We start from the raw sequence: 115,343 nt of genomic DNA, 5'->3' as shown, positions 1-115,343 counted from the left end.
CGGTTGGTTCTAGAAAAAGCTTGTATTAAACCATGATACTTTAGATTTTTATCGACATAAAGTGTATTGACTTTTTTTGCATCAAAACCAGTCAACATCATATTCACCACAATAACAATATCTAATCGATCTTTGTCTTTAAAAGTGATTTTCTCTCGTTCTTTTAAGCGCTTACTAATGTCTTTAAAATAGTTCTCAAACTGTTTACTGTCTTTAGTTGAAAAACTAGTATTATACATACTGTTATAATCAGCTATGTAATCGTCTAACTTTTCTCTGGTATGTTTACCATACACTGCACTTGGTTCTGCTGCTGCATCAAATTCATCTTCTGTATCTGGTAAATAATCCTGTGCAGTTTTACTGTCTTCATTCGCACCATATGAAAATATAGTTGCAATACGCAAGTTATGTTCTCCTGCTTCTTTTTTGCGTTTAAATATGTCGTAGTATTTTATCAAAACATCAATACTACTTACTGCAAATAATGCTGAATACGCTTTATTAAAGGTTTTAGAACTATGATAGTTAATGATATAATCGGCTATCTTTTCTAAGCGTTTCTCATCTTGAAACACTTCTGCTTTATCAATATCTTCTACTTCAATATCGATAAACGTATTGCTTTTTTGCTTGTATTTACCAATGTATTCTATACCAAACTTTAGTACGTTTCCATCTTTAATAGCATCTGTTATCACATATTTGTGTAAGCATTTGCCAAATAAGTCTTTTGTAGTGCGTTTACCTAAATCATTTTTTGATGCATTATCTGCAAAAATGGGTGTTCCTGTAAACCCAAATAACTGACTGTTTGTAAAATAGTTGGTAATAAGCTCGTGTGTTTTACCAAATTGACTGCGGTGACACTCATCAAAAATGATAACAATACGTTGATTTTTTAATGTAGATAATTGGTTTTCGTAATGTGTTTTTGATATGGCGTTGTTTAACTTTTGTATGGTGGTTAATACCAATTTAGATTCGTCTGTAAGTTGTTTTACTAGACTACTGGTATTATTTGTAACATCTACACTATCTTTTTTAAAGCTGTTAAACTCTTTCATAGTTTGGTAGTCTAGATCTTTACGGTCTACTACAAACAAAACCTTATCTACCTGTGGTAAATCCATTAAAATCTGACTCGCTTTAAACGAGGTTAATGTCTTACCACTACCTGTGGTATGCCATACATAACCGTTATCGTTACTAGTTTTTACTTGCTCTACCAATTGCTCTACTGCAAAGAATTGATACGGACGTAACACCATAAGTATTTTATGGGTTTCGTTACGTACTATGTACTTGGCAATCATTTTACCCAAATGATCGGGATTTAAAAACGAAGCCGCAAAATCTGTAAGCTCTGTAATGTTTTTGTTATTTACATCGCTCCAAAAGAAGGTTTGTTTTACCGATTGCAACTCGTTATTGGCTAAATATTTAGTATTTACACCATTACTAATTACAAACAATTGTACATATTGAAATAACCCATTGTTACTCCAAAACGTGTGCTTTTGATAGCGGTTAATTTGATTAAATGCTTCTTTGATTTCTAAACCACGACGTTTTAACTCTATTTGTACCAGCGGTAAACCGTTTACTAAAAGCGTAACATCGTAACGGTTTTTATATACACCGTCTTGGGTGATTTGGTGAGTGACTTGAAATAGATTTTTAGACCAATCTTCGCTATTAAAAAACTGAATGTAAGTAGGCTCACCAGCATCGTTAGTAAACTGAAACCTGCCTCGTAAGGTTTTGGCTTTGTCAAACACATTACCTTTTGCTAAGTGATTTAAAACGGTTTCAAACTCTTTATCACTAATTACTAGATTATTAAAACGTTGTAACTGCTGTTTTAAGTTAGCTAACAACGCATTACTATCTGTTATTTTTACAGACGTGTAACCTAATCCAACCAGTTGAGTTATTAAGTTTTGTTCTAATATAGCTTCAGATTGTGTGGTCATTATTCTATTGCGTTATTAACTTTTATCCAATATGGTAACAAAATATCGTAAAACAACTTCATAGATTGACAATACCAATCTATAAAAGCTTCATCTTTTTGATTACGCCAACCATCAATATCTCCTGTTATCTCTAATGCCGACTTTTCGAATTTAATTCTTGAAGCTTTTTTACCTTCTAAACGTTCCCAAATAATTTCACCTAATGTAAATTTTTCGTCAATCTCATGTTTATATTGAAACATAGCATCTATTAAGGTCTTAGTCTCATCTTGTCCAATATAAAGTTCTACTCTGTATCCTTTTCTACCAATACAAAAACCAAACGAACCACGACCACGTAAAGTGCTAATATTAAAATATGGCTTAGCTGTAACATTGTCTAATAAGTCCATTTTACGAACTTTAAGTTCTGCTTTTAGTTTATTCCAAAACTCTACTAACCTTGTTTCAGTTTCTGCTACTTTTTTACTTTTAGATTTCTCTTCAAGTTCTTTTTCCATAGCATCTATCATAAACTCTTTGGTTTCTGGTAACGGAATTATTTGTTCTATTTGTAAAAACAACTCTTCGCCTTTACCAAAAGGAATTGCTCTAAAACATTGAATATTTACACTGTGTTGTAGTAGCCATAATACTGTAGAAGTAACTTCTTTACGATAGTTATTTGCTACAAAAATGATGCGTTGGTCGTTACGGTTAAGCAATAAACCATCTTCATCTATATCTAAAAACTCTAAGATGTTATCTTTAGCCTCTTCATTTAAACTTTGAGCATCTAAATACTCTTGGTATATTTTAATAATTTGAGATGTTGACAATGTAGAACAATACGACACGTATTTTAAGGCTTGCCAAACGACATGTCTACCAGTATCGTCTAATTTATTTTCTATAACAACGATGTCTCCATTTTTATCTAAAGCAAGAAGATCTAAACGCTCTTGCGTATCATTAAAACCATCAAACTCTTTTTGGATGATTAATAAGTCTTCACCAAGAATTTCTGGATTTTTAGCAATCCATTCTTGTAAGTTTTCACGTTCTCTAAATTGAAGCTCACTAAATTTACGTTCTTCTAATTTTGTGATATTATTTTGCTCTCTGCTTATTCTGTACATTTTTGGTTAGCTGTGATTAAACAAACATTTGCTGCAACAAGCCTTTTTTAAACTGTTGTGTGGCTTCTATTTGTTGGGTAACTGTTTCTATTTTACTATCTATAGCGCTTAAATAATTGGCGATTTTCTTTCGCTCATCATAAGTAGGCATAGGTATTGGCATTTTAAAAAAATCAGAATTTGTTATATTCATTCTATCGTGTCTTGCCCCAAAATTTGCAACACTATGCAAATATTTATGCCAATTAGTTGTTTCAAAATAGTGTTCAAAATATTCCAATAAAGATTCTTTAAACCTAAATATTGAATATAAAGGTGACATAACTCCTTTTTGAAGTTTATTCCTTTTTATTGGCCCAACAGGTGCACTTGCAGATATTCTTGGATTGTATACAAAATCATCTTTTGAAACTATATAATATCCTTCCAAATTATTTTGATTGGCAATTTCTTTATCAAAGTATTCTTGCTGACTTACAACGCCTTGTGTAGCTGAATTTGTAAGTACAAAATTCACTTCGTTTGAAGTATTTTTGGTTGAAATTCTATCCGCTATTTCTCCCAACCTCTTCTCTTCCCAATCTGGGTAATCACTACCATTATCTTGTTTAAAGCGTAGTTGTTGGCTAAACAGTTGTTGCATCACGCCTTTTTTGTACTGCGCCAGTAGCTCCTTTTTTTGGTTGAGTTGCTGTAGTTTGCTATCTACTGCGGTTAAAAATTGAGCTATTTTTTGTTGTTCGGGAATATTTGGAACTTGAAATTTTAATTCCTTCATTATTCCTATGCTTAACCCATCCATTATACCTCCAACAGATAATCTTTTGACTTGCTTCAGCATTTTGAAGGAACCAAATAATTGGGCAAGAAAATCAGGTGTTATTACATTTTCATTTAGTTGCAACCTAATCATATGAGAATCCATGATACCTCTTTCAATGCCTACAGGTACAACCGTACATCTGCCAATAGTGCCCATTGTTGATACTACAAAATCATCTGGATAAATTTCATTTGTCTTTAATCTATTAAAGTGCTCTTCTGTTATGAATCTATCTCCAAAATTGAAGTCATCAATAAAAATGTTTTCTTGACCGTACACTTTAAACCCTTTCTTAACGAATGTGTCTTTTTTTAATTGACTACCAAAAGGACCTATTTTCATTGCACCTTTATGATGAGCTATTAATTCAGGAACCTCTTTTTGCTTCCATTCAGCATCAAATTCGTTAAAGCGTAGTTGTGGTACATTGATGTCGTTTACTTTAATCATTTATATGAAGTAGTCTTTGTTTAATAAATGTTTTTAATTCCTTTTCTCTTTGAATAATAAAATCTTGTATTGAATCTGTATTTTGCCAATCTAATTCTTCATTATTGATTTTATTTTGAGACATTAAAGGTGCAGCCTTATAAGATTCTATTTTTTTATCAATCCCTTTTCTTCCCTTTTTTGAATTTGATGATACGGTATCTAAAACAAGGTTACCTATTGAGTGTAAGTAACTTTCATTAAAATCCTCGTCAAACTCTAATTGAGATTTTCTGGCGCTTATATGCTCAATATTATACTTAGTACGTGCATCTTGACTAAAGTAATTATGAATTGTTAATAGTGGATGTCCTTCTTCTTTTCTTAAATGGTTTTCATATTTAAACAAGATAAATTTTACCATATTTTTCTTTACCCATTCATAGTAGTTGTCGTAATCTAATGTTTCCTGAGTTCGATTATTAATATTCCACCAGTTATGATGTAAAATATTTGAAAAAACAATGAAAAAATCATCATCATTTCTAATATGTTCATACAACTTCTCATCTCTATTTTGCAGTCTAATGAATGAAGCTCTAAATGTAAACGCTGTTAGTATTTTACAAAACTCCTCTAATCGATCTTTATCATTTTTGTAAATAATCATAAGAAAAGGATAGTATGGCCCTACTTTGCCTATCATATGAAAATCGTCTAAAGACGATATACCAACTTCATTATTTCTTAGTTTTATAAAAATATCAAAACTCTCTTTCAGTCTAGTAATATAACTTACTATCGTTTCTTTTATCTTAACATCTTCAACATTATCAATAAATAATTGATTAATTTGATTCTTGATAAATTTACTAGGGTTATTAAAATTTTCTGAGTTAGTTTTTTCAAATGCAATGGTATGATACCTTAGTACATCGTTCTCATTTAGATTATATTTTTCTACATTTCTATATATAGCTGCAATACAATCTTGTATAACTTTTAAAGGTTGTTCATGGTTTTTTATATCTAAAGAACCTACCTTATACATGAGAAAACTCTTTACACTTTCTAAGTTTGTAAGTCTTCTTCCTCTATCGTTTAACAATTCAAATATTAAAGTAGCATCAGAAAAATCTTGTACTACATAATTAATAATAGTAGCATTACTTATAAGATCAAAAATTTTTTCAAGTGAAGTTTTAGAAATATTTTCAATCTCTTTTTTTAGGTATTGCTTAGCTTGTATCAGATTTTTTTGAGCTGGTGTTTCAAAAGTATCAGCTTTATTGTTTTCTAGTATGTAAGTGTTTAAAAAATTGTTATCCTCATTATCCAATTCTAACTTGTAAACACCATCTGAATCCTTAACAAATCTTCGGTATGTTTTATTAGAAACTTTATCTGAAGACAACTCTAATAATCTCTCAATTAATACCTTAGCAAAAATAATTATTGTAGTTAATCTTTGCTGACCATCAACAATATCTAAAATTTCATAATCACCTCGTCGATTTTGATTATGAAATAAAAAAGTACCTAAGAAGTAAGATTTATTACCTCTTTGATTTACTAAATCATCCAAAAAATCTTTTAGATTTTCTTCTTGCCAGGTATAGGTTCTTTGATAATTAGGAATTTTAAAAATCCTATCAGCATTAAATAATTCGTATATACTGCTTTGTCCATTTTGCATATTAAAATGGTGTTTTAATTCCTAATTCTTTACAAAAGCCTGTTATTACTTCATCTGTGCTTTCCATCTCTTGTTCTAGCTGTTGTAATTGCTGTGATACGGCTTGTAGGTCTACAGGTTCTTCTTCTTCAAAGGTATCTACATAGCGTGGTATGTTTAGGTTGTAATCATTTTCTTTTACCTCGTCTAGACTGGCTACATAGCTGTATTTGTCTATGGTTGCTGGATGCGTATCATGAGATCCTGAAACAAGTTCAGGATGACAATAAGTTCTATATGTGTTTACGATTTTGTCTATATGTTCTGGCAGTAGTACATTCTGGGTTTTTACTTTTTCAAAATGGTTACTGGCATCTATAAACAATATGTTGTTACTGCGTGCGCTGGTTTTACGGTCTTTTTTAAGCACCAAAATACAAGTTGGTATACTGGTTCCGTAAAAAATATTAGCTGGCAGACCTATTACGGCATCTAGCTGGTTGGTGTCTGCAATAAGGTATTTACGTATATGACCTTCGGCAGCACCACGAAACAAAACACCGTGGGGTAATACACACGCCATAGTCCCATTGGTATCTAACTGGTATATCATGTGCTGTACAAAAGCAAAGTCGGCTTTACTTTTGGGTGCCATTTTTCCGTATGGTGAAAAACGCTCGTCGCTTATAATAGCATCTGGATTCCATTTTGCAGAAAACGGTGGATTTGCCACTATGGCTTCAAACTTAAGCTCGCTATGTACTGGCGATGGGTTTACTAGGGTATCTTCGTTATAAATATCAAAACGTTTGTAATGCACATCGTGCATAATCATGTTCATACGTGCCAAGTTGTATGTGGTTGGGTTGCTTTCTTGCCCGTAAAAGGCGCCAACTTCGTTCACTTCTTTTGCCACACGTAGTAGTAAGGAACCAGATCCACAGGTTGGATCGTACACGCTTTTAAGTCGGTCTTTATCTGTAGTGACTAACTGCGCTAGTATTTTAGACACTTGCTGTGGTGTATAAAACTCTCCAGCCTTTTTACCTGCGCCACTTGCAAATTGTCCAATAAGATACTCGTAAGCATCACCTAGAATGTCGCTTTCGGCATTGTCTACATCAAAATTAATGGCTTCTAAACGGTTTAGTATTTTTACGATAAGCTCGTTTTTGGCTTCTTCGGTCTTCCCTAGTTTGCTACTGGTAAGGTCTAAATCTTCAAAGAGGTTACCAAAATCGTCTTCGCTCTCGCTACCCATAGTGCTTTGCTCTATGCTAGTGAGTACTTTTTGTAAATCTTCAAGTATAAATTTATTGACACCACCAGAATTACCACGTTTTGCCAACTCGCTAAACAGTTCGGTTGGTTTTAAGAAATACCCTAAAGCGTCTAACGCATCGGTACGCAATGCATCTATAAGCGCTTCTTCTTGCTCATGACCCATTACTTGGTCGTAAGTTAAGCCATCTGGCGCTAATGCTTTGTTAGCGTGCAGCGTCATTTTACGGCTTAGGTATTTGTAAAAAATAAAGCCTAGTATGTAGTCTCTAAAATCGTCTGCATCCATATTACCACGAAGGTCGTTGGCGATGTTCCAGAGTGTTTGATGTAGTTGTTGTTGGTTTTCGGACATTTAATTAAAATAATTTCAATTTAATTTTAGCTTAAAAAGCAATAGGATAAATATAACTAAAGCCTTTACTATTTGGAAAGAAATATATCGTATTTTTTAAAGTTATTATTACGGATTCCCGTATGGAATTAATTATATCTATTTGTTTTCCGCTGAAGATGTTTTAATCTATATCTTAAAACTATTGCTGTTAAAGGCAATATTATTAACAATAAAGGATAAAGTACACAAAAGAAAAAGAAATTTACTTCGTAATACGAAGTCCCTGTAAGATTTGCCAGATTAATTGTGAAATCTGTGCAATACATGTATAACTGTATAACTATGTTGGCTAGTTCATCATTCATTGTTTAGATTTCTTTTTTTTAGCTTTTTAATCAAAAAATAATAATCCAAAATCTTTATTAATGAAAACCACATTATTAAAGGAAACAAAAACACTAAAAAGAATATGTTTGCCATTTTATATCCACCTGTAGCGTGAAGCAATCGGATTATCGAAAAATAAATTATGTCTGTTTGATTTAAATATCTTTTTATAAACTTTACATGATGAGTCTTACAATAACTTGTGTTTTGATGTGCAACCCATGAACATTTATCAGAATATTTAATATCTGAATTTATTGCCTTAACGCCATTAAACTGATAAGGTGGATCAGCAATCTTAAATCTATATACTTCATTGACAAAAACCATTATTAAAAATGGAAAAATTAAGAGGAATATGTTTCGTGTTAGGCGTTTAGTTAACATCTGATGTTTATAATCTAATTAACACTAAAGAACATGAATATAGGTAGATGATCGGATAGTTGTCTGCTTTGGTTAATATTGTCACAATCTTTTACAATATCTATAGAATTTGATTTTGAAACACTAATATTAGTGTAATAAAAATTGTCTATAGAATGACTTAAGTATTTACCAAAAGAACACTTTTGCTTTATTGTGGTCTTTGTGTTTTTTAAAGCATTTGAGTACCCATTACTATAAAAAAGATCCCAAATTTCATGCTCTTCATTTAAGTTAAAATCACCTCCAATAATAATAGAATTATTATCTAAATCTTCAATAATATTTTTTAAGTATACAATTTCTATTTCTGGTTTATCATAATGCTTACGTGAATGATAATTTATAGCACTAAATGTTTTATTATTTTTCTTAATTTGAAAATTAGCAACATAAGGCTCTCTATAAATAACATCTTTATATTTAGAGGCTAAAAAAGGTTTGCTTTTTAATTTTAAAACATTTGTTTTCCATAAAAAAGCATAACGTTCACTCATATGAGACGAAGGACTTTGAGTAGGCATGCTAATGGAATAATCCCATTTAAAACCCATTCTATTTAAGTTATCAGCTATTTTTGCTACAGCTTGAGCTCCTGCAGGATCTTTTCCAACGACTTCTTGTATTAAGACCACATCTGCAACATTTATAATCTTAGAAATTTGATTTAATTCATCATCAGATTTCGTTCTACCTAAATCTTTAATATTCCAACTAATTATTTTAATTTGATTTAAAGAATCAAAAGAAGTATTGCTATTAGACTTAATCTCTCTATTAAAATCTTTAACCTTAGAATCTACAACTAATTCTGGAATTACTTTTCTTGACTTATTACCTTTTGAATTAGGTTTGCAAGATAAAACAAGACTTATAGCACAGAAAAAAAATAAAAAATATAAACCTTTAAATATTTTCATATACTCTTATATCTTTTAAAAACCTGTTATGCTGATAGCCCTCAAACCAATCTAAACTTACCCAGGTACCACTACTATCTTTTCTTGTATCAAATTTGGAAAGACCATAATGTTCTTTTTGATCTTGAGGCAATAAGAATTCTGCAAACGCATGACCATCCTCTTTATCAAACCCACCTATCATACGAGATCTTAGTCCAATTTGTCTAGCCATAGAAGCCATTAGTATTGCAAAATCATCACAATCTCCAGAGTATTGACCTTTATATTTTAATGCTAAGGTTGCTTCTGCAGATCTCCAAGTATCTTTTCCTGTTTCAGGATCAAAAATATAATGCCAATTAGCTTTAACATGTTTTTGCATGGCTAGAATTTGTTCTACTTGTGATATACCAGAATTTAGTTTTATATTTAATTCCATTACCTCCTTTAAAACAAGTCCTTCAACCTGTATTAAGTTACCTTGCGCTTTTGGTATTCTATCTTTAACCAAATTTTTATTAATTGATTGTTTTTCTGAAGGTGTTACAATATCCTCTATCTTAACAACTTTAGGTTTTACAGTTTTATCAATTGTATTTGGTTCTGGTATTGTTTCTTTCTTAGACGCTTCTTCCCTAGCTTTAGCTATTAATTGAGACCTTCCAGAGTTTGAACAACCTACACACGACTTCAAAAAAACACTTAAGACTAGAAGTATTATTAACAAATGTTTGTTTCTCATTTATAATCTATCTTTTCTATTTTAGGAATAATTTGAATTGAGAATCTTTTATTATTTTCTTCTTTAGAGTCTCTACAAAGCCCATTAAACCCACTTCCGCAAATTAATACCTCAACATTGCCACCTCTAAAGTTAATACCTTCTTTATTCCAAAGTTTATATACAGACATAGCTCGTTCAAAACTTTTAGAATATCCATAATCTGAATCTAAGCTAAATTTTTTATCCCAGGTGTTAGCCATATTACCTTCTATAACTAAGAGGTAACTGAACTGAGCATTTTGCTTTCTAAGATTTTTTAAAAACTTGTTTATTTTATGCCCAACTTGGACTACCGTTTTTCTATGAACATCTAAAATTTCTGTTTTGTCTGGCTCAAAAATTTCAATACCAATTAGCTCTTTAGCTACATACTTCTCACAATCATCTAAATAAGAAAAATCTTTATCGTTTTGTAATGGCTCGAACTGTTCCTCTATTTGTAGTATTTTTTTGAGTTGCTCATTTTGAGCTATTATTTTTCCTTGTTCTACCTTAAGTATAACAAAAGTCACTACATACAAGACAAGCATTAAAAAAAACAAACTAGTCATTAAGTCTGCAAAACTTATCCAAAAAAAACCGGTTTTTTTCATTTAATAAAATTTATATATATGTAATAACATGCTCCAGAAATTATGATAACATATGTTAATACACTAAGTGAAGATGCTAGTTTTTGAAACAAACTAGGATTAGGAAATTTTAATTCAGGAATTTTAGTTTCTGATTCTACTTTTATTGGTTTATTATTAATAGTCTCTATAGCTTTTACAATTGAATTGTTTCCATTAGAAATAACTTGTGTTAACCCACTTTCTAAATTTTGTAATCGCTCTTCAATTACATCCAACTTGTTTAATTTGCTTAATAATTCAAATTTAGGTCTTGCAGTATTAAAAGCCTCTTCAGTTCTAACAACTTGTTTTGTCATTACCTCTGTAAAAGACTCTATAGACTTATTAAAAGCAGTAGATAGCTTTGAGTCGTATTCTGAAACAACACTATTATAGGCTTCAAATTGTTTATGAGCAGAACTTGTTAATTCTTCTATAGCTTTAGACATTTTAGAATCTGTATTTGCCACAGCTTCTTTAACAGCATCTTCATAATTAACAAAAGACTTTATATGTGTATTAAAAAACTCTGTTGATTGATTGCTTTTTGCAACAGTACTTTTTATGTCCTCTAATATTACATTAATATTATGTGTATTTGCAACGAACACTTGTAAGTTACTTAACAGGCTAGTTGTATTCAATAAAGACTTATCTAAATGCTCGTAATATTTTGCAAATTCTTGAAATGAGCCCATCATTCCTTGAAGTTGATTAAAGACGTCTAAATTAACTGAAGCTACTTTTTTAACATCAAGTTCTTTTATTTGTTCTATTAAATCTTGTTCTCTTTTTATTGCTTGAGAAGAGTTTTTAACAACACTACCTAATTGAGCGACTACACCAGTGGTACTTCTTGCAAACTTATCTAATTTGTTAGACAAGGTTTGAACTTCTGGAAGTTTTGATTTGTTCATTTTTGGCAAAAGCTCTGATTGCAATAAAGACAAAAACTCATTTTTACCTGCTTCTACTTTAGATTTAGCGATTTTAAAAATACTAACAGAAAACAATGTTGTTATAACAAGACCTGTTACAGAAGCAGCCATAGCTACTTTAACTCCATTTATCAATGGTTTAATAGCTTCTAAAGCTAATGAAGTACTCTCATTAGTAGATGTGTCAAAATTAATAGCGAAAAGCCCAAAAATAATACCTAACATGGTTGCTGCTAACCCAATATAAAGAGGAGCAGGAATTCGATTATTTATTTCATCTTCAACAATTTCTATATACCTATCTGATATATCTTTAAGAATATGAAAATCTATAGAGGCTTCTTTATTTTTAATAAGATAAGTATTAATTGTTGTTGATATATTAGAAAGAGTAGAATTAGTTGAGTGATTTTTCAAATAAGCTATTTCTGTACTCAACTTATCTTCAACTACTTCTTCAGAGAGTATTTTAGAAACATCTCCTTCATTATAAAGCTCTACAGACACTTGTTTTTGAGCTATAGTAGGCATAAAATTAAATATTGATTTATAAGACGAAATCTTTATAAATAATTTAATTCCAAGATATATCTGAAATAAAATCAATACTGTTATTAATATATACTCAATTGTTTGAACTTGGATCATAGCTATATAAACTTAATTTTAACTTTACTTATAACCAACCAATCTTGATTATCTAATTTAACTTCACCTTCTTCTATGACTTCAATGCTTGTTGCATTAATATTAAAGGCATTTTCGTAAACACATGCTTTTTCTAAATAATGATCTGGTGAGTTTAAAGCTCTTGATAAATCAGCATCTTCCAAAAGTGTCAATTCACCTGAAACTTTTGAGGAGCTAAGCTTTATCTTATATAAAGAAAATGGTGCCCTTTCCTTACTGACATCTTCTGCTGAAAACTTACTGTCTTCAAAAGGTGAGGGCAAGAATAGAACCTCTGGTTTTTCTATCATTAAATTTTGAACAATTGGACCTTCTTCTAATAATTCTTGTTTCTCCTCCTTTATCTCTTCAATTACATTTACTCTCTCAGTATTAGGTATTTGTTTTTTATCTGTAAGTTGTCTTTTTAATTCTTCATTTTCTTCTCTAAGGCTAACTATCTCAGCTCTAAGACTAACTATCTCAGCTTGATCACGACTTTGTTTTGCACTTTCAAATGAAGAAAAGTTTGTTTTTTGATTTAATTCTTTAATTCTTGAATTAGCTTTTTTTAGCTGTTGAAAAAAGGTTAATGCAATAATAAATAACACTATAGTTATTACTATTAAGGCTATAGTTTTAGAATCAAAAAAAACATCTACATTTTCTATTTGTTCTTCTGGTATTAGGCTTTCCATTTCAGCCTGAATAAAAATTGATAGCTTCATCTTTTTATGATTGATTAATTGATGATGCTAAACCATACAACAGTCCGGTTAAAGGAAAAAAGAATAAACTTTGAGCAACAGGCTCTTCAGGTATAGAATCATCAGACAATCCTTTTACTCCTTGCATCAAGTAATCAAGCTGATCGTAAGATTTTATTTGATTAAATAATTCTATAGATTTATTAGATAATCCAAATTCTCCTCTAAAATCTAATTCATGGATAAGATCATTAAACAAATCATAGAAACTATTAACATTTTCAATTACACCTTCTAAATATTGTTTATCTAGATCTTTATAGGTAATAACTTCTTTTTGAGAACGAGACTTAGATTGAATTTTTGGAGCATTTCCATTACCTATATTAATCTCTATTAAATCTGTATGTTTAATACCATCTAAATCACTATCTATACTAAAACCACCTTTACAGGTAACTTCTTTAGGATTATCTTTAGACTTCACATCTAAATTAATTAAATCATTACCATATACTTTATTAAAAATTGCCTCAAAAACTTTTGTTAAGCTTGAAAGCTGAGATGTTACATCTAATATTTTTAAAGTTTTTGATCCTGTTCCACTAAAAACAACGTTTCTAGGTTGATCAACACCTTTTAACTTCATCATTTCAGCGATATGATAAATTATTGAAGAATAAAACAGTAAAAAGATGATTTTAAAATCATCATCATTAGCAAGATGTTTATTAAGATCTAAATCAAGATGTTTTTCAACTACATTCTTATTCTCTTTTAGAGAAAACAGATAGTTAATGAGATCTGTAGAAGACATATAATCTCCATAAATTCTTTTTAAAATATTTGCTTCCTCTACAAGCTTGTTTTGATTTAAAACATTTTCAAATACATCTTTATATTTTTGTACAAAACCATTAGACTTAATATTTCCATTAAAACCATTACCAAAAATGGCATTTCCAGCAAACTTGAATGATGTAATAAATTGTGGTTTCTCATCAAAATAGACCATAACATCAGTTGTTCCGCCTCCAATGTCTATAGATATTGAAGGTTTAGCTGCAGTTCTAATACCTTCTTCCTTCTTATAATGATAAAATGGTGCAATACTTTCTGGAAAACTACTTAAATTTTCTTCGTTAATATTAAATATGGCATTAAATGACTCTGACCAAATTCTTTTAAACCTATTCAAATGGTTTGTTGTCATACTAACAGGATAAAACCATATAATTTTAGTTTTAGCCAAATCACCATTATTTTTAAGAACTTTGTTTTTACAAAGCATTAAAATTTCTTCTATGTAATGTTTTACTTGCTTATCATTATTAGACTCATGTGACCACTTTAAATTTGTAAATGTTTTAAGGTATGGTCTGATTGGTTTTTTCTCATATTCAAAACCTATATTAGCATTTGCAAATACAAATGTTGCTAAATCATAATTAACATTAGTATTCTGAAGTAGTGCAGATCTGAATGGCATTTTTACCATCTCATCTTTACCTATTCGCTTAGGTATTATTTCTTGCATTAAATGTGATTCTCCATCATCTATTACTCTAACTGCATCTGTTCTTCGAGAAGCTGAAGCTGGTAATAAAAAAGCAATCTGCTCTTCAGTATCTAAAATATCAAATGCTTTTGCACTTCCTTGCCCCTCAATAGCATATTCTATATGTGTGTTAGTCGTTCCGAAATCTATTGCGAATTTGTATGCATCTCCTCCTGTTATTGTATAATTGTTCCAAAGAGGTATAATGTAGTTCTGACTTTCTCCTACATTTAAACCTATAGCATCAAAATTTTGATCTAAAATGGTTTGACTTGTAATATATGGTTGATCAGATCTCTCCTTGTTTTTTTTAGGTTTTAAAGGATTTTGAGAAGTATCGTTATATAAATTAACTGATAACTTAGTTGAATTATTAGGGAAAATATCAGCTAAACCAATGGTATAATTAAGTTTCACCTCATTACTTTTATTAAATGGATAAATACACATTGCAAGTGACTTTTCTAAAATTACCCCTTTATCTAATTGAACTGCATCTGTCACATTAGAACGTGTATTATAAATCTTTGTATAAGAAATAAAACCTTGTTTGATCGGTATATTTAATTCTACCTGAACACTACTACCCGCAAGTTCCTTTATTTTTAACAAGCTTTTATCAATAAGATCGTTAACAGAAAAATACTTGAAGAACAGAGGTTTTAATGGAATTAAAAACTGACCGTTTCCTAAGGTTAAGAATTTTGATTCATCTATACTGTAAGGCAGTTTTATAATTGTGCTTTCTAAAAAATCGTTCATTGTTAGATAAGGATACTTATCTCCCTGATCTGGTAACAACCTTTCATTTAAAGGCTTACTATCTTGATATGGCACTTTGGTATTACTATCCCATTTATCTTCTGTATATATGTATGGTAAATTCAAGGTTTCTACAGGTAAAACCAAAGGTGTAAGCTCATCAATGTTTTTACTGGATTTTATAGTAAAATCACTTGCTTTTTCTATTAGTGAAGGGTCTTTTTTAAACTGTTTTAATAGTAAGCTTTGAATTACTTCAACAGGTTGACCTAAGTTATTATTATATAGTATTGGCTTAAGAGAATCTAAATAAGATGTTGCATCTTGATTCATTAATTCTCCATGTAATGATGGATTATAACTATATAATTTATCTATCGTTTTTCTTATATAGCTATTAAACTCAGGAAAATATATATTAAAATTAGGTCTTTTAGAAAGTGCTACTAAATATTTTATATAATTTGGATCTCTCCTGTAGAGAGGTAAAAGCATATCATCTAGCATTGTATCTTGACCAAATCTTATATCTGTCCCTATTGCATCTGGTGCTGCAAAAAAGAGTGTCCTAGGTGAAGTTCCCCCAATAATTTTATGCCTATAAAGTAAAATGTATATATTATTAAATTCATTAAAATTATATTGATTACTATCTTGTTGAAAGAATAACTTTAATGTTTCTCCTAAATGCTTTTGATGTTGATTTGAACTTAAAAGTGTATTTACCCCTTTTTCCTTATTCCATACAATTAAACTTAAATCATCTTGATGTTTATCATAGTTAAAAAATAACTGACCTATATCTAAAGCATCTGAAACAAGTTTGTGATTATCGCTAGCTACAGCCTTGCCATTTCTTGTTATACCATCTAAATTACCATTGGCTCCAATAGCACTGAACGCAGTTCTAACTAAATCTATTCTTGCAAATGGACTAGGTATAGAAGTTGGTAATTTTTTGCCATCACCACCATCAGTAACTATATTGTCTATTAATGTGGCATTTATTTTATCTGAAGTAAACCAGTCTGTATTATGAGCGCCTTCATTATGAATTCGAAAAACTTTTTTTGCCATTACTTTTAATTTAGAATTTTAGTTATTTGTGTAGTAAGAACTTCATCCAAAATTTTCAAGAATCTTGAAGGTTCTGATTCGTCATCATGTTTTTTACTTTTCGCAATTGTATGAGCTTCTTTTATTATTTGATTAGCACTCGCTTTATTCTTCTTCAAAAAACCACCTCTTTCTACATCTTTCCCTTTCACAAAATCTAGAAGCGTATCGTGTTCTTGATTATCATGATATGGTGCGAAAGAAACATCATTATCTTCCATCTCATCCATCCATTCATCAAAGTATTGAATGAACTTCAAAAAATAACTTCTGTAAAATTCTTGATTATAAAACTCTCGACTTATCCCGTTATCCTTTCTGTTGAATTCTCCTAAATTTTGAAATAAAACATCTAAAGATTTATTAAGAAACTTTGACAAAAGCACCATTTTGGAAAGAGGAACACTTATTTGATTCTTTGACCACTGACCCAAATGATCTAGCTTAAGTTTACTACCTTCATGTGGTTCTATACCAAATTCTTTTATTATTGTTGAATCATTTTCAGTTAGACTGTTAAAATCTTTAGTAAAGTCTATTATAGATAAAGCTCCTGCTAATTCAAGAAAATGAGCATTGTTTCTCTGATCACTTTTCCCTTCTGAATAAGGCATGTTATTATTTGAGTAATCTCCTAAATAATAAAAAGCGTTAATGGTTTCCTTATTATCAAAAATAGCATGCTGATAATAACTCAAAGCTGCTTTAGATTTACTAAAAAAAGTGGTTGAATCTATAGCTTTACTATTATCATTTGAATTAGCAACTTTAAAGTATGGCAAATAGGATATTGCACCAATTTTTGAACTACTAATTATGTTACTGTTTTCTATCTCGGGTTTATTGAGTCTTAAATTTTTCAATAATAAAGGAAAACCCGATGCTCCTGTACCACCAAATATTGAACTAATAATAAAAATTGCATCACCTGGATTAAAGGATCTAGTAAACTCTTTGTATTCTGGTGAATCGGTAAATTTATTTAATACAATGCTACCTATATTAGGATTTCCTTTAAACCCAACAGTCATGTCAGACTCTAAATTATTTTTGCTAAATAACAAATCAATAAGAGCTTGATTTTCTTTATCCAATCCATTATAATCTATAAATTCTCCAAATTTCTGACCAGTATTAGTCATACCGAACTTAAAATGATCTGAAACACTTGGAAGTTTATCATTTAACAATTGCTTCAAGGTTAAAATTTTAGTAGCAAATAACTGATTATCTTCTCCTACCGAATTGTAAATATTTTGATATTTTGTTAGTATATCTGCTGTCCTATTTAAATCCCCATTTGCAGCATCTGGATCTATAATAATAGGCACTAACGTATCAAAATCGTTTTGAAGTTTTACACCTGAAGCAAGTAACATTGTTAGAGATTTTAAAACTCTTGACCCAGTACCTCCTATTCCGAATACATATAATTTTGCCATATTTAAAAAGGATTTTTAGTATTTGCTGCACTTAAATATTTCATTAGCACAGATAAAAGCATTGCAGTAATAACACCGTATAAAAAAGTAATAGCAGCCATTTGAATAATAAAATATTCAGGATTAATAGCATTTGGTTGGCTTGAGCTATAACTTGCAATAGACATTAGGACTTCATTATTATTATACAATAACACACAACAAACTATAAGCATCAATATACCTGAACAAACCGTTGTTAATAACCATTTAAGGCGAGGTTTTTTAATAGGATCTAATACTTTATAAAACACCAACAAACAAACAAACGATACCACTAAGTATGCAATTCCAAGTTTTTGAAAATCAAAAGCATTAAATACAGCATCTAATAAATCAGAATACAATTCGTAATTAAACCAAGGGTCGTAAAGACTAGCTACAAAATCATTGAACATTATATTTTTATTTTTAGGTTAATAGTTAAGTAATTGGAATTATTGGATTTTTTTTGATAAGCTTTTGAAATACCTTGAATCAGTTGATCAAAAGCAAAGGTTGTTTTCTCTTCCCCTTTTATTTCACAATCATTTGTTGTTCCTGATTCCTTTATCCATTCTGGCAAATTTTTATTTAAACTAATTTCTAATTCTCCAAACAAATTAGTTTGCGCACTAACAGTTATAATATGTGTAAATTCTACTTTGTTTGCTTCTTGAATTTTATTTAGCTCTTTATAAGTCCTGCTGTTTTTTTCAACATCATCAATATTTTGTATATCTAATATTTCATAACCCATTTCTTGAGATATACTATAATTCCCTAAATCTTCTAAATAAGAATTTGGCAGGTCTGTATTTGAAAAGTCTACAGCCACTCCAAATTGAAATACGTTTTCTTTATTTTCTCCCTTACTATATCTAGAAGCCTTAGATTTTTCCACATCAATTATTTCTGTAAAAAAACTACTTCCTCTTTTTGCAGGTTTAAAATGCCCTATTTTTTCTTCACCTTGAGATAAAATTGTATAAATAGGTTTGGATTGTAACGAAGACAAAAACCTTGCTTGCTCATTATACCCAGGAAGTTCTGTAACATTAACTATGTCTTTTAAAGCTTTATCTATAACTGAGCTATCACCAAATAATAGCATGTAATAAGGACGACTTTGATTAATTTTAATCGCTTTTTTACCTGGTTGACAAGTTTCAGAATAGTATGTTCCCTTAAATTTTGAAGTTAATTTTAAAACTACAGTTTCTGTATTTTTACTTTTCAATGATTTTTGAAAAGCTTGTTCTATTTTTATTGGAACAATATCAATATTTCCATCAGTAACTGAATAAATCCCATCTGTAACAACAATACTTAAACTATTATTTTCAGATGCAGAATTTATAGCGTTTGAAAAAATAAATTGATGATCAGAATTGCTTATATCTCCTACCTTAATTTGTTTTTTATTTATCTTCTCTAAGATATTTGATTGTTGATGCTCATTAGAGTTTACAAAGAAGGATTTATTATCATAATTTTGAATGTTACCTACAACTCTATACATTACTTTTAGAAACTCTGTTCCTTCGAGGTAACCGTTCATACTTGCAGAATTTTCGAAATAGAAATTAATACTATAAGGATTTTCTTTGGAAGGTGTGTTTTCAAGTATATTTTCAAACCTTTTTTCTAAAGAATTTATAGTTCTAATATTTTCTGATGAAAGTTTAAAATCCTTTTTTCTTTCAATAAAATCATTGAAAGAATCAAGCTTCTGACTCCTTACATCTGAATTGTAGTTGTTTTCAGTATTCTCTACAAATGACTCAAACCTGTTCAAATAATTATCTAAATCATAACTATTATCTCTTTTACAACTAATTATAATAACAAAAGAAAATAAGGTTAAATAAGCTGAATATATTTTCATAAATAATGATTAAAAATTAAATGATTTTGGACGCTAAATATTTCTGAACTTTATATACATCAATGCTTTTATTAAATTTCTTACTAACAGAAGGTATATTTTCGCTTGAAATCCAAATTTTAAGTTCTGCATCTAAATCAAAAGTCCCTGAAGTCTCTAAAGAAAACCTTGAAATACTTTTGTAAGGCATTGATTTGTATTCTATTTTACTACCTGTTAACCCTTGGACATCTATAAGAATTAATCTTTTATTAGTAAACATAAAAACGTCTCTAAATAGTTTAAATCCTAATTCTATCTCTTCCTCATTTATTAAGAGCCTTGAATATTTTTCACTTAATTTTTCTGATGATGCTTCACTAGCATTACCAAGTATTTTATTGATTAATCCCATATTTTTTTTAATTAATAGATAGTAAACTTAACAACAATACAAGAATATATTTTACGGATAACCGTAAAAATTAAAGATGTTAATAATGATTATTTAACCTTTTTATTAAGGCGTATTGATTTAATAAAATAAATACTTAATGGAGTAGATACGGTTTTTCATTTGATTAATTAGCGATTAAATAGTTTGGTTGGAATAAAACTAAGTAAATTCTATCTCTTTAAAAAGTTAAATCCGCATTTAATTACCATTAAAATTAATTTTGCATATAATTACAATGATATTCCACAGCACTCAACAAAATTCAAACGAAATCAACAACGGATCAACAACGGATCAACAAAAATCAACAACAAATCAACAGAAAAACAACACTAAACAACACTAAAACAACCTAAAACCAACATAGCAAACAACTATTTTCAACAAAGCAAACAACATATACCAACCTTAAATTCCAACATCAAAACAACGTTAGAAGATAAAAAACAACCCAAAAAACATTAAATTCACGTTTCAACCAACGCTACCAACATAACCAACTTTAATTAAGTATTCTTTAATGCTAAACTTTTAAATTAAAAACACGCTCTAGTATATAATTCTCTGCTTCTTGGTTTGCTTGCTCTTTAATAGCTTTTAATTTTTCTTTCTTTAATTCCGCTTTTGATTTTTTTACAACTTTAGTTTCAACTGTTTCTGGTTTTAGTTTTTTATCTAAGTTGTCAATATCAAAATCTTTGATTTTAGAATTTGGAAAAGTATCTTTTATATTATTTAATGTGTTTTTATTTAACCAAGAATTGTTATTAAGCGGTGGGAAATTATGTGGCCTAAATTTAGCATCAAATTCTTCTTTATGTTTTATCAGAAAATGATACTGATTTATAAATGATGACTTTATATTACTTTCTGCTTCAGGAATATCTGTGTAGATATTTTTAGAAAAATATTCAGCTAAAAAAATAGCACCATTCATTGACTCTACATATTTATCTAATATATAATTAAAGTTATCCTTGTTATGTTCTAGTTTTAAATTATTTAAATAAAAAATGTTTTGATTCAATAGAGATGATTTTCCTAATAAATTAAAAACCTCCGTTACAGTAGGTTTTATATCATATCCATCTTTATCAATTATAAAAGGCTTATTAACTAATTTCAATAATTGTTCATCTTCAGCTTTATCTATAAAGTTTAGAAAACGCTGTGGTAAATAAATAATTGAAACATAGACTAAACCAATATTCAATTTTGTTGTTATTTCACTTAAATTTTGACCCATTGATTTTTAAAAATAATTTGAATAATCTTCTGGTAATTCTACATCTATTTCTCTTAAATAAGCTTGAAGCGCAGCCATAGATTCATGCCCTGTAATTTGCATTAATCTGCTTTTAGTTTCGTAAGGCGAATACTGCTCTGCTAACGAACGGTATACTTTAGTGATAAACGTATGTCTAAAACTATATAAACCATATTCTGAACCTAATTTAAACTTATCTTTTACCACCGTTTTAAAACGTGTTGTGTAATATCCTCTTTTACTGTCGTCTCCAAGATCCCAAACGCCGCCAATTTGTTGTTTATTAAACAAGTGATCATCTGCTCTACACTTTGACAAGTCGGGTAATACATCATACAAAATAGATGGTATAATTCTAGTTTTATAATTTTTATTTTTAGCTCGATAGCTAATCGTTTTTTCTTTAAGATTTATGTCTCCTATCTTAAGTCTACAAACTTCTATTGGTCTTAAAAAGCTGTAGCTTAAAAATTTAATAAAAAGTAACAAAGTTTGATCTTCCTTTTCTAGATATTCAAAAATTTCATTTTGTTGTTCTTCGGTATAAGTTTTATGTCTAACCGATTGCGTTTTTAGCTTTTTAATATTCTTTATGTTGTTAATTGGTAGAATATCATTATCAACCAACGTTGTATAAAAACTGCTTATGCTGGCTTTGTAATTATTTCTATTTCTAGCAGAAGAACTTAATAATACTTCATTTAAATACATTACCACAACAGCTTTATCTACATCTTCAATATATTTTAGATGTTTTTGTTTCTGATCTAGCCATTTTTTAAAACGTCTTAAATTACTTGAATAACCTCGAAAACTTGTCGCTCTTAAAGATTTTTCTTTTAACGTTAAATCAAGTTCTATTGCTTCTTCAATAGTGGTTTTATTTTTTTTGTTCTGAATTTGTTGCGTTGCTTCTTTTTTCTCTAAAATATTCACTTTACCCTCGGTCTGATTATCTGAGGGTATAATATTTTGCTTTAATTCTTGATGCTGATTTTCATTTACATTTTGGTGATCATTTACCTTTAATGTTGGATGATCATTTTCAGCTTTAACTACCGTATTTACAGGTGTTACAACTGCTTTATCTACTACGTTGTTTTGAACGGTTTTTGAATTTTGATTAGAAACAACCGAACCAACATTGGTTGTATCTAATTGTGTTGGCGTATTAAGTTTTGTATGCAGTTCTGTATTATCCTCATATGGACTATAGCCTTGCTTTAATAACTTAACTAAAACACGTCTATAAATAGACAATACTGCTAAGCGTTCTTCTTTTGTTTTAAATGTATTTGCGTTGCCATATATAGGCGTTTGGCGTTTTAATTTTCCTGTCTTAGGATCTTCATATGAAAAATAGACATACCAGCGCTTTGATAAGTCGTTGTTTCCCATATAAATTTTAGGCTCGGAATAAGTCTTCTTCATAGTTAAATCGTATGCATAATCGTATGCACTTTCGTATTCACTTTGTATTAACTCCTGAAAAGTAAGCATAAAAAAACGGTTTGTGAAGACACAAACCGTTAATTTTAGTAGCTTTAAGCTTAGTAGCGGGAACAGGACTCGAACCTGTGACCTTCGGGTTATGAGCCCGACGAGCTACCTACTGCTCTATCCCGCGATATTGGACTGCAAATATACAATCAATTTTAGATATAACAAGCATTTATATTAAAAAAATTATTGTTCGATATTAATTGCTTCAAAACCAACCAATTCTAAATCATCAAATACTGCAGAAATTTGTATAGGATTACAGCATACTTCACAATCCTCAACATACGTTTGATTTGTTACACTAGAGTCTAACAACATTGATATTTCTTCCCAACAATAAGGACATGTAAAAAAATGTTCTATCATATATATTATAAAAAAAGCCAATCTGTTATAGATTGGCTTTGATTTGTTTTGGATTAAAGTAATTAATCTTTATCTACAACTGTATCGTTTTCTAAGAATAATGACACCTTTTTTGGGTTGTCATTTACAACAGTAATATACTCATTATTTAAATTATTATCACTAACCATAACTAAAGTTAGATTTTCTAATTGTGCTAATTGAAATGGTAAAGCACCTGTTAACTCGTTATTTGATAATACTAATTCTTCTAAATTAGTTAATTCTACAATAGTTTCAGGGATTTCTCCGTTTAATTTATTATCTAATAAACTTAATTTTTTAAGTTGAGTTAATTGATTTATTGCATAAGGTATAGTCCCATTTAAATAGTTACTTCCTAATTCTAGGCTTTGTAGATTAGTTAAGTTTGTAATAGAATTTGGAATTTCACCTTCAAATTGATTGCTATATAAAGCTAATGTTTGTAATTGCTTTAAATCTCCAATCCACGTTGGAATAGCGCCATTAAATTGATTTAAAAATAATTCTAAATGTTCTAGTGATTGTAAGTTAGATAGAGACTGTGGTAAATTACCTGATAATTTATTAAATCCTAATTTTATAGATTTAAGATTTACTAAATCTCCTATTTGTTCTGGTAATTGACCTTCTAAGTTATTAAAAGCTAAATCTAAAGCAATAACTTGAGCATTTTCTACAGTAACACCATGCCATGTAGATATTGGTGATTCTAAATCCCAAGTAGTATTCCAACTAGCACCATTTGTACTATTGTAAAGTGCTAATAAGGCATCTTTTTCAGAAGTAGAAACCTCTGCAAAACAAAACATTGTTGTTAGTAAAAAGATGAAGGTTAGTTTAAGGTTTTTCATAATCGCTATAGAATTAAATCTAATACTAATTAAAAGTAGCTCTAAAGCAGATTAATGACAAATCGTTTCGATTAAATGCACAAAACTTTAACATTACGTTTCAAAAAACATGCATTTCGTCGATGTTTTTAGTTTTATTGAATATACTATTCTGCAATTACCGATAAAAACATGCAGTTAATCGTGAAAATTAACTAAAACGGAACGTTTAGCAATTCTCCACTAATTTGAAGCAATTGAAGCTCGGCTAATTTTGCCGAAAACTTAGCTTGATTTCGGCTTAATTCTGCAGTTAAAAGATTTAATTGGGCTTGTCTAAATTCGATTGAATTTACCTGTCCGATTTTGAATTTTTCTTGTGTTCTATCAAAGTTATTTTGAGCTGTTAAAATATTAGTTTCCTGTATATTATAAATCTCTAATTTATTTTGATAATCGTCCCAAGCATTTTCAAAATTTGTTTTTATTGTAAGTAAGATATTCTCTTTTTGTAATTGCTGTGTTTGCAGATTAATTTTAGCATTTTTTACTCTTGTAATAGTGGTACCACCATCAAATAAATTCCACGTTAAATTCAATCCGCCAGATAATCCTGTATTTGTAGATACAGCCACAAAAGAAGCTGCATTATTATTACTTTTATTCCAACCGTAAGATCCTGTTAGACCTAATGTTGGCAAATAACCCGATTTACCTGTTTTAATATCTAACTGGCTTATCGCTATATTTTTTTCGGTTTGTAATAAAGCTACATTACGTTTTTTAGCGTTTTGATATAGACTATCTTTTTTAAATTGTAATGTAAAATCTACTTCGGTTTCTACATTAAAATCTTGAAGCAACTCTTCGCCTAACACTAATTTTAAGTCACGTTTTGCTATTTTAATTTGTTGTTTTGTATTGATTATATTTATACTATCTGTATTAATATCTACTTGCGCATTTAAAACTTCTAATTTGGTGTTTTGCCCATAATCAAATTGGTATTGAGCTCTTGTTAATCTATCTTTTGTTACCGCTAATGTTTGATTTAATGTTTCTAAATTATCCGACAATTGCGCTACATTGTAGTAAACAGTTAATAATTGAACAATTGTATTTTCTATTGTTTCTCTTGCTTGAAGCTCTGATAATTGATATTGCTCTTTTAAAATTTTGTAGTTGTAACGTCTACCAAAACCATCAAAAAGGGTATAATTTAGATTAATTCCTGCATTGTATCTAGAGCTTTCTGCGCCAGATAATGTTGTTGTTGTACCGTTAGAAAATTGCGCTTCTGTATTATCTACATTGTAAGTTGCACCAGCTGTTCCTGTTACTGTTGGCAAATATCCAGAGTTTAAAATCTCTGCATTATTTTTAGCAACTTCAACATTGTTTTTGGCAATTTTTACGCCGTAATTATTTTCTAAAGCGGTTTGAATAGCTTCATCTTTAGTTAACAATTCTTGCGCATTTATTGTATTAATTGACATTACAATTAATACAGTAGCGATTAAAATTTTAATGTTTATTGACATCGTTTTGTTCTATAATTGCGCGTTCTACTTCTTCTTTTGTAACATCTTTACCTGTTGCTAACCATTTTACATTTTTCTTTATAGCATTACTAAAAGATAAAAATAAAGGCAATACTAATAAGGTTAATACTGTAGCGTAACCAATACCATATGAAATTGAAATCGCCATAGGCTTTAAAAATTGTGCTTGTCTACTTTGCTCAAATAGTAATGGTGCTAATCCAGCGATAGTTGTTAATGACGTTAGGAAAATGGCTCTAAATCTAGATTTTCCAGCTTCTGCTAAGGCTTGATCAAATTGCATACCTTCTTTAAGATTACTATTAAATTTACCAATTAACACTAATCCATCGTTTACCATGATACCTATTAATGCAATTATACCTAATAACGAAAGTACATTTACTGGAAATCCAGAAATCCAATGTCCCCATGCAACAGCTGTTAAACTAAACGGAATTAATAATATTAACAGTAATGGTTGTGAGTAACTTCTAAAGGTAAATGCTATGGTAATGTATATTAAAAGTAATATTGGTATTCCTGCTTTTGCTAGAGAACTATTTAATTTATTAAACTCTCTATTTTGTCCTTCAAAAGAAGCTGTTAGTGTTGGATATTTAGATTGTAAGGTTGGTAAAAAATTATTTTTTATATCGTCTAAAATATCGTTTGGACTTGTTCCTGGATCTTTTAAATCTGCATAAACTTGAATTTCTCTTTTACCTTCCAAGTGATTGATAGCAACATCACCTCTAACTATCGAATAATCTGCAATATCTTTTAAAGTAACACGTTCGCCAGTTGGTGTAACAATTCGCATTGCATCTAAATCGTTAATAGAACTTCTGTTGTTTTTATCGTAACGAACCCAAACTCTAATTTCGTCTTGACCACGTTGAAAACGTTGCGCTTGCGCACCAAAAAAACCAGATCTAACTTGCGCCATTACGGTTCTTAAATCCAAACCTAACAAATAAGCGTTGTCTTTTAATTGTAATCTAATCTCTTTAATTCCTGCTGGATCATTATCACCAATATCCTTTAATAATGGATTAGATTGCAGATTGGTTTTTAAAGCGTTTTTGGCTGCTTTTAATTCTTCAATATTATTACTTAATAGTGACACTGAAACAGGACTACCACCAAAATTTCCTCCAGATCCATAAATTAATCGTTCTGTACCAATTACTGGACCAACTAACTCTTCTAATCTATTGGTGACTAGAAAAGATTGTATCGCATCTGGTCGTTCTTCTCCTGGTAATAAATTAATGCGCAAGGTAGCTGTAGAGCTACTATTAATCTCTACAATCGTGTTTTCAAAAAGTTGTTTTCCTGTTCCTTTTAAAAATTTTTCTGTTAATTCTTCATTTACAATAAATGCTTTTTCTTCGATCATTGAAATTATAGAATCTGTAATTTTTACATTTGTTCCAGCTGGCATTACTAGCTCTATATTTGCTGCGTCACTAGCTATTCTAGGAAAAAATGCTGTTTTTATAATTCCGCCACCTAGTGCACCAAAAGTTAGCACTAAAAGTGCTACAAAAATACCTAGAGTTAATAGTTTAAATTTTAATACAAAATCTATAACTGGTGCATAAATTTTATCTCTTAAATAGGACATAAAATTATCTCCAGCTTTATTAATACCACGCATTATAGCAAAAAAACCTTTTGATTTTTTAGCATGAATATCTTCCTTTTTTATTCTTAATGCTTTTGAATGTGCTAAATGCGCTGGTAGAATTATCAATGCTTCTACTAATGAAACTACTAGCGTTAATATTACTATTACCGAAACTTCACCAAAAAATTCTCCTATACGACTATCTAAAAAGAAGAATAAAGAAAAGGCTAAAAGCGTAGTGATTATAGCAGATACTACTGGCGGAATTACTTCTAAAGTTCCATCTATTGCTGCTTGTACTGGTTTTTTTCCTTTTTCGTAATGCTGATAGATATTTTCTGCAATTACAATTCCATCGTCAACTAAAATACCTATAACGATAATCATTCCGAATAATGAAAGTACGTTTATAGTTACATCAAATTGACCTGCAAACGCAAACATACCTAAAAACGAAATTGGTAAACCAAAAGCTACCCAAAGTGCCAATCTTGTATTAAGAAAAACCGATAGAAAAACTAAGACTAGTAAAATACCAACTACAGCATTCTCTGTTAATAATTGTGTACGTTGTTTTAAGGTAATAGATAAATCTCTTACCACATCTAATCGCACTTTATCATACTTTTGATTATAAGTTTCTATATACTCATTGACTTTATCTGCAGATGAAATTAAATCTTCGTTATTTGTACTAGTTATAGTTATATTAACTGCTAATTCTTGATTAAAATAAGTAGCGTTTGGTGTTTCTGAAAAACGATCTCTTATTATTGCTACATCTTTTAACCTAATCACTTTTCCGTCTGAAGATGCTTTGACTACAATATTAGAAAGTTCTTTGCCATAATATTCTCTATTATTTGCGCGAATTAAATACTCTTCTGCTTCGGTTTTTACATTTCCTCCAGTTACTAAAATATTGGCATTACTAACTGCTGTTGCTACATCGTTAAAGGTTAAATTATAGGCTAGTAAATCAAGCTCGTCAACTGCAATTTCAATTTCTTCATCAGGAAAACCAGAAATAGAAATTTGCGAAATACCATCTATTGCACGTAAATCGGTTTCTACCTGTCTTGCCAATTGTTTTAAAGTGACTAAAGGAATGTCTTTTCCGCTTAACGCGAAAGAAATTGTTTCTCTAACCGCTTCTTGTTTAGATACTACTAATGGCTCCATTCCTGTTGGAAAAGAAGGTACTCTATCTACAGCATTTTTAACTTCAAGAAGCATAAAATCTAGGCTTTCGCCTTTTTCAATTTCTACAGTAATCGTTCCGCTATTTTCTCTAGACACAGAAGTGACTCTATCTATTCCTTTTAATCCTTTTAAATTGTCTTCTATTTGAAGTACAATACCTTCTTCTATTTCTTGTGGTGATGCACCAGGATACGTTATTGCAACGTTTATAATTTTTGATTCTGTAAGCGGAAAAAACGATGATTTTAATGAAAATGCACCTATAACTCCAAAAACAAAAAACGCAATTAAAAAGACGTATACAGCAACGTGATATCGTATAAAGTATTCAATTAGTTTTCTCATTATTTAATCGAATCTTTTTTTTGTGTTAAAGTTTGAACTTTCATTCCTGCATAAGCACCAGGAACTGGTTTATTTAAAATTACTGTACCGTTTGGTATGTCTTTTAAAATCACTTTTGTATCTGAAAAATGTATTGGTTTTGCTGGTAAAACCTGTAACACACTATCGTTGACTACATAAATCTCTTGACTGTCTAATAGTAAATTTCGATCTATTTGTATAGCATTATCTACCTTTTGTGCATTTAGATTTGCCTCTAAATACATACCTTCTTTTAAATCTGAATGAGAAACTTCTATAAATACCGTAATGGTTTGTGTTGTAGCATCTATACTACCATTTACACGAGAGACAATACCTTGATAGGTTTTGGTTTTTTCTAAATTATTTAAGCTAACGTTTTCGCCTTCTTTTAAAACATCTGCGAAAGATTTACTTATTGCAACTTCCATCTCGTAAGTTTCAGGATTAATAAATTCTCCTAATTTTTGACCATTTCTTACCAAAGTACCTTCGGTTACTAATGCTTCTGTTAATATACCAGAAAATGGTGCTGTAATACGGTATTTTGCTAAACGTTGTTCTAGATTTTTAACGTTATAATAGGCGCTAACAATACCTCTTCCCGTGATAAAATAGTTTTCTTTTTCGTTAGAAATTTCTGGAAGTTTAGGTGTTGTTTTATTTAAATCAAAACTGTTAAGATAGTTTTGCCACTTTTGAAAAACGTCTGGAAAATCCAATCTTAAATCCGGCATTATTGCAGCGATGCTATTATACAAGTTGCTTTTTGCAGATTGTACGCTAGCATAATATTCGGCAGCATCTATACTAATTAAAGTTTCTCCTCTGTTATATTTTGTTCCGGCTTTAAATAGCTTTTTACCAGTTTTAAATATACCTTGTACTTCTGAGTATAACTCTACTCTTTGTTTTGCTGTAAGATTACCATTTGCTGGAATAACTATTGGAACTGTTGTATTTTGTACTGTATCTACAATAACAGTTTTAACTACTTTTGGAATTACTGGCTTAGGTTGGTTTTTATTATCTATAAGCTTTTTTGCAATAAATATTGAAACACCTATTAGTATTATACCTATTATACTTAGTATATTTTTGCGCATTGGTTAGTTTTTAAAGTACTTAGACTACAAAACTAACTTTTAGTTTAACGTTAATTTCTTAAAATAATCTTAAAACCGACTTATTCTAAGGTTTCTATCTGAATGGTAATAGCTTCCCAATCTTCCATTAATTGCGCTAATTGATCCTTTTTTTGTTGGTATTTATCAAAAAAATTAGGTTGATTTACTACTTCGTCATAATTAGTAGCTAAGTCTACATCTATCTCTTTTATTTCTTTTTCAAGTTGGTTAATTTTTGCTTCTGTATTACTTAGCTTGTTATTTAAAGACTTTAGCTTTTTTTGTTCTTCGTAAGACTTTTTATTACTGTCTTTTGGTAAATCCTTTTCAATTGTACGCTTCTCTACTTCTCGTAGGTTCTCTACATTTCTTTGTTCTAAATAAAAATCTATATCGCCAAGATATTCTTTTATGTTTCCGTCTTTAAACTCGAAAACTGTATTGGTTAAACCTTGTAAAAAATCTCTATCATGCGACACAAGAATTAACGTGCCTTCAAAGCGTTTTAAAGCATCTTTTAGTACATTTTTAGACTTTATGTCTAAGTGATTGGTAGGCTCGTCCATTACTAACACGTTAAATGGTTGAAGCATAAGTTTTGCTAGCGCTAACCTATTACGCTCGCCACCAGAAAGTACTCTTACATACTTATCTACTTCTTCACCTCTAAATAGAAAAGACCCTAAAATATCACGCACTTTACTTCTGTTGGTTTCGTTAGCTGCGTCTATCATAGTATCTAAAACAGTCTTACTACCATCAAGATATTCGGCTTGATTTTGAGCAAAATATCCTATTTGAACATTGTGTCCTATTTTAAGATTACCGTCGTGCTTTAAATCGCCAACAATTATTTTTGCTAATGTTGATTTTCCTTGACCATTTTGACCAACAAAAGCGGTTTTTACATCACGTTCTATCAATAAATTTACCGATGTTAATACTTGCTTTTTATCGTAGTTTTTAGAGACATCATTTGCTTCTACCACAACTTTTCCTGGTGTTATAGAAACTGGAAAATTTAAAGTCATTACGCTATTATCGTCTTCATCAACTTCGATTATATCCATACGATCTAGCTTTTTTATTAACGATTGCGCCATAGTTGCTTTACTGGCTTTTGCACGAAATTTTTCTATTAACTTTTCGGTTTGCTCTATTTGCTTTTGCTGATTTTTTTGTGCTGCTAATTGTTGTTCTTTTATTTCTTGACGCAACACTAAATATTTGGAGTATGGTTTAGGATAGTCGTAAATTCTACCTAGTGAAATTTCTATAGTACGATTAGTTACATTGTCCAAAAACATTTTATCATGAGAGACTATAACTACTGCGCCAGAATAATTATTTAAAAATCCTTCTAACCAGATTATAGATTCTATATCCAAATGGTTTGTTGGCTCATCTAACAATAAAATATCGTTGTTTTGTAATAAAAGCTTTGCCAATTCTATACGCATACGCCAACCACCAGAAAATGTATCTGTTAGTTTATCAAAATCTTCGCGCTTAAATCCTAATCCTTGTAAAATCTTTTCGGTTTCACCTTGATAATTATATCCACCTAAAATTTCGTATTGATGTTGTACATCATTAAGCGAGATCATTAAATCATTATAACTTTCAGACTCGTAATCTGTACGTTCTGCAAGTTGAGTATTTATAGAAAGCATTTTAGCTTCTAGCTCTTTAATTTCGGTAAAAGCTTGGTAAGATTCTTCTAATACTGTTCTACCAAAAACAAAGTCTATATCTTGTTTTAAAAAGCCTATTTTTAAATCTTTATCTGCTGCAATTTGACCGGAATCTGGCTCCATTTCTTTAGAAAGAATTTTAAGCATTGTAGATTTTCCTGCTCCGTTTTTACCAATAAGCCCAACTCTATCACCGCCATTTAGTTTAAATGTTATTTCTTCAAAAAGATATTCTCCTTGAAACGAAATTGATAAATTATGTATGTTAAGCATAGATTTGTGACTTTTGTTACTTATAATCTTCTAAAGAAGCTTTAATTTTGTGGTATTAAACTTTGCAAAAGTACACAAATATTATGTTTAAAAAAGGTTCTAAAATATACTCTATAGTAACTGGTGCTTGTCCTAAATGTCAAGAAGAATGTATGTACGAAGATTCTAATCCTTATAACATCACAAAACTATTTAGCATGCATGAACGTTGCAGTAATTGTAATACAAAATACAAGATAGAACCTTCGTTTTTTTACGGTGCCATGTATGTTAGTTATGCTGTTGGTATAGCTTTTGGTGTTGCCGCTTTTCTAATTAGCTATTTATTTTTAGGAAGCACCTTAAAAACAGCTTTTATAGCTATAGTTGGCGCTCTAATTTTATTTTACCCTGTAATTGTTAGACTTTCTAGAAATATTTGGATTAATATTTTTATGAGTTACGATAAAAGTCTTGCCAAAAAATAAGTTGGCTGTTTTAATTTAGGAAGCGATCTATATTGATTTCGGTATCTAAACTAATACCTTTTTCTATAAAGTTATACAATTGATTAGCTATATAAGGACCAATCATAACACCTCGTGTTCCTAAACCATTTAGTACAAACATATTTTTATACTTTGGATGTGATCCAACTAAAGGTCTTCTATCTTTAACTGTTGGTCGAATACCTGCTACTTGATCTATAACTTCAAAATCACATTTGATAAAGGTTTTAAGCTTATTTAAAAGCTCTTCTTTAGCTTTATTTGTTGTTTTGTTGGTTTTGTCTACCCATTCGTAAGTAGCGCCTACAACGTAAATATCTTCTTTTTGAGGTATGATAAAAGCGCTAGATTTTAATACATAATCTAAATCTAATTGTGGAGCTTTTATAGTAATTAATTCACCTTTTGTTCCATTTAAAGGTAAGTTTTTAAAAAAGGGATTTTGCTTTAATCCAAATCCTTCTGCAAATACAATATATTTTGCTTGAATATGTTGATATTGAATTGAATGTTCTGAAAAGACTAAATCTTCATGTTTAAAAGACGTATTTATAAATTGATTGTTAGATGTCAATTCATTAATATAACTATCAATTAATACTTTTGTATCTATTCGGCCAGTTTCTAATACTTCACCTAACTTAAAATTAGCATCGATAGAAGGATTTTGATTATCTATTAACGTTGTACATAAAAAAGGTTTTAAACCGTCTTTATCTGAAGCCTCAAACCAATTATTTTGTTCTTCTAAAGATGTAAATCTACGCCTAACAGGTATTTTATAATCGATTTTTGTTTGTAATCTGTTTTGAATAGTATTATAGATTGGTAGGGCCAATTTTAATTGTTCTTGACTTTTCCATACTTTAGAAAATCGTTTTAATACAACTGGATTATATAATCCACCTGCTACTACAGAAGATTTTTGGCTTTTATCATCAAATACAATAAAAGATTTATTATTAATCTTTAACTGCTCGCAAAAAGCAATACCTGCTAATCCGCATCCAACTATAATGTAATCTATATTCATAACTACAAAGGTAAGTAATGGGTATAAAAAAACGCTCACTTATTTAGTGAGCGTTTTAATAATTTATAGTGACTTATTAGTAAGACCACATGTCTAACTCAAAGTTTCTAATTTTTTCTTTAATTCTTTCAGATTCTAAAAGTTGCATTAATGCGTTTTCTGCAATATACTCTTTTACTTCTCTATCTCCGTAAACGTTTTCTTCTTTATAGATTACACCGTTAAATCGTCTAGAGTTTAAAATATGATCAAAAGAGAAAGGCATTGCACTATTTTTGGTATTGAATGCTTTTGCTTCGTGTAAGACATCTCTTGCATCTGGATAAAAAATCCAGAATAAAGGAATTGGTTCGTTGTTAGCTTCATCGTTAGAATCGATAAAGTTAACGTCTGGAGCAGCTGGCGCTAAAGCAAGAATACGATATTTTAATTCACCTTGACGTTTGTCAAAATACCATAACCCTTTAATTAAGTAGGCAGATACATTATAAGAAGAAATAGTTCTTGTAATGATATATTCTGGATCTACATAACCATCTGCGTTTAATTGATCGTAACCAATATCCATTGTATCTACAGAAGTTCTAATTTGATCTAGTTCTTTTTGAGTACGTTTTCCAGTAAAATAAGAATCGCTATAAACGTCTGTAATTTTACCTTGATCTACTGCTTTTGTTAACACATCAAATAAAGAACGTCTATCACTTCCAATATTATTAGTATCTACTGGATAGTATAATGGAAAGTTTACACGCTCATCTAAAACCACTTTTTCCCAAGTCATTTTAGCAAACATAATATCTCTATCATCAACGTAACCGTATTCTAATGGTTTGTCGTTATCTAAAGCTTTTTGCTCTTCTGTTCTTACTCCAATCTCTTCTGGATCTTTTGCATTAAGAATGTTAGCTTGAGCATTTAACTGAGCTGTAAATGCTACTCCAAATACGATTGCTAATAAAGATTTATAATTCATCTGAAATTTTTTAAATAGTTAATCAAATATGATTAGTTAGCTAGTTCTATTACAATTGGACTAGCTGGTTTGATATTAACACTAGAGTTTGCTTTAGATTTAATATCGAAAATTTGTACAGCATCACCACGCTTAGCTTTTCTTAAAGCTGCTTTAGCTTGACCGTTTAACTTACTACCAGAAACTCTTACTGTAGCTTGACCTGGTACTTTAAATTTAAATCCTGTTACGTTTAATGGTAAATCAAAATCAAAATCTTCTAACTCTGCTTTAACTGTACCAATTTCTACGTTGTTTCTTGGTAAAGTCCCAGAAGGTAGACCAGCTATTTTACCAGTTGGCTTTGGAATATCTTTAATTCTAAACGTTTTACTATCTCTTGCTGCAGAACCATCGTCTAAAGTAGCAGTTACGTTAATAGTAACTTCTTTACCAGAACCTGGATTCATAATGTATTTTCCAACGCCACCAGCTTTCTTTAAACCAGAAGCAGATGCATTAACTTTATTGTCTGGTACACCAGCAAAAGAAATTGTCATTGGGTTAGGAACACCACGATAAACAACATTCATTTTATCTGCAGAAATAGTAGCAGAGTTTGGTCTTGGAACTACTACATAGTTACCTTGAATATCAATTTCTAAAGGTTTACCATCTTCTAAGAACGTAAATTTACCTTTAATATCATGCTCACCAACATTTCCAACATTGAAATCTAATCTTGCTGCTCCTGTTGAATCAATTGCATTTGTTAAATCAATTTCTTTACCAGCAACTGTCATTTTAGTAGGTACAACGTTAGCATATTTACCTAATACTACACGACCTTGGAATTTTTCTCCAGCAAAGAATGCAGATTTATCTGCTAATACAATAGCTTGATAATTTTTTAATGATGTAGCATCACTAACTAAGTTTCCTAAAAATCCGTTATAGATATTAGTTTCAGTAGCTTTAATATCATTTTGCATTGCTGTTAACTTAGTGTAAGATGCAATTGCAGGGAAACCTTGGAAATGGTAGTTTAACCAATCAATTTTCTTTCCGTCATTATTTTCTACTTTACTAGTACTAAAGCGCTCTTCAAAACTAGTAATAACTGGCTGCCATTTACCTTCGTTTGGTAAGACAGCTTTGATATCTGACTTGTATTTTTCGATTCTGTCAATTATTTCTTGACCTCTTTTAGTTAATTTATCTCCAGAGAACCAATACTCATCTAATTTGTCACCTTTATCCATTTCTTCGTAAGGTAACACACCGTTTTCTAACTCGTATCCTCCTAATTTTACAATATCATTAGATTTTACACCATCTAAAAACTTGTAAAATTCGTCAGAAATAATACTAATTTGTTTAGCCTTTTCATTAGGTGCAGCAAATTGCTCAGGTTTTTCTTCAGCTTGAGTTTCTAATTGCTTTAAAATACCTTCATTTGAATTTGCAGCTAATGTATTAGCTCTATCAAATTTTTGATCCATTAACCCAAATGCAGATAGTACTTCTTTCGACATTGTCATTGCAATCATCGCGATGAATACTAAATACATCAAGTTAATCATTTTCTGCCTTGCAGATAATTTTCCTCCTGCCATTTCTAATTAGTTTTTTTAATTAATAAATTCTAGTTAATAATTACTAATTAGTTTTTAGACATTGCAGATAACATACCACCATAAACACCATTTAAAGATGAAAGGTTAGATGCTAAAGATTGCATTTGCTCTTTTAATTTAGCAGCATTTTCAACTGTTTCTTCGTTGATAGAAGCTTGACGGCTTGCAGCTTCCATTTGCACTTTATATAAACTGTTTAATGACTCCATTTGTGCAGCAGCTAATGACATTTCTTCACCATACTTTTTTGTTGCAGCAACTGAATCTACAGTAGGTGCTATACCTTTAGCAGCACCTTCGAAGTTTTTAATGCTTTCTCCTAAGCTAGCCATTAATTCACCATCGATCTTAGCTTCTTTTAATAAGTTATCTAATTTTTTAGATAATAATCCTTCAGCATCTTTTGGCTCTTCTTTTGTAGCTTTTTTACCAGTAGATTGTCCTCCTGCTAATTCTGGATAAACTAAAGACCAGTCTAATTCTGCTTGAGACTTTTCAAATGCAGAAATAGTAAATACTACTGCTTCTACGATCATACCTATTGTTAAGATTAAAGAACCGTAAGGCCAGTGTTGAATTTTGAATAATGCTCCAATAATTACAATTGCAGCTCCTAGTCCGTAGACCATATTCATTGTTGAGATTTTTCCTTTTTGTGCCATAATTTCTAAGTTTTAGTTTTTCTACGTTGTGTAGGTTGTTATAATTTAGTTAAGTTTTTTATTAATTTCTTGCGTTTGCTGTTACATCTGTGCCCATGTAATCTTGTACTGTTCTAAACCCAATATATGATCTAGCTGAATCTGCATACTCGTAATCTCTTGAACTTACTTGTAAGAAATAAGCAACATCTTTCCAAGATCCACCTCTTACAACTTTACGTTTGTTATTAGGATCATTAACACTTGGATTTATTGTTGAAGCAAACTCGTATGATCCTGGATCGTAAGATGAATCTACCCATTCTGACACGTTACCTGCCATGTTGTATAAGTTAAAGTCATTAGGTTCGAAAGCGTCAGCTTCTACAGTATATAATGCTTGGTCTGCTGCGTAATCACCTCTTAAAGGTTTGAAGTTTGCCATAAAACAACCTCTGTCATTTTTAGCATATGGTCCTCCCCAAGGAAATGTTGCTGCTTGTAAACCACCTCTTGCTGCATATTCCCATTGTGCTTCAGATGGTAATCTGTATCTTCCTACAAAATGCTTACCTCTTCTTTTTCTTTCTGCATTATGGTATAAAGTTCTCCACTCACAAAATGCTTTTGCTTGTTTCCAAGATACTCCTACAACTGGGTAATCGCTGTAAGCATCGTGCCAGAAATAATCATTATGCATTGGCTCGTTATAAGAATACGCGAAATCTCTAATCCATACCGTTGTATCTGGATAAATCTCTACCTCTTCTTTAACGATAACGTCTTTACGTCTTAAATTTTTATTTTTTGCAGCTTTTGCAATATCCATGTAAGAGTATTGGAATTTAAACTTAGTTACATCCCAAGTACGTTGACCATTGTAAGACTCTTCTAAAGGTAAATACATAGTATCCATTACTTCTACGTAGTATTCATCTGGATATTCAGCTGTATCAAAAATTAAGTCAATATCATGATTTAGCTTTCTACCTTCGTAACCAGTTTCTCCTAAACCACTATAATTATCAATCATGTACTGTTCGTATGGTGTAAGTTCTCCTTCTTCTGCATCTTTAAATGCAAAGTCACCAATACCTCCATCTCCTGGAGTTGCTCCTACCTCATCTGCTAAGATTGCTAATTTTGTACGTATAGTTGAATCTCTTACCCATTCTACGAATTGGCGATATTCACTATTTGTAATCTCTGTTTCATCCATGTAATATGATGCTACAGTTACTGTTTTAGCTGGCGCGTCTTGAATACCTGCTAAATCGTCGTCGGCTTTACCCATAATAAAAGCTCCACCTGGTATTAATGTCATACCATATGGCTTTTCAGGATGCCATTTTTTTCCTTTAACACCAACTAGCTGTCCTTTGTCTTTTGATCCACAACTTGCTAATAGTGCGAAAACCGCTGTTAGTAATACAAACTTCTTCATATTCATAGAAAACTCGAGGTTAATTTTATACGCTTAAAATTTTAAGAGCGTAAACATATTTATATATTTTTTAAAAAACAACTATTTACTGAAAAAATATCGCTCTTAATCGTACAAATTTAACATTTAAACGATAAGAAATGACACTTAATCCGATTTTTATTCCATTAGACGCTATTTTTGTGATATGCCTTATACCAACGCTCTGGTATTTTATCGTTGCAAGCATCTAAATAATCTTGATGCGTGCATGGTAATAACGTATGCTTTTTTAATTTATTATTAACATTTGATAAAAATGGAATTTCTATCCACCATCTCCCAGATTTAATACTTTTATAAAAGATTAACTCATGTGAGTCTGCTAAGGTAATAAATTTTTGATGACTATTACCATCTGAAAAGTCATCATCTTTTACTCTATAATTAACTCCTTCTATAAAGTACCAGATCATTTGAGAAATTAACATAGATGTTATTTCGTCATCTTGCGACGGTTTATATTCGTAAATCCCAAAAGATGACACTTTATTACTTATTCCTGCATATCTTGCTACTGCACAGATTTCTTTACCATCTAAACCGTTAGGAGATACTTTTTGTTTTAAACTTACTTCTGCTGCTTTTAAAACACCTAAATCTACAGACACTATATTAGCATCTCGTACAACTGGCTCTACCAAAGTAATATCATTAGAGACTTCACCTAATCTATAAGATTCAAAATGAAGCCTTTCCATTAGATCTATTTCTTCTTGACTATTAAAATAGGTTTGATAGCCTATTGTTGAGTAATTAAATAAATTGTAAGGTTCGTCTAATATAATTTTACCTACAAAGCTATTATTCTTTATAGGTTTAGATGAATCGCCAAGATCAAATGCTCTGTCTACATTTACAACATTTACCATTGGCATTAGACTATCGTAAGCGCGATAGTTTGCATAAGTTAAATCTTGACTACCACCTAATATAATAGGTATAATACGTCTTTGAATTAATATAGCCAGTGTTTCCTTTAAAGCAAAATAAGTATCTTCTACTGTTTCACCTTTTTGTATATCGCCTAAGTCTGCAATTACAGTTGTCCAACTTCCAGGATATAATGTATATAGTGATTTTCTAATTTCATTTAAATTAAAAGTTTCACCTATATAATTTACATCATTTCGGTTTTCTAAAACACCTAAAATTGCAACTTTAACATGCTCTAAATCTGGTATTCCTTCTGCTTCGGAATGAATTTTAATTTTTCTCCCCAAACTTAAAGGCGCTAACAATTGATTATGCGCTAATACTGAATCTGAGACAGGAGACAAAAAATTAAAATTCATTGGTTATTTCTTTTTTGCGGTAGTTTTTTTAGTTGACTTCTTTTTTGTTGTTTTTTTCTTTGGTGCATTTTTTTCTATCAATGCTTGCACATCTTCCAAAGTTAAAGCTTTAGCATCTACAGTCTTTGGTAATTCTATTTTTGTTTTACCTTTAATAATATTGTGTCTTCCCCAACGAGCTTTTTCTACACGAATGCCTTCTTCTTCCCAGTTATGAACCACTTTATCGATTTCTTTTTGAATTTTCTCATCAATTAGTGTTTCAATATCTTCTGTGGTTAAGTTATCCCAATCGTATTTTTTATTGACGTTTATAAACATACCATCCCATTTTATAAATGGTCCAAAACGTCCTTTTCCTTTGGTTACATCTTTACCTTTATAAGTATATATTGGCGCATCTGCTTTTTCTTTTTCTTTAATTAGCTCTACAGCATCATCAAGCTCTACACTTAACGGATCTTGTCCTGCAGCTAACGAAATATATTTTTTTCCGTGTTTAACATACGGTCCAAAACGACCATTGTTTACTTCTACAGCTTCACCTTTATATTCTCCTAAAGACTTTGGCAACTTAAATAAATCCATTGCCTCTTCAAATGTAATTGTATTAAGTTGTTGATCTGGACTTAGGCTAGCAAAGGTTGGTTTTTCTTCGTCATCTACAGTTCCCATTTGTACCATTGGTCCAAACTTACCTAAACGCACACTTACTTGCTTTCCTGTTTTTGGATCTTCTCCTAGAATACGTTCTCCGGATTCTCTATCTGCATTTTCTTTAACGTCTTCTACTACTGGATGAAATTTTTTGTAAAAAGATTTCATCATTTTTTTCCAGTCTTCCTTTCCTTCTGCTATATCGTCAAACTGATCTTCTACTTTTGCTGTAAAATTGTAATCCAAGATACTTTCGAAGTGGTTTACCAAAAAGTCGGTGACAATCATACCTATATCTGTTGGTACTAATTTTCCTTTATCAGAACCTACTTTTTCGGTTAGCTTTTTGTCTTCAACTTTTCCTGCTGCTAAAGTTAATTGCGTGTATTCTCTTTCTACGCCTTCAACGGTTCCTTTTTCAATATAATTTCTATTTTGAATGGTTGAAATAGTAGGCGCATAAGTAGATGGACGACCAATACCAAGTTCTTCTAACTTCTTAACTAAAGAAGCTTCTGTGTAACGGTATGGCGGACGCGTGTAACGCTCGGTTGCAGTAATATAATTATTTAACAAGGTTTCGTTTACCTTCATTGCAGGCAACATACCATCTTGTTCTGTATCTTCATCATCTGTACCTTCTAAATAGACTTTTAAAAACCCTTCAAATTTTATTACTTCACCATTTGCAGTAAAGGTTTCGTCATGAGTATTTGCTTCTATTTTTACATTTGTACGCTCTAATTGCGCTTCACTCATTTGTGATGCAATAGCACGCTTCCAGATTAACTCGTATAAACGCGCTTGATCACGATCTATATTTACACTATGTCTTGAAAAATCTGTTGGTCGTATCGCTTCGTGAGCTTCTTGCGCACCTTTAGTTTTTCCTGTAAAATTTCTTTCTTTACTATATTCTTTACCGTAAGCAGTTATAATTTCTTTTTCTGCTCCTTTTCTTGCTTCGTCAGATAAGTTTACACTATCTGTTCTCATGTAAGTAATTAAACCGGCTTCGTATAAACGTTGCGCCATAGTCATGGTTTTACTTACCGAAAAATATAATTTACGCGATGCTTCCTGTTGTAATGTAGATGTTGTAAATGGTGCTGCAGGCGATTTTTTTGCTGGTTTTTTGGTTAAGTCGGCAACTTTAAAATTTGCAGTCGCATTTTTTTCTAAAAAGGCTAAAGCATCTTCTTTAGTCGAAAAAGTCTTAGGCAATTTTGCTTTAAAAGATTGTCCTTCTTCGTTAGAAAACTCGGCATCAATCCTGTAAGAGGCTTCTGGTTGAAATGCTTGAATTTCGCGCTCACGCTCTACGATTAATCGCACAGATACAGATTGCACACGACCAGCAGATAAACCACCTTTTACTTTTCGCCATAATACTGGAGATAGCTCGTAACCTACAATTCTATCTAACACACGTCTTGCTTGTTGTGCATCTACTAAATCGTAATCTATTTTACGCGGATTTTCAACTGCTTTCATTATTGCAGCTTTTGTAATCTCATGAAAAACAATACGTTTAGTTTTTTCTTTATCCAAACCTAAGGTTTCGGCAAGATGCCAAGCAATAGCTTCTCCTTCACGATCCTCATCACTTGCTAACCAAACCATTTCGGCTTTTTTAGCTAAGTCTTTTAATTTTTTTACTACAGATTTTTTATCGGAAGACACTTGATATTTAGGTTCAAAATCGCCTTCCACATCAACACCTAACTCCTTAGAAGGTAAATCTGCAATATGCCCAAAACTAGACTCTACTTTAAAGTCTTTTCCTAGAAATTTTTCTATAGTTTTTGCTTTTGCTGGTGACTCTACTATTACTAAATTCTTCGCCATTCTTAGATTTTTGTGAGTGCAAAGGTAAATCAAAAAAAATTTATCTTCCTAATTTTATAACTTTTAGCATAATTTAACTAGCTGTCAGATTGTCATATTTTCAAATTAATCGTAACTTTGCATGCTTATTGAGAAGCAGTATTTTATATATACTATGGAAAAAACAATTGACGAAAACAAACAAGGTGAAACGCTAGTTATACCTTCTAAGAAAGAAAACAGTAAAAAACTATTTATTGAAAGTTACGGTTGTTCTATGAACTTTAGTGACAGTGAAATAGTAGCTTCTATTTTACAAAATGAAGGTTTTAACACTACGCAACATCTAGAAGATGCAGACTTGGTATTAGTCAACACTTGTTCTATACGTGACAAAGCCGAACAAACTGTTAGAAAACGTCTTGAAAAATATAATGCCGTAAAAAAGATAAATCCAAAAATGAAAGTTGGCGTTTTGGGTTGTATGGCAGAACGATTAAAAAGTAAATTTTTAGAAGAAGAAAAAATCGTAGACCTTGTTGTGGGTCCAGATGCTTATAAAGATTTACCTAATTTAATTGCAGAAGTAGACGAAGGTCGTGACGCAATAAACGTTATCTTATCTAAAGAAGAAACGTATGGCGACATTTCACCAGTTAGATTAAACAGTAATGGTGTAACTGCATTTGTAAGTATTACTCGTGGTTGTGATAATATGTGTACATTTTGCGTCGTACCTTTTACACGTGGTAGAGAACGTAGTCGTGATCCACAAAGTATTATTGAAGAAATTAATGATCTAGCTTTAAAAGGTTACAAAGAAATCACATTACTTGGACAAAACGTAGACAGTTACCTTTGGTATGGTGGCGGACTTAAAAAAGATTTTGACAAAGCTACCGATATGCAAAAGGCAACTGCAACAGATTTTGCCAAACTATTACAACTTTGTGCCGAAGCGCAACCAAAAATGCGAATCCGTTTTAGTACGTCTAATCCGCAAGACATGCATCTTGAAGTGATAAAAACTATGGCTAAATACGATAATATTTGTAATCATATACATTTACCTGTACAAAGCGGAAGTAATCGTATTTTAAAAGCTATGAATCGTTTACACACGCGTGAAGAGTATTTCACCTTAATAGATAACATAAGAGAAATTATTCCAAATTGCGCAATTAGTCAAGATATGATTGCAGGTTTTCCTACCGAAACTGAACAAGATCATCAAGACACATTAAGCTTAATGGAGTACGTAAAATACAATTTTGGGTATATGTTTACATATTCTGAAAGACCTGGTACACTTGCCGAAAGAAAGTTAGAAGACGATATTCCTGAAGATGTAAAAAGTAGAAGACTTGCCGAAATTATTGAACTTCAACTTAAACACAGCGCATTTAGAACACAACAGTTTTTAAACACAACCGTAGAAGTTTTAATCGAAAAAGAATCTAAAAAATCTAACCAACATTGGTCAGGAAGAACAGAACATAATATTGTAGCTGTTTTTCCTAAAGGCAATTATAATGTTGGCGATTTTGTTAATGTAAAAATAACAGACTGTACAAAAGCTACACTTATAGGAGAAGGTGTTGGCTTATCTAAAAATAACTAATACACCAATTAAATGGAATCAGTTCAATCAATAAAACAACGTTTCGGGATTATAGGTAATAGCGCAGGATTAAATCGCGCTATAGAAAAAGCTATACAAGTAGCGCCAACAGACATTTCTGTTTTAGTTACCGGAGAAAGTGGTGTTGGTAAAGAGAGTATTCCTAAAATAATTCATCAATTATCACATCGCAAACACGGTAAATATATTGCGGTAAACTGTGGTGCAATTCCAGAAGGAACAATAGATAGCGAGCTTTTTGGTCACGAAAAAGGTGCATTTACAGGAGCAACACAAACACGAAGTGGTTATTTTGAAGTTGCAGATGGCGGAACCATTTTTTTAGATGAAGTTGGTGAACTGCCACTTACCACGCAAGTTCGTTTATTACGTGTTTTAGAAAATGGAGAATTTATAAAAGTAGGATCAAGTAAAGTACAAAAAACCAATGTACGTATAGTAGCTGCAACTAATGTTAATATGTTTGAAGCTATTAAAAAAGAAAAATTTAGAGAAGATCTGTACTATAGGTTAAGTACGGTAGATATACATTTACCACCTTTAAGAGACAGACAGGAAGATATTCATATATTATTCAGAAAATTTGCTAGTGACTTCGCATTAAAATATAAAATGCCAACCGTTAAATTAACAGACGATGCTGTAAATATGTTGTTAAGATATCGCTGGAGCGGAAATATTAGACAATTACGTAACGTTGCAGAGCAAATATCTGTACTAGAGCAAAATCGTACCATTAGTGCACAAACTTTACAAACGTATTTACCATCAGGAACAACTAATCTTCCAGCTGTTGTTAACACTACAAAATCTGAAAGTGATTTTAGTAGCGAACGCGAAATTTTATACAAAGTGTTGTTTGATATGAAAGCCGATTTAAATGATTTAAAGAAGCTAACGATGGAGCTTATGAAAAGCGGAAACGCTAAAGATGTTCAAAAAAACAACGAAGGTCTTATTCAAAAAATATACGGAGAAAATGATAGCGATGCAGAGTTTGAAGAACAAGTACATGATTTAGAAATATTATCTATACCAGAAAATTCTCCAAATGTTTCATCTGCGTCATCCGAAGATAAATACCATTTTGCTGAAGAAATTGAAGAAGAAGAAACACTATCTTTACAAGACAAAGAATTAGAATTAATAAAAAAATCTTTAGAGCGACACAACGGTAAACGCAAGCTAGCTGCTGAAGAATTAGGAATTAGCGAACGCACATTATATAGAAAAATTAAACAATACGATTTGTAGAAATGCGTTTTACATAAAAAAATAAAATGAAAATTTTTAATTACATATACATCAGTTTTTTATCCTTATTATGTTTTGGATGTGGCATCTACTCTTTCACTGGAGCAGATACTGGAAACGCAGAGACTTTTCAAGTCAATTATTTTCAATACACTGCTAACCTAATAGAACCAGGTTTAGATAGAGATTTTACATTAGCTTTACAAGATTTAATCCAAAACCAAACAAATTTAAGTTTAGTAAATTCTAACGGAGATTTAGTTTTTGAAGGAGAAATTACAGAATATCGTATATCTCCAACAACAGCAACCGCAAACAGTACTGCAGCACAAAATAGGTTAACCATAGGCGTTAATGTTAGGTTTTACAACAAAGAAGATGAAGAAAAAGATTTTGAAAAATCATTTTCATTTTTTTATGATTATACAGGAAGCCAATTACTGTCAGGTACAACTAAAGAAACAGCTTTTCAAGAAATTTTTGAGCGTTTAACACAAGATATATTTAATGCATCGTTAGCCAATTGGTAATAATGACAATACAGGAATACATAAATATAGTCCAAAAACCACAAACAGTAAGCGAGGATCAAACTTTTGCTTTAAATCAAATCATTGAAGAATTTCCGTACTTTCAATCGGCTAGAGCAGTTCATTTAAAAGGACTTAAAAACAAAGAAAGTTTTAAGTACAATCAGGCTTTAAAAACAACAGCAGCTTACACTACAGACAGAAGTATTTTATTCGATTTTATTACATCAGACACATTTAATCAAAATGAAATTTCTGATTATATAAAACAAAACACAGCTTATATTAACGATTTACCAGTAACTGCAGAAGATATATCTGTAAACAAAAACACAAGTTTAGACGATAGTTTTTCTGCACAACTTCAAGAATTAAAAGACGTTATTAATCCGGATTTGTTTCAACCAAAACAAACTGAAGCAGACAGTAAATCTGAAACAGTTGATAGTAAACATGAAGATCAAACTCCGGAACAAATTCTTAATATTGGCAAACCATTACAATTTGATAAAACTGAAACTCATAGCTTTAACGAATGGTTGAAACTAACCACTTTTAAACCTATTGATAGAGAAATACCATCTACAAACAAAGAAATAGTAGACACTACTATTGAAGAAGAATCTGATAACGAACGAGACAAAAAATTTGATCTAATAGATAAATTTATAGCTAACAATCCTAAATTAGAACCAGCAAAATCTACAGCAAAAAAGCATAATTTAGCTAAAGAACGTATGATACAGCCAGAAGCTTTAATGACAGAAACTTTAGCAAGAATTTATGTAGAACAAAAAAATTATAAAAAAGCAATTCAATCTTATAAAATATTAAGTTTGAAATATCCAGAAAAAAGTGGTTTCTTTGCAGACCAAATTAAAGCAATACAAAAATTACAAGACTAAATTTATAATATAATGAATACATTTTTAATCTTCTTAATCCTAATAATTGTAGTAGCATTTTTGCTAGTAGTTGTAATTATGGTACAAAATCCAAAAGGTGGCGGATTAGCTTCTACGTTTGGTGGCGGAAGCAACCAACAATTAGGTGGAGTTAAAAAAACAACAGACTTTTTAGATAAAAGTACATGGACTTTAGCTGTTGTTTTATTAGCGTTAATTTTAACGTCTAGCTTAGCAATAGACAGAAACGGTGTTACATCAGAATCTAAAATCTTAGAGAATGACAATATCGATATTCCTGCAGCTACAACACCTTCTACAGATAACACATCTACTCCAGAAGACACAACAACTATTGGACAGTAAACAGTAGATTAATATAAATAACAAATGCCAACTTTTACAGTTGGCATTTTTGTTTTCTGCAAGTTTGTCAGTCTATTTTAGTTGGCACATTTTTGGTTTAATGCAAAGCATCATTATTAATAATTAATTAAAAATATTTACAATGAGTAATTTAAACATTAAACCATTAGCAGACCGTGTTCTAGTAGAACCACTTCCTGCCGAAACACAAACAGCATCTGGTTTATACATTCCAGATACAGCACAAGAAAAACAACATAAAGGAACTGTAGTAGCAGTTGGTAACGGTAAAAAAGATGAACCGTTAACTGTTAAAGTTGGTGACACTGTATTATATGGTAAATATTCTGGATCTGAAATCAAATTAGACGGAAAAGACTATTTAATGATGCGCGAAGACGACATCATGGCAATTATTTAAGAATATTCTAAACATAAAATTAAGGCTTAGAAAATTCATTATTAACAATTCCAAAAACTTAAAATTAAATAAAAATGGCAAAAGATATAAAATTTGATATTGAAGCTCGCGACGGATTAAAACGTGGTGTAGACGCTTTAGCAAATGCAGTAAAAGTAACGTTAGGACCAAAAGGACGTAACGTAACTATTAGTCGTTCATTTGGTGCACCAGTAGTAACAAAAGACGGTGTTAGTGTTGCTAAAGAAGTAGAATTAGAAGACGCTCTAGAAAATATGGGCGCACAAATGGTGAAAGAAGTTGCATCAAAAACCAACGATCTTGCTGGTGATGGAACAACTACTGCTACCGTTTTAGCGCAAGCTATTGTAAAAGAAGGATTAAAAAACGTAGCTGCTGGCGCAAATCCTATGGATTTAAAGCGTGGTATCGATAAAGCTGTAGAAGCAATTGTTACAGATTTAGGTAAGCAAGCTAAAGAAGTTGGAGATTCTTCAGAAAAAATTAAGCAAGTAGCTTCAATTTCTGCTAACAACGACGATGTTATCGGAGATTTAATTGCAAAAGCTTTTAATAAAGTAGGTAAAGAAGGTGTTATCACTGTAGAAGAAGCTAAAGGAACAGACACATACGTAGACGTTGTAGAAGGTATGCAATTTGACAGAGGTTACCTTTCTCCTTACTTCGTTACAGATAGCGAAAAAATGATTACAGATTTAGAAAATCCTTACATCCTGTTATACGATAAAAAAGTATCTACAATGAAGGATTTATTACCAGTTTTAGAGCCTGTTGCTCAATCTGGAAAACCTTTATTAATCATTGCAGAAGATGTAGATGGTGAAGCTTTAGCAACCTTAGTTGTAAACAAATTACGTGGTTCTTTAAAAATTGCTGCTGTAAAAGCACCAGGATTTGGAGATCGTCGTAAAGCAATGTTAGAAGATATCGCTATCCTAACTGGTGGTACTGTTGTTAGCGAAGAAAGAGGTTACACTTTAGAAAATACAACTCTTGACATGTTAGGTACTGCAGAACGTGTTACAATAGATAAAGACAATACAACAGTTGTAAATGGTTCTGGAGATAAAGACTTAATCAAAAACAGAGTTAACCAAATAAAAGCGCAAATTGAAACTACAACTAGCGACTACGACAAAGAAAAACTACAAGAGCGTTTAGCAAAATTAGCTGGCGGTGTTGCAGTACTTTATGTTGGTGCTGCTAGTGAAGTAGAAATGAAAGAAAAGAAAGATCGTGTTGATGATGCATTACATGCAACTCGCGCTGCTGTAGAAGAAGGTATTGTTGCTGGTGGTGGTGTTGCTTTAGTAAGAGCAAAATCTGTTTTAGAAAAAATTACAACAGATAATTTAGACGAAACTACAGGAATACAAATCGTAGCTAGAGCTATCGAAGCGCCTTTAAGAACTATTGTAGAAAACGCTGGCGGAGAAGGTAGCGTTGTGGTTGCAAAAGTCATTGAAGGTAAAAAAGACTTTGGTTATGATGCAAAATCTGATGCTTATGTAGACATGCTTAAAGCAGGAATTATAGATCCTAAAAAAGTAACTCGTGTAGCATTAGAAAATGCAGCATCTGTTTCTGGAATGATCTTAACTACCGAATGTGCTTTAATAGACATTAAAGAAGATACACCTGCTGCTATGCCAGGCGGAATGGGCGGAGGAATGCCAGGAATGATGTAATATCATCAAATAAATAATATAAAAAGCCACTTCTAAAATGAAGTGGCTTTTTTTATACTTTCAACCGTTGATAATAATAAGCTGGTAGTAACAACAACAATATTAAAGGCTGAATTAAAAAGCGTCTGATATTAAAAAACACGTAGTAATCTTCTTGTTTTGGATTTAGAACAAAATATAAAAAAAGAATAATTAGTATTAAATATGAAGCCGCGTATACAATTAAAGAAAATTTTACAATACTTTTATCTTTAAAAAACAGATATAAAATCGCGATAGAAATTACCGAATTTATTACATACCTTAAAGTTGTAAACGCTATTAATTTTGCGACTTCACGTCTTGGAGAATCTAAATACAAATAATCATTTTTAAAAAACACCAAATAAGGATCATAAAATAATTCCTTCTCATAAAACCGTATTAAAGCAAGAAGGCAAAATAAAATCCCAATCCAGATGTATTTAGTGTTAATTTTCATCTTTCACTTTATTATCAGAAAACCGTTTAACCCAAAACATCCAAAGTAAAAATACCATTCCGTATATCATTCCAGGAAAAATAACAGAATGTAACAATTCTTCTCGCCAAGGGTAATGGTATAAACCAATTGCTAAAACTACAATTCTAATTAAATTTACTGCGTAAATTAAAACTGCTCCAGAAAAAATATAAATAAAAGTAGGTTTAAACTTATCAGAAAAAGCAACAACAAAAGCAACAAACAAAATTATTACACTAGCGCCATTACAACCTTCAATCACTCTAGCTACGTACTTATTGTTGACTAACATTTTCATTGAAGGCTCATCTGGATGCGGCATCACTTTTGCTTCATAGCCTAATCCATTTAACAAGGTTTCAGATTGATGTGCAACTAAATTAGTTAGATAATCAGGAAAATATATACCAGACTTTGCAGCATTTAAATAATAACTGTAAGCAAAAGACATTATCCCATATACAGCTAAAAAAGTAAAAATAAATTTTACAACTGGTTTATATTTATTCAATAACACACTCAAATATTAACTTAGATTTATGTGAGAATACTGGCTGAAATTACACCTTTTTAAATACTTTTGCCAAAAAAAATAAGAAAATGAATTTTGAAGCGCTTAAACCTGAAATAGAAAACATAATTTCAAATTCGACTTTTTCTAAAGACGAAAAACTACTTAATATCTGTAAACTTCTAGAAACCAATATAGAATATTATAATTGGGTTGGATTTTACTTTAAAAACGGTGATAAAAACGAACTTAAATTAGGTCCTTATGTTGGTGAACCAACAGATCATACAATTATCCCATTTGGTAAAGGTATTTGTGGTCAAGTTGCAGTAAGTAACAAAAATTTTGTCGTTCCAGATGTGTCTGCACAAGACAACTATATCGCTTGTAGCATTACCGTAAAAGCTGAAATTGTAATTCCTATTTTTGTTAATGGCGAAAATATTGGACAAATAGACATTGACTCTAATACTCCAGATCCTTTTACAGAAGCAGACGAACGCTTTTTAGAATTTGTTTGTCAAAAAGTAGCCACCTTACTATAACACAACAAATCAACGACTTACAAAAAGCAACTATTAGTAATAGTTGCTTTTTTTCATGTTAACAACTTCTAGAATTTAGTTAAAAAAAGTACCGTAAATCAACTTGAAAAAATAACGAAATTCATTACATTTGATGGCTTATTAACACAACTATAATGAGCAACAAAACAATTAAATCTGCATTAATTTCAGTATTTAGCAAAGATGGTTTAGAGCCAATTGTTAAAGAACTTGACAAACAAGGTGTAACCATCTACTCTACTGGTGGCACAGAAAAATTCATTAAAGATTTAGGTATTAACGTCATTCCTGTAGAAGATGTAACATCTTACCCTTCTATTTTAGGTGGTCGCGTTAAAACATTACACCCAAAAGTATTTGGAGGTATTTTAAATCGTCAAAATCATGATGGCGATGTTAAAGAAATGAAAGACTTTGACATACCACAAATAGATGTTGTAATCGTAGACCTTTATCCGTTTGAAAAAACAGTAGCTTCTGGCGCTTCAAACCAAGATATTATTGAAAAAATTGATATTGGAGGAATTTCTTTAATACGTGCTGCTGCAAAAAATTATGCAGATGTTATTTGCGTTTCTTCTGTAGATGATTATGCTGAGTTTTTAGAGTTAATCACAGATAAAAAAGGAAACTTATCAGAAGAAGACCGTAAACGTTTTGCTGCAAAAGCATTTAACGTCTCATCGCATTATGACTCGGCAATCTTCAATTATTTCAATACCACTGAAAATATTCCAGCTTACAAATTAAGCGAAACTAAAGGTCAAGTTTTAAGATATGGCGAAAACCCGCATCAAGAAGGTTTCTTCTTTGGTGATTTTGACGCTATGTTTACCAAATTACATGGTAAAGAATTAAGTTACAACAACCTTTTAGACGTAGATGCTGCTGTAAATTTAATTAACGAATTTAAAGGCGAAGCGCCAACTTTTGCCATTTTAAAACACAATAATGCTTGTGGTTTTGCACAACGTAGCACCATAAAACAAGCTTACGCAGATGCATTGGCAGGAGATCCTGTTTCTGCTTTTGGAGGTATTTTAATTTCTAATGTTGAAATTGATGCAGACACTGCTACAGATATTCATAATTTATTCTGTGAAGTTGTAATTGCGCCTTCATTTTCAGAAGAAGCTTTAGAGATTTTAAAAGGAAAGAAAAACCGTATTCTTTTAATTTTAAAAGACACAGAATTATCGGCTAAAACTGTTAGAACGTGTTTAAACGGTGTTTTAGTTCAAGATAAAGACAATAAGACTGATGTTGTAGAAGATTTTACTTATGCTACAAACACAAAACCAACAGATGCCGAAATTGAAGATTTAATCTTCGCTTCAAAGATTTGTAAACACACAAAATCTAATACAATCGTATTAGTAAAAGACAAGCAACTTTGCGCTAGCGGAACTGGTCAAACTAGTCGTGTAGATGCCTTAAATCAAGCTATTCATAAAGCAACGTCTTTCAATTTTGATTTAAAAGGAAGCGTAATGGCAAGTGATGCTTTTTTCCCATTTCCTGACTGTGTAGAAATTGCAGGAAACGCAGGAATAAAAAGTGTTATTCAACCTGGCGGATCTATAAAAGATCAATTAAGTATTGATTATTGTAATGATAATAACATTTCAATGGTAATGACAGGAACACGCCATTTTAAGCATTAATTTCCATTTAAAATTTATACAAAAAGCTTCAGTGTTTTACTGAAGCTTTTTTTTATTCAAAAAACGTAAAACCAATAAAATAAAAGGTGAAAATTTTAGTTAGTTAAACAGGATTTTATATCTTAATAAAATTAAGTCATAACTATGCTCTTAAATTAAAAATATTTTAAGCATTTTTCTTACTTTTACGGCAACTTATATTAATAGTAAATAATTACACAAAACACATGGGTTTTTTTGACTTTTTAACTGAAGAAATTGCAATAGATTTAGGTACTGCAAACACACTTATTATCCATAATGATAAGGTTGTTGTAGATGCGCCTTCCATTGTTGCTAGAGATAGAATCTCTGGTAAAATAATTGCAGTTGGTCAAGAAGCCAATATGATGCAAGGTAAAACGCACGAAAACATTAAAACGATTAGACCTTTAAAAGATGGTGTAATTGCAGATTTTGATGCATCTGAACAAATGATAAGTATGTTTATAAAAAACATACCTGCATTAAAGAAAAAATTATTTACACCTGCATTACACATGGTTATTTGTATTCCTTCAGGAATTACAGAAGTAGAAATGCGAGCTGTAAAAGAAAGTGCAGAACGTGTAAATGGTAAAGAAGTTTACCTAATCCACGAGCCTATGGCTGCAGCAATTGGTATTGGTGTAGACATCATGCAACCTAAAGGAAACATGATTGTTGATATAGGTGGAGGAACAACAGAAATTGCTGTTATTGCTCTTGGTGGTATTGTTTGTGACAAATCTGTAAAAATTGCAGGTGATGTGTTTACTAACGATATAATTTATTACATGCGTACACAACATAACCTTTATGTTGGAGAACGTACTGCTGAAAAAATTAAAATCCAAATTGGTGCTGCTACCGAAGATTTAGATTTACCACCAGAAGACATGAGTGTTCAAGGTAGAGATTTGTTAACAGGTAAACCAAAACAGGTACAAATTTCGTATAGAGAAATAGCTAAAGCACTTGATAAATCTATTTTACGTATCGAAGATGCGGTAATGGAAACATTATCTCAAACACCTCCAGAATTAGCTGCAGATATTTACAATACTGGTATTTATCTTGCTGGTGGCGGATCTATGTTACGTGGCTTAGATAAAAGATTATCGCAAAAAACAGATTTACCTGTTTACATTGCAGAAGATCCTTTACGTGCTGTAGTTAGAGGAACAGGAATTACGCTTAAAAACATAAACAAATTTAAAGGCGTATTGATCAAGTAGGATAACACACTATGCAACAAATTGTAAATTTTATTTTAAGAAACAAATCGTTTTTGTTTTTCTTGTTGCTGCTTTTTATTTCGGTGTTATTTACTATACAATCACATAGTTATCACAAAAGTAAGTTTATAAATTCGGCTAATTTCTTAACTGGCGGTTTATACAATGCAAGTCATTCTATTTCATCTTATTTTAATCTAAAAGAAGAAAATAAGAAACTAAACGAAGAAAACGCTAGACTTAAAGCCATAATAAATTCAAAAAAACAAACAACTTCTTCTTATACAGATAGTTTACTTTATAATTCAAACTACAGATTTACACCTGCTAGAATTATAAAAAACAGTTACTCTAAACAGCAAAATGTTTTGCTAATTAACAAAGGACAAAACGATAGTATTAAAGAAGATTTAGCAGTAATTGCAAATAATAAAATTATAGGAATTACAGATAATTACAATTCTAAATACACTACAGTAATTTCAATATTAAATACAACTAATAGAATTAGTGCACAGTTACAAAAAACAAATCATTTTGGCACACTAAAATGGGACGGAAAATCTCCGCAAATCATTCAATTAACAGACATACAAAAAAGTGCGCCATTAAAGGTTGGTGATACTGTAATTACTTCTGGAAGATCTGCAATTTTCCCAAAAGGAATTTTAATAGGAACGGTTAAAGATTTTCATTTAGATATTACTGAAAATTATTATGACGTTAATATTAACTTATTTAACGACATGACTAATTTAGAGCATGTAATTGTTATTGAAAATAAAGATAAATCTTTAATAGAAGCGTTATTAAATAATGAATAGTCTATTATCTGCACATACATTAAGATTTATTTTTTTAATACTACTACAAGTATTAATATTTAATAGAATAGACTTTTTAGGCTACATTAACCCGTATCCTTACATACTTTTTGTGGCATTATTTCCTGTAAAAAATAATCGTATGCTATTCCTGTTTTTAAGTTTTTTAATGGGATTTATACTGGATTTATTTATGGATTCTGGCGGTGTAAATGCAACAGCTCTTTTAATTATAGCTTTTATACGACCTGTTGTTTTAAAATTCAGTTTTGGTGCTGTTTACGAGCATAATGCTTTAAAATTTAATAATATAAATTTCTCTCAAAAATTAGTTTACTTAAGTATCTTAATTGTAATACATCATTTCTTTTTCTATTTAATGGAGTTTTTTAACATTTCTAAAATAATTTTAATCTTAAAAAACACGTTATTTTCTAGTGTATTTACTATACTACTAAGCATATTAATAACTACTATTTTTAGCAGAAAAACTAAATGAGAAAATTTATACTTTTTCTTTTTGTAATAATTGTTGGCATTATATTTACTGGAAGATTACTTTATCTTCAGGGTTTAAATAATAATACCCAAAGTATTTACGATGATAATGCTATTAGACCTGTTTTTAATTATCCTAAACGCGGTTTTGTGTACGATCGTAATGGTAAATTATTAGTATCTAATCAACCGTCTTACGACGTAATGATTATACCTAGAGAAGTAAAACCTTTTGATACTTTAGAATTTTGTACGCTATTAAAAATTAAAAAAGAACATTTAATAGAAAAATATAAAAAAGCAAAACATTACTCACCAAGATTACCATCGGTATTTTTATCTCATTTATCTAAAGAAGACTATGCTATTCTTCAAGAAAAAATGAGAAAATATGAAGGATTTTACATCCAAAAAAGATCTTTAAGAAAATACGAAACCAATATTGGAGCAAATGTTTTAGGTGATATTGGAGAAGTTAATTACAGAGAGATTAATAAAGATAATTACTACCGAAGCGGAGATTTAATTGGAAAACAAGGTGTAGAAGCGTCTTATGAAACTATTTTAAGAGGTCAAAAAGGGATAAAATTTATACAAAAAGACCGATTTAATAAAAATATAGGTCCGTATCAAGATGGCAAACTAGATACTTTACCAGTCGCAGGAAAAGACATAACAATTACAATTGATGCAGATTTACAGGCTTATGGCGAACTATTAATGACAAACAAACGTGGTGGCGTTATAGCTATAGAACCTAAAACTGGTGAAATACTAGCAATGATCTCCGCACCAACTTATAACCCAAATAGTTTAGTTGGTCGTAATAGAAGTAAAAATTTCACTAAATTATTTAACGATTCTATTGCAAAACCTTTATTTAACAGAAGTATTCAAGGTGTTTACGAACCAGGATCGCCTTTTAAATTAATGAATGCTCTTATTGCTTTAGAAGAAGAAGTGATGTCTCCAACCGAAACAGTAACCTGTTATCACGGTATCAAGTACGGTAACAGATTTATGGGCTGTCACTGTCCTTCTGGAACAAGAAATAATTTAATTGGCGGAATAGAAAAATCCTGTAATGCCTATTTTCTTACAGCTTACAGAAACATCTTAGACAAATACGAAAATGCGTCTATTGGTATTGATAAATGGAGTAAACATGTTAAAAGTTTTGGGCTTGGTAATTTTTTAAACAACGATTTATATGTTGGTCAAAAGGGAAGAATACCAGATCGCGATTATTACAAACATTTGTATCCAAACACTTTTTATTCTACTTACACAGTATCTAATGCAATAGGACAAGGTGAAGTTGCAACTACGCCAATACAGTTAGCAAATATGGTTGCTGCAATTGCAAATAGAGGTTATTATTATACACCACATATTATAAAACATATTGAAGACGAAACTATTCCAGAAAATTTTACTACACCTAAATACACTACAATAAGTGAGAAAAACTTCGAGCCTGTTATAGAAGGTATGTTAGAGGTTTATAAAACTGGAACAGCAAGTAGTTTACAAGTTAAAGACATTGAAATTTGCGGAAAAACTGGTACTGTTGAAAATTTTGCTATTGTAGATAGTGTTAGAACACAACTTACAGACCATTCTATTTTTGTCGCTTTTGCACCAAAAGACGATCCTAAAATTGCAATTGCTGTTTTTGTTGAAAACGGTTATTGGGGAAGCAGATTTGCGGGTAAAGTTGCTAGTTTAATGATAGAAAAACATTTAAAAAACGAAATTACAAGAACAGATCTAGAAGATTGGCTATTATCTCACAGTCTAGAAAATGAGTACGCAAAGCCTTACTCTGGAGAACCATTTAAAATAAATGGACAAACGCAACTTCAGGTTATTCCGCCAGAAGAATTTAATAAACTAAAAACCAAATTAAATCAACTTAATTAAATGCTTAGAGAAACCGATAGACATTTTAAATTTGATTGGTTAACCATTATTCTATTTTTTATTTTAGTAGGATTTGGTTGGGTTAATATTTTATCTGCTTCACATTCTGGAGAAACTATCAATCTTTTAAATTTCAGTAATTTTTATAGTAAACAGTTAATCTTTATAGGACTTTCGGTATTATTAATTATTGTAATTCTATCTGTAGATGCCAAGTTTTACGAACGGTTTTCCAGTTTAATTTATATAATTTCATGTATATCTTTAGCGGGATTATTTGTCTTTGGTAAAAATATAAACGGAGCTACATCTTGGTATGGCATAGGATCTATGACGCTCCAACCAAGTGAGTTTGCTAAAGCTGCAACAGCTTTAGCTGTTGCAAAATATGTAAGCGACTTAAATACAGATATTAAAAATTTTAGCGATCAACTTAGGACTTTTGCTATAATTATAATTCCTGCTTTTCTTATTCTATTGCAAAAAGACGCTGGAAGTACGCTGGTTTACAGCGCATTTTTTTTCGTATTATATAGAGAAGGTTTACCGCATATTTATTTAATTGTTGGTCTACTATTAGTTTTACTATCTATTGCAGCCTTAAAATTTGGTCTTATCATCACATTAACGTTAACAGTATTTATTACTTTAACTTACTATTTCACCTTAAAAAAAAGACCAATTATTTTAAAACCTATTCTGGTTATTGTTCTAAGTACCATTTTGGCGTTTTCTGTAAGATATGTATACGACAACTTATTGCCTGTACATCAAAAAGACCGAATTACAATCTGGCTTAGTTTAGAAAAAGATCCTGTTAAACTAAAACAAATGAAACAAACTATTGCTTATAATTTAAACGAATCTGAAAAAGCAATTAGTAATGGAGGTATGACAGGAAGAGGATTTTTAGAAGGTACAAGAACTACCGGAAATTTTGTTCCGGAACAACACACAGATTACATTTTTACTACTGTTGGAGAAGAATGGGGATTTATTGGTAGCTTTTTAACAGTTCTAGTTTTTGTATTATTAATAACACGAATTATTGTACTTGCAGAACGACAAAAAAACCAATTTAGCCGAATGTATGGTCATGCTGTAGCTGCAATACTATTTATTCATTTTATGATTAATATTGGAATGGTTATGGGACTAATTCCAACTATTGGTATACCGCTACCGTTTTTTAGTTATGGTGGCTCTGGTCTTTGGGGATTTACCATTTTGTTATTCATTTTTATTAAGCTAGATTCTAATAGAATTAATGAGTGGTAATAAAAAAAGCGCCTTTTTCAAAGCGCTTTTTAATTGGATGTAATTTATTTTATAAATTATAAATAACTCTTAACGTTAAAAACCTTGGTTGTATAAAATACTCACTTGTACTTACCGAGAATGTTCCATTATTAGTTTGATTTCTTGTTGCCGTATCTAACAAGTTTGTTGCTTTAAGTTCGTATTCCCATTTGCTATCATTTGTTTTACGATACGCTAAAGAAGCATTCCATAAATCAAAAGAGTTTATGGTTTCATCTTCATTTCTTAAATTACTATACGTGTAATCTGTTTTAAAAGTTAATGTCTTAAAAATTAACGCGTCAAATTCGATAGTTGGTGCATTGGTATAAAACTTTGTTCTTGTACTTCCTTGATCACTATCTTGAATGCTGTAACGGTAGCTTACTTCAAAATTAGGCGCTTCTAAAAAGTTAGAACGTATACTTGCTGTGTAGGATTGATTATAATTTTCGTTAACCGAAACAATATCGTTAATTAACTGATTGAATTTTGTGTAAGCAAAACTACCTCTTACACTACCTTGAAGCTTACCAAAACGTCTTTGAAAACGTCCGCTTGCTGTAAAAGATTCGTCTTCAAAACCAGAATTAAAAGGTGTACTACTTCTAATCACAGAACCATCTTGAAACACCGATCTTGTTCTAATATTATCAATACTCTTAGTATAATTTAACATAGCAAAAACATTGGTATAATTAAACATATTAAAGCTGAAATAACTTAAATTTAAGTTATGTGATAACGCACTTTCTAGATCTGGATTTCCAATAAAAGTCGAATTGTAGTTATTTAAAACCAATCCTCTAGCAAACTGATTTACATCTGTAAATTGCGTTTGCATTTTATAGTTGAAATTTAAATTTTCTGATTGTTTAAGCTGAACTCGAACATTTAAATCTGGTAATAATCTGAAAAAGTTGTCTTTAGTTTCTTCTCCAAATTGTGTATTAACTGCGCTATAAGCATGTGCAGAAACACCAGGACTAATAGTAAACTTACCTGTTTTCCAACGGTAATGTAGACCTAAATATACATCGCTAAAGGTGTAATCTGTATCATTTATATCTGTTACACCTGCAATTGGCGTAGTATCTAACTCACTAGCATTATCTAACACTTGGAAAATATTAGAGTTAAACTGTTGCTTACTATAAATAGTACCAATGGTAAAGTTAATGTCACTTTTCTTATTTAGAATATTCCAGTAATCTAGTTTTGCATCTAACTGATTAGATTTTACACGCTTCTCTTGATTAACATCATATAAATTTTGATCTGTATTTAAACCTAATGCAAATGCAGTATTATCAAAAGCATCATTATCTGCATCTGCATTGTTTGTAGGATCGTTTTCTAATACGGCTTTATAAAAAGGATCCTCATCTTGAATTAAATGCTGTGCAGATAACGCAAAAATATTATTCTCGTCATGCGTGTAGTAGTAATTTAAATTCTGATTTATACTGTATGGATTTGAGTTTTGGTTTTCGTCAATACCGCCAACCACAGAAGATAATACCATTTGATCTTGAGACTCTTTAGATGTACGACCAACAATATCATAATCTAATTGATTATTAGTGTTTGGCTTGTATTTAGCACTTAATTTAATCATCCCTAAATCACTTTTTTGATGCGTGTTTGTTTCTGTTCGCTCGTTTGGAATATTTAAACTTTCGTCTGTATAAATTACATTTTGATTTTCTTGAAGATCTACACGACTGCTAGAAAAAATACCAAAACCACTTAAGTCTAAAGTCTTTTTAGGCGACATACTAAAGTTAGCAGCACCAAACTTTGTATTAATATCTTTAGCTTGATTATTTTGTAGTTGAAGGAAACTTAAATTGTTATCTCCTAAACTTATATTGGTACCACTTTGTTGACTTGGCATTTGGAAACCACCAGAAAAATTAAAGATATCACGACGTGTTAAAGCTAACTCGCCTACATTATTTATATCTCCAATAAAGTTGATACTTTTTTCTGGACTATAATAAAATAATTTAGGTTGGGCAAGGTATAATGTTTTGTCTGGCGAATCACCAATACCGCCAGTAATTGTACCAAACCAAAAGTTTTTCTTTCCTTCTTTTAACTTAATATTTATGGCAATATTATCCTGATTATTTGTTACACCACTAAGTTGACCAACTTCTGAATAGTTTTTTAACACCTGAACTTTATCTACCGCGTTTGCAGGAATATTTTTAGTCGCTAATTTAGAATCGCCATCAAAAAAGTCTTTACCGTCTACCATTACTTTTCCAACAGCTTTCCCTTCTACTTCAATTTCACCTTCATCATTAACCTCAACACCTGGTAATTTTTCTAGGACGTCACCAAGTTTTCTTTCGGTACCATTTTTAAAAGAATCTGCGTTATAAACTATGGTGTCACCACTAATAGTTACAGGCATTTCATAGGTTAATTCCACTTCATCTAAACTATCATCAAAAGACATTGTGAAGTCTTTTTCAATGGTTGCTTCTTTGGTTTCAACAGTTTCAGATAAAGATTTCATCCCGATATAACTCACCGTAATTGTATAGGTTGAGTTTTCTTCTAAACTCAACTTAAAGCGACCTTTATCGTTAGTAATTCCGTAAGCATCTAAATTTTTTGTTGCTTGGTTTATGGCAACCACATTGGCTAATTCTAATCCAACGCCTGTACTATCTTTAATTACACCTTGAAATGTGACTTGCGCAAAAGATGTGCTTGCTACTAATAAGACTAGTAGTTTAATTAGATTTTTCATTTATTTTTTTGGTTAAGTTGTAGATTATCGTCTTCCTCCGCCACGTCTTGCTCTAAACATAGCTCTCATTTCTTCCATTTTCTTTTTTACAATATCTTGATATTCTTCTCTACCAACTTCTTTGCCTTTTGTTGGTTTTTTAATCTCTTTTTTATCTTCAGGATTTAGTGTGATTTTTGTACAAAGAATTGTAGTTCTTCCAGAATTTATTTCTAAAATTAATCCAGGTAATCCCCAATATTCTCCTGGTCCTGCACTTACAGGTATTTGCATTGTGTACCAAGCGGTAACTTCTATTTGTTCTGGGATTTCGATTTGATCAAAAGGATCTTTAAATTCGTCTTTTTTTGTAGAGTCTTTTTCTACTTCTGCACCTTCTTTTTCATCTTCGTTTTTCTTGTCTTCGTCTTTATTTTTACGACGCATATTTGTCCAATCTGCAGCATCTACTTGTTTTACTGCAGTTGCTTTAAAACACATATATTGACCAATTTGTTTGGTTTCTCCAGTCATTTTCCATTCGTATTTTGGTAAACTATCGTTAATTAAAAATTGCTTTCCAAAAAACTCTTGATCTTGTAAATACTCGTTAGTTTTAACGTTTTTGTAAACTGGACCAACGCTTCCCATTCCGCCCATCATACGCATTCCTCCTTGCGCTGGCGACTCTAACGCTTCATCTTCTTTGTACATGGATTCGGTTTTGTTAAATGTTAGAATAAACGTTTTTTCTAACATAGACTTCATACGTTCCATGATCATTTTTTTACGTTCTGGACTTAATTCTCTTCCTCCAAAATTATCTAAATCGACAGTAGTTTTAGACATGTAAACTGCTTCTCCTTGAAAATCTGCTTGTGCAGTAACTTGTAATGTTAACAGTAAGAATAAGCTTAAAGTGATTGTTTTTAATGCGTAGTTTAATTTCATTACGGTAATTTTAAAATAGTAATTTGGTGTATTTGTAATTAGACTTTTAAATTAATTATTAGTTTAACTAACAAATGTTAAATATTTACTAATAAAACATGTAATTAAAGGTCTTGGTTATTTGACGAAAAGCAGCCAATATTGTTACAATTTTGGGTTTAATTTTTGTACATTGTGATGGTATGAAAGCATATACTTTAATTTTATTTTTCATCTCTTGTTTTTGTTATTGCCAAAACAAAATATCTTGCGAACTACTAAATAAAGAAACACTAATTGCAGATAAATTTATTAGTAAGGATAATTTTAATTCGACTTATATTATTAAAGATAATTCGCTTATAAAGATTACCGCTTTAGATACATTACGCTATAGCAATTTTCAATTAGGAAACAATCTAGAGGTAAATACATTTAATCCTTTAAAGATTAATTTATTTTATTCTAATTTTAATACAGTTATAATACTTGATAACCGATTAGCTGAAATTGCTAAAGTAGACTTTAACACCATACCAGAATACAAAAACATTAGCCATATCACAACAGGTTTTGATAATACAATTTGGGTTTTTAATCAAGATTTTCAGCAATTAGAATTATTTGATTTTAAAACTTTAAAAACTCGTTATAAAACAATACCTGTAAGTTCTAAAGTACTATCCTTAACTAGTAACTATAATTACTGTTGGCTATTAACACAAAACTATCTTTATTGCTATAATTATTTTGGAAGTTTAGTTTACAAACTACCTAATAATGGTTTTATAAACCTACAAGCAACAAAAGAAAATTTAATTATTGAAGACCAAAATGGGTTAAGCTACTATAACTCAAAAGACAAACAAAAAATAGAGATCGAACAACCAAATATGTTAATAAATCAGTTTTTTGTAACCAATCAAATCCTGTATATTTACACCCTTAAAACTCTATATAAATACCAACTTAAAACAGACTAACTATGCACGTTGCTATTGCAGGAAATATTGGCGCAGGAAAAACAACGCTTACCAAATTACTAGCTAAACATTTTAATTGGGAAGCGCAATTAGAAGATGTAGTAGACAACCCATATTTAGACGATTTTTATAACCAGATGGAACGTTGGAGTTTTAACCTGCAAGTTTACTTTTTAAATAGTCGTTTTAGACAGGTCACTCAGATTAAAGAAAGTGGAAAAGACATAATTCAAGACCGTACAATTTACGAAGATGCCCATATTTTTGCACCTAATTTACATGCAATGGGATTAATGACAAATCGTGATTTTGAAAACTACAAATCCCTTTTTGATCTTATGGAAACTTTTGTTCCTGGACCAGATTTACTAATATATTTACGCAGCTCAATTCCTAATTTAGTAGCTCAAATACATAAACGTGGTCGTGATTACGAAAATTCTATAAGCATTGATTATTTAAGTAGGCTTAACGAACGTTATGAAGCTTGGATACACGGTTACAATAAAGGAAACTTACTAATTATAGATGTAGATAATTTAGACTTTGTTGCAAATCCTGAAGATTTAGGTAATATAATAAACAAAATAGACGCGCAAATAAACGGATTGTTTTAATTTTTGGCGATACCCTATCGAGTCTGATTAGAGTTTATACCAAGCGTAGTCGAAGTAGAGTCTTATTTAATTATACCAAGACCTTTTGCATGAGCAATAGCTTCTTTACTATTATCTACTATAATTACAGGAATACTATAGTCTTTTAATAAAGCTTTTACACGTTGCATTTTCTGTTTATGTAAAACACTTCTTAAATACACCGCTTTAACACGCTTAGGATACGCATTTACTAATTCTAGATATATATCAGGATCATGCTCACCACTATCACCAATTAGAATAAAAGGCAGATCCGGATACGTATTTAAAATATTTACAATTTCTAATTGCTTTTGCGGTTTACAGGTCGACGATTTTTTCTTAAAAATAGTTCTAAAACTACGTAGTAATATTGGACCTTTAGGAAAATTATTAGCTTTTAGGAAAAACTCTAAATAACGGTATAAATTCCAAGGACTATGACTAACATAAAAAATAGGATTTGCAGATTTACCATTACTACCACTATGTAGTAAATGATAAAACTCTGCAGCACCTTCTAAAGCAGTCCTACTTTGTACGTGTTTTAAAAAAGTATTATAAATAACACGCCATTTTAATATTGAAGCTACACCTGTATGAATAATTGTATCATCAATATCACTTATTACACCAAACTGAGCATTTTTTGCAGGAATGAGTATTTCTCCTTTAAATCGATTTTCTTTTTGAATTGTACGCTTAATATTGGGCTCAACATAAGAAAGCTCAAAGTTTAACCAACCTTCTTCATTAATTAGATGGTCTAAGTTTTCGATTTTAGTATCTATCTTGTAGTAGCCATCACGATCTGTTTTTGTGTAATAAACACTAGTATCTGGCAAGGTTATTTTAAGTTTAGTATTTTTAATTTCGTCTGTTTCAAAACGTTTCCAAGTATTTAAAATTAAATTCCAAAGACTCTTTTCTTCTAAATTAATGGTTTCATCTTCTAATGCACGACCGCGTATATAGAAATGATTTTTAGTACCATAACTTAAAAACGAAATTATTTGTAACGGATCTTTTTTAAACCAGCTCATATCTAATCCAAATATACTATAAAAAAACCTGCTATGTTAATTAGCAGGTTTTAATTTTATTTAGTCATAGTTTGTTACGCATTTGGTCTAACCTTTTCTTTTGCAATAACCTTTTTTACTGCTTTTGTTTTTAATTGCACATCTTTTAAAGCTTCTATTTTTGATTTAACTTCATCCTCTGTACCTTCAAAAACTTCTTCTTTAACTTCTTTTACTCCATTAGTTTCTGTAGTAGTTGTTACTGTTGCTTTTACAGTACCATCATTGGTTTTATTCATAAAAACTTGAACATTAACAGTTTCATTAATTTCTACATTAGAATCGATATTTGATAAGTCATGAGAATTGTCATCTTGATCAACCCAAACATGTTTTTCAACTTCTATAGTAGCTAATCCTTCTTCAGGTGAATGATTACCTAAAATTGGAGCAATTACTAATCCTACTAAGCAGGTTAACTTGATTAAAATATTCATAGATGGACCAGATGTATCTTTAAAAGGATCTCCAACAGTATCACCAGTTACTGCAGCTTTGTGTGCATCACTTCCTTTGTATTCCATTTTACCGTTAATCTCAACACCAGCTTCAAAAGATTTTTTAGCATTATCCCATGCGCCACCAGCATTGTTTTGGAAAATTGCCCACATTACACCAGATACACAAACACCAGCCATATATCCACCTAAAGGTTCGGCGCCAAAAACTAATCCTATAATTATCGGAGTAATAATCGTGATTAATCCTGGTAAAATCATTTCTTTTAATGCTGCTTTTGTAGAAATATCTACACATTTTGCATATTCTGGCGTACCTGTACCTTCCATAATTCCAGGAATTTCTTTAAACTGACGACGCACTTCTTGCACCATTTCCATTGCAGCCTTACCAACAGATTGCATTGCTAATGCCGAAAAAATAACAGGAATCATTCCTCCAACAAATAACATAGCTAATACATCTGCTTTAAAAATGTTTATTCCATCTATACCCGTAAAAGTTACGTAAGCAGCAAATAGCGCTAACGCTGTTAAAGCTGCAGATGCAATTGCAAATCCTTTACCTACTGCTGCTGTTGTGTTACCAACAGAATCTAAAATATCTGTACGTTCTCTTACGTGAGGCTCAAGTTCGCTCATTTCTGCAACTCCACCAGCATTATCTGCAATTGGTCCAAATGCATCTATTGCTAACTGCATTGCTGTAGTCGCCATCATTGCAGAAGCTGCTAATGCAACACCGTAAAAACCTGCTAACGCATAAGATCCATAAATTGCAGCTGCAAATAATATTACAGAAGCAAAAGTTGATTTCATCCCAACTGCTAAACCTGCAATAATGTTTGTTGCTGCTCCTGTAGAACTATTTTTTACTATATCTAAAACTGGCTTTTTACCTAAACTTGTATAATGCGCCGTAACCATTGATATTAATGCACCAACTGCTAATCCAATCATAGCCGCATAAAACACGTGTCTTGAAGGAATTGCCTTTACACCTTCGCCAAAAAAGCTCATTTGTAGTGTTTCTGGTAGCATCCAATCTATTAAAAACCAACTTGCAACTAATGTTAGTATGATAGCAACCCAGTTTCCTAAATCTAATGCTTTTTGTACTTGAGATTCTTTAGCTTCGTTTGAAGAAATTCTTACTAAAAACGTTCCTATTATTGATGCCAAAATACCAACACCAGCTATAACTATTGGTAGTAAGATTGGTCCCATACCATTAAAAGATTCTAAAACAGTACCAGCATCTGCCATGTCTTTAATAATATAATTACCTAATACCATTGCAGCTAAAACTGTTGCTACGTAACTACCAAATAAATCTGCGCCCATACCAGCAACATCACCAACATTATCTCCTACGTTATCTGCAATTGTAGCTGGATTTCGAGGATCGTCTTCTGGTATACCAGCTTCTACTTTTCCTACTAAATCGGCACCAACATCTGCTGCTTTTGTATAAATACCGCCACCAACACGTGCAAAAAGCGCGATAGATTCTGCTCCTAAAGAAAAACCAGCTAAGGTTTCTAATACAATGGTCATATTTTTATAGAAAGAACCTTCATTACCCATAAATTGCCCTAAAAACAATAAAAACAATAAACTAAGTCCTAAAACTGCTAAACTAGCAACACCTAATCCCATAACGGTTCCGCCACCAAAAGACACTTTTAAAGCTTGTGGTAAACTTGTCTTTGCTGCTTCGGCAGTACGTGCGTTGGCATCTGTTGCAATTCGCATTCCTATATTTCCTGCTAACGCAGAAAAAACAGCACCTATTATAAATGCAGGAATTATCATCACACTAGTGGTATCTACGACTTGAGATATTCCAAATAATGCAACTGAAGCAATTACAACAAAAATGGCTAGAAGTTTATATTCTGCATTTAAAAAAGCCAAAGCACCTTCTTTAATTGCTTTAGAAATGCCTTGCATTTTGTCATTTCCTGCTGCTTGTTTTTTTACCCAAGCCATCTTAATGAACATAAATACAAGTCCAAAAATTGCCAATAGTATTGGCACATAAATCATGTTTGATTCCATATTTATTTTGTTTGATTAGTTTATACTAATAGTAAATGTAATAAAAATGAAAGTCAATACAAAAACCCTTACATAGTTACATGTAAGGGTGAATTTTATTTAAAACTCTAAATACTAATTAAATAGTAAAGTCTCCTTTTGCTTTGTGCTCGCTATTATCGTATCTATCTACACACTTGCTTACAATTTCATAAGCTTCTTTAGCGTCTCCCCAACTTCCTACATCTACTTTCTTTTTTTCTAAATCTTTGTACACTTGGAAGAAGTGAGTAATCTCGTCTAAACGATGAGGATTAATATCTTTAATATCGTTTTTAGAATTCCAAATTGGGTCTGATACTGGTACGCAAACTATTTTTTCGTCTGGACCTTTCTCGTCTGCCATATGGAATACACCAATTGGTTTAACTTCTACAACACACATTGGAAACGTTGGCTCATGACCTAAAATTAAAACATCTAAAGGATCTCCATCTAGAGCAAGTGTTTGTGGAATAAATCCATAATCACCTGGATACATCATAGAAGAAAATAACATACGATCAAATCTAATTTTTTTTAAATCAAAATCGTATTCGTACTTGTTTCTACTTCCTTTAGGTATTTCTACTAAAGCGTCAAATGTTAATTTTCCTTTTGGGCTCATTCTAAATTATATTTTTAATTTCCGCGACAGCGAAAATTGTATTATTTACTTAAACCTTATCTAAATAAGGGCTGCAAAAGTAAGGGATTATTTACCTTTAGACAAGTGAAATGTATTTGACTTTGTAAAAATAATATAGTTTTAATACGATTTTAATGTAGAAAACTTGTGTTTTCTAAAAATAAAATCCAAAACTACCTGTAACTCCAAATTTTCTGGCTTCTGGATATAAGATTTTATCTTTATAATTTCCTCTAAAATTAAAATCTATTCTAAAGACTTTAAAGATATTTCCTACGCCAAAACTATATTCGTAGTATGGTTTTTTATTTGGAGCTTCATAAATTAATCCGGATGCATTGATATCTCTATTGTCTTGAGAAATATTACCTATAACACCTCTTGCTCCTAGAATGGCTCTTAAATTATATTTTTTTAAGAATGGAATGCGAGAAAACAGTCTTCCATTAAAGTTATGCTCTATATGAAGTGTTGCATACTCATCGGTAACAAACTCGTAAAAATCAAGATTTGAAAAGGTATTATAAATTGAAAAATAACTTTGATTACCAGGAACAACACTAAGCAAACCTAAAGGAACTTCTCCAAACGTTTTCCCTGCTTCTACAGTTGTATACAAGCGACCAAAACCGCCTAAAGCCCAAGGTTGCAAATAAGAAAATTGCAATTTAGTATAATCAAAATCACTATTAAACATACTTTTATCTCCTACTGAAATTTGAGCAAATAGTCTTGCAAAGTCATCGTTTTTGGTACGACGTTCTACTCCAAATCCTGTCATTTCTCTTTTAGGAAAATAGGATACAGATAATGCAGTTTCGTATTGCTTTACCTCGGATTTTGTTGTTGTTTGTGAAGCATCTGTATAATAATCTAAGCTAAATGTTTTTGAAGCCGATTCTAGCGTACGGTAACTACCACTTAATCGTGTTACAACATTTCTAAACGGTTCGGCTTCTATCGCTAAAGTGCTTAAATTAATGTTGGTTAATTTATCGTTGGTTCCTGTTCCTACAACGGACGAACTTGCTAAACTTCGACCTAAAACATCTGTACTATTAGTCAGGCTTGCACCAATTTGCTCGACATCACGACGGTTTCCTCCAGAAATTATTAATCTACTTTTTTTATCTAGTAACCATTTTCCTGAAATACCATATTTAAATTTATCGTCTCTAAAACCATAAGCTGTGAACCCTTCGATACGCCACAAATCATTTTGTCCAAAATAAGTACGTCCGCCAGCACGAAGTCTTACACCTTCAACTTCATTATATCCAAAGGTTGAAAATATAGGTCCGTAGTCTAAATTTAAATCATCAAACTCGATATAACCAGACGCCAAAATACTTCCTAAGTTATAAAGACGTTTAAATTTTTTTGTTTGCTTTAAAGAATCCAACATCACGTAAACGCCTTTTTCATCCTTACTTAAAGATTCCATTCTATTTTTTTCCCAAAAGCTGTCGTCTTGGTTGTAAATATCTTGGTCAAAGCTGTAGACTTTTTCTTTGTAAAATTTAGGATCTTTCTGTTGATCAAACTTATAATTATCGTAAAGTGTGGTACGTTTACCGTAAATTCCTTTTGATTTTTCTTTTTTATTAAAGGCAAAATCTGACATAAAGTAATCTCGCTTTATTAAAAACACAGAGTCGTTTAATACTTCAAATTCTTGCTCTATATAAATTTCTTTCACCCAATTTATATTAGCACTTTTAGAGGCTTGAAGATTTATACTTTTAAGCGCAAATGTGGTGTCTGCTACCCAAAAATCACCTTTAAATGTAAGCTCGTTTTTACGTCTAGGGTAATAAATAATATTGTAACACCATTTATTATCTATGTATGTACTATCTGAAAGCACATAATTATAAGTTTGAATTCCAGTTCTAGAAATTGGACTAACAAAGCTTTTATCAAAAAACTTTAGATAGTTATTATATACGTCGTAATCTGAGTATAAATCGTCTACAAAATCTATTATTATTTGATTATTACTGAAGCCTGAGTTTTTATTTCCTTTTAATATTTCTCGTTTTTCGTTTATTATATTATCACCGTAAACTTCGCTAGCGGCTTCATTAATAAACATTGGCAGATACGTTTTACCGGTCACTCTTGATGTATCTACTTGATCAAAAACAAACTCCATGCCTTTAAACAACTTGCTGTTAATTAGCGAGCTATCTATAGTGTTTAGATCAAATTCAACCTTTTCGTATTTATCGTATTGGTATTGTTTATACTGTTTAAGTCCATTACTACGTTTATTGGCCCAAATTTTTTTTAAAATATCTATAGCAGGATTATTTTTTTTAGGTTGTTTACCTGAGACTATAACGACTTCATCTAATGCTGCAGCTTCTTCTTCTAGTGTTACTTTTAACTCATAGGTCACTCTTTTTTCAAGTTGAATTTCTTGCGTTTGAAAACCAATAAAAGATATTTTTAATACATCCCAAGTGTTTTCATCTTCAATATAAAATGTCCCTTCTTCATTTGTAATTACACCTACAGAAGACCCTTTGAATACAACATTTGCAAAAGGTACTGGATTATCAGAAGCATCAAATACTTGACCACTAACTTTGGTTTGTGCATTAACAGATAATACTACAAAAAAGAAAAAGAGGATAGAAAAAAGTCTATTCATTAACTAAAGTTTATATATAAAAAAACTTCATCAACAATCGTGCTAATGAAGTTTTGTTATTACGAATGTAACATTTTTTTATTTGTACATCACTTTTTTAACAGCCTTTATCACATCGTTATGGTTTGGTAACCATTCTTCTAACAATACTGGACTGTAAGGCGCAGGTGTATCTGCAGTGTTAATTTTTACAACTGGTGCATCTAAATAATCAAATGCTTCACTTTGTACAAGGTAAGTAATTTCAGTCGCTACGTTACCAAAAGGCCAAGCTTCTTCTAAAACTACTAAACGGTTTGTTTTCTTTACAGACTCTAAGATAGCTTTTCTATCCATTGGTCTAACAGTACGAAGATCTATAATTTCTACAGAGATTCCTTCTTTTTCAAGTTCGTCTGCTGCTTTGTAAGCTTCTTTAATAATTTTTCCGAAAGAAACGATAGTTACATCTGTACCTTCACGCTTAATATCTGCAACACCTAATGGTATAGTATATTCTCCTTCTGGCACTTCACCTTTATCACCATACATTTGCTCAGATTCCATAAAAATAACTGGATCGTCATCACGAATAGCAGATTTTAATAATCCTTTTGCATCGTATGGATTAGAAGGCACGACAACTTTTAAACCTGGCGTATTTGCAAACCAGCTCTCAAAAGCCTGACTATGCGTTGCTGCTAATTGTCCTGCAGAAGCTGTTGGACCTCTAAAAACGATTGGACATTTAAATTGCCCACCAGACATTTGTCTAATTTTTGCAGCGTTATTTATGATTTGATCAATACCAACTAAAGAGAAGTTAAAGGTCATGTACTCTACAATTGGTCTATTTCCTGTCATAGTAGATCCAATTGCTACACCAGCAAAACCAAGCTCTGCAATTGGCGTATCGATTACACGTTTAGGACCAAACTCGTCCAACATACCTTTAGATGCTTTGTAGGCACCATTATATTCTGCTACTTCTTCACCCATTAAGTAAATACTTTCGTCACGACGCATTTCTTCGCTCATGGCTTCTGCAATAGCTTCTCTAAACTGTATTGTCTTCATTATTATTTCAATTTGAAGAGCAAAAATAAGAATTAATCAAAAAATACTCGTAAAAGAATTATTTAAAATTTATTATGCACGCATAGTAAATTTTAAAAATAATTCCATATCTTCGTAACCACAATATCTTAGAGCGATTTATGCTCTAAAATTTTATTAAAAAATTGCTGTTTATACACTATTACTACAACGTTTTAGTAAACTAACAAGCTATAATTATTAAACTTTAAAAAGTATAAAATATGAAAATTTTAGTGTGTATTAGTCATGTACCAGACACTACTTCAAAAATTAATTTTACCGATGGTGATTCTAAATTTGACACAAATGGTGTACAATTTGTTATTAATCCTAATGACGAATTTGGATTAACAAGAGCTATGTGGTTTAAAGAAAAACAAGGTGCTTCTGTAGATGTTGTTAACGTTGGCGGTGCAGAAACTGAACCTACTTTAAGAAAAGCTTTAGCTATTGGAGCAGACAATGCTATTAGAGTTAACACAGAAGCTAAAGATGGCTATCAAGTAGCTAAAGAAATTGCTAATGTAGTTAAAGATGGTGGTTACGATTTAGTTATTGCTGGTCGTGAATCTATTGATTATAATGGCGGTATGGTACCAGGTATGTTAGCAGAAATGACTAACGCTAATTTTGTAACTAACTGTATAGGTTTAGAAGTTGATGGTACAAATGCTAAAGCAGTAAGAGAAATTGATGGTGGAAAAGAAACTGTATCAACATCTTTACCTTTAGTTATTGGAGGTCAAAAAGGATTGGTTGAAGAAAGTGATTTACGTATACCAAACATGAGAGGTATTATGATGGCTCGTAAAAAACCTTTAACTGTTTTAGAGCCAAGCGGAGCTAATACAGAAACTGGCTCGGTTAAATTTGAAAAACCTGCACCAAAAGGTGAAGTCACTTTAGTTGCACCAGATAATTTAGATAAGTTAGTAGAGCTTTTACACAACGAAGCTAAAGTAATATAAATCCCATTTTCTAATTCCAACAAAGCTATTTTGGAATTTAGTTTTTGGAATTTTAATTTTTAAAAAAACAATTATGTCAATATTAGTATATACAGAGTCAGAAAACGGAACTTTTAAAAAATCTGCTTTTGAAGTTGCATCTTATGCAAAAGCTGTAGCAGATCAAATGGGTACAACAGTAACTGCTGTTGCTGTTAACGTATCAGATGTTTCTCAATTAGGAACATACGGTGTAGATAAAGTATTAAATGTTTCTAATGACAATTTAAAAACCTTTAATGCAAAAGCATACGCTTCTGTATTAGAGCAAGCTGCTAAACAAGAAGCAGCTAAAGTAGTCGTGTTAGGTCAAACAGCAGATAGCAAATATTTAGCTCCAGTTTTAGCAGTAAAATTAGATGCTGGTTACGCCTCTAATGTAGTAGCTGTCCCAACTTCTACTTCACCATTTACTGTAAAACGTACAGCATTTACAAACAAAGCTTTTAATTTTACATCAATAGATACAGAAGTTAAAATTATTGGAGTATCTAACAACGCGTTTGGATTAGTAGAAAATACAGCCAATGCATCTTCAGAAGATTTTTCACCATCTGTTGAAGCGTCTGGTGTAACTGTAGATTCTGTAGATAAAGTAACAGATAAAGTTACTATTGCAGATGCAGACATCGTAGTATCTGCTGGAAGAGGATTAAAAGGTCCAGAAAACTGGGCAATGGTAGAAGAATTAGCAGATGTTTTAGGTGCTGCTACAGCATGTTCTAAACCAGTATCTGATTTAGGATGGAGACCTCATAGCGAACACGTTGGACAAACAGGAAAGCCTGTAGCTTCTAACCTATACATTGCAATAGGAATTAGTGGAGCAATACAACACTTAGCCGGTATTAACGCATCAAAAGTAAAAGTTGTTATAAACACAGATCCAGAAGCACCTTTCTTTAAAGCTGCAGATTATGGCGTTGTTGGTGACGCTTTTGAAGTTGTTCCTCAATTAATTGAAAAACTAAAAGCTTTTAAAGCAGCAAACGCTTAATTTTTTTTAACTTTAAGTCTGATATAACAAGGACTGTTTAAATTTTGTACAAAAATCTAAGCCTAACGGTTTGGTAAAGTCCTAATTTAAACAGTTCTTTGTGTTTTTGACAGAATGAGTTTAGTAAGATTAAATATTAAAGGAATATCTTATAGCCAAACCCAAAATGGCGCCTATGCGTTAATTTTAAATGAGGTAGATGGTGACCGCAAACTTCCTATTGTTATTGGTGCTTTTGAAGCACAATCTATTGCTATTGCATTAGAAAAAGAAATAAAACCTCCAAGACCACTTACACACGATTTGTTTAAAAATTTCGCAGACCGTTTTGACATTGTGGTAAAACAAGTTATCATTCATAAATTAGTAGATGGTGTATTCTATTCATCATTAATTTGCGAAAGAGATAAAATTGAAGAAATTATAGATGCTAGAACAAGTGATGCGATAGCTTTAGCATTACGTTTTCAAGCTCCGATATTTACCTACAAAAATATTTTAGATAAAGCAGGAATCTACTTAAAAGTCGATCCAAAAACGGAAGACGATAACGAAGATGATGTTTTAATAGAAGAAATTATTAATGAAGAACTTGAAGTAGAAACTTCTGCAGAAGACATATACAAGTCTAAAAGCATTGAAGAACTTCATAACCTTTTAGATGAAGCTGTTAACAACGAAGACTACGAAAAAGCAGCCAAAATTAGAGACGAAATATCTAAAAGATAACCTTACCTTTTTACAGATGAAAAAATTATTACTAGTAACTGCTACAATTATTTTAGCCATCAGTTCTACATTTGCTCAAGAAATAAGCAAAGACTGGCTTTTAGATTCTAGCAACATAAATGTTACAGCTTCAGAAAGCAAACCAGTAATTATAGAAAAAAACGCCTTATTAAAACTTAACAAAGGTGCTTTTAAATTAAAAGACGCTACAGGAGATTATATTCATCAAAACAATTTACTTGTTTTTTACTACGATACTCCGTTTGAAATGGTAAAACGATTTAAGGTAAAAACTTTAACAGATTCTACTTTAGTTTTAGTTCAAAAAGAAAACACTTACAACTTTGTAGTTAAACCTTCAAAAAAAACAGAAGCTGCTATAGCGGCGACAGATCAAATAATACCTAATCAAGGATTTTCGTTTACAAGTTTAGGGCGTGGCGTTTTAGGTATGGTTTGCTTAGTATTAATTGCCTTTTTATTTAGTAGTAACCGTAAAGCTATAGACTGGAAAATTGTTGGAATTGGACTTGCATTTCAACTTATAATAGCAATCGGAGTTTTAAAAGTAGACTTTGTAAAAACAGCTTTTGAATTTGTTGGAGGATTATTTGTTAGTGTATTAGATTTTACACGCGCTGGAAGTAAATTTTTATTTGAAGGTTTAGTCGTAGACATGGATACTTTTGGGTACATATTTGCTTTTCAAGTATTACCTACAATAATTTTCTTCTCGGCGCTTACATCTGTTTTATTTTATCTTGGTGTCATCCAAAAGCTAGTAAAAGCTATGGCTTGGCTACTATCTAAAGCTCTAAAAATTTCTGGAGCCGAAAGTTTATCGGTTGCCGGAAATATATTTTTAGGACAAACCGAAGCGCCGTTACTAATCAAAGCGTATTTAGAAAAGATGAATAAATCTGAAATGCTTCTAGTCATGATTGGTGGTATGGCTACTGTTGCTGGTGCAGTACTAGCTGCATATATAGGATTTTTAGGTGGTGAAGATGAAGCGTTACGTCTATTCTATGCAAAGCACTTATTAGCAGCTTCTGTTATGGCAGCGCCTGGTGCAATTGTAATTTCTAAAATATTATTTCCTCAAACCGAAAAAGTTAATACAGACGTTGAAGTATCTCAAGAAAAAATTGGATCTAACATATTAGATGCTATTGCCAATGGTACAACAGAAGGTTTAAGATTAGCTGTAAATGTTGGTGCAATGCTTTTAGTATTTGTAGCTTTTATTGCTATGGTTAATGGTATTTTAGGTTGGGTTGGAGATGTTACCACTTTTAACACATGGATAGCAGATAATACACCATATCAAAATTTATCTTTAGAACTTATTTTAGGATATGTATTCTCACCATTAATGTGGTTAATTGGTGTTGCTAAAGAAGACATGGCTTTAATGGGACAATTACTAGGCATCAAATTAGCCGCATCTGAATTTATTGGATATATTCAGTTAGCAGATTTAAAAAACATAGCAAATCCAACTCATTTAAAGTATGAAAAGTCCATTATTATGGCAACGTATATGCTTTGTGGTTTTGCTAATTTTGCTTCTATTGGTATCCAAATAGGCGGTATAGGATCTTTAGCGCCTGGACAACGTAAAACTTTATCTCAATTTGGTATAAAGGCTTTAATTGGAGGAACGATTGCTTCGCTAATTTCAGCAACAATTGCAGGAATGATTATTGGTTAAAAACCGTTAATAACTTTTAAATAATAAAAAGGGTTAAGTCATATAGATTTAACCCTTATTTTTTATTTTTAAATCCTTGAAACAGAAAAGACAATGAAGCAATATCACGACCTTGTAAAGCACGTTTTAGAACACGGCAACGCAAAAGAAGACCGAACAGGAACAGGTACCAAAAGTGTGTTTGGTTACCAAATGAGATTTGATTTAAGTGAAGGTTTCCCAATGGTAACCACAAAAAAACTGCACTTAAAATCTATTATCTACGAGTTACTTTGGTTTTTAAAAGGTGATACTAACATAAATTATTTACAAGAAAACGGAGTAAGAATCTGGAACGAATGGGCTGACGAGAATGGTAATCTTGGTCCTGTATATGGTCACCAATGGAGAAACTGGAATAGTGACGAGATTGACCAAATTAAAGATGTGATAGACACACTAAAAAACAATCCTGACAGTAGACGTATGTTAGTATCTGCATGGAATCCTTCTGTAATGCCAGACACTTCAAAAAGTTTTAGCGACAATGTAGCTAATGGCAAAGCAGCATTACCACCATGTCATGCGTTTTTTCAGTTTTATGTGGCTAATGGTAAATTATCTTGCCAACTATATCAACGTAGTGCAGATATCTTTTTAGGTGTACCATTTAACATTGCATCTTATGCTTTATTTACAATGATGATGGCACAAGTTTGTGGTTACGAAGCTGGAGAATTTATTCACACCTTTGGAGATGCTCATATTTACAATAACCATTTAGAGCAATTGGAACTGCAATTATCTAGAGACTGCAGACCTTTACCAACCATGAAACTAAATCCAGAAATCACAGATATTTTCGATTTTAAATTTGAAGATTTTAAACTGGAAAATTACAATCCGCATCCTCATATTAAAGGTGTTGTTGCAGTATAAAATTCTAATGATTAAAAAATTAACATTTGTATTAGTTGCAATTTTAACAACACAATGGGCTTTTACCCAAGAAAAGGAGACTGAAGACATACCGTTATCTTATGTAATGGTAACTCCTATTTATCCAGGTTGCGAAGATGAAACTAACAATTATTTTAGGAAAAGTTGTTTTTCCAAAAAAATAAACGAGCACTTTTTTGAATATTTTGATGTTAGAAAAGCAACCAAAAAAACAAAACTAAAACCCGGAAAATATAAAATATATATTTCCTTTGTGGTTAATACTGAAGGTAAAATTACTAAGATAAAAACAAGTGCACCTCATAAAAACATAGAAAAAGAAGCAAGAAGAGTAATGTCTTTTTTACCAAAAATAACGCCTGGTAAAATTAATGGTTTACCATCAGATGTTCCGTTCTCACTTCCTGTACTATTTGAAATAACCAGGTAAACTTGCTTTTATAACTTTTAAAGTTGTAACACACTGTTATTAGAACACGCATAATCGTTCCAATTGTAAGCATCTGCTTCTACTTCATTTTGCCATTCACCATCTATTACATATTTAAATTCATAATCCTTACCAGATTCTAAATTTACTGTGCCTTTAAATAATCCGTTTTTTAATTTTTTTAATGGTTCGGCATTTGTATTCCAATTATTCCAATTACCTGCAACAAAAACTGTATCTGCTGTTTCTGCAGGCACTGTAAAAGTGACTTTACAAACTGGTTTACTTTTTAAAAATTGTTTCTTAATAGACATAACTTGTTGATTTTTTGCAATCTAAAATTAAGTAACATTTTAACACCAAACTATAGTTTAACATTCATTTTAAATACTTTTATCAATTTGATAATATTAAGGCTTAAAAATTTCATTTTGAAGTAAAAAACTCATTAATTATTATCAAAAAATTCATTTTAACACCAACTATATAGTTAATTTTCAAGCAGTAAGGAATAAAAAAATATAAATTAATTTCAATAAATAAAATCTTAACTTTACATAAAAAATATAAGACATGTTTGGTAAAAAGAAACAACAACCTCAAATAGATAAAGAGCAATTAGAATTAATTAAAAATGCTCAAAAACGTATTAAACAAAAAAAACGCCTATACTATCATTTTGTTATTTTTTTAATTGGTGCTTTATTTTTAATCTTAGCGAATACCGTTTTAGGTATAGGTCAAGATCTAAAGATTTTTGGTCAAGATTGGTTTGTAATTGCTATTATTGTTTGGTTATTCTTATTTGTTTTTCATTTATTTAATGTGTTTGTTACTCATAAATTTATGGGTAAAGATTGGGAAGAACAACAACTAGCCAAACTTGTAGAAAAACAAAAAGTACGCATAGAAAAACTAAAAACGCAATTGGAAAAAGAAGATTTAACCATTGCCGAAAGCCAATTATTCAATCAAAAAAACAGCAAAGTAGTAGACAACTTAACTATGATTGTTGCGGCTGGAGAAAATAATGAAATTGGAAAGGATAACGACTTAATTTGGCATTTAAGTGACGATCTTAAACGCTTTAAATCACTAACTTCTGGACATCATATAATTATGGGTCGTAAGACTTTTGAAAGTTTTCCAAAACCGTTACCAAATCGCACACATATTGTAATAACAAGACAATCAAATTATACAGCGCCAGATGGTGTTATAATTGTTAATAGCTTAGAAGACGCAATAAACATAGCTAAAAAAGACTCACAACCTTTTATTATTGGTGGCGGAGAAATTTACAAGCAAGCTATGCCATACGCTAGCAAAATAGAAATTACGCGTGTACATGCTACATTTCCGGAAGCAGATACTTTTTTCCCGAAAATAGATACTTCAATATTTAAAGAAATCTCAAATGTTTTTCATAAAAAAGATGATAAACATCAATATGAGTTTTCGTTTTTAACTTTTGAGAGAATTTAATTTATTACATAGTTTCATTCAAAATTTACCTAATTTCGCATTATGGTAAAAGACATTCAACTTCGTGTTTCTCTTAAAGAAGAAGAAATCCCAGATATATTATTAATTAAATCTGCGGAATGGTTGTCTATACCGCGTGAAGATATTTCGGGCATTAAAATCCTACGTAAATCTATCGATGCACGTAAGCCAAAAATTATCTTCAACTATAAAGTATCGGTCTTTATAAAAGAACCTGTTCCAGAAACTTCCGACTATCATTTTGAATACAAAGACGTATCTAACGCTAAACCTATTCATATTATTGGTTTTGGTCCTGCTGGTATGTATGCAGCATTGCGCTGTGTAGAACTTGGTTACAAACCCATCGTTTTAGAACGTGGTGCTAATGTGCAAGACAGACGTCGTGATCTTAAAGCCATAAATCAAGATCATTTTGTAAACGAAGATTCTAATTACTGTTTTGGCGAAGGTGGTGCAGGTACATATTCTGACGGAAAACTATACACACGTAGTTTAAAACGTGGTGATGTACGTCGTATTTTTGAAAATCTTGTCTTTCATGGCGCAACAGATCAAATTCTGGTCGATGCGCATCCGCATATTGGTACTAACAAACTACCAAAAGTCGTTCAAAATATTAGACAAACTATTTTAGATTTTGGTGGCGAAATTCATTTTAATACACGCGTTACCGATTTCATTATAAAAAATGAAAAAATAGTTGCGCTTCAACTTAATAATGGTGAGGAATTAACTACCGAAAAAGTAATTCTTGCAACAGGTCATTCTGCAAGAGATATTTTCTATTTATTAAATAAAAAACAAATAGCAATTGAGGCTAAAAGTTTTGCAATGGGCGTACGTGCAGAGCATCCTCAACAGATTATTGACAACATTCAATACCATTGTTCTGGCGAAAGACATCCGTTATTACCAGCTGCTTCATACAGTTTAGTTCAGCAAGTAAATGGACGTGGCGTATACAGTTTTTGTATGTGTCCTGGCGGATTTATTGTTCCTGCAGCAACTGCAAATGGCGAAGTTGTAGTTAATGGTATGTCGCCTTCTAGACGAAACAATAAATTTGCTAATTCTGGTATTGTTGTTGAAATTAATGCGGACAAAGATTTACATAAATACGAACAATTTGGCGCTTTAAAAGCATTAGAATTTCAAAAAGATTTTGAAAAATTAGCCTTTACCTCTGGTAATCGTGATCAAACTGCGCCAGCACAACGTATGACCGATTTTGTAGAAGGTAGATTATCTTCAACTTTAAACGAAACGTCTTATCAACCAGGTATAAAAAGTGCGCCTTTACACAGTTTATTTCCTAAAATTATAGGTAGTGCTTTACGTAAAGGTTTTAAAGCTTTTGGTGATAAAATGAAAGGCTATTACACCGAAGAAGCTAATATTATTGGTGTAGAATCGCGTACCTCATCACCAGTTAGTATCCCAAGAACAGACCAATTACATCATCCAGAAATCACCAATTTATACCCTTGTGGCGAAGGTGCTGGTTATGCTGGCGGAATTATTAGCGCAGCAATGGATGGCGAACGCTGTGCAGAAGCTGCTACTGGGAATTTGTAATTTATAGATCCAAAAATATAAAGACAAGAACCTAGATTTTTTCTAATATTTTAAATCAATTTAACATAGTTCTCGATACAACGCTTCTATCGTCGCGTTACTCGAACTGACGCCATGTAGTTATTAATTTTGTTCACTTCGAATGATTTGTAAAGTATGAACAAATTGTATCGAGAAGCTTTAAAAGCAATAGTTTTCTTTAATATTTTATTCCTATTTTTGCTCAATAATTAAGAAACTAAATTTAATGAAAGCATATATTTTTCCTGGTCAAGGTGCTCAGTTTACTGGTATGGGACTTGATTTATACGAAAACTCTCCAGAAGCTCAACATTTATTTGAAGATGCTAACTCAATTTTAGGGTTTAACATCACAGATATTATGTTTGAAGGTACTGCAGACCAATTAAAAGAAACTAAAGTAACACAACCTGCTATCTTTTTACATTCGGTAATTTTAGCAAAAACTTTAGGTGATAGTTTTAAACCTGATATGGTAGCTGGTCACTCTTTAGGTGAGTTTTCTGCATTAGTAGCAAACGGAACATTAAGCTTTGAAGATGGTTTAAAATTAGTATCACAACGTGCTATGGCTATGCAAAAAGCTTGCGAAATCCAACCAAGTACTATGGCGGCTGTTTTAGGTTTAGAAGACAAATTAGTTGAAGATATTTGTGCAAAAACTGAAGGTATTGTTGTTGCTGCTAACTACAACTGTCCAGGTCAATTAGTAATCTCTGGAGAAGTAGAAGCAATCAATCGCGCATGTGAAGCTATGAAAGAAGCTGGCGCAAGACGTGCTTTAGTACTACCTGTTGGTGGCGCATTTCACTCGCCAATGATGGAACCAGCTAGAGAAGAATTAGCTGCAGCTATAGAAAACACAACATTTAGCAAACCTAATTGCCCAATATACCAAAACGTAACAGCTAGCGCTATTATAGATGAAACTGAAATTAAGGCTAATTTAATTTCGCAATTAACAGCGCCTGTACGTTGGACACAATCTGTACAACAAATGATTACTGATGGTGCTACACTTTTTACTGAAGTTGGTCCTGGAAAAGTTTTACAAGGCTTAGTAAAAAAGATTGATAGATCTGCTGAAACTGAATCTGCAACAATAAGTACAGAGCAATAATGAGCGCAAGAAACATACTTATTACTGCATTAATTTTTCTTAACATTGCTATTGACCAAATCTCTAAGTTTATTGTAAGAGCAGAAGTTGCTAAAGGAAGCGTTAGTGAAATTATAGGAGATGTTTTTACGCTTCATAATGTAGAAAACGAAGGCGCATTTTTAGGAATGGGAAGCGATTTTAGTCCTGGATTAAGAATCGCATTGCTACTAATTTTACCAATATTAGTTTTAGCTTTTGTCTTAAGACATATCATAAAAGAAAAAACAATGGACAATATGACCTTAGTTGGGTTTTGTTGTATTATTGGTGGCGGAATAGCAAATGTTTACGATCGTATTGTTTATGGATCTGTTACCGACTTTTTACATTTAGATTTTGGTGGTTTTTTAAGAACCGGAATTTTTAACATTGCAGATGTTTCTGTAATGGTTGGAATGGGTTGTTTAATTGTAGGTAGCTTTAAAAAGAAAAAAGACGCCAAATAAACTTACTAATATCATATAAAAAAAGCCTCGAAAATTTCGAGGCTTTTTTTATGTTATCTAGCTAAGTTGCAATCTATGCAATCTTTAACTTCGCCGTAATACGTTTCGCGATATTTGTGTAATGTTTTAATAGGAATACCTAATAAGTGCTTCTTAATGTAGGTGACTTTTGCAGTTAATTTACCCATTTTTGGTGTAAACCTGTCTTCGTGTTTTGTTTGTCTTTTGACGGTAATCAATTTCATTGTTTTATCATTTGCATTAGCTACAAAATAAACAAGAATATTAACCAATCACGAATTTAAAACATTAAAATATTGTTAATCAGAATATTAATAAGATATGCTTAACGATTTATCAGATTACTTACGTATTTGACAATTTAATACCGAATAATTTATAATATACTAATTTGAATTTAAGCGTTGTTGCCATTTCCAAGCAGATGTCATAGCGTCGTCAAGTGAAGATTCTGCTTTCCAACCCAAAACTTGATTGGCTTTTGTCGTGTCTGCATATGCAGAAATAACATCACCTTCTCTTCTATTGGCAATCTTATAATTTAATTTCTCTCCAGAAACACGCTCAAAAGAATTTATGACTTCTAACACGCTACTACCTGTTCCTGTTCCTAAATTAAAATACTCGTAATTACTTGTATTATTAGATTCTAACAAGCGTTGTAAAGCGACAACGTGTGCTTTTGCTACATCTACTACATGAATGTAATCTCTTATACACGTTCCATCTGGTGTTGGATAATCATCACCAAAAACAGATAGTTGTTCGCGTATTCCAACTCCTGTTTGTGTGATAAATGGCACTAAGTTTTGTGGTACTCCAATTGGTAATTCTCCTATTTTTGCTGTTGGATGTGCTCCAATTGGATTAAAATATCGTAAAGCGATTGCATTTAATTTTGGTGTGACTTTACAGGTGTCTTTAATAATTTCTTCACCTATTTGTTTGGTATTACCATAAGGTGATTCGGCAGGTTTTATTGGCGCGTTTTCTGAAATTGGTAATTCATCTGCTTGCCCATAAACGGTACAAGACGAACTAAAGATGAAATTAGATTGCTCTAATTTTGTTAATTCTTGCAACACATAAACCAGAGTGTTTATATTATTTTCATAATACATTAACGGTTGTTCTACACTTTCTCCAACTGCTTTACTTGCTGCAAAATGTATAACACCAACTATATCTTGATGGTTTAAAAAGAATTTTTGGACTTTGGATTTTTCTTTTAAGTCTAGATTTTCAAAAATTGGTGCTTTACCTGTAATACTAACAATACCGTCTAATACTTTTATTGATGAATTTGATAAATTATCAATTATAACGACTTCAAAACCTTTGTTTTGAAGCTCGACTACGGTATGCGAACCGATAAATCCTAATCCTCCTGTTACTAGTACCTTCATTGGCTGGAATGTGCGTTAGGGATTGAGCAATTGTTGGAACACATCTTTGATTGCGACTTGCGAAAGCCCGACCCTTTACGGGTAACGCCCTAATTATTTGCTATAAATTCTTTAATCTTTGTTGTAATAAATTCGATTTGATCGTCTTCTAATTCGGTATGCATTGGTAAAGAAATCACCTGTTGTACCAATTGGTTTGTGACTGTAAAATCTGCTTCGTTGTACCTGTTATCCTGATACGCTTTTTGTTTGTGTAATGGTATTGGATAGTAAACGCCGCAAGGGATATCGTGACTATTTAAAAACTTAACTAGCGCATCTCTATCTACATTTACTAATTTTAATGTGTATTGATGGAATACGTGACAATCGCAGGTATCACAAATACCTTCGCAGTTATTTACGGTTTTAGGCAATGTAATTTGTGGCACATCTTTTAAGGCTTCATTGTACTTTCTTGCTGCGTCACGACGTGCTTGATTATAATTATCTAAATGTGGTAATTTGGCATCTAAAACTGCTGCTTGGATTGAATCTAAACGCGAATTTACACCGACAACATCATGGTGATAACGCTCGTACATTCCGTGATTTACAATACCTCTAATGGTATGTGCTAAATCGTCATCGTTTGTAAAAATAGCGCCTCCATCACCATAACAGCCTAAGTTTTTTGAGGGAAAAAATGATGTTGAGGCTACATGACCAATTGTTCCTGCTTTTGCTTTTGTGCCATCAGAATAGGTAAAATCTGCGCCAATTGCTTGTGCGTTATCTTCTATAACATAAAGATTATGCTCTTTAGCTATTTGCATTATCGCTTCCATGTTAGCACATTGACCAAATAAATGTACTGGCACAATTGCTTTTGTTTTAGGCGTAATTGCCTTTTTAATAGCGTCTATATCGATATTAAAATTATCTGGATCTACATCTACTAAAACTGGTGTTAATTTTAAAAGCGCAATAACTTCTACGGTTGCAGCAAAAGTGAAATCGGCTGTAATGACCTCATCACCTTGCTCTAAACCTAATCCCATCATTGCTATTTGTAAAGCATCTGTACCATTTGCACATGGTATAACATGCTTTACACCTAAATAATTTTCTAAGTTTTTTTGAAATTGATGCACTTTTGGACCATTAATAAAAGCTGTATTATCAATAATCTCTTGAATTGAAGTATCTACTTCTTGTTTTATATCTGCATATTGACCTTTAAGGTCAACCATTTGTATTTTTTTCACTCGATTTTAATTTATAATCGTTTATGTAACGAATTTACAAAATTAGCCAACGCTAACCAATGAATTACGTATTTTAGCACAAACAAATTAATTTGAATATTATCTACAACATCCTTATTTATTTGACTTCTTTGGTCTTAAAAGTAATTGCACTTTTTAACCACAAGATAAAATTAGGCGTAAAAGGTCGCGCTAATACGTTTAATAGTCTTAAAAATGAAATTAAAAAAGATGATAAAACACTTTGGTTTCATTGTGCATCTTTAGGTGAATATGAGCAAGGTTTGCCTATTTTTGACATACTAAGAAAAGATTATCCTAAACATAAAATTGTTTTAACATTTTTCTCTCCATCTGGTTATGAGATTAGAAAAAATGCACCATTTGCAGATGTTGTTGTGTATTTGCCATTAGACACTAAATCTAATGCGAAACAATTTATCAAACTTGTAAATCCTGAGTTAACTGTTTTTGTGAAGTACGAAATTTGGCCAAATTATTTAAATGAAATTAAAAAGAATGGTTTACGCGCGATATTAATATCTGCTGTATTTAGAAAAGATCAATCCTTTTTTAAATGGTATGGAACACAAACTAAACAAGCACTTTTTGCATTTGAACATATTTTTACGCAAAACGAAGTGTCTAAAAATTTACTTGAAAGCATAGGTTATAAAAATGCTACAGTTTCCGGCGACACAAGGTTTGATCGTGTTTTAAATCAGTTACAGATTGACAATACTCTTGATTTTATTGAAACTTTTAAACATGATAAATTATGTATTGTTATTGGTAGTTCTTGGCCAGAAGATGAAGCTATTTTAGTACCATACATTAATCAATGCAAACATGATGTAAAGTTTATTATTGCACCTCATAATATAAAAGCTAAGCAGATTGAAGGCTTAAAACAGTCCCTACAAAAAGAGACTGTTTTATTTTCAAATAAAGAAAATTATAATCTTAAAGATTCTCAAGTTTTTATTGTTGACACAATTGGCTTTTTGAGCAAAATTTATAGCTATGCAAATATAGCTTATGTTGGTGGCGCAATGGGTACAACTGGATTACATAACATATTAGAACCTGCTGTTTTTGGTGTTCCGATTATAATTGGTTCTAATCATAAAAAGTTTCCTGAAGCGCAAGCTATGATTGATCATAGTAACGTGTTTTCTGTAAATGATTATACTTCACTTAAAAATAAATTAGACTTACTTATTGACAACAAAACAGTTAGAGAAGAAACTGGAGAAAAAAGTTTCAATTTTGTAAAAGAAAAAGAAGGCGCGGTAATCCAAATTGTTAAGTTTTTACGTAAATAATAGCGAAATGGGTTTTTAAATAGAATTATTGTAATAAAATTCTTAAAATAAAAAATTCATTCTTAACTTTATAAATTACTAATCAATAACAATTTAACAATGAAAAAAGTATTATTAAGTGCAGTTTTAGTATCTGCTATAGCATTTACTTCTTGTAGAGATGAAAAAAAAGCAGAAGAAATTGAAGATACAATTGAAAACGCTGCAGAAGAAACAGAAGAAGCTGTAGAAGATGGTTTTGAAGCAACAGGAAAAGCTATAGACGATGCAATTGAAGACACAAAAGAAGCAGGAGAATCTATAGAAAATGCAGTTGAAGAAGCTACTGACGACGAAGAATAATTAAATTATTAAAAATTAAAAGCTCATACTTAGTATGAGCTTTTTTTTTATTCTTTATTGTTAAATATTTAAAACAAAAAAGCCTTATCGTTTGATAAGGCTTTTGTACTGAAGGCGGGACTTGAACCCGCACGTCCAAAACGGACATTGGATTTTAAGTCCAACGTGTCTACCAATTCCACCACTTCAGCAACTTGGTATATTTTAAGAAAGTCTCAGAGCGAAAGACGGGATTTGAACCCGCGACCCTCACCTTGGCAAGGTGATGCTCTACCCCTGAGCTACTTTCGCAGTCTTTTTTAAAGAACGAGCAATATTGCTATTGCGGATGCAAATTTAAAATATATTTACGATTTACAAAGCCTTTTTTTAAAAAAAATCAAAAATATTTTTTACTTACTTCTTTTTCAGAAGCATACGTTTTATTTCATTTAGCTTCATTAAGGCTTCTACAGGTGTTAAAGTATCAATATCTGTTATTAGTATTTCTTCTTTTATACTTTCTAAAAGCGGATCATCTAATTTAAAAATACTTAATTGCATGTCATCTTTTATAGATTTTACTTTATCTGTTAATTCTTCACTAGAATGACTTTTCTCTAATTTCTTTAAAATTTTATTTGCTCTATGCAATACTTGTTGAGGCATTCCTGCCATCTTAGCTACATGTATTCCAAAACTATGCTCGCTACCACCTTCTACTAATTTACGTAAGAACAAGACGTTATCTTTTAATTCTTTTACAGATACATTATAGTTTTTTATACGATTAAATGTTTCTGTCATTTCATTTAATTCATGATAGTGTGTAGCAAATAATGTTTTTGGTTTAGCAGGATGTTCGTGTAAATATTCACTTATTGCCCATGCTATAGATATACCATCGTAAGTACTTGTTCCGCGTCCAATTTCGTCTAACAATACTAAACTTCTATTTGAGATATTATTAAGAATAGACGCGGTTTCATTCATTTCTACCATAAATGTAGATTCGCCCATAGAAATATTATCACTCGCTCCTACTCTTGTAAATATTTTATCTACTACACCAATTCTAGCTTCTTTTGCAGGTACAAAACTTCCTATTTGAGCTAAAAGAACTATTAATGCTGTTTGCCTTAATATAGCCGATTTACCTGACATATTTGGTCCAGTTATCATTATAATTTGTTGCGAATCTCTATCTAAAAATACAGAGTTTGTTATGTATGGCTGATCTATTGGCAGCTGCTTTTCTATTACTGGATGACGACCATCTTTTATATCTAAATCGTAAGAATCGTCTAATTGAGGATATACATATTTATTATCAATAGCAAGTTGAGCAAAACCGCATAAACAATCTAATTGCCCAACTAGATAAGCATTTTGTTGTACAGGCTTGATATATTGACTCATCCATTGTACCAAATCTGCGAATAACTTTTGCTCGATAGCTAAAATACGTTCTTCTGCACCTAGAATTTTAGCTTCGTATTCTTTTAATTCTTCAGTAATGTAACGCTCTGCGCTAACTAAAGTTTGCTTACGTATCCACTCTTCTGGCACTTTATCTTTGTGCGTATTTCTTACTTCAATGTAATATCCAAAAACGTTGTTAGATGCTATTTTAAGCGACGTTATTCCAGTACGTTCACTTTCGCGCTCTAACATCTTATCTAAATAGTCTTTTCCTGAAGTTGATAGCGCTCTAAGCTCGTCTAATTCTGATGAAAATCCGTTTGCAATTGTATTTCCTTTTAAAACATTTACTGGCGCGTCTTCGTTTAAAGTTTCTTTAATCTTTTCTCGAAGCACATTGCAACTTTGTAAATTATCGCCAATGATTTTTAAAGATTCGTTATCACAATTAGTTGCTAATGCTTTAATTGGCACTATTGCTTCTAATGAATTTTTAAGTTGAATAACCTCACGCGGACTTACCTTTTGTGTTGCTATTTTAGAAATTAATCGTTCTAAATCTCCTATACTTTTTATATAGTGTTGTATTTTTTGAAGTACAACTGTATCTTCTTTTAAGAAGGACACAACTTCATGACGTTGCTTAATTTTATCTGCATGTTTTAGCGGTAACGCTAACCAACGTTTTAACATACGTCCGCCCATTGCAGAAATGGTTTTATCTATTACATTTAGAAGTGTAACTGCATTGTTGTTTGTAGAGTTATACAGCTCTAAATTTCTAATAGTAAATTTATCCATCCAAACATAATCATCTTCGGCAATTCTTGCTATTGAAGTAATATGTTCTAGTTTGTGATGTTGCGTTTCGGATAGATAATGTAAAATTGATCCCGATGCAATAATACCATCTTTAAGATCTTGTACGCCAAATCCTTTAAGAGATGATGTATTAAAATGTTTTAACAGAGTTTCATTAGCAAAATCGGTTTGATAAACCCAATCTTCTAAATTAAAAGTGTGAAAATCGTTACCAAATGCTTCTGTAAATCTGTTTCTATTAGGTTTTGATACTAAAATTTCACTTGGGTTGAAATTTTGAAGCAGCTTATCTATGTATTCTGAATTACCTTGAGCGGTTAAAAATTCACCTGTAGAAATATCTAAAAACGAAATCCCAATACTGGTTTTACCAAAATATACAGAGCATAAAAAGTTGTTACTTTTAGATTGTAACACCTCATCATTTAAGGCAACACCAGGTGTTACTAGCTCTGTTACACCACGTTTTACTATCGTTTTTGTTTGTTTAGGATCTTCTAATTGATCACAAATTGCAACGCGTTCTCCAGCCTTTACTAATTTTGGTAAATATGTGTTTAAAGAATGATGCGGAAAACCAGCAAGTTCGGTTTCACTTTCGCTTCCAGCGCCTCGTTTTGTTAGGATAATTCCTAAAATATTTGCTGTTTTTACAGCATCTTCTCCAAAAGTTTCATAAAAATCTCCTACACGAAACAACAATAAAGCATCTGGATATTTTGCTTTAATCTTGTTGTATTGCTGCATTAAAGGTGTGACTTTTTTACTTTTTTTTGCCAAAGGATTTCTGTTTTTAGTAAGTTTGCTAATGTAATTAAATATTGATTTTTTATAAAATCATTTAGGTTTAAGTTATTGATAATTATTCACAAATTTAAGAATGCGAAAACTAAAAAATAGCGAGTTAGACAGGCTATCTATACAAGATTTTAAAACCTCTAAAAAAACACCAATTATTATTGTTTTAGACAATATTAGAAGTCTAAACAATATTGGAAGCGTGTTTAGAACGAGTGATGCTTTTTTAGTTGAAAAAATTTACTTGTGTGGTATTACTGCAACGCCGCCACATAAAGACATTCATAAAACTGCTTTAGGTAGCACAGATACTGTTGATTGGGAATACATTGAAAACACTGTTGAATTAGTCGAAAAACTTAAAGCCGAAAATTATAAAGTTATAAGTATAGAACAAGCCGAAAACGCTACGATGTTAGACCAATTTAACCCTGAAACAAATACTAAATACGCTTTAGTTTTTGGTAACGAGGTAAAAGGTGTTTCTCAAAAAGTAGTCAATGCAAGTGACTTGGTAATAGAAATTCCGCAATATGGCACCAAACACTCTTTAAACATTAGCGTAAGTTGTGGCGTTGTTGTGTGGGATGTATTTAGTAAACTGAAAAGTTTGAATGTAGAAAGCTAAAAATTTTCAGCCTAAATTCTACTTAATAGGAATCCAAATTTCCTCTTTATTAACTGCTTGATTTGGATTGTATTCTGGACCAAGCCTTTCAAAATGCGGTCTGTTATCTATTTTAAATTCTGAATTTGGCAACCAATTAAAATGAATGTCTTGCCAAAAGCTTACAAAATCTTCAATAGTACCTTCAAAATTTATTACCAAATATTTACCAGCGTTTATTGTTAAGGATTGCAAATTATCTGGTACTGTATTTAAGTCTTTTACTTGTACACCTATCCATTTTTCAAAAACTATTGCAGGACTAAAATTTTCTAAATTAAAATTGGTATAGTTTTGTAAAGATATCGTTGTTTGGTCTACGCGATTTGTAATTAAATTAATAATTGGCATAAACGATTTTGCCAGCTTTGCTGTAACCAAACCATTTGAAGTAAAATTTGCAGTTTGATTTAATCCTACAATATAAATTGTATCTGTGTTAATTATCTTGTACTGCATTATTTATTTCCTTTATTAACCAAAGATAATCTTCTCTAGATTTAACAAAATCTTTGTCGGATATATCTATTATTTTGACTTTTAAATCGGATTGACTTTTTAAAAAATCTAAATAACCAGCATTGATTTTTTCTAGATAATCGTCTGCAATTTCGCTTTCATATTTTCTACCTCGTTTTTTAATATTAGCTTGTAATCGTTGTGTGTTTTGGTATAAATAGACATACAAATCTGGTTTTGCAATGTCTTTGTACATTAAGTAAAAAAGCTTTCGGTATAATTTAAACTCGTCTGGTTGTAGCGTTATTTTTGAAAAAATTAAAGATTTAAACACGTCATAATCGCTTACAATAAAATCTTTAAATAGATCTAACTGGCTTAAATCGTCACTAATTTGCTGGTATCGATCTGCTAGAAAAGACATCTCTAAAGTAAAGGCGTAGCGATTAGGCTCTTTGTAAAATTTTGGCAAAAAAGGATTATCTGCAAAACGTTCTAAAATTAATTTTGCATTAAAATCTTTAGAGATTTGTGTAGCAAGACTGGTTTTTCCTGCGCCAATATTACCTTCTATAGCAATATAATTTTGCTTAGAAAGCGTATATTTTTTTATTGGGTTTTTTAACCAAATATTATACGGCTGTAAGGTTGTAGTATCTGTACAATTGGTTAATAATTGCTCTACAGTTGTTTCTAAAACTGGATGTTGTATGTTGGCTGCAATTACTTGAAGTGGCTCTAATACAAATTTGCGTTTGTGCGCTTCTGGATGAGGAATAATAAGGTTTTTATCATCTATTATTTCATCTTCATAAAAAATAATATCCAAATCTATTTCTCTAGATTCGTACCCAATAGATTTTTTGGGTTTACGTCCTAATTTCACCTCAATCTCTTGAAGTATTTTTAATACTTTTTTTGCGGATAAATTAGTATTAACTGCGATACATGTGTTTAAAAAATCGTCTCCATCAAAACCCATTGCTTCTGTTTGGTATACTTTAGATATACTAACAATAGCGCCTATTTTTTCAAAAATTGCATTAATAGCAAGTTGTAAGTTTTTAAACTTATCGCCTTTATTACTTCCTAATGCAATGTAAACTGTTTTTGTATCCTTCATAAATCTTTGACAAAATAACTAAAAGAAATCCACTTAGTCCTTATCTTTACACAAACTGTTAATAAGTTTTTATGACCTTAAAAGATAAACTACTCGCACAAAAAATTTATTTGTTTTTAGGAGCCTTATTTATAACTTCTTTAGTTGTTTCTAATCTAATTTTTCAGAAGTTTTTTTATTGGTATCCTTTTGAAATTGAAATTTTTGGCGCTAAACTTTTCGAAATCTCTGTTGGCATATTACCTTACCCTATCACCTTTTTAATAACAGATTTAATTAGTGAGATTTATGGAAAAAAACGCGCTAATCAAATTGTAATTGCCGGTATTTTTGCTTCGATTTTTTCTTTATTAATTGTGTATACAGCAAACAATGTCTCTGCAACTAGTTGGTCACCTGTTGACGATGGATTATTTACTACAGTATTTGGCAATACTATAATTGCTGTATTTGCTAGTATGATGGCATATTTATTAGCACAATTGGTAGATATACAGATTTATCACTTTTGGAAAAAACTAACTAAAGGAAAAATGTTGTGGTTACGTAATAACTGCTCGACATTTTTATCTCAGTTTGTAGATACATTTTCAGTTTTATTTTTACTGTGCGCTTTTGGTGAAATAGGTTGGGATAAATTTGCTGGTTTATTAATTAGCGGATTTATTTTTAAGGTATTAATAGCCGTAATTGACACACCATTTTTATATTTAGGAGTTTATCTTTTTAGAAAACGTTTCAACCTTAAAGTTAACGAAGAGATAAATCTGCTTTAAAAATGCTAAACTTATATTAAATACTAAGGTTGCAACATCCTTTTAGTTAGTTTAATACGTAAATTCGTATAAAATTATAATCCATTTATTCTAAATGAAAAAAAAACTAAAAATAGTTGGCATCTCAATTTTAATACTTTTAGTCGTATTAATAGCAAGTCCGTTTATATTTCAAAAACAAATTAAAAATTTAGTTAGAAATTACATCAATAATAATGTAAATGCTAAAGTAGAATTTAACGATGTTAACCTTAGTTTTTTAAGTAGTTTCCCTCAAGCAAACGTTACTATAGACCAATTAAGCATTACAACTTTTGAGCCTTTTAAAAACGACACACTTGCCAATGTAAAACAACTATCTTTAGACATGTCTGTTAAAGAACTTTTTAAAACAGCAAGTGAAGATCCAATCATAGTCAACAGTATAAATATTGATAACGCATTTATTAATTTAAAAACCAACAAAGACGGACAAGTCAATTGGGATATTGCTAAAGCCAATACCAATAACACGCCTTCAAACGCTTCAAATAACAATAGTTTTGTTTTTGATATCGAAAATTACAGCATAAACAACAGCGCCTTCAATTATGTAGATGAAAGCGCTAATACACTAATAAAAGTAACCAACATAAATCACACAGGTAACGGAACATTCTCTGGAGACACATCTGAATTAGACACAAAAACCGAAGCTAACGTAACGTTTAGCCTTGATAGTACAGAATATTTAAGTAATAATCTAATTAAACTTGATGCTTTAATAGATCTAGACATACCAAATCAAACTTACACCTTTAAAGACAATCAAGGTTTTGTAAACGATTTACCTTTACAATTTAAAGGCTATGTAAAACAACTTGAAAATGGTCAAGACATAGATATTTCTTTTGAAAATCCAGGCTCTTCTTTTAAAGAGTTTTTAGCTGTCATCCCAAAAACGTATGCTAAAAATTTAGACAATGTTAATACAACCGGTAACTTTAAAGTAAACGGAATTATTAAAGGAAAAGTAACCGAAGAAACCATACCTACTTTAGATATTAATATTCTTTCTAACAACGCGTCTTTTAAATTTGCAGATTTACCAAAACGCGTAGAAAACATAAGCATTAACGCGCAAATTAAAAACGAAACTGGTTTAGTAGACGATACATTTTTAAATCTTAACACTCTTAATTTTAAGATAGATGAAGATGTGTTTAAAAGCTCGGCTACTATAAAAAATCTAACAAGCAACATGCTTGTAAATGCTAACATAGATGGTGTTTTAAATTTAGCAAACATCACAAAAGCTTATCCAATACAGTTAGAAAACGAGTTAAAAGGTATTTTAAAAGCAAAGCTTAACACAAGTTTTGACATGAATGCTATAGAAACAAATGCTTATAACCGAATAAAAAATAACGGTAATTTAAGTGTTAGTGACTTTGTGTTTTCTTCTGCAGATATTGTAAATCCAATTAATATTAGCAACGCCAACATTAGTTTTAATCCAGGAACCATTAGTTTAGATAACTTTAATGCAACAACTGGACAATCGGATATAAATGCAAAAGGAACAATAAATAATTTATTAGGATTTCTTCTAAGCGATCAAAAACTAAAAGGAAATTTCATCGTAAATTCGAACACATTCATAGTAAGTGATTTTATGATTGAAGGCGGTAGCGAAGCACCAGTTAACCAAAGTGCAGAACCTGATACTGCATTAAAAATTCCTGCGTTTTTAGATTGTAATATTACCGCAAATGCAAACACAGTTGTTTACGACAACTTAACGCTTAAAAATGTAAAAGGAAATCTAACCATAGCAGAAGAAAAAGCACAACTAAACAATGTAACTTCAAGTATTTTTGATGGAAATTTATCTTTAAATGGATTAGTAGATACTTCTAAAGAAAAAGCGACATTTAACATGCAGCTTGGTGCATCTAACTTTAATATTTCTCAATCCTTTAACGGTCTTGACATGTTACAAGCTTTAGCGCCTTTAGCAAAAGCTTTAGAAGGAAAACTTAATAGCAGTATAGATTTATCCGGAACATTAGGCGAAGATTTTACACCTATATTAAATACGATATCTGGCGACGCTTTCGCGGAATTATTAACAGGTGAATTTAAACCTAAAAACGAACAACTAGTTTCTTTACTAGAAAATAAATTAAGCTTCTTAGACTTTAGTAAATTAAATTTAAAAGATTTAAAAACTAAACTTAGTTTTAATAACGGGCAAGTAAACGTAAAGCCTTTTGATATTAAATACAAGGATATTAAAATGACGATTGGCGGATCGCATTCATTTTCTAATACAATGAATTATCAAGTCGTATTAGATGTTCCTGCTAAATATCTAGGTACAGACGTAAATAATCTAATTGCAAAAATTAATGATCCTACTGTAAATACAATTACCATTCCGGTAACTGCTAATGTATCAGGAAGCACAACACAACCGCAAGTTCAAACAGATTTAACAAGTGGTGTAAAAAATCTTACGCAACAACTTATAGAAATTCAAAAACAAAAATTACTTAATACCGGTAAGGACAAAATAAACGATGCAATAAATAATATAATTAAAGGTAACACTACTACAAAAGATAGTACAAACACAACTAAAAACAATACAGTTAAAGATGTACTTGGAGGTATTTTAGGCAATTCTAATACTACAAAGGATAGCACAAAAACAGATAGTAGTAATACGAAAAATCCTGTAAAGGATGTTTTAGGCGGAATTTTCGGAAAAAAGAAAAAATCCAATTAAAACCATTAAATTTTCAATAAAAACCCTAAAAGATTGTTAATTTTTAGGAATTGTCAATAATTTCATTAGTTTAAGACAGTTAAACTTTAAAATTTACTGAATGCGACAATTAAAAATTACAAAACAAGTTACCAATCGCGAATCTAAATCACTTGACAAATATCTACAAGATATAAGCAAACTTCCAATGGTTACTGCTGAAGAAGAAGTAGAACTAGCCAAAAAAATAAGAGAAGGTTGCCAAAAATCTTTAGATAGATTAACTACTGCTAACTTACGTTTTGTTGTTTCTGTTGCCAAACAATATCAAAATCAAGGATTAAAATTACCCGATTTAATTAATGAAGGTAATGCTGGATTAGTTAAAGCTGCAAAACGTTTTGACGAAACAAGAGGTTTTAAATTTATTTCCTACGCTGTTTGGTGGATTAGACAAGCTATTTTATCTGCATTAGCAGAACAATCTAGAATTGTTAGATTACCACTTAACAAAATAGGTAGCATAAATAAGATAAGAAAAATAACTTCTCATTTAGAACAAACAAACCAACGTCCGCCAAGTGCAGAAGAGATAGCTAAAGAATTAGATTTAACAATTAGCGACGTCAAACAATCTATGCGTATTTCTAGCAGACACGTATCTATGGATGCACCTTTAAAAGAAGGTGAAGATTATAGTTTATATGATTTAGTAAAATCTGGCGAGTCACCAAATCCAGACAACCAATTAATGCATGAATCTTTAAACATAGAAATAGAACGTGCTTTAGACACTTTAACTCCAAGAGAAAGCGACGTTATACGTTTAAATTTTGGATTAGGTAATCAACCTGCTATGACTTTAGATGAAATTGGTCGCACTTTTGATCTAACTAGAGAACGTGTTAGACAAATACGAGAAAAAGGAATAAGACGCTTAAGACAAACCTCTAAAAGTAAAATTTTAAAGACGTATTTAGGTTAAATTTTAATTTAAAGCACTTTAAATTTGAATTATATCATAATTTGTAGGATATTCGTAAAATATTTAAAATAAAGACATGTTAAGAATCGAAATCAAAGAAGGAGAAAATATAGAACGTGCTCTAAAACGTTACAAGCGTAAGCACAGAAACGTAAAAGTAATGCAAAACTTAAGAGATAAGCAATACTTTACTAAACCTTCAGTAAGAAGAAGAAAAGAAGTTCAAAAAGCTGAATATATCCAAAGCTTAAGAGACGCAGAAGATATATAAAAACTAGTTTTTTTATTATACATTTAACCACGTATTATTGTACGTGGTTTTTTGTTTTTAAAAACTTAAATATTCTACATTAAAGTTATTTCCAACTAAGGCTTTTAATACAGCTGTATTACCGTTAGTATAAAAACTTACTTCTGCTTGTATAGAAGACTCATTTAATAATCTGTTTTGCTCTAAAACTGCTTTTGTTTGCTTAGCTACAGCTAAACCAGAATCTATAATCTTAATATGTTTAGGTAGGATAGTAATAAGTTGTGGTATTAAATAAGGATAATGTGTACATCCTAATACCAAATAATCTATATTGGCTGCAACCATTGGTTTTGTATACATTTCTAATAAAGACGTCATCTCTATAGAATTTATTTTACCTGCTTCTATTAGCTGTACAATACCTTCGCCTTCTTGCTCTATCACTTTTATACCATTTGCGTAAAGCTGCGTTGTATTAGAGAACAACTCACTGCTTAAAGTTCCTTTTGTAGCTAGAATACCAATTGCTTTAGTTTTAGTCTGTAATGCTGCTGGTTTAATAGCTGGTTCTATACCTATAAAAGGCACATCAAATTTAGCTCTTAAATGTTGTATTGCATTAGTAGTTGCAGTATTACAAGCCACTACTATAAGTTTACAATTTTTGTTTAATAAATATTCTGTATTTTTTTCAGACAATGCTATAATCCTATCCTTACCTTTTGGTCCATAAGGCGCATTTGCACTATCTGCAAGATAAATTGCGTTTTCAGTTGGTAGCAGGCTATGTATTTCTTTAAATATTGAAGTACCGCCAACTCCAGAATCGAATATACCTATAGGTTGTAAACTCATATAATATGTTATAAAAAAAGCTGTCTAAATTTAGACAGCTTTCTTGTATTTTAAAAGGAGTTTTAATTAAAATCCTAATTCTTTTTGTACATCTGTTAAAAGATCTTTTCCTTCTGCCATGATAACACCAGAACCTTGAGAAGAATCTAATACGTAATTAAAACCTTGCGCTTTTGCTACTTTTAAAATAGCTGCTTTAGCTTTTTTAGTTATTGGCTCTAATAAATCTAATTCTTTCTTTTGTAATTGTTGTTGTGCATCTGCTTGAAATTGTCTAATGCTTTGTTGCATACCTGCTAACTCTTCACCTCTTTTTTGGTTTTCTTCGTTAGTTTTAGTTGCAGCTTCACCTTCATATTGTTTAGCTTTTGATTGGTATTCTTTCATCATTTCTTGAATATCTGTCTCGAAAGTTTTACCCATTTTTTCCATTTCTGTTTGAGCAGCTTTCATCTCTGGCATAGATGTTACTAATTCTCCAACATTAATGTGTGCTACCTTTGTTTGTGCGTTAGAAAAACTAGTAGCGCCAATAAATAATGCTACAGCAAATAAAAGTGTTTTAAATTGTTTCATTTTAAATAGTATTTGTGTTATAAATTATTAGTGTTTGTCTTAGTTTTCTTCGTCGTCTTTGCTCTCCTTTTCTTCTTTAGCTTTCTTACGGTCTTCTAAGATTTGTTGTTTTCTAGCTTCAAGTTCTTTTTTTCTTGCTTCTCTATCTGCTAGTTTTTTTTGTCTTCTTTCTTCTAAAATTTCTTCTCTTGATTTTGTTTCATTTTCTTGATCTGCATCAAAAGATGTTCTTTGTTCGTCTGTATTTGTAGAGCTATCTTCTCTTTCTTTTAATTTGTCTTCTCTTGCTTTAGCTCGTTCTTCTAATATTTTTTGTCTTCTTTCTTGAGCAGCTTTTTTCTTTGCTTCTCTTTCCTCTAATATTTCTTGTCGTCTTTGTTCGGCTGCTGCTTCACGTTCTGCTCTTTTTGCATCTAAAGCTTTTTGTCTTGCTTCTTGACTATCGTTAATATCTTCTACAACTTCTTCGTCTTTTGCTTCTTTACGCTCTTTATTGGTTTTTGCTTGTTTACGATTTGATGCTCTTGTAATTGTTCTTATAACTAAATCGCTAATATCAAATCGCTCTGCCGAATATAACATTACTACATCTGCAGATTTATCAAATACAAAATCGTATTTTTTTGCTGCTGCTATGTCTTGTACTGCTTGAAAAATTTGGTCTTGAACTGGCTGCATTAATTGACGCTTTTGTATCATTAAATCACCGTTTGGACCAAAACGTTTTTGTTGATAATCTAATATTTCTTTTTCTTCAAATAGAATATCCTCTTCACGTTCTTCTATTAACTCTTTTGTTAATAGAGCTTTTTCATTGTTAAGCGCTTCTCTTTTTTGTTTAATAGTGTTAAGCTTACCTTCAATTTCAGATTTCCATCGTTGTACTTTAGCTTCTAACTGCGTAGTTGCTTCTGTATATTCTGGTACATTTTCTAAAATATACTCGGTATCTATATAACCTATTCTTACACCTCGTTGCGCATTTGCACTAAACGAAACGCTTAATAGAAACAATACTAAAAGAACTTTAAATGTTTTCATGGATTTATTTTATTTTTTGACTATAACTCTAAAATTTAAAATTCATTGTTACAAAGAATAGTTAATTTTTGAGTAGCTATTTTCAAAATAACGAATTTTAATTTTAAAAATTTCAATTCTTTTATCAAATCCTTAATTTGTTATTAGAAAATATCGTGCCAAAAATAAAAAAATTAAGATACTATATTAGTAATTTACCTATTTTATTGAAGTTAAAGCGGTTATTAAAATTGTTGACCAATGATGAAATGTGTTTCCCAACCGTGTTTTGAAGTTTCTCCTGGTTGAGGATCAAATCCATGACCAAAGTCTATTCCTAATAATCCAAATGCTGGCATAAATATTCTTACTCCAAATCCTGCAGATCTTTTAAGATTAAATGGATCGTAATCTCTAAATTGATCGTAAGAATTACCTGCTTCTAAGAATGTTAATGCATATATTTTTGCAGATTGCTTAAGTGTAATTGGGTATCTTAATTCTAATGAGAATTTATTATAAATAGATCCTCCATCTTGTGAAGATAATGCTTGATTTTGATATCCACGTAAGGCAATTGCTTCTCTACCATCTAAACTATAGGTTCCTAATCCATCTCCTCCAACAAAAAATCTTTCGAAAGGAATAACACCTCTATTTTGATTATATGCACCTAAGAAACCAAACTCAACTGTAGGTTTTAATACAAATTTATCTACAACTCTTGTATACCAATCTGCTTTAAATTTTACTTTATAAAATTCTAACCATTTAAATCGTTCTTGGTCTATTTGACTAATTCTACTTGAAGCTTCTGTTATTTCACTTGAGGTACTATTTTGATCAGATATGATATCTAAGTTCTCTTGTCTTTCATTTTTTAAAGCTTCATAATCTACACCATTAAACATTGAATACGGTAAAGATAATTTAGCAGTAACAGAAAAATTAGATCCACCCATTGGGAAAATTGGATCATTAAAAGTATTATTTCTACTTAATCCAACAGTATAAGATAAGTTGTTAGAATATCCATCACCAAATGTAAATAAACCTGTGTTATAATTTTTTAGGTTATAATGTTGAAAACTTACAGCTTGAGATAATGTAAAATAATCATCAGGTACAGATAAACGTTTTGCTAGACCAAAAGTAATACCTGTGATGTTAAACCGTCTATCTTTATCTGCACTTCTTGTAAAAGCATTATATAAAAATTGTTTTGTATGTGATAACGAAGTAGAAAATTGTACTGGTTTTTTACCACCTAACCACGGTTCTGAAAACTGAAAACTATAGGTTTGATAAAATCTACTTGCTTGTAATCTTAAAGCTAAACGCTGTCCATCACCCATTGGTATTGGAGTATAAGCATCTTTTTTAAATATATCTTTTAAAGAAAAGTTATTGAAAGATAAACCTAAGGTACCTATAAATCCTCCACCGCCATATCCACCTTGCAGCTCGATTTGACTAGATCCAGATTCTACAACAGAATATTCCATATCTACTGTACCTTCTTCTGGATTTACATTTTTAAAATTAGGTGTTAATTGTTCAGCATCAAAAAATCCTAATTGACTTAACTCACGTATAGTTCTAACCACATTTTCCTTACTATATAATTCACCTGGTCTAGTTCTTATTTCTCTGTAAATTACATGGTCGTTAGTTTTATTATTACCTACAACAGTTACATTATTAAAGTAAGCAGGTTTACCTTCGGTAATTCTAATTTCCATATCAATTACATTTCCATCTGCATTTACCTCAACTGGATTAATTGAAGAGAATAAGTATCCATTGTTTTGATATAAGTTTGTTAAATCATCTGCATCTGGACTAGAATTATCTGCAATACGTTTTTGAAGCTCTATTCCATTATAAGTATCTCCTTTTTCTATTCTAAGTTTTCTTCTTAAAAACTCATCTGAATAAACGGTGTTACCTATAAATGTAACATCTCCAAATGTATATTTTTCTCCTTCTTCTACTTTAATGTCTATAGATACTGTTTTATCGTCATTATACACTAAAGTATCAGAAATTACTCTTGCATCTCTGTAACCAATTTCTTTATACTTGTCTACGATAGTAGTCAAGTCTTCTTTATAGTCTGCTTCAATATATTTTGATCGTTTTAAAATACGAATTGGATTAATTTGCTTCGTATTTTTCATGGCTTTTCTTAGCTTTTTATCACTAAGTATTTGGTTGCCTTCAAATTTAATTTTTTTAACTTTTACCTTTTCTCCTTTATCTATTGCCACAACCATATTTACTTGTGGTTTTATTAAAGAGTCGTTAACTACATCTGTTGTGTTTACTTTTACTTTGGCGTTTAAGAAACCGTCTTTTCTGTATTTATTTTCAAGATAGTTTTTTGTAGTAGTTACTAAGTTCTCTGTAACTTTTGTTCCTTTTTGAAGTTTATTTTCTTTTATAACAGTTTCTACTTTTCCTTTTTTTACTCCTGTTATTTTTACTTCGTTTAACTCTGGTAAGTCTGCTAATCTAATTTCTAAATAAGCGTTGTTTCCGTCTGTATTTACTAAGTAAACTTCTATATCACTAAATAAATTAGATTTCCATAGTTTTTTTATGGCATTACTAATTTGTTCTCCTGGTATTTGGATTTCTGTATCTTTTCTTAATCCAGAGTAGGTGATTATGGTTTGCTCACTAAAACTAGTGTTACCTTTTACTGTTATTCCTGCAAGATTATATTTCTTGCCGTCTTCGTAATTTAATTCTTGTGCATTACCTATTGCAGAAAAAGCAAATAAAATGGTAAATAAAGCGCATTGTAATACTGTCTTCAATGGTATATGTTTAGCTAATTTGTTCACTTGTTTTCCCAAATCTTCGTTCTCTTTTTTGATATTCTAAAATAGCTTCACTTAAGTGTTGCTCTGTAAAGTCTGGCCATAATACTGGTGTAAAATACAACTCTGCATAAGCTATTTGCCATAACAAAAAATTACTTATTCGTTGCTCACCACTTGTTCTGATAAGCAAGTCTACATCTGGTAAATTGTGCGTGTAAAGATGCTTATTTATAACTGATTGGTCAATACTTTCTTCAGAAATTATATTATTTTTAACTTTATTACTGATTTTTTTAACAGCCGTAATCAACTCTTCTCTAGAGCCATAACTTAATGCTAAAGTAAGTGTCATTCTTGAGTTTTCACTTGTTTGCTGTATTACTTCTTGCAATTCTTTGTATACTTTTTTAGGTAAAGCATCTAAACATCCTATTGCATTAAGTTTTATATTATTATCTAAAAGTGTGTTAATTTCTTTTTTTAATGAAGACACAAGCAGCTTCATTAATGTATCTACTTCTAGTTTAGGTCTATTCCAATTTTCAGTAGAAAAGGCATATAATGTTAGGTTAGGTATTCCTAATTTTGCACAGGCTTCTACTGTTGTTCGTACAGATTTTGTTCCGTTTTCGTGACCTATTGCACGTAACATGCCTTTTTGTTTTGCCCATCGACCATTACCATCCATTATAATAGCTAGATGATTAGGCAAATATTTTGTATTTATATCTTTTATACTCACTTAAAAACGCAAAAACAAGGGTTTCTTCCAAAGGTATAAGTTAAGGTTATTCCTGTAAATGTATACCAATCGTTATTATTTAAATTTCCAAAACTTCTACTTTCTAACTCTTTAGCATCTGGTACGCTACCATCAATTTCATCTGAAAATGTATAACGCGCTCCTACTTCTAAAGCTAATACAAAATGTTGAGCGATTGCAGCTTTAAATCCTAAAACTAAAGGTATACCGTAAGCATAACTTTTGGTACCTTCATATTCTAATTGTCCAGAATTATTTAAAAAGAAATTATCGTGTCTTGTAATACTTATTCCGCTATATAGATAAGGTGTAGATACAAATCCGCCATCATGTAAATCAAAATCCAAGAAAGTAAACTCCATTCCAGCAGACAATTCTATTATTTGATTATTAAACTGTAAGCCTCTTAATTGTCTACTTGGATCGTCAGAATTTTTATCTATACCTTCTAACTCACTAAAAAGTAAAGAAATCCTGTAGGAATGTCTAGGACTTCTATTCCATTTATAAATACCACCAAAAACTAATTGATTAGGCGCAATATAATCTGTAGCACCAACATCTCCAATAAAATTAGATCCTCCCAAATACACTCCAAATTCGTGTATTTGTGCATGACCTAATTGCAAGGTTAAAATGGTTATTATTAATAGGATATACTGCCTCATAAATCTTCAAAGTTTGCAAATATAATAAATAAGATGAGCCTATAACAATTCTATTGAAATAGTTATCTTTTTAAACAGATTATAAGGTAAATTATTGTTTAATTACGCTTGTCTTCTCCCCAAAGTAGTTTTTTTCTAAGTGTATCTAAAAATGTTTCGTTATGGAAAGTCATCATTTTTATGGTAAATGGTGCTTTTTTAATTGTAATTAAAGTATTGTTATTTAGCGTCGCAATTCTAGAGTCTAAAGATACTAAGTGTTTTTTTTCTCTACCATCTACTTTTAATTTAATAACAGTAGAATCTTCTATCACCAATGGTCTAGCACTAAGATTATGTGGCGCAATTGGCGTTAAAACTAAACTAGCTGCATTTGGTGTTATAACTGGTCCGCCACAACTTAAGGAGTATCCTGTAGAACCTGTTGGTGTAGAAATTATTAACCCATCACTCCAATAAGAGGTTAAATACTCGTCGTTTAGCTCAGTTTCGACAGTAATCATAGATGTTGTGTTTTTTCTGCTTACTGCTATTTCATTTAAAGCAAAATTACACGATTGAATTTCTTTATTTTCTTCGTTAACATCTATGCTTAAAAGCGTTCTTTCAGATATTTGATAATCTTTATTTATTATTGCTAAAACAGCATCTTCTATTTGATCTTGCTGTATGGTTGCTAAAAATCCTAAACGACCAGTATTAATACCTACAATTGGTATGTTTAAATCTCTAACTAATGTAACAGCTCTTAGTATGGTACCGTCGCCTCCAATACTAATTAAAAAATCGAAACTTGAATCTAAATCTGTAAACGTATTAAACTCTTGATTTAATTTTTTAGATACGTGTTTATAGAAAGTTGCTTCAATAAAAATTTTAAAGTTATGCTCCTTTAAAACTTTGACTAATACCTCTAAAGATGCTAAAGGTTTTTTCTTCTGAAATTGGCTAAAAATCGCAACCTTCATACTATATATCTAAATATCTTTTTAAATAATCCGATCGCTCTTTTAATCCTTCTAGATAGGTATCTTCTTCATGTCCTAAAACAATATTATAACTGTATCTTCTAAAGGTTTGCATTATATCGTTTAAACTAGAGTTACCAACTTTTAAAGTGATTTGCGCTACATCTTTTTCGATTTTTGAAATAAATGCGCCTAACAATTTACCATTATTACTTTCTACAATCTGACTAATTTCGCTAAAAGAATAATCTTGAACACCTTTTTCGACAATTAAAATACCTCCATTTTCTGCAAAAAAAGGTGTTTCGTTAAACAAGCCTATAATATCATTTAACTCAAAATAACCAAGATATTTATTATTACTATCTAATACAGGCATTATATTGGTATGATTTTGCGCAAATGCTTCTAAAACATCCAACCAATTGGTTTGCTCTCTAACAAAAAAACCTTCTACAGAGTAAGTAATATCTTTTATATGCTCTGTACTTTTAAAGCAATGCGCATCGGTCTCTGATATACATCCTAAATAAACGCCATCTTCATTTTTTATAGGAATATGAGAGTAAGTTAACTGATTAAAAAGCAATTGTAAATCACTTACTTTTTCTGTAACTAATACTGGTTTTATATCATTTAAGATGTAATCCTGTAGATTCATTAATTTAGCATTTTGTTTATGCAAATTAATTAAATTTTAGCATAAAAAGCCTTTAAGACTTCGTATTTTTGTGTTAAAATAAACACTAGATTAATGACAAAACTAAGCGTTAATATTAATAAAATAGCCACATTGCGTAATTCTCGTGGCGGCGATGTACCAAATGTTGTTCAATTTGCAAAAGATGTACAACGTTTTGGCGCAGAAGGTGTAACCATACATCCAAGACCTGACGAAAGACATATTAGATATCAAGATGCTCACGATTTAAAACCTGTTGTTTATACAGAATATAATATTGAAGGTAACCCAATCCCTAAATTTATAGACTTAGTTTTAGCTACAAAACCTACACAAGTAACTTTAGTTCCAGATAGTATAGATGCGATTACAAGTAATGCTGGTTGGGACACTATTAAACATAAAGATTTTTTAGTAGAAGTTATTAAAGAATTTAAAAATAGTGGTATTAGAACATCCATTTTTGTAGATCCTGTTTTAAAGCAAATTGAAGGCGCTAAAGAAACCGGAACAGATAGAATCGAATTATACACCGAAGCTTTTGCTCACCAATATAGCTTTGGCAATAAAGACGCTATAACACCTTATGCAGACTGCGCTAAATTAGCCAACAGTTTAGGTTTAGGTGTTAATGCAGGTCATGATTTATCATTGGATAATATCGAATTTTTCAAACAAAATATTCCTGATTTATTAGAAGTATCTATTGGTCACGCGTTAATTGCAGAAAGTTTATACTTAGGTATAGAAAATGTGATAAATATGTATAAGAAAAAGTTGAAATAAATGTTATTACATTCACAAATACTAGGTCAAGGTCAACCATTTGTTATTCTTCATGGTTTTTTAGGCATGAGTGATAACTGGAAAACCTTAGGAAATCAATTTGCAGAACAATATGAAGTTCATTTAATAGATCAACGTAATCACGGTAGAAGTTTTCATGATCAAGACCATCATTACGAAGTGTTATCTGAAGATTTAAAACAGTATTTTAATCATCATAATATTGAAAACGCTATTGTTTTAGGACATTCTATGGGAGGAAAAACCGCTATGTTTTTTGCATGTAAATATCCAGAATTAGTAAATCATTTAATCGTTGCAGATATTTCACCTAGATTTTATCCTGTACATCACGACACTATTTTAGCTGGTTTAAATAGTTTTGATTTTGATCAAATTAAAAGTCGTGGCGCTGCAGATAAACAATTAGCTAAGTTTATCCCGCAAGTTGGTGTTAGACAATTTCTTCTTAAAAATTTATTCTGGATAGAAAAAGGCAAGCTTGCCTTTAGAATGAATCTTGAAGCTTTAACAGAAAATGTTAGCGAAGTTGGCGAAGCGCTTCCGCTTCATTTTAAATTCGACAAAAACACCTTATTCTTAAAAGGTGATAAAAGCGAATATATTGGAGCGCAAGACGAAGCTATAATAAAAAGACAATTTCCTAAAGCAGAGATTAAAACAATTACAAATGCAGGACATTGGTTACACGCAGAAAACCCTGAAGAATTTTACCAAGCTGTAATTAATTTTGTAAATTAGTTACAATCAAAAAACGTATCATGAATTTATTACTTAGACTATTACTTAACGCTGTTGCTGTTTTTATATTAGCAAATGTTTTAAATGGTGTAGCTGTAGATAATTACGTCACAGCTATAATTGTTGCTCTAGTATTAGCAATTTTAAATCTTCTTGTAAAGCCTATTTTAATACTGCTAACCTTACCTGTAACCATACTAACACTAGGATTATTCTTATTTGTAATAAACGGACTGATTATTTTATTGGCAGATAAATTTATAGACGGATTTGCCGTATCTAGTATTTGGACAGCGATATTATTTAGTGTTTTGCTTGCCATTTTACAATGGATATTACATTCATTATTAGGCACCAAAAAAAAATCTTAGACTAAAGCTAAAAAAGTCTGAAATACAACAGCTTAAAAAATTGCTTGGAGTGTAAAAAAGTAGTACTTTTGCACTCCTTTTTAATTAAAAGAGAATTTCTGTTAAACAGATAAAACTAGTGTTAAATGCCCAAAAACGGGCTTTATATCATTTATAATGAATATTACAAGAGAAAACATTGATGCATTAAATGCTGTAGTTAAAGTAGATATCGCAAAAGAAGATTATAGCGATAAAGTTGAAAAAATCTTAACAGATTACCGCAAAACTGCTAATATACCAGGATTTAGAAAAGGTCACGTACCAATGGGAATGGTAAAAAAACAGTACGGTAAAGCTGTATTAGTAGACGAAGTAAATAAATTACTTCAAGATGCATTAAATAAATATTTAACCGAAGAAAAACTTGACGTTTTAGGTCAACCATTACCAAAACAACAAGATGATATAGATTGGGACGGAGATAATTTTTCTTTTGAATTTGAATTAGGTTTAGCTCCAGAATTTTCGGTAGATATAAAAAGTAAAAAAGCTATTACGCATTACAACATCGTTGCAGATGATAAAATGATTGACGAGCAAGTAGAGCGTATCCAAAAACAATACGGTAAAATAGTATCTCAAGATACTGTTGAAAAAGACAGCGAAATTACTGGTACTTTTAAAAACGAAGACAAAGACATTGACAATACTGTAACTTTAACTTTAGACAAGTTTAAAGGAAAAGCTACCGAGAAGAAATTTATCGGCGCTAAAGTTGGTGATGTAATTACTTTAAAAACTAAAGGACTTTACGAAGATGATCACGAGTTAATGCACGCGTTAAAAGTAGCACATGACGATGCACATGGTTTAGACATTGAAGTAACATTTACAATTACTGAAATTAACAAACGTGAATTAGCAGATTTAGACCAAGAGTTATTTGACAAGTTATTTGGAAAAGATACCGTAAAATCTGTAACCGAATTAAAAGATAAGATTAAAGAAGATGCAGAAAAGCAGTTCGTACAGCAATCTGATCAAAAATTATTAAACGACGTTACTGAGTATTTAGTAGACAATACAAAATTTGATTTACCAGCAGAATTCTTAACAAAATGGATGCAAGTTGCTGGTGAAAAAGAAATGGACGAAGCTACTGCTAAAGAAGAATACGAAAAATCTGAAAAAAGCTTACGTTACCAATTAATCGAAGCAAAAATCATGGAAGAGTATGGTGTAAAAGTAGATTTTGAAGACGTAAAAAACAGTGCAAAAAACATGATCAAAATGCAAATGGCACAGTTTGGACAATTAAATCCTTCAGATAAAGAATTAGATGATATTGCAGCACGTGTATTATCAAACCAAGATGAAGTTAGACGAATCTCAGAACAAGTAGTAAGCCAAAAATTATTAGAGCTTTACAAAGAAAAAGCAAACATCAAAACAAAAGAATTATCTTACGATAAGTTTGTAAAAGAAGTTTACGGAGACAAGTAAAAACAAATCTCTAAACCAACTAAAGCAATCTAGTAATAGCAGCATGACTTTAGTATTGGTTTAACAAAATAATCATTATCTTTAGGCGTTGTTTAGTTAATCTAAATAGCGCCTAATTATTTAAAAAACAATTAATCTAAACATATGGATTTCGGAAAAGAATTTGAAAAGTTTGCAATAAAAGATCAAGGAATAAATAGTAACTACTATAATAAAATTATAAGTAGTATGTACCCAACAAACCTTACACCAAATATTATTGAAGAGCGCCAAATGAATATTGCCATTTTTGACGTATTTTCAAGATTAATGATGGATAGAATTATCTTTTTAGGCACAGGAATAAACGATCAAGTTGCAAATATTATACAAGCACAATTATTGTTTTTAGAAAGTGTAGACGCTAATAAAGACATTCAAATTTATATCAATTCTCCAGGAGGAAGCGTATATGCAGGCTTAGGAATTTACGATACAATGCAATTTATAAAACCAGATGTAGCAACCATTTGTACAGGTATGGCAGCATCTATGGGAGCAGTATTATTATGTGCAGGAGAAAAAGGTAAACGTAGTGGATTAACACACTCGCGCGTGATGATTCACCAACCATTAGGTGGCGCACAAGGACAAGCAAGTGATATAGAAATTACTGCAAGAGAAATTTTAATTCTTAAAGAAGAATTATACAAAATCATAAGCAAGCATTCTGGACAAGATTACGACAAAGTTTATCAAGATAGTGATCGTGATTATTGGATGAAAGCAGACAAAGCTAAAGAATACGGAATGATTGACGAAATCTTAACACGTAACTAAAAAACAATAGAATCTTGAAGGTGTTACACAGTTAGTACCTTCAACATTTAACTATAATATAATGGCAAAGGAAGAATTAGAATGTTCATTTTGTGGTAGAAAAAAGCCAGAAACCAATTTATTAATAGCAGGATTAGATGCTCATATTTGCGATAGATGTATTGAGCAAGCCCATGGTATTGTTATAGAAGAATCTAAACAAAACGAAGACCATGGTTTATCTGCCGAACTAATGCTAAAAAAGCCTTTAAAAATTAAAGCCTTTTTAGACGAGTATATTATTGGTCAAGAATACACAAAAAAAGTAATGTCTGTAGCTGTATATAATCACTATAAAAGATTATTACAACCAGCAACTAATGACGATATAGACATACAAAAATCCAACATAATAATGGTTGGTCAAACAGGAACAGGAAAAACATTAATGGCAAAAACTGTAGCCAGAATGTTAAATGTACCTTTAGCAATTGTTGATGCAACTGTATTAACAGAAGCTGGTTACGTAGGTGAAGATGTAGAAAGCATCTTAACCAGATTATTACAAGCAGCAGATTACAATTTAGAAAAAGCCGAAAAAGGTATTGTTTTTATTGACGAGATAGACAAAATTGCTCGTAAAAGTGATAACCCATCCATTACCAGAGATGTTTCTGGTGAAGGCGTACAACAAGCTTTATTAAAACTTTTAGAAGGAACCGTTGTTAACGTACCACCAAAAGGCGGACGTAAACATCCTGATCAAAAATTTATTGAAGTAAATACAGAAAACATCTTATTTATTGCTGGTGGTGCTTTTGATGGTATAGAACGTGTTATCTCTAAACGATTAAACATGCAAGCTGTTGGTTACAGTGCTTCTATAAAAGAAGAAGTGGTAGACCAAAACAACTTACTACAATACATTATACCTAAAGATTTAAAAGACTTTGGTTTAATTCCAGAGATTATAGGTCGTCTACCTGTATTAACTTACATGGATCCATTAGATGAAAAGACGTTAAGAGCTATTTTAACCGAGCCAAAAAATGCTATTATCAAACAATACAAAAAACTGTTTGAGATGGACGAAATTGAACTAAATATTACCGATGGTGCTTTAGACTTTATAGTAGAAAAAGCTATCGAATATAAGTTAGGTGCTAGAGGATTACGTAGTTTATGTGAAGAAATCTTAACAGATGCTATGTTTGAGCTACCTGGTAGCGACACTAAAAAATTAAGTGTTACAAAGTCTTACGCCGAAGAAAAGCTTAGTAAAACAACTTTAAAGAAGCTAAAAGCAGTTTCTTAATAGTAAAAGTTTTCAAATACAATTAACCACTCAATATTTTGAGTGGTTTTTTTATAACTTCTAACTAATAAAAAAAACCACTTTATATTATTACATAAAGTGGTTTTTCCATTAATAAAGTTAATTTGACGTTTCCCTAAGTCAGATTAATAGCAATTAAAAATAAAATATATCTTTTAATTTTCCAAATATTTTATCAATTAATTACTTGATAACAAACTCTATACGTCTATTTTGTTGATGTTCTTCCTCAGAACAATTTCTTTTACAATCGTTAATTAATTGTGTTTCTCCAAAACCATTAGACTCTAATCTATCTTTTGCAATTCCATTTGCAATTAAATAAGCTTTAGCTGCTGCTGCACGTTGTATAGATAAATCTAAATTGTATTGTTCTTTACCTCTTTCATCTGTATGAGCGTTTATTACCAAATTCATTTCTGGATTTTCATTTAGTATTCTAACTATACTGTTTAAAGGTATTTCAGACTCTTTTTTAATTGTTGCTTTATTGTAATCAAAGTAAATGTTATTTACTACAATCATACGTTTATCTTCAAGATTTTCTATTATCATATCTTTTTCATCTAAAGATAAATTCTCTTTATAAACAGTCTCGTCACCGTTATTTGCAACAAATTTGATTTCTTTATCATTAAAACCTTCTTTAGAAGCTTTTACTTCATAAGTTTCAAAAGGTAACACATCAAAACTGTATTGGGCTTTTTTATTGCTTATAGCTGTTGCTATTGGCTTACCATTAGAATATAACGTAATTTTCGTGTTAGGTAATGGTATATTAGATTTACTGTCCACAATTACACCTTCTAATCTTTGTGTAACAAGACTCATGTCAAACTTATATAAATCGTAACTACCTTTTCCTGTTGCTTTATTAGATGTTAAATAGCCTTTAGTTTTAGAAGCCATAAAAAATGCAACCTCATCGTAAGACGTGTTAACTGTATTACCTAAGTTAACTACATATTTAAATGTATCTTGATCTATAAAAGCTCTATACACATCAAATCCACCAATAGAGTTATGTCCTTTAGACGAAAAATAAAATTGTGTCCCATCTAATGATAATGAAGGATATTTATCATCATAAATAGTATTTATCTCTGCTCCTAAATTTATTGGATTAGATAAACTACCATCGTCTTCTATTGTAGCTACATATAAATCGTAACCACCAAATCCTCCTGGTTTATTTGAAGAAAAATAAAGTTTTGTACCTTCTTTATTTACAAAAGGATTTTCTACAGAGAAACCTTCTACATTTACACTTGTAAGCGTTTGATCTATCCAGTTACCGTTAGAATCTTTTTCTAAAACAGTTCTGTATAGTTTGTAGATAGATGTGTTTTCTTTTGTAGCTCTTGTAAAATACATTGTTTGCTCATCTGGAGAAAAACTTATTTGATCTTCACTTCCAAGAGTATTTATAATACGTGAGAATAAAAGTGGCTTTTTTAAAGATCCATCTTTTTTAATATCTAAACAGAAAAGATTTTTAAAACCTTCTCCTGTTTGTGGATCTATTTTACCTAATCCTCCTAATTTTTTTGAAGAAACCATAATAAACTTATCCATGAAGAATCCAGAACCAAATTCTGAATATTTAGTGTTTACACCAGCATCTAAAGTTGAAAAATTAAATCCATTTGCTCCAACACTTTTTATAGATGTTGTTGTTTTTAATTCTTCTTCAACAGATGCTGTAAAATTATCTTGTGCATAAACAGTTTGAATAAGTAATGCGAAAACTATTAATTTAAATTTCATAACAAGGGATTTCAAATACATTTACAATTCAAACTTAATTGAAATAAACCCTTACTCCACAAGGTTTTAGATAAAGCGCAACATTAATCGATTTGACTTATGCATTTTGTCGATAATGCAAAATATCAATCACAAAATCGAATTATTAACATTTATTAATGTATTAAATAAATATTTTGCAATAAAAAACCGTATAATTAACAATTATTAAATTGTAAATCATTCGGTTTTAATGGTGTTTTTTTTCGTCTTTTAATCTTGCTTTTTATCGTGTTTTTAAATAGAATGTGATTAAACGTTCATCGACTAACGGTAAACAGCTAATTATTTAACTTTAATAATTGGTCTAAATATTGACGTGTATTAGATAGTCTTGGCACTTTATGTTGTCCACCAAGTTTATCATTTTCTTTTAACCAATCGTAAAACAAACGTTCTCTCGCCACATGAATTTTTGGCTTATTTAGCGTCATATTATTATAACGTTTTGCTTCATAATCTGAGTTTAGACTTTTTAATGCATTATCAAATAATTCATTAAAATAGTTGATGTCTTTTGGCGGTGTTTTAAATTCTATTAACCATTCGTGCGCACCTTTTTCTTTTCCTTCCATAAAGATTGGTGCTGCAGTATAATCTACAATTTCGGCACTAGTTTTTTTACATACTTTTTTAAGTGCGTCTTCGGCATTTTCTATAATTAATTCTTCCCCAAATACATTTATATGGTGTTTAGTACGTCCAGATACTTTAATACGATATGGACTAATAGATACAAATCTTACCGTATCTCCTATTTTATAGCGCCATAATCCGGCATTTGTGGTGATAATTACTGCGTAATTTTTATTTAATTCTACTTCAGATAATGGAATGACTTTTTCGTCTTTTGTACCGTAGGTATCCATTGGTATAAATTCATAAAAAATACCATAATCTAACATTAATAATAAATCGCCAGAATAGTTTTGATCTTGAATGGCAAAAAACCCTTCAGAAGCATTATAAATCTCGTAATACTTAAAATCTTTTTTTGGTAATATAGCTCGATACTGTTCTATATATGGATTAAAACTTACGCCACCATGAAAATAAACTTCTAGGTTAGGCCAAACATCAAATAAACTTGTTTTATTAGTTTTATCTAATACGTTATTTAGCAAAACAAGCATCCAACTTGGTACGCCTGCAAGACTTGTAACGTTTTCTTCTACTGTTTCGTTTACAATTGCAGCCATTTTGGTTTCCCATTCGCTTAACAAACTTACTTTATTACTTGGTGTACTACTAAATTCTGCCCAAAATGGCATATTATCTATTAAAATTGCACTTAAATCACCAAAAGCTGTTCCGTTTTCTTTGTATAATTCTTTACTACCGCCTAACCTAAGACTTTTACCTGTAAACAATTGCGAATCTTCGTTATTATTAAGATACATGCAAAGCAAATCTTTACTTGCCGCATAATGACAATCTTCTAAACTATCTGAGCTTACTGGAATAAATTTACTTTTTGCGCTAGTTGTACCGCTAGATTTTGCAAACCATTTTATAGGCTTAGGCCAAAAAATATTATGTTCTCCTTTTCTTGCACGTTCTATTTGATCTTGCACGTCTTCGTAAGTAGAAATTGGTACGCGACTTGCAAAAGTACTGTAGTTTTTAATGGAAGAAAAATCGTAGGTTTTACCAATTTCGGTATCCTTAGCAGTTTCAACTAAACTCATTAATAACTCTTGTTGTACCTCGTTAGGATATTTTAAAAATAGCTCTATTTGATGAAAACGTTTTTTTAAAAACCAAGAAGCTATAGAATTTACTAAAGGGATTGGCATAGTAATTTGTATCTTTAAAGTTTTAAAAATAATACTTTTTTTTATGACCTACCAAGGTGTTTTAACAAAAATGCAAACCGAATTTTTAGATCCAATAGCCTATTATTTGGTCTTTAAAAACGACTTTATACACGTTAACCAGTTACTTGATAAAACCATACAAATAGAATGTATTGGTTATGAATGTTTAAACTGTCATTTAAATAAACCTATTTATAGACAAGGGTTTTGCCAGAGCTGTTTTTTTGAAATACCTCAAGCTGCAGATTGGATTATGAAACCCGAATTAAGTCAAGCCCATTTAGATATTGAAGACAGAGATTTAGAATACGAAAAAAAGGTACAACTACAACCGCATATTGTATATCTAGCAAACTCTAGCAATGTTAAAGTTGGTGTTACGCGTAAAACGCAAGTCCCAACACGATGGATAGATCAAGGTGCGCACGAAGCTATAGAGATTGTAGAAGTCCCAAACCGTTACCTTGCTGGTATAACAGAAGTTGCTTTAAAAGATTATGTTGGTGACAAAACGAATTGGCGAACTATGCTTAAAAATGATATTAAAGATGAAAATTTAGTTGAATGGCGTGACAAGCTAAAACAATACATTCCTGACGAAGCAAAACCTTATTTTATTGAAAATAATAACGAAACCGAAATACATTTTCCTGTATTACAATATCCCGAAAAACTTAAATCCTTAAACTTTAAAAAAACACCTATTTACAAAGGTGTACTTAAAGGTATTAAGGGTCAATATTTAATTTTTGAAGATAATACCGTTTGTAACATTAGAAGTAATGAAGGTACTGTAGTTAAAATAGATGTTTTATAAATTAATTTTAACTACTAATTTTTAAGAATTAGCGTTTTGGTAAAAAATATAGACAACACTTAATTATATGAAATCTTTAATTTTTGTATACAACGCTAATTCTGGTTTTATAAATTTATCTTTAGATATTGCTCACAAAATAATTAGTCCAAAAACTTACCAATGTAACTTGTGCACACTTACACACGATACGTTTAAACAAAAAAGTTTATGGAAACAATTTAGGGCAAACACTAATTTACATATTACGTTTTACCATAAAGATGAATTTAAAAAAAATTACCCAACTGCTTCATTTAAATTACCATGTGTGATAGAAAACAACAACTTGATTTTAAAAGAAGTAATTGATAGTAAAACAATTAATAATTATTCCAATTTAAAGCAGTTTATTGATGCTTTAAACCAACTTTAATTATTCTTTAAACCAACTAGAATATTTAACGTAATTATTAGCAATTCGGTTAATTTCGCCATTAATTAATTCTTCACTAATGTCTTTTACTTTTTTGGCTGGTACACCTGCATAAATGCTACCAGATTCGACTATCGTATTTTGTGTCACAACTGCGCCTGCTGCAATAATACTATTACTCTCTACTACGCAATTATCCATAACTATACTTCCCATACCTATTAACACATTGTCTTTAATGGTACAACCGTGTACAATAGCATTGTGACCAATAGAGACATTGTTACCAATATTGGTAGGATGTTTTTGATATGTACAATGGATAACAGCACCATCTTGTACATTTACTTTATCACCCATTTTTATATAATGAACATCGCCACGTATTAC

Annotated in this window: 99 protein-coding genes and 3 tRNA genes (2 of these 102 running past the window's edge); 42 read left to right on the top strand and 60 right to left on the bottom strand. The window is 31.0% G+C overall.

All coding sequences use genetic code 11. The annotated features are described in order from the left end of the window. The 24 genes from IFB02_RS08135 to IFB02_RS08020 form a co-directional block, all read right to left on the bottom strand. On the bottom strand, positions 1–1,976 hold the 5' portion of the coding sequence (locus tag IFB02_RS08135) for a type I restriction endonuclease subunit R (RefSeq protein ID WP_191072638.1). The gene continues 898 nt to the left of window position 1, outside the view; only the first 1,976 of its 2,874 coding nucleotides appear in the window; the start codon lies at positions 1,974–1,976; its stop codon lies off the left edge, out of view. After that, the gene (locus IFB02_RS08130) at positions 1,976–3,097 is read right to left on the bottom strand and encodes a DUF4268 domain-containing protein (protein WP_191072637.1); all 1,122 of its coding nucleotides are present in this window, start codon (positions 3,095–3,097) and stop codon (positions 1,976–1,978) included. Before IFB02_RS08130 ends, IFB02_RS08135 begins: the two co-directional genes overlap by 1 nt. A gap of 16 nt (positions 3,098–3,113) precedes the next feature. Next, positions 3,114–4,370 (bottom strand): restriction endonuclease subunit S, encoded by a 1,257-nt coding sequence (locus tag IFB02_RS08125; RefSeq protein WP_191072636.1) that lies wholly within the window; start codon positions 4,368–4,370, stop codon positions 3,114–3,116. Further along, complete coding sequence (locus tag IFB02_RS08120; protein WP_191072635.1) at positions 4,363–6,045, bottom strand: DUF262 domain-containing protein; 1,683 nt, start codon at positions 6,043–6,045, stop codon at positions 4,363–4,365. The genes IFB02_RS08125 and IFB02_RS08120 overlap by 8 nt, the downstream gene beginning before the upstream one ends. A gap of 1 nt (position 6,046) precedes the next feature. Further along, positions 6,047–7,660 carry a type I restriction-modification system subunit M gene (locus tag IFB02_RS08115; RefSeq protein WP_191072634.1) on the bottom strand — a complete coding sequence of 538 codons (1,614 nt, stop codon included), beginning with the start codon at positions 7,658–7,660 and terminating at the stop codon, positions 6,047–6,049. Between the two features lie 770 nt (positions 7,661–8,430). Beyond that, the gene (locus IFB02_RS08110; RefSeq protein WP_191072633.1) at positions 8,431–9,375 is read right to left on the bottom strand and encodes an endonuclease/exonuclease/phosphatase family protein; all 945 of its coding nucleotides are present in this window, start codon (positions 9,373–9,375) and stop codon (positions 8,431–8,433) included. Beyond that, on the bottom strand, positions 9,362–10,099 hold the full coding sequence (locus IFB02_RS08105) for a transglutaminase-like domain-containing protein (RefSeq protein ID WP_191072632.1): 738 nt from the start codon (positions 10,097–10,099) through the stop codon (positions 9,362–9,364). Before IFB02_RS08105 ends, IFB02_RS08110 begins: the two co-directional genes overlap by 14 nt. After that, positions 10,096–10,734 (bottom strand): hypothetical protein, encoded by a 639-nt coding sequence (locus tag IFB02_RS08100; RefSeq protein WP_191072631.1) that lies wholly within the window; start codon positions 10,732–10,734, stop codon positions 10,096–10,098. The genes IFB02_RS08105 and IFB02_RS08100 overlap by 4 nt, the downstream gene beginning before the upstream one ends. After that, a complete protein-coding gene (locus IFB02_RS08095; RefSeq protein WP_191072630.1) occupies positions 10,731–12,224 on the bottom strand; it encodes a hypothetical protein in 1,494 nt (497 codons plus the stop codon). Before IFB02_RS08095 ends, IFB02_RS08100 begins: the two co-directional genes overlap by 4 nt. Before the next feature lie 119 nt (positions 12,225–12,343). After that, positions 12,344–13,090, bottom strand: a complete 747-nt coding sequence (locus IFB02_RS08090) for a hypothetical protein (protein WP_191072629.1) — start codon at positions 13,088–13,090, stop codon at positions 12,344–12,346. Between the two features lie 4 nt (positions 13,091–13,094). Next, complete coding sequence (locus IFB02_RS08085; protein WP_191072628.1) at positions 13,095–16,466, bottom strand: cell division protein FtsA; 3,372 nt, start codon at positions 16,464–16,466, stop codon at positions 13,095–13,097. 5 nt (positions 16,467–16,471) lie between these two features. Beyond that, positions 16,472–17,947, bottom strand: a complete 1,476-nt coding sequence (locus IFB02_RS08080; RefSeq protein WP_191072627.1) for a hypothetical protein — start codon at positions 17,945–17,947, stop codon at positions 16,472–16,474. 2 nt (positions 17,948–17,949) lie between these two features. Further along, positions 17,950–18,384: a hypothetical protein gene (locus IFB02_RS08075; RefSeq protein ID WP_191072626.1), complete on the bottom strand. Its 435-nt coding sequence runs from the start codon at positions 18,382–18,384 to the stop codon at positions 17,950–17,952. After that, positions 18,384–19,853: a hypothetical protein gene (locus IFB02_RS08070; RefSeq protein ID WP_191072625.1), complete on the bottom strand. Its 1,470-nt coding sequence runs from the start codon at positions 19,851–19,853 to the stop codon at positions 18,384–18,386. The genes IFB02_RS08075 and IFB02_RS08070 overlap by 1 nt, the downstream gene beginning before the upstream one ends. Before the next feature lie 16 nt (positions 19,854–19,869). Further along, a complete protein-coding gene (locus IFB02_RS08065) occupies positions 19,870–20,247 on the bottom strand; it encodes a PH domain-containing protein (RefSeq protein ID WP_191072624.1) in 378 nt (125 codons plus the stop codon). Between the two features lie 565 nt (positions 20,248–20,812). Beyond that, positions 20,813–21,535 carry a hypothetical protein gene (locus tag IFB02_RS08060; RefSeq protein ID WP_191072623.1) on the bottom strand — a complete coding sequence of 241 codons (723 nt, stop codon included), beginning with the start codon at positions 21,533–21,535 and terminating at the stop codon, positions 20,813–20,815. Positions 21,536–21,541: 6 nt separating this feature from the next. Beyond that, entirely contained in the window at positions 21,542–23,056 is a 1,515-nt protein-coding gene (locus tag IFB02_RS08055; RefSeq protein ID WP_191072622.1) for a tyrosine-type recombinase/integrase, read from the bottom strand. A 54-nt stretch (positions 23,057–23,110) separates the two neighbouring features. Further along, positions 23,111–23,183, bottom strand: a tRNA-Met gene (locus IFB02_RS08050). Between the two features lie 59 nt (positions 23,184–23,242). Beyond that, entirely contained in the window at positions 23,243–23,425 is a 183-nt protein-coding gene (locus IFB02_RS08045; protein WP_106687786.1) for a CPXCG motif-containing cysteine-rich protein, read from the bottom strand. Between the two features lie 62 nt (positions 23,426–23,487). Then, positions 23,488–24,300 (bottom strand): Two component regulator three Y domain protein, encoded by an 813-nt coding sequence (locus IFB02_RS08040; RefSeq protein WP_106687787.1) that lies wholly within the window; start codon positions 24,298–24,300, stop codon positions 23,488–23,490. 194 nt (positions 24,301–24,494) lie between these two features. After that, positions 24,495–25,820: a TolC family protein gene (locus tag IFB02_RS08035; RefSeq protein WP_106687788.1), complete on the bottom strand. Its 1,326-nt coding sequence runs from the start codon at positions 25,818–25,820 to the stop codon at positions 24,495–24,497. Further along, positions 25,804–29,001, bottom strand: a complete 3,198-nt coding sequence (locus IFB02_RS08030; protein WP_191072621.1) for an efflux RND transporter permease subunit — start codon at positions 28,999–29,001, stop codon at positions 25,804–25,806. The genes IFB02_RS08035 and IFB02_RS08030 overlap by 17 nt, the downstream gene beginning before the upstream one ends. Continuing rightward, positions 29,001–30,128, bottom strand: a complete 1,128-nt coding sequence (locus IFB02_RS08025; RefSeq protein WP_191072620.1) for an efflux RND transporter periplasmic adaptor subunit — start codon at positions 30,126–30,128, stop codon at positions 29,001–29,003. The genes IFB02_RS08030 and IFB02_RS08025 overlap by 1 nt, the downstream gene beginning before the upstream one ends. A gap of 80 nt (positions 30,129–30,208) precedes the next feature. Next, positions 30,209–32,116 carry an ABC-F family ATP-binding cassette domain-containing protein gene (locus IFB02_RS08020; RefSeq protein ID WP_191072619.1) on the bottom strand — a complete coding sequence of 636 codons (1,908 nt, stop codon included), beginning with the start codon at positions 32,114–32,116 and terminating at the stop codon, positions 30,209–30,211. A gap of 83 nt (positions 32,117–32,199) precedes the next feature. Between IFB02_RS08020 and IFB02_RS08015 the strand changes: the two genes are divergently transcribed. Next, positions 32,200–32,583 (top strand): DUF983 domain-containing protein, encoded by a 384-nt coding sequence (locus IFB02_RS08015; protein WP_191072618.1) that lies wholly within the window; start codon positions 32,200–32,202, stop codon positions 32,581–32,583. 10 nt (positions 32,584–32,593) lie between these two features. On the opposite strand, the gene IFB02_RS08010 is transcribed toward IFB02_RS08015, so the two are convergent. The 7 genes from IFB02_RS08010 to topA form a co-directional block, all read right to left on the bottom strand. Further along, entirely contained in the window at positions 32,594–33,676 is a 1,083-nt protein-coding gene (locus IFB02_RS08010; RefSeq protein WP_317173453.1) for an NAD(P)/FAD-dependent oxidoreductase, read from the bottom strand. A gap of 37 nt (positions 33,677–33,713) precedes the next feature. Beyond that, the gene (gene porN, locus IFB02_RS08005; protein ID WP_106687794.1) at positions 33,714–34,613 is read right to left on the bottom strand and encodes a type IX secretion system ring subunit PorN/GldN; all 900 of its coding nucleotides are present in this window, start codon (positions 34,611–34,613) and stop codon (positions 33,714–33,716) included. Between the two features lie 32 nt (positions 34,614–34,645). After that, positions 34,646–36,208, bottom strand: coding sequence for a type IX secretion system motor protein PorM/GldM (gene porM, locus IFB02_RS08000; RefSeq protein WP_106687795.1), 1,563 nt, complete (start codon positions 36,206–36,208; stop codon positions 34,646–34,648). Between the two features lie 47 nt (positions 36,209–36,255). Beyond that, positions 36,256–36,891 (bottom strand): type IX secretion system motor protein PorL/GldL, encoded by a 636-nt coding sequence (gene porL, locus IFB02_RS07995; RefSeq protein ID WP_191072616.1) that lies wholly within the window; start codon positions 36,889–36,891, stop codon positions 36,256–36,258. Between the two features lie 61 nt (positions 36,892–36,952). Continuing rightward, entirely contained in the window at positions 36,953–38,314 is a 1,362-nt protein-coding gene (porK, locus tag IFB02_RS07990; RefSeq protein WP_444704419.1) for a T9SS ring complex lipoprotein PorK/GldK, read from the bottom strand. Positions 38,315–38,481: 167 nt separating this feature from the next. Further along, positions 38,482–39,648, bottom strand: coding sequence for a formimidoylglutamase (locus tag IFB02_RS07985; RefSeq protein ID WP_106687798.1), 1,167 nt, complete (start codon positions 39,646–39,648; stop codon positions 38,482–38,484). A 3-nt stretch (positions 39,649–39,651) separates the two neighbouring features. Continuing rightward, positions 39,652–42,153: a type I DNA topoisomerase gene (gene topA, locus IFB02_RS07980; protein WP_191072615.1), complete on the bottom strand. Its 2,502-nt coding sequence runs from the start codon at positions 42,151–42,153 to the stop codon at positions 39,652–39,654. A gap of 154 nt (positions 42,154–42,307) precedes the next feature. Here topA and miaB point away from each other — a divergent pair, with 154 nt between their 5' ends. The 7 genes from miaB (at position 42,308) to groL (ending at position 48,959) form a co-directional block, all read left to right on the top strand. Further along, on the top strand, positions 42,308–43,753 hold the full coding sequence (gene miaB, locus IFB02_RS07975) for a tRNA (N6-isopentenyl adenosine(37)-C2)-methylthiotransferase MiaB (protein ID WP_191072614.1): 1,446 nt from the start codon (positions 42,308–42,310) through the stop codon (positions 43,751–43,753). Positions 43,754–43,765: 12 nt separating this feature from the next. Next, positions 43,766–45,028 carry a sigma-54 interaction domain-containing protein gene (locus IFB02_RS07970; RefSeq protein ID WP_106687801.1) on the top strand — a complete coding sequence of 421 codons (1,263 nt, stop codon included), beginning with the start codon at positions 43,766–43,768 and terminating at the stop codon, positions 45,026–45,028. A gap of 26 nt (positions 45,029–45,054) precedes the next feature. Next, a complete protein-coding gene (locus IFB02_RS07965) occupies positions 45,055–45,558 on the top strand; it encodes an LptE family protein (protein WP_106687802.1) in 504 nt (167 codons plus the stop codon). Between the two features lie 2 nt (positions 45,559–45,560). After that, on the top strand, positions 45,561–46,463 hold the full coding sequence (locus tag IFB02_RS07960; RefSeq protein WP_106687803.1) for a hypothetical protein: 903 nt from the start codon (positions 45,561–45,563) through the stop codon (positions 46,461–46,463). Positions 46,464–46,475: 12 nt separating this feature from the next. Next, positions 46,476–46,829 carry a preprotein translocase subunit SecG gene (secG, locus tag IFB02_RS07955; protein ID WP_106687804.1) on the top strand — a complete coding sequence of 118 codons (354 nt, stop codon included), beginning with the start codon at positions 46,476–46,478 and terminating at the stop codon, positions 46,827–46,829. Between the two features lie 142 nt (positions 46,830–46,971). Next, a complete protein-coding gene (locus IFB02_RS07950) occupies positions 46,972–47,250 on the top strand; it encodes a co-chaperone GroES (protein WP_106687805.1) in 279 nt (92 codons plus the stop codon). Positions 47,251–47,324: 74 nt separating this feature from the next. Continuing rightward, complete coding sequence (groL, locus tag IFB02_RS07945) at positions 47,325–48,959, top strand: chaperonin GroEL (RefSeq protein ID WP_106687806.1); 1,635 nt, start codon at positions 47,325–47,327, stop codon at positions 48,957–48,959. 52 nt (positions 48,960–49,011) lie between these two features. Here the strand turns inward: groL and IFB02_RS07940 are convergent, their stop codons facing one another. Continuing rightward, a complete protein-coding gene (locus IFB02_RS07940) occupies positions 49,012–49,440 on the bottom strand; it encodes an exosortase F system-associated membrane protein (RefSeq protein WP_106687807.1) in 429 nt (142 codons plus the stop codon). Beyond that, positions 49,430–49,978 (bottom strand): exosortase family protein XrtF, encoded by a 549-nt coding sequence (xrtF, locus tag IFB02_RS07935; protein ID WP_305055241.1) that lies wholly within the window; start codon positions 49,976–49,978, stop codon positions 49,430–49,432. The genes IFB02_RS07940 and xrtF overlap by 11 nt, the downstream gene beginning before the upstream one ends. Before the next feature lie 83 nt (positions 49,979–50,061). On the opposite strand from xrtF, the gene IFB02_RS07930 reads away from it, so the two are divergent. The 7 genes from IFB02_RS07930 (at position 50,062) to rodA (ending at position 57,981) form a co-directional block, all read left to right on the top strand. Then, on the top strand, positions 50,062–50,517 hold the full coding sequence (locus IFB02_RS07930) for a GAF domain-containing protein (RefSeq protein ID WP_106687809.1): 456 nt from the start codon (positions 50,062–50,064) through the stop codon (positions 50,515–50,517). Positions 50,518–50,672: 155 nt separating this feature from the next. Next, a complete protein-coding gene (gene purH / locus IFB02_RS07925; protein WP_106687810.1) occupies positions 50,673–52,202 on the top strand; it encodes a bifunctional phosphoribosylaminoimidazolecarboxamide formyltransferase/IMP cyclohydrolase in 1,530 nt (509 codons plus the stop codon). Positions 52,203–52,429: 227 nt separating this feature from the next. Beyond that, entirely contained in the window at positions 52,430–53,458 is a 1,029-nt protein-coding gene (locus IFB02_RS07920; RefSeq protein WP_106687811.1) for a rod shape-determining protein, read from the top strand. Positions 53,459–53,469: 11 nt separating this feature from the next. Next, on the top strand, positions 53,470–54,282 hold the full coding sequence (gene mreC / locus IFB02_RS07915; RefSeq protein WP_106687812.1) for a rod shape-determining protein MreC: 813 nt from the start codon (positions 53,470–53,472) through the stop codon (positions 54,280–54,282). After that, positions 54,275–54,781 carry a rod shape-determining protein MreD gene (locus tag IFB02_RS07910; RefSeq protein WP_106687813.1) on the top strand — a complete coding sequence of 169 codons (507 nt, stop codon included), beginning with the start codon at positions 54,275–54,277 and terminating at the stop codon, positions 54,779–54,781. Before mreC ends, IFB02_RS07910 begins: the two co-directional genes overlap by 8 nt. Continuing rightward, the gene (gene mrdA, locus IFB02_RS07905) at positions 54,778–56,703 is read left to right on the top strand and encodes a penicillin-binding protein 2 (protein ID WP_106687814.1); all 1,926 of its coding nucleotides are present in this window, start codon (positions 54,778–54,780) and stop codon (positions 56,701–56,703) included. Before IFB02_RS07910 ends, mrdA begins: the two co-directional genes overlap by 4 nt. Beyond that, positions 56,704–57,981 carry a rod shape-determining protein RodA gene (rodA, locus tag IFB02_RS07900; protein WP_106687815.1) on the top strand — a complete coding sequence of 426 codons (1,278 nt, stop codon included), beginning with the start codon at positions 56,704–56,706 and terminating at the stop codon, positions 57,979–57,981. A gap of 49 nt (positions 57,982–58,030) precedes the next feature. Here the strand turns inward: rodA and IFB02_RS07895 are convergent, their stop codons facing one another. Then, positions 58,031–60,766, bottom strand: a complete 2,736-nt coding sequence (locus IFB02_RS07895; RefSeq protein ID WP_106687816.1) for a TonB-dependent receptor — start codon at positions 60,764–60,766, stop codon at positions 58,031–58,033. A 24-nt stretch (positions 60,767–60,790) separates the two neighbouring features. Further along, a complete protein-coding gene (locus tag IFB02_RS07890) occupies positions 60,791–61,696 on the bottom strand; it encodes a GLPGLI family protein (protein ID WP_106687817.1) in 906 nt (301 codons plus the stop codon). Between the two features lie 182 nt (positions 61,697–61,878). Between IFB02_RS07890 and IFB02_RS07885 the strand changes: the two genes are divergently transcribed. Together IFB02_RS07885 and IFB02_RS07880 are read left to right on the top strand one after the other, a co-directional pair. Continuing rightward, complete coding sequence (locus tag IFB02_RS07885) at positions 61,879–62,658, top strand: hypothetical protein (RefSeq protein WP_106687818.1); 780 nt, start codon at positions 61,879–61,881, stop codon at positions 62,656–62,658. A 2-nt stretch (positions 62,659–62,660) separates the two neighbouring features. Then, complete coding sequence (locus IFB02_RS07880) at positions 62,661–63,275, top strand: deoxynucleoside kinase (RefSeq protein WP_106687819.1); 615 nt, start codon at positions 62,661–62,663, stop codon at positions 63,273–63,275. A gap of 62 nt (positions 63,276–63,337) precedes the next feature. Here the strand turns inward: IFB02_RS07880 and IFB02_RS07875 are convergent, their stop codons facing one another. The 5 genes from IFB02_RS07875 to IFB02_RS07855 form a co-directional block, all read right to left on the bottom strand. Beyond that, the gene (locus IFB02_RS07875) at positions 63,338–64,339 is read right to left on the bottom strand and encodes an App1 family protein (RefSeq protein ID WP_106687820.1); all 1,002 of its coding nucleotides are present in this window, start codon (positions 64,337–64,339) and stop codon (positions 63,338–63,340) included. Positions 64,340–64,413: 74 nt separating this feature from the next. After that, a complete protein-coding gene (locus IFB02_RS07870) occupies positions 64,414–66,897 on the bottom strand; it encodes a sodium-translocating pyrophosphatase (RefSeq protein ID WP_106687821.1) in 2,484 nt (827 codons plus the stop codon). 118 nt (positions 66,898–67,015) lie between these two features. Beyond that, on the bottom strand, positions 67,016–67,543 hold the full coding sequence (locus IFB02_RS07865; RefSeq protein WP_106687822.1) for an inorganic diphosphatase: 528 nt from the start codon (positions 67,541–67,543) through the stop codon (positions 67,016–67,018). Positions 67,544–67,718: 175 nt separating this feature from the next. After that, positions 67,719–70,220, bottom strand: coding sequence for a DUF5686 and carboxypeptidase-like regulatory domain-containing protein (locus IFB02_RS07860; protein ID WP_106687823.1), 2,502 nt, complete (start codon positions 70,218–70,220; stop codon positions 67,719–67,721). Between the two features lie 78 nt (positions 70,221–70,298). After that, complete coding sequence (locus tag IFB02_RS07855) at positions 70,299–71,276, bottom strand: pyruvate dehydrogenase complex E1 component subunit beta (protein ID WP_106687824.1); 978 nt, start codon at positions 71,274–71,276, stop codon at positions 70,299–70,301. Between the two features lie 242 nt (positions 71,277–71,518). Between IFB02_RS07855 and IFB02_RS07850 the strand changes: the two genes are divergently transcribed. The 6 genes from IFB02_RS07850 (at position 71,519) to IFB02_RS07825 (ending at position 77,113) form a co-directional block, all read left to right on the top strand. Then, positions 71,519–72,265 carry an electron transfer flavoprotein subunit beta/FixA family protein gene (locus IFB02_RS07850; protein ID WP_106687825.1) on the top strand — a complete coding sequence of 249 codons (747 nt, stop codon included), beginning with the start codon at positions 71,519–71,521 and terminating at the stop codon, positions 72,263–72,265. Between the two features lie 73 nt (positions 72,266–72,338). Beyond that, complete coding sequence (locus IFB02_RS07845) at positions 72,339–73,301, top strand: electron transfer flavoprotein subunit alpha/FixB family protein (protein WP_106687826.1); 963 nt, start codon at positions 72,339–72,341, stop codon at positions 73,299–73,301. A gap of 114 nt (positions 73,302–73,415) precedes the next feature. Beyond that, on the top strand, positions 73,416–74,030 hold the full coding sequence (locus IFB02_RS07840) for a bifunctional nuclease family protein (RefSeq protein WP_106687827.1): 615 nt from the start codon (positions 73,416–73,418) through the stop codon (positions 74,028–74,030). A 16-nt stretch (positions 74,031–74,046) separates the two neighbouring features. Continuing rightward, the gene (locus IFB02_RS07835) at positions 74,047–75,744 is read left to right on the top strand and encodes a NupC/NupG family nucleoside CNT transporter (protein WP_106687828.1); all 1,698 of its coding nucleotides are present in this window, start codon (positions 74,047–74,049) and stop codon (positions 75,742–75,744) included. A 93-nt stretch (positions 75,745–75,837) separates the two neighbouring features. Beyond that, entirely contained in the window at positions 75,838–76,662 is an 825-nt protein-coding gene (locus IFB02_RS07830) for a thymidylate synthase (RefSeq protein WP_106687829.1), read from the top strand. A 7-nt stretch (positions 76,663–76,669) separates the two neighbouring features. Beyond that, the gene (locus IFB02_RS07825) at positions 76,670–77,113 is read left to right on the top strand and encodes an energy transducer TonB (protein WP_106687830.1); all 444 of its coding nucleotides are present in this window, start codon (positions 76,670–76,672) and stop codon (positions 77,111–77,113) included. Between the two features lie 17 nt (positions 77,114–77,130). Here IFB02_RS07825 and IFB02_RS07820 read toward each other — a convergent pair whose 3' ends face one another. Further along, a complete protein-coding gene (locus tag IFB02_RS07820) occupies positions 77,131–77,427 on the bottom strand; it encodes an isoamylase early set domain-containing protein (protein ID WP_106687831.1) in 297 nt (98 codons plus the stop codon). 259 nt (positions 77,428–77,686) lie between these two features. Between IFB02_RS07820 and IFB02_RS07815 the strand changes: the two genes are divergently transcribed. The 4 genes from IFB02_RS07815 (at position 77,687) to lspA (ending at position 81,826) form a co-directional block, all read left to right on the top strand. Then, positions 77,687–78,598, top strand: a complete 912-nt coding sequence (locus IFB02_RS07815) for a dihydrofolate reductase (protein WP_106687832.1) — start codon at positions 77,687–77,689, stop codon at positions 78,596–78,598. Positions 78,599–78,640: 42 nt separating this feature from the next. Beyond that, positions 78,641–80,197, top strand: a complete 1,557-nt coding sequence (locus IFB02_RS07810; protein ID WP_106687833.1) for an NAD(P)/FAD-dependent oxidoreductase — start codon at positions 78,641–78,643, stop codon at positions 80,195–80,197. 247 nt (positions 80,198–80,444) lie between these two features. Next, positions 80,445–81,338, top strand: a complete 894-nt coding sequence (gene fabD, locus IFB02_RS07805) for an ACP S-malonyltransferase (RefSeq protein ID WP_106687834.1) — start codon at positions 80,445–80,447, stop codon at positions 81,336–81,338. Continuing rightward, positions 81,338–81,826 (top strand): signal peptidase II, encoded by a 489-nt coding sequence (lspA, locus tag IFB02_RS07800; RefSeq protein WP_106687835.1) that lies wholly within the window; start codon positions 81,338–81,340, stop codon positions 81,824–81,826. The genes fabD and lspA overlap by 1 nt, the downstream gene beginning before the upstream one ends. A gap of 53 nt (positions 81,827–81,879) precedes the next feature. Here lspA and IFB02_RS07795 read toward each other — a convergent pair whose 3' ends face one another. The 3 genes from IFB02_RS07795 to IFB02_RS07785 all read right to left on the bottom strand — a co-directional run bounded on the left by IFB02_RS07795 (position 81,880) and on the right by IFB02_RS07785 (position 84,485). Then, entirely contained in the window at positions 81,880–82,071 is a 192-nt protein-coding gene (locus IFB02_RS07795; protein WP_191072613.1) for a hypothetical protein, read from the bottom strand. Positions 82,072–82,233: 162 nt separating this feature from the next. Continuing rightward, on the bottom strand, positions 82,234–83,253 hold the full coding sequence (galE, locus tag IFB02_RS07790; RefSeq protein ID WP_106687836.1) for a UDP-glucose 4-epimerase GalE: 1,020 nt from the start codon (positions 83,251–83,253) through the stop codon (positions 82,234–82,236). An 89-nt stretch (positions 83,254–83,342) separates the two neighbouring features. Next, on the bottom strand, positions 83,343–84,485 hold the full coding sequence (locus IFB02_RS07785) for a DegT/DnrJ/EryC1/StrS family aminotransferase (RefSeq protein ID WP_191073169.1): 1,143 nt from the start codon (positions 84,483–84,485) through the stop codon (positions 83,343–83,345). A gap of 107 nt (positions 84,486–84,592) precedes the next feature. On the opposite strand from IFB02_RS07785, the gene IFB02_RS07780 reads away from it, so the two are divergent. Further along, positions 84,593–85,825: a 3-deoxy-D-manno-octulosonic acid transferase gene (locus IFB02_RS07780; protein ID WP_106687838.1), complete on the top strand. Its 1,233-nt coding sequence runs from the start codon at positions 84,593–84,595 to the stop codon at positions 85,823–85,825. 99 nt (positions 85,826–85,924) lie between these two features. Further along, positions 85,925–86,167, top strand: a complete 243-nt coding sequence (locus IFB02_RS07775; RefSeq protein ID WP_106687839.1) for a hypothetical protein — start codon at positions 85,925–85,927, stop codon at positions 86,165–86,167. A 106-nt stretch (positions 86,168–86,273) separates the two neighbouring features. Here IFB02_RS07775 and IFB02_RS07770 read toward each other — a convergent pair. The 3 genes from IFB02_RS07770 to mutS all read right to left on the bottom strand — a co-directional run bounded on the left by IFB02_RS07770 (position 86,274) and on the right by mutS (position 89,170). Then, positions 86,274–86,358 (bottom strand) — tRNA-Leu (locus IFB02_RS07770). Between the two features lie 28 nt (positions 86,359–86,386). Next, positions 86,387–86,458: transfer RNA gene (locus IFB02_RS07765), tRNA-Gly, on the bottom strand. A 105-nt stretch (positions 86,459–86,563) separates the two neighbouring features. After that, positions 86,564–89,170 (bottom strand): DNA mismatch repair protein MutS, encoded by a 2,607-nt coding sequence (mutS, locus tag IFB02_RS07760; RefSeq protein WP_106687840.1) that lies wholly within the window; start codon positions 89,168–89,170, stop codon positions 86,564–86,566. A gap of 100 nt (positions 89,171–89,270) precedes the next feature. Between mutS and IFB02_RS07755 the strand changes: the two genes are divergently transcribed. Beyond that, on the top strand, positions 89,271–89,816 hold the full coding sequence (locus IFB02_RS07755) for an RNA methyltransferase (RefSeq protein ID WP_106687841.1): 546 nt from the start codon (positions 89,271–89,273) through the stop codon (positions 89,814–89,816). Between the two features lie 18 nt (positions 89,817–89,834). Here IFB02_RS07755 and IFB02_RS07750 read toward each other — a convergent pair whose 3' ends face one another. Together IFB02_RS07750 and folK are read right to left on the bottom strand one after the other, a co-directional pair. After that, positions 89,835–90,314, bottom strand: coding sequence for a GyrI-like domain-containing protein (locus tag IFB02_RS07750; RefSeq protein ID WP_106687842.1), 480 nt, complete (start codon positions 90,312–90,314; stop codon positions 89,835–89,837). Then, on the bottom strand, positions 90,295–91,437 hold the full coding sequence (folK, locus tag IFB02_RS07745) for a 2-amino-4-hydroxy-6-hydroxymethyldihydropteridine diphosphokinase (protein WP_106687843.1): 1,143 nt from the start codon (positions 91,435–91,437) through the stop codon (positions 90,295–90,297). Before folK ends, IFB02_RS07750 begins: the two co-directional genes overlap by 20 nt. Before the next feature lie 71 nt (positions 91,438–91,508). Here folK and IFB02_RS07740 point away from each other — a divergent pair, with 71 nt between their 5' ends. The 4 genes from IFB02_RS07740 to rpsU all read left to right on the top strand — a co-directional run bounded on the left by IFB02_RS07740 (position 91,509) and on the right by rpsU (position 96,218). Beyond that, on the top strand, positions 91,509–92,213 hold the full coding sequence (locus tag IFB02_RS07740) for a queuosine precursor transporter (RefSeq protein WP_106687844.1): 705 nt from the start codon (positions 91,509–91,511) through the stop codon (positions 92,211–92,213). Between the two features lie 94 nt (positions 92,214–92,307). Then, positions 92,308–94,983, top strand: coding sequence for an AsmA family protein (locus IFB02_RS07735; RefSeq protein WP_106687845.1), 2,676 nt, complete (start codon positions 92,308–92,310; stop codon positions 94,981–94,983). Positions 94,984–95,083: 100 nt separating this feature from the next. Continuing rightward, entirely contained in the window at positions 95,084–95,947 is an 864-nt protein-coding gene (locus IFB02_RS07730; RefSeq protein ID WP_106687846.1) for a sigma-70 family RNA polymerase sigma factor, read from the top strand. Positions 95,948–96,023: 76 nt separating this feature from the next. Continuing rightward, positions 96,024–96,218 carry a 30S ribosomal protein S21 gene (gene rpsU / locus IFB02_RS07725; RefSeq protein WP_106687847.1) on the top strand — a complete coding sequence of 65 codons (195 nt, stop codon included), beginning with the start codon at positions 96,024–96,026 and terminating at the stop codon, positions 96,216–96,218. 57 nt (positions 96,219–96,275) lie between these two features. Here rpsU and murI read toward each other — a convergent pair whose 3' ends face one another. The 8 genes from murI to IFB02_RS07685 form a co-directional block, all read right to left on the bottom strand. Beyond that, complete coding sequence (gene murI / locus IFB02_RS07720) at positions 96,276–97,055, bottom strand: glutamate racemase (RefSeq protein WP_106687848.1); 780 nt, start codon at positions 97,053–97,055, stop codon at positions 96,276–96,278. Between the two features lie 66 nt (positions 97,056–97,121). Then, positions 97,122–97,631 (bottom strand): OmpH family outer membrane protein, encoded by a 510-nt coding sequence (locus tag IFB02_RS07715; protein ID WP_106687849.1) that lies wholly within the window; start codon positions 97,629–97,631, stop codon positions 97,122–97,124. A gap of 39 nt (positions 97,632–97,670) precedes the next feature. After that, positions 97,671–98,672: an OmpH family outer membrane protein gene (locus IFB02_RS07710; RefSeq protein ID WP_106687850.1), complete on the bottom strand. Its 1,002-nt coding sequence runs from the start codon at positions 98,670–98,672 to the stop codon at positions 97,671–97,673. 224 nt (positions 98,673–98,896) lie between these two features. Beyond that, positions 98,897–101,473 (bottom strand): BamA/OMP85 family outer membrane protein, encoded by a 2,577-nt coding sequence (locus IFB02_RS07705; RefSeq protein WP_223878825.1) that lies wholly within the window; start codon positions 101,471–101,473, stop codon positions 98,897–98,899. Between the two features lie 10 nt (positions 101,474–101,483). Next, entirely contained in the window at positions 101,484–102,167 is a 684-nt protein-coding gene (locus IFB02_RS07700; RefSeq protein ID WP_240893483.1) for an isoprenyl transferase, read from the bottom strand. Positions 102,168–102,217: 50 nt separating this feature from the next. After that, positions 102,218–102,910 (bottom strand): type IX secretion system protein PorG, encoded by a 693-nt coding sequence (gene porG / locus IFB02_RS07695; protein ID WP_106687853.1) that lies wholly within the window; start codon positions 102,908–102,910, stop codon positions 102,218–102,220. Positions 102,911–103,008: 98 nt separating this feature from the next. After that, complete coding sequence (locus IFB02_RS07690; protein ID WP_106687854.1) at positions 103,009–103,878, bottom strand: NAD kinase; 870 nt, start codon at positions 103,876–103,878, stop codon at positions 103,009–103,011. Between the two features lies 1 nt (position 103,879). Then, on the bottom strand, positions 103,880–104,539 hold the full coding sequence (locus IFB02_RS07685; RefSeq protein WP_106687855.1) for a CBS domain-containing protein: 660 nt from the start codon (positions 104,537–104,539) through the stop codon (positions 103,880–103,882). Between the two features lie 93 nt (positions 104,540–104,632). Here IFB02_RS07685 and IFB02_RS07680 point away from each other — a divergent pair, with 93 nt between their 5' ends. The 6 genes from IFB02_RS07680 to clpX all read left to right on the top strand — a co-directional run bounded on the left by IFB02_RS07680 (position 104,633) and on the right by clpX (position 110,077). After that, the gene (locus IFB02_RS07680) at positions 104,633–105,346 is read left to right on the top strand and encodes a pyridoxine 5'-phosphate synthase (RefSeq protein ID WP_106687856.1); all 714 of its coding nucleotides are present in this window, start codon (positions 104,633–104,635) and stop codon (positions 105,344–105,346) included. Then, on the top strand, positions 105,347–106,108 hold the full coding sequence (locus tag IFB02_RS07675; RefSeq protein WP_106687857.1) for an alpha/beta fold hydrolase: 762 nt from the start codon (positions 105,347–105,349) through the stop codon (positions 106,106–106,108). Between the two features lie 20 nt (positions 106,109–106,128). Further along, positions 106,129–106,479 (top strand): phage holin family protein, encoded by a 351-nt coding sequence (locus IFB02_RS07670; protein WP_106687858.1) that lies wholly within the window; start codon positions 106,129–106,131, stop codon positions 106,477–106,479. Between the two features lie 156 nt (positions 106,480–106,635). Further along, a complete protein-coding gene (tig, locus tag IFB02_RS07665; protein ID WP_106687859.1) occupies positions 106,636–107,964 on the top strand; it encodes a trigger factor in 1,329 nt (442 codons plus the stop codon). A gap of 144 nt (positions 107,965–108,108) precedes the next feature. After that, a complete protein-coding gene (gene clpP, locus IFB02_RS07660; RefSeq protein ID WP_106687860.1) occupies positions 108,109–108,783 on the top strand; it encodes an ATP-dependent Clp endopeptidase proteolytic subunit ClpP in 675 nt (224 codons plus the stop codon). A 61-nt stretch (positions 108,784–108,844) separates the two neighbouring features. Beyond that, a complete protein-coding gene (gene clpX / locus IFB02_RS07655; RefSeq protein ID WP_106687861.1) occupies positions 108,845–110,077 on the top strand; it encodes an ATP-dependent Clp protease ATP-binding subunit ClpX in 1,233 nt (410 codons plus the stop codon). A gap of 204 nt (positions 110,078–110,281) precedes the next feature. On the opposite strand, the gene IFB02_RS07650 is transcribed toward clpX, so the two are convergent. Continuing rightward, a complete protein-coding gene (locus IFB02_RS07650) occupies positions 110,282–111,865 on the bottom strand; it encodes an OmpA family protein (protein ID WP_158256263.1) in 1,584 nt (527 codons plus the stop codon). A 320-nt stretch (positions 111,866–112,185) separates the two neighbouring features. Next, entirely contained in the window at positions 112,186–113,700 is a 1,515-nt protein-coding gene (locus tag IFB02_RS07645; protein ID WP_106687863.1) for a GH3 auxin-responsive promoter family protein, read from the bottom strand. A 43-nt stretch (positions 113,701–113,743) separates the two neighbouring features. Here IFB02_RS07645 and IFB02_RS07640 point away from each other — a divergent pair, with 43 nt between their 5' ends. After that, on the top strand, positions 113,744–114,538 hold the full coding sequence (locus IFB02_RS07640) for a DUF2797 domain-containing protein (protein WP_106687864.1): 795 nt from the start codon (positions 113,744–113,746) through the stop codon (positions 114,536–114,538). Between the two features lie 67 nt (positions 114,539–114,605). Beyond that, entirely contained in the window at positions 114,606–114,953 is a 348-nt protein-coding gene (locus tag IFB02_RS07635) for a GTPase (protein WP_106687865.1), read from the top strand. Here the strand turns inward: IFB02_RS07635 and IFB02_RS07630 are convergent, their stop codons facing one another. Further along, positions 114,954–115,343, bottom strand: partial view of a gamma carbonic anhydrase family protein gene (locus IFB02_RS07630; protein WP_106687866.1) — the 3' portion only. It continues 126 nt past the right edge of the window; only the last 390 of its 516 coding nucleotides appear in the window; its start codon lies off the right edge, out of view; the stop codon is at positions 114,954–114,956. It lies immediately after the preceding gene.

The organism is Mesoflavibacter profundi, assembly GCF_014764305.1.
GTDB classification, from domain to species: domain Bacteria; phylum Bacteroidota; class Bacteroidia; order Flavobacteriales; family Flavobacteriaceae; genus Mesoflavibacter; species Mesoflavibacter profundi.
Note: the sequence above shows the minus strand (reverse complement) of the source record. Positions and strands in the feature narration are given on the sequence as shown.

What these genes read in the sequence shown, in the direction of transcription:
- IFB02_RS08130 (WP_191072637.1), bottom strand. Translation starts at nt 3,097, where the DNA reads ATGTACAGAATAAGCAGAGAGCAAAATAATATCACAAAATTAGAAGAA.
- IFB02_RS08125 (WP_191072636.1), bottom strand. Translation starts at nt 4,370, where the DNA reads ATGATTAAAGTAAACGACATCAATGTACCACAACTACGCTTTAACGAA.
- IFB02_RS08120 (WP_191072635.1), bottom strand. Translation starts at nt 6,045, where the DNA reads ATGCAAAATGGACAAAGCAGTATATACGAATTATTTAATGCTGATAGG.
- IFB02_RS08115 (WP_191072634.1), bottom strand. Translation starts at nt 7,660, where the DNA reads ATGTCCGAAAACCAACAACAACTACATCAAACACTCTGGAACATCGCC.
- IFB02_RS08110 (WP_191072633.1), bottom strand. Translation starts at nt 9,375, where the DNA reads ATGAAAATATTTAAAGGTTTATATTTTTTATTTTTTTTCTGTGCTATA.
- IFB02_RS08105 (WP_191072632.1), bottom strand. Translation starts at nt 10,099, where the DNA reads ATGAGAAACAAACATTTGTTAATAATACTTCTAGTCTTAAGTGTTTTT.
- IFB02_RS08100 (WP_191072631.1), bottom strand. Translation starts at nt 10,734, where the DNA reads ATGAAAAAAACCGGTTTTTTTTGGATAAGTTTTGCAGACTTAATGACT.
- IFB02_RS08095 (WP_191072630.1), bottom strand. Translation starts at nt 12,224, where the DNA reads ATGCCTACTATAGCTCAAAAACAAGTGTCTGTAGAGCTTTATAATGAA.
- IFB02_RS08090 (WP_191072629.1), bottom strand. Translation starts at nt 13,090, where the DNA reads ATGAAGCTATCAATTTTTATTCAGGCTGAAATGGAAAGCCTAATACCA.
- IFB02_RS08085 (WP_191072628.1), bottom strand. Translation starts at nt 16,466, where the DNA reads ATGGCAAAAAAAGTTTTTCGAATTCATAATGAAGGCGCTCATAATACA.
- IFB02_RS08080 (WP_191072627.1), bottom strand. Translation starts at nt 17,947, where the DNA reads ATGGCAAAATTATATGTATTCGGAATAGGAGGTACTGGGTCAAGAGTT.
- IFB02_RS08075 (WP_191072626.1), bottom strand. Translation starts at nt 18,384, where the DNA reads ATGTTCAATGATTTTGTAGCTAGTCTTTACGACCCTTGGTTTAATTAC.
- IFB02_RS08070 (WP_191072625.1), bottom strand. Translation starts at nt 19,853, where the DNA reads ATGAAAATATATTCAGCTTATTTAACCTTATTTTCTTTTGTTATTATA.
- IFB02_RS08065 (WP_191072624.1), bottom strand. Translation starts at nt 20,247, where the DNA reads ATGGGATTAATCAATAAAATACTTGGTAATGCTAGTGAAGCATCATCA.
- IFB02_RS08060 (WP_191072623.1), bottom strand. Translation starts at nt 21,535, where the DNA reads ATGGGTCAAAATTTAAGTGAAATAACAACAAAATTGAATATTGGTTTA.
- IFB02_RS08055 (WP_191072622.1), bottom strand. Translation starts at nt 23,056, where the DNA reads ATGCTTACTTTTCAGGAGTTAATACAAAGTGAATACGAAAGTGCATAC.
- IFB02_RS08045 (WP_106687786.1), bottom strand. Translation starts at nt 23,425, where the DNA reads ATGATAGAACATTTTTTTACATGTCCTTATTGTTGGGAAGAAATATCA.
- IFB02_RS08040 (WP_106687787.1), bottom strand. Translation starts at nt 24,300, where the DNA reads ATGAAAAACCTTAAACTAACCTTCATCTTTTTACTAACAACAATGTTT.
- IFB02_RS08035 (WP_106687788.1), bottom strand. Translation starts at nt 25,820, where the DNA reads ATGTCAATAAACATTAAAATTTTAATCGCTACTGTATTAATTGTAATG.
- IFB02_RS08030 (WP_191072621.1), bottom strand. Translation starts at nt 29,001, where the DNA reads ATGAGAAAACTAATTGAATACTTTATACGATATCACGTTGCTGTATAC.
- IFB02_RS08025 (WP_191072620.1), bottom strand. Translation starts at nt 30,128, where the DNA reads ATGCGCAAAAATATACTAAGTATAATAGGTATAATACTAATAGGTGTT.
- IFB02_RS08020 (WP_191072619.1), bottom strand. Translation starts at nt 32,116, where the DNA reads ATGCTTAACATACATAATTTATCAATTTCGTTTCAAGGAGAATATCTT.
- IFB02_RS08015 (WP_191072618.1), top strand. Translation starts at nt 32,200, where the DNA reads ATGTTTAAAAAAGGTTCTAAAATATACTCTATAGTAACTGGTGCTTGT.
- porN (WP_106687794.1), bottom strand. Translation starts at nt 34,613, where the DNA reads ATGAATTATAAATCTTTATTAGCAATCGTATTTGGAGTAGCATTTACA.
- porM (WP_106687795.1), bottom strand. Translation starts at nt 36,208, where the DNA reads ATGGCAGGAGGAAAATTATCTGCAAGGCAGAAAATGATTAACTTGATG.
- porL (WP_191072616.1), bottom strand. Translation starts at nt 36,891, where the DNA reads ATGGCACAAAAAGGAAAAATCTCAACAATGAATATGGTCTACGGACTA.
- porK (WP_444704419.1), bottom strand. Translation starts at nt 38,314, where the DNA reads ATGAAGAAGTTTGTATTACTAACAGCGGTTTTCGCACTATTAGCAAGT.
- IFB02_RS07985 (WP_106687798.1), bottom strand. Translation starts at nt 39,648, where the DNA reads ATGAATTTTAATTTTTTGTCTCCTGTCTCAGATTCAGTATTAGCGCAT.
- topA (WP_191072615.1), bottom strand. Translation starts at nt 42,153, where the DNA reads ATGGCGAAGAATTTAGTAATAGTAGAGTCACCAGCAAAAGCAAAAACT.
- miaB (WP_191072614.1), top strand. Translation starts at nt 42,308, where the DNA reads ATGGAAAAAACAATTGACGAAAACAAACAAGGTGAAACGCTAGTTATA.
- IFB02_RS07970 (WP_106687801.1), top strand. Translation starts at nt 43,766, where the DNA reads ATGGAATCAGTTCAATCAATAAAACAACGTTTCGGGATTATAGGTAAT.
- IFB02_RS07965 (WP_106687802.1), top strand. Translation starts at nt 45,055, where the DNA reads ATGAAAATTTTTAATTACATATACATCAGTTTTTTATCCTTATTATGT.
- IFB02_RS07960 (WP_106687803.1), top strand. Translation starts at nt 45,561, where the DNA reads ATGACAATACAGGAATACATAAATATAGTCCAAAAACCACAAACAGTA.
- secG (WP_106687804.1), top strand. Translation starts at nt 46,476, where the DNA reads ATGAATACATTTTTAATCTTCTTAATCCTAATAATTGTAGTAGCATTT.
- IFB02_RS07950 (WP_106687805.1), top strand. Translation starts at nt 46,972, where the DNA reads ATGAGTAATTTAAACATTAAACCATTAGCAGACCGTGTTCTAGTAGAA.
- groL (WP_106687806.1), top strand. Translation starts at nt 47,325, where the DNA reads ATGGCAAAAGATATAAAATTTGATATTGAAGCTCGCGACGGATTAAAA.
- IFB02_RS07940 (WP_106687807.1), bottom strand. Translation starts at nt 49,440, where the DNA reads ATGAAAATTAACACTAAATACATCTGGATTGGGATTTTATTTTGCCTT.
- IFB02_RS07930 (WP_106687809.1), top strand. Translation starts at nt 50,062, where the DNA reads ATGAATTTTGAAGCGCTTAAACCTGAAATAGAAAACATAATTTCAAAT.
- purH (WP_106687810.1), top strand. Translation starts at nt 50,673, where the DNA reads ATGAGCAACAAAACAATTAAATCTGCATTAATTTCAGTATTTAGCAAA.
- IFB02_RS07920 (WP_106687811.1), top strand. Translation starts at nt 52,430, where the DNA reads ATGGGTTTTTTTGACTTTTTAACTGAAGAAATTGCAATAGATTTAGGT.
- mreC (WP_106687812.1), top strand. Translation starts at nt 53,470, where the DNA reads ATGCAACAAATTGTAAATTTTATTTTAAGAAACAAATCGTTTTTGTTT.
- IFB02_RS07910 (WP_106687813.1), top strand. Translation starts at nt 54,275, where the DNA reads ATGAATAGTCTATTATCTGCACATACATTAAGATTTATTTTTTTAATA.
- mrdA (WP_106687814.1), top strand. Translation starts at nt 54,778, where the DNA reads ATGAGAAAATTTATACTTTTTCTTTTTGTAATAATTGTTGGCATTATA.
- rodA (WP_106687815.1), top strand. Translation starts at nt 56,704, where the DNA reads ATGCTTAGAGAAACCGATAGACATTTTAAATTTGATTGGTTAACCATT.
- IFB02_RS07895 (WP_106687816.1), bottom strand. Translation starts at nt 60,766, where the DNA reads ATGAAAAATCTAATTAAACTACTAGTCTTATTAGTAGCAAGCACATCT.
- IFB02_RS07890 (WP_106687817.1), bottom strand. Translation starts at nt 61,696, where the DNA reads ATGAAATTAAACTACGCATTAAAAACAATCACTTTAAGCTTATTCTTA.
- IFB02_RS07885 (WP_106687818.1), top strand. Translation starts at nt 61,879, where the DNA reads ATGAAAGCATATACTTTAATTTTATTTTTCATCTCTTGTTTTTGTTAT.
- IFB02_RS07880 (WP_106687819.1), top strand. Translation starts at nt 62,661, where the DNA reads ATGCACGTTGCTATTGCAGGAAATATTGGCGCAGGAAAAACAACGCTT.
- IFB02_RS07875 (WP_106687820.1), bottom strand. Translation starts at nt 64,339, where the DNA reads ATGAGCTGGTTTAAAAAAGATCCGTTACAAATAATTTCGTTTTTAAGT.
- IFB02_RS07870 (WP_106687821.1), bottom strand. Translation starts at nt 66,897, where the DNA reads ATGGAATCAAACATGATTTATGTGCCAATACTATTGGCAATTTTTGGA.
- IFB02_RS07865 (WP_106687822.1), bottom strand. Translation starts at nt 67,543, where the DNA reads ATGAGCCCAAAAGGAAAATTAACATTTGACGCTTTAGTAGAAATACCT.
- IFB02_RS07860 (WP_106687823.1), bottom strand. Translation starts at nt 70,220, where the DNA reads ATGAATAGACTTTTTTCTATCCTCTTTTTCTTTTTTGTAGTATTATCT.
- IFB02_RS07855 (WP_106687824.1), bottom strand. Translation starts at nt 71,276, where the DNA reads ATGAAGACAATACAGTTTAGAGAAGCTATTGCAGAAGCCATGAGCGAA.
- IFB02_RS07850 (WP_106687825.1), top strand. Translation starts at nt 71,519, where the DNA reads ATGAAAATTTTAGTGTGTATTAGTCATGTACCAGACACTACTTCAAAA.
- IFB02_RS07845 (WP_106687826.1), top strand. Translation starts at nt 72,339, where the DNA reads ATGTCAATATTAGTATATACAGAGTCAGAAAACGGAACTTTTAAAAAA.
- IFB02_RS07840 (WP_106687827.1), top strand. Translation starts at nt 73,416, where the DNA reads ATGAGTTTAGTAAGATTAAATATTAAAGGAATATCTTATAGCCAAACC.
- IFB02_RS07835 (WP_106687828.1), top strand. Translation starts at nt 74,047, where the DNA reads ATGAAAAAATTATTACTAGTAACTGCTACAATTATTTTAGCCATCAGT.
- IFB02_RS07830 (WP_106687829.1), top strand. Translation starts at nt 75,838, where the DNA reads ATGAAGCAATATCACGACCTTGTAAAGCACGTTTTAGAACACGGCAAC.
- IFB02_RS07825 (WP_106687830.1), top strand. Translation starts at nt 76,670, where the DNA reads ATGATTAAAAAATTAACATTTGTATTAGTTGCAATTTTAACAACACAA.
- IFB02_RS07820 (WP_106687831.1), bottom strand. Translation starts at nt 77,427, where the DNA reads ATGTCTATTAAGAAACAATTTTTAAAAAGTAAACCAGTTTGTAAAGTC.
- IFB02_RS07815 (WP_106687832.1), top strand. Translation starts at nt 77,687, where the DNA reads ATGTTTGGTAAAAAGAAACAACAACCTCAAATAGATAAAGAGCAATTA.
- IFB02_RS07810 (WP_106687833.1), top strand. Translation starts at nt 78,641, where the DNA reads ATGGTAAAAGACATTCAACTTCGTGTTTCTCTTAAAGAAGAAGAAATC.
- fabD (WP_106687834.1), top strand. Translation starts at nt 80,445, where the DNA reads ATGAAAGCATATATTTTTCCTGGTCAAGGTGCTCAGTTTACTGGTATG.
- lspA (WP_106687835.1), top strand. Translation starts at nt 81,338, where the DNA reads ATGAGCGCAAGAAACATACTTATTACTGCATTAATTTTTCTTAACATT.
- IFB02_RS07795 (WP_191072613.1), bottom strand. Translation starts at nt 82,071, where the DNA reads ATGAAATTGATTACCGTCAAAAGACAAACAAAACACGAAGACAGGTTT.
- galE (WP_106687836.1), bottom strand. Translation starts at nt 83,253, where the DNA reads ATGAAGGTACTAGTAACAGGAGGATTAGGATTTATCGGTTCGCATACC.
- IFB02_RS07785 (WP_191073169.1), bottom strand. Translation starts at nt 84,485, where the DNA reads ATGGTTGACCTTAAAGGTCAATATGCAGATATAAAACAAGAAGTAGAT.
- IFB02_RS07775 (WP_106687839.1), top strand. Translation starts at nt 85,925, where the DNA reads ATGAAAAAAGTATTATTAAGTGCAGTTTTAGTATCTGCTATAGCATTT.
- IFB02_RS07755 (WP_106687841.1), top strand. Translation starts at nt 89,271, where the DNA reads ATGCGAAAACTAAAAAATAGCGAGTTAGACAGGCTATCTATACAAGAT.
- IFB02_RS07750 (WP_106687842.1), bottom strand. Translation starts at nt 90,314, where the DNA reads ATGCAGTACAAGATAATTAACACAGATACAATTTATATTGTAGGATTA.
- folK (WP_106687843.1), bottom strand. Translation starts at nt 91,437, where the DNA reads ATGAAGGATACAAAAACAGTTTACATTGCATTAGGAAGTAATAAAGGC.
- IFB02_RS07740 (WP_106687844.1), top strand. Translation starts at nt 91,509, where the DNA reads ATGACCTTAAAAGATAAACTACTCGCACAAAAAATTTATTTGTTTTTA.
- IFB02_RS07735 (WP_106687845.1), top strand. Translation starts at nt 92,308, where the DNA reads ATGAAAAAAAAACTAAAAATAGTTGGCATCTCAATTTTAATACTTTTA.
- IFB02_RS07730 (WP_106687846.1), top strand. Translation starts at nt 95,084, where the DNA reads ATGCGACAATTAAAAATTACAAAACAAGTTACCAATCGCGAATCTAAA.
- rpsU (WP_106687847.1), top strand. Translation starts at nt 96,024, where the DNA reads ATGTTAAGAATCGAAATCAAAGAAGGAGAAAATATAGAACGTGCTCTA.
- murI (WP_106687848.1), bottom strand. Translation starts at nt 97,055, where the DNA reads ATGAGTTTACAACCTATAGGTATATTCGATTCTGGAGTTGGCGGTACT.
- IFB02_RS07715 (WP_106687849.1), bottom strand. Translation starts at nt 97,631, where the DNA reads ATGAAACAATTTAAAACACTTTTATTTGCTGTAGCATTATTTATTGGC.
- IFB02_RS07710 (WP_106687850.1), bottom strand. Translation starts at nt 98,672, where the DNA reads ATGAAAACATTTAAAGTTCTTTTAGTATTGTTTCTATTAAGCGTTTCG.
- IFB02_RS07700 (WP_240893483.1), bottom strand. Translation starts at nt 102,167, where the DNA reads ATGGATGGTAATGGTCGATGGGCAAAACAAAAAGGCATGTTACGTGCA.
- porG (WP_106687853.1), bottom strand. Translation starts at nt 102,910, where the DNA reads ATGAGGCAGTATATCCTATTAATAATAACCATTTTAACCTTGCAATTA.
- IFB02_RS07690 (WP_106687854.1), bottom strand. Translation starts at nt 103,878, where the DNA reads ATGAAGGTTGCGATTTTTAGCCAATTTCAGAAGAAAAAACCTTTAGCA.
- IFB02_RS07685 (WP_106687855.1), bottom strand. Translation starts at nt 104,539, where the DNA reads ATGAATCTACAGGATTACATCTTAAATGATATAAAACCAGTATTAGTT.
- IFB02_RS07680 (WP_106687856.1), top strand. Translation starts at nt 104,633, where the DNA reads ATGACAAAACTAAGCGTTAATATTAATAAAATAGCCACATTGCGTAAT.
- IFB02_RS07675 (WP_106687857.1), top strand. Translation starts at nt 105,347, where the DNA reads ATGTTATTACATTCACAAATACTAGGTCAAGGTCAACCATTTGTTATT.
- IFB02_RS07670 (WP_106687858.1), top strand. Translation starts at nt 106,129, where the DNA reads ATGAATTTATTACTTAGACTATTACTTAACGCTGTTGCTGTTTTTATA.
- tig (WP_106687859.1), top strand. Translation starts at nt 106,636, where the DNA reads ATGAATATTACAAGAGAAAACATTGATGCATTAAATGCTGTAGTTAAA.
- clpP (WP_106687860.1), top strand. Translation starts at nt 108,109, where the DNA reads ATGGATTTCGGAAAAGAATTTGAAAAGTTTGCAATAAAAGATCAAGGA.
- clpX (WP_106687861.1), top strand. Translation starts at nt 108,845, where the DNA reads ATGGCAAAGGAAGAATTAGAATGTTCATTTTGTGGTAGAAAAAAGCCA.
- IFB02_RS07650 (WP_158256263.1), bottom strand. Translation starts at nt 111,865, where the DNA reads ATGAAATTTAAATTAATAGTTTTCGCATTACTTATTCAAACTGTTTAT.
- IFB02_RS07645 (WP_106687863.1), bottom strand. Translation starts at nt 113,700, where the DNA reads ATGCCAATCCCTTTAGTAAATTCTATAGCTTCTTGGTTTTTAAAAAAA.
- IFB02_RS07640 (WP_106687864.1), top strand. Translation starts at nt 113,744, where the DNA reads ATGACCTACCAAGGTGTTTTAACAAAAATGCAAACCGAATTTTTAGAT.
- IFB02_RS07635 (WP_106687865.1), top strand. Translation starts at nt 114,606, where the DNA reads ATGAAATCTTTAATTTTTGTATACAACGCTAATTCTGGTTTTATAAAT.